Genomic DNA, 100,273 nt, shown 5'->3' with positions numbered 1-100,273 from the left:
TGACCGAGGCACGTCAACACCTAAAGACAAAGAAAACCCAAGCAAGATGATAAGTTGTTGATTTAAATAGGAAGCAAATCGACGAAAAACTGAAGTAAAACTACAAATACAAAAGGGCGCTGCCGCGCCCTTTTATTAAAATCTTTGCCATAAACCAGTGAAGCAGCTCCAATTATTCTGCTTTTGGCTTATCTCGGTTGCCGCCAGCCACCATTTTATATTCAAACAAGCGACATTCTAATGGGCCATTGAATAAAACCGTACGTTTTGAAGCCTTTAAACGCATATGTTTTGGCATGTCCAAATCTGCGGTGAGAAAATAAGTGTTCCAACCAGCAAAGCGCTGCTTTAATACAGTAGCCCATTGTGGATATAAAGTTGCCAGGTGCTCTTTTTCATCCATCCGCGCACCATATGGTGGATTGCAGACCCAGATGCCGGATTCAGCAGGCGGTTTTGCATCGAGTACATTCAATTGTTTTAACTGAATACTCTCTTGCATACCCGCTGCTTCGATATTCGCTTTAGCATGAACCAGCACCGTGCTTGATACATCACTCCCCATAATGAGATTCGGTGCAGCGCTCAACTCTTGTGCTTTTGCTTCTGCCAAAATACTTTGCCAGAACGTTTGATCGAACATGCGCATTTTTTGGAATGCAAACTGGCGATCTTTACCCGGTGCAATGCGACGCGCCATCATCGCGGCCTCAACCAAGAAGGTACCGGAACCGCACATTGGATCGTAAAACGCCTGATCCGGCGTCCAACCACTGAGCGACAAAATCCCTGCCGCCAAGTTTTCACGCAATGGCGCATCACCAGTTTCTACACGATAACCACGTTTAAACAGCGCCTCTCCCGAAGTATCCAAGTACAGCGTGACCGTTTTTTCCGACAAATAAGCATGGATTCGCATATCCGGCGCTTCAGTATCGACACTTGGGCGATTGCCGCATTTCAAGCGAAAACGGTCGCAAATACCATCCTTTACCTTTAAAGCAATGAAATTGGTACTGCGCACTGGCGAACGCACCGCTGTAACGCTCACTTTAATGGTGTTATTCACAGAGAAAATCTCCGCCCATTCAGTATCACGCGCCAAGCGAAAAATATCATCTTCGGAACGATAAGGTTTTTCAACTAACTTCCAGAGTACACGGCTGGCTACACGAGAATACAAATTAGCTTTGTACATCAAAGTCCATGGGCCAGAAAAAGCCACGCCGCCATCGGTCACGTGGATTTTCTTTGCCGCTAGGGCCTCAAGCTCTTTTTCCAGCACAGTTTCAAGGCCGCGTGGGCAAGGAGCAAAAAAATTAAAAATTTGTAGCACTGAGTTCTTCTTTTAAAAACTAAATCGTTGTTTACACTTTACTCGCATCAAACACATTTTGCTCGATACGACGGCGCGTTTGCATAATGAGCGGCGCCCAAGTTTCGCCCGGACGCTTTTTCCGCGTTGTTAAGGTCAGTTCAGCTGGTCCATACACATTGGTATTGTGAGTCAGTGGCGTGGTAATCAAATATTGTGCATTCGTCGCTTTCAGGAACGCGCCGACGCGGTCAATATTGAAAATATCCAAATGCGCGAATGGCTCGTCGATAAACACAAAGCCGGATGGATTGCTTTCGTCCATCATTAAACCAATCAACAGAATGAGCGATTTCATCACCTGCTGACCGCCTGACGCTTCGCCATCGTTCAAACCCATCATGCCTTTTTGATCGAAATTGAAACGTGCCGTCAGGCCAGCCTGCGCCAGCACCACATCGTCGTTTTCCAGATGTGGCATATCGAGTTCAACGTCAATCCCTGCCAACTCACCCAAACCTTTAACATTTCGGCCATACGCACGCACTGTTGCACGTAATTTATTAATATACGCAGCGCGTGCTTCGTCGGTCAGCTGCGCGGTGCGCTCCACCTCTTGCCGGTGACCGACCGACTCCCCCTCCAGCGCTTTGTAATCATTAAGCAACTTATCGCGGCGCTGTACGATGGTTTCGTCTTTTTCCCAATGCGCTTGGCTGAGTTGCTCGGTCTGACGCGCAATCATATGGCGCACTTCGGACACACTGTTGTAGTCTTCTTTCAACTGGCGCAATGTCGCTGGCACCAGCCAAGCAGGCAAGGCTTTTTCTTTCAAAACGCGAATCATGCCGAGTTGACGACTGATTTCATTGCGTTGGCGCTGTAATTGCGCCTGCATTTCATCAATCGCACGCTGCAATTGATCACGCTCGATTTCAATTTTTTGCGCGCCCAAACGCAAATCAGCACGACCTTCGCGTGACGATTCCAGAGCGGCTTGCGCTGCGGCCAATTCCGCGCCCAAACGCTGCACAGCGGCTTGCTCTTCTGGGTAACGCGCGGCGGCTGATGCCAATTCCGCTTGGCGGCTCGCCAATTGCACCACAGCTTGCATACCCATCAGCTGCTGAGTAATCGCCGCGATGTCGCGCATTAAGCTACTCAGGTCAGCTTCTTTATTCAGAATTTCTTCGTTTAATGCTTTCAAGCGCGAAGCGATGTCCGATAAACGCGTATGCCGTGCTGCTTCACCAAAGGCATAATCACGGGTATCAACCCCAATAAAACGTGCACCGCGGCGTTCGCGCAGATACCCCTCACGCGTAATCCAGTCACCATTAATCCGAGCCCCCGCCTCAACAGATTTTACGCGCTGAATGCCATTCAATTGCCGCGTCAGCCATGCAGGCACCGGGGCTTTAAAATCAAGAATTTCTAAAATCGAACCCAAGGTCGCACGCGGCGCAGGCTCACGCTCAGACACAATAAAGCTACGATAACGCAAGCGTTCGCCCACTTCCCAAGCGCGCTGCTTATCCGCTTCGCGCTGCAACAAGATCAAATGCTTCGATGGCGCGAGCAAGGCTTCTACCGCATCTTGCCAAGTGCTGTCTTTCACTTCGCAAATTTCAGTCAGCAATTGATGCGGAATACCGGCCGCATCGAGTGCTGAGCGCATTTGCCGCACGAATTCTGGCGACGGCGCTTTACCCGCTTGCAACGCAAATTGCGCTTCAGACAATTGTTGACGTTCTTCTTTGGCATTTTTTAGCCACAGCTTCAAATCGCCCTCTTGCTGCTTGAGCTCAGCCAAGCGGTCATTCAAGCCAACGGCATCAGCACCATGCTCGCGCTCAGCGAGTTCGCGCAAGCGCTCACCTTCTTTAATCAGTTTTTCGGTATCGCGCGCGGCATCGCGCACCGCTTGGAAAGCCTGAAACTGCAAATCATAATCGGCCTTACTTTGCGATTCGCCTTGCAAGGTTTGCTGCGCAGCAGTGCGCGCCACCGCAAGCTGCTTTTCCAGCTGCGCCAAATCACCACGGCGATGCCAGAGGCTACGGCGGTTTTGCTTAAATTGCGTCAAATAAGTCCGCAAGTTTTCCTGCGCCTCGGCCACTTGCAGCGCCGGAATCACTTCTTGCTCCAGGCGTGCGGTATCCGTGGTCAACGAACACCATTCCAGATAGCTACTGGCACGCAGACGGAAACGCTCAACGTCCAAACCAAGCTGCGACAGTTGCTGGTTCATCTTATCCAACTCACCCTCGGCCTCACGCAAACGCAGTTTGGCCTCGCTGTAATGATCGAGCACTTCTTTGTCGCCAAATACCTGAAACACTAAATCCAACAGTGTTTTAGGGGAGTATTCGCATAGCTTATCGGTATCACCTTGCTCCAAGGCCAATACCTCAGCAATAGCCGGAGTTAAACCCGCCTGCTCCAAGCGGCGGCGATAATCACCCACCCCCAGCCATTGCAGATTATTCTCGGTCGTACCATCGAGCGGAGCATCACCTTCGGCAATCGCATACTGCCGCACCCAGTCACCACCCTGCTTTTTAATTCGGCAAAACAACGTCACCGTCTCACTGGCCAGCGGGAAAAACAAATACGGAAAAAAACCACCGCCAGTGCGCTTTGGATTGCTCACCACCGCACGCAACCACGCGATATTTTCTTTGTTATTACGCACATAACGCTTGTAATCACGACGACCCGAGCATTTCAGCGCCAACATCGTTCGCAGTGCATCGAGCAGCGTGGTTTTACCCGAACCATTGGGCCCCACCACCGTCACAATCTGCGCATCGAGCGGCACTGAAATTCTTTGCCAGAAATCCCAATGCACCATTTCCAAAGTTTTAATCTGGAACATTAGTTTTCCTCCGTTTCTGCAATGATCTGCGTATCAGTCAACTGCAAAATATCCGCCAGCGCGCCATTGATAATGCGTGGCGCGAGTTTGGCGTAGTCGATCATTAGATCGAGTAGCGGACCTTCGTGAATCATCCGATTGCGGCGCACCACGAAGCCCAGTTTCGAAAGTTGCGCCAAATTGGTCGCAAAGCGCATTTTACCGCCAAGCACTTTGCCAAAATCCGCGTACAGCGCGTCTTCCGAGATGCCTTGCGCCACGCCTTCACCATGCTCAATCGGTTTTTCCGCGCCAAACATATCGCTTTGATCTTCGTTACCGACTTCAACGCGGGCGATTTGCCGTTCGCGTTTAGGCAAAATAATCAGCGCCCACACTACAACCAGCAGCGCAATCCCATCGCGCGGCAAACCCATATTGTTCGACAGCCAGTTTTCACCTTCACCAAACACCCATTCTTCCATTTGCGGCTGCAGCGCCACCGCGATGTGTTCGGCGTAAGGATTTTCCAATAATTGCAGACCGCAATCGGCCAGACGATGCTCAAGTGACTCACGAAACGCTTCGTCAATCAAAGCGCGGCGCGCGAGCGGGTCTTTGCGTAATACAAAACGCTGCGCCAGTAGGCGAGCGACTAAAATATTCAGGGCTTGATCCATTACTTATCAGCCTTATTCAAAACAGTAGACAACAGTCGCCCAGCGCTAATGCTGGCGACTTCGGGATGATCGGGCTCGTGCAATTCGCCGCTAATTTCAATGCTTAACGGTAATTTGACAATTTCGGCGACGATGCTTTTTTCTAGCGCAGCTTCAGCGTCACCGAGCAGCGACAACAGCGAAAGTCGATATGCCGTTTCTTTGTAAGTCGGGGCCAGCACGGCTGCTGGCAAATCAGCAGCTAGCCCGTTCGCGGCCATGTGCTGCAACTCTTCATACAAAGACTCGGCGAGCAATAATCGTTCGGCCTCAATCTCGCCAACCACTTGCGCCGCCGCACCCTGCGGCATTTCACTGACGACATTCACCGGGCGCTCGCGCTCCAAAATTTCAAACTCGGTAATATCCAGCAGTACGTCCGAGACGACAAACGCGGGTTCGGGATGGAATAAGACCAAATCGCGACCTAAATCAGCGAGTTTTTCCTGAGTTTGCTGGCGCAACCAATCGGCGACATTGGTCGTCGATAAGCCCGACTGCCCCAAATGCACACGCTGCGATGCCAATTCAGACAAGCGACGATGAAACACCGAGGTCAAACGCAACATTCTGGCTTGCGCCAAGGCAATCGATTGGGCGATTTGATACACGCGCGGATCGGTTTCTTCATCGGCCAACACCGTGCGAATCACATCGGTACCTTTTTCAACCCACTGCCAGACTTTTTCGAGTTTTTCTCGCGCGGCGCGAATTTGGAATTCGGATTGCGATTCAAGTGCGGTTTCAAAATCGGCGTACAACTCATTCAAACGTGCGAGCAGATTGAGCAAGACTTCATTCGACACTTGGCCGAGCGATTGCCCCGCCGCCACTTGCGATGTCAAATAGCCAAGTTCAGCATCGCCCTCGGCAAACTGTACCACCGTACCCAACGCTGCCAGCGCAACGCGGCCAGATTCGGACATCGCATAGAGTTGCTCGTCGCCATCCCAAATCAGCAGCCCGTTTTCGCGCAGGCGCTTGAGTACCGTATCGAGCTTGATCGAATTTAAATAAGAAAAATGCGTTTGCAAATCTTGCGGCGACCAGCGCGGCGCATCAGCGCGCGCGCCAATTTCACGCAAAATCAACAACCGAACCAGCACTTCATCATCGCCACCGCGAAACAGCGTAATAAACGCATCTAGATAATGCCGAGCGCGCAACAGACTCGCCATCGACGGCAAATCGTCCGGCGCAAAGCCATTGGCAAAAAATTGGGAGAGATCGTTTTCGTCTTGCATGGGAATGACAAAATTCAGGGAGGAGCAAGGCTAAAGCTAAACGGCGGGAAAAACAATCAAAAACATTGCCACCTAACTGACATTTTTCAAGCAACCTCGGGGAAATTATAAAAAACAAAGGGTATATGAACGCAGGCTTTTTCTAAAAAGCACTACAAGCATATACCCATCTATTTCAACCTGCGTTACTAAAAAACACAATACCGATCTTGGTGTCGCGTCCTCAGCAAATTACTTCACATCACGCGCTTCAAGTGCCGCAGCGCGGGCGGCGAGTAAGGCAGCTTTTTCGGCGGCCAAGCGAGCGGCTTCGGCTTCGGCCTCTTCTTTAGCGATTTTCTTCGCGGCTTCGAGGTAGTCCATAATCGCGTAGGTTAAATCGCGGCAGCCTTCACCGGTTAAACCAGCGATGACAAACAAGCGTGGTTTCAGTGGCTCGAACTCGGCGTATGGATTGTCCGTGCCGGCATCCCAGCCATAGGCCTCCAAAAAGGCTTTCACGCGTTCTTCGCGTTCGTCTTCGGGAATCATGTCGACTTTATTGAGTACCAACCAGCGTGGCTTGGTGTAGAGCTCTTCGTCGTATTTACGCAGCTCTTCAACAATCGCTTTGGCTTCGGCGACGGGATCGGTTTCCGAATCAAATGGTGCCAAATCCACCAAGTGCAGCAAAATCCCGGTGCGTTGCAAATGCTTGAGGAAACGATGACCTAAGCCTGCGCCTTCGGCGGCACCTTCGATCAAACCGGGAACGTCGGCAATCACAAAACTGCGATTCTCATCGATGCGCACCACGCCCAAATTCGGGTGCAAAGTGGTAAATGGATAATCAGCCACTTTCGGTTTGGCAGCAGAAACGGCGCGAATAAAGGTCGATTTACCCGCGTTAGGCATACCGAGCAAGCCCACGTCGGCCAGTACTTTCAATTCCAAACGCAAGTCACGGCGTTCGCCTTCAAAGCCCGGCGTGGTTTGGCGCGGCGCGCGGTTGGTCGATGATTTGAAATGCAAATTACCAAAACCGCCAGTACCGCCTTTGGCAATCGCCACACGCATGCCTTTGGTCGTTAAATCGGCAATGACTTCGCCGCTTTCAACATCGGTAATCACGGTACCAATCGGCATCCGCAATTCGATATCGTCACCGCCTTTACCGTAGCAATCAGCACCGCGGCCATTTTCGCCATCGCGTGCTTTGTATTTTTTTTGAAAACGGTAATCGACCAGCGTATTGATGTCTTCATCAGCAATCGCCCACACCGTGCCACCCTTACCGCCGTCACCGCCATCCGGGCCGCCGCGCGGAACGAATTTTTCACGACGCATACTGGCTGAACCATTGCCGCCTTTCCCGCCGATCACTTCGACGCGAGCTTCATCAATAAATTTCATACACTTCTCCTACCGATTTTATTCAAACTATTGGGTATTTCACTGCAAGCGAAGTGGCTTGCTAGATGGAGCTATATACCTACTAAATCCATCGAGCAAACCGCTTAGACTTAAACCAGCATAGTATCTTAAACAAAAAAAGCCCTATCGCATGGACAGGGCTTTCAAAACTAGCTAAGAAGCCGCAAATTAAGCAGCAGCTTCTTCTTCGCCAACGTATGGCAATACAGTTACGGTGCGGCGTTTCAAAGCGCCTTTCACTGCGTACTGTACGTAGCCATCGCATTTAGCGAACAAAGTATGATCTTTACCCATACCTACATTGTCACCAGCGTGGAATTCAGTACCACGTTGACGAACAATGATTGAACCTGCAGGGATCAACTCGCCGCCGTATACTTTGATACCGAGGCGTTTTGATTCTGAATCACGACCGTTACGTGAACTACCACCAGCTTTCTTATGTGCCATTATTTAGCTCCTTAATTAAGCGACGATAGCGTCGATACGGATTTCAGTGAAGTTTTGGCGATGACCAGCACGACGCATATAGTGTTTACGACGACGCATTTTGAAAATGCGTACTTTCTCGCCACGACCATGCGACACTACAGTAGCCTTGATGGATGCACCAGCAACCAAAGGCGCGCCGATTTGTACGGCTTCACCGTTTGCAACCATCAATACTTCTTCGAGTACGATCTGGCTGTCAACGTCTGCAGTAATCTGTTCTATGTTCAATTTTTGACCGACAACAACTTTATATTGTTTGCCACCGGTTTTTACGACTGCATACATAACAAGCTCCTAGGGAGTTTGGCCCAACACGGAGCTACGCTCGCGTGCCTTCCCAAAATTGGGAATCGGGCATTCTACTAACGATTCCTAATAGAGTCAAGCACTTAACTGAGACAATACCGTCAAGCAAGACGGCTTTTATAGTTTCCTGCTAGAATCACATGATTATATTCAATTTGGTCGCACGATTTTTAGTGCAGGCCGCCACAATCAGGGTGAACCCAGCGTGTCGATGAAGTTTGTGAAATCGGTCATAGATGCCGATATGGCCTCGGTAGATAGCGTCATTCGTGAGCGTTTATATTCAGAAGTCGTCTTGGTACGCCAAGTCGCCGAGTACATTGTGGCCTCGGGCGGCAAACGCTTGCGGCCTATGATTGTACTACTAGCTGCGCAAGCACTGGGATATCAAGGTCACAAACATCACGAACTGGCGGCGGTGATTGAATTTATCCATACCGCCACCCTACTGCACGACGATGTGGTCGATGAATCCAGCCTGCGTCGTGGCCGCGACACCGCTAATGCTCTATTTGGTAATGCCGCCTCCGTCTTGGTCGGCGATTTTCTTTACAGCCGCGCGTTTCAAATCATGGTCGGCTGCGGCTCGATGCGCGTGATGGAAGTATTATCCGACGCAACCAACATCATCGCCGAAGGCGAAGTGTTGCAATTAATGAACATTGGCAATACCGACATTGATGAAGACGGCTACCTCAAAGTCATTCGCTACAAAACGGCCAAACTCTTTGAAGCGGCAGCTCGCCTTGGTGCGATTTTAACTGATAGTGATGCAGCAACCGAAGCAGCCATCGCTCATTACGGTATGCATTTGGGCACTGCGTTCCAAATTGTTGACGACGTACTTGATTACTCTGGCAAACAAGAAGAAATCGGCAAATCTCTCGGCGATGATTTGGCCGAAGGCAAACCGACGCTACCACTGATTTATGTAATGAAACACGGCGAAGCAGCGGCTGCCGCGGTCGTTAAAGACGCACTTGAAAACGCCAAGCGCGAGAATTTCGATGCAGTACTAGCCGCCGTTCAACAATCAGGGGCGCTCGATTACGCCCGCAAAACGGCAGAAGCAGAAGCTGAGCGCGCCAAAGCCTGCCTCGCCAACTTACCCGACAATCCCTATACGCAATGTTTGCATGCCTTGGCGACCCTGGCGATTGACCGAAATAGCTAAAACCGACCGCCCAAGTGATTCACTTGGGCTTTTTTACGTCCTGCAAAACCAGCCGCCCACTTTGGGGTATCGATTTTCTAGCGTATTGCCCTTATAGTCCAAGCTCACCCTAGCGAGCTTGTCGATGAAAACGTGGCTATTGTATTTTTTCTTTTTGCTTAGCAATTTCAGTTTCGCAGGCGAGTTTCGCTTGGCCGCTGCGGCAAGTCTGCAGCCCGCCATTGCTGCGCTCAGTAAAGATTTTAACCAGCAAACGGGACACACTTTTCAAACCAGCTTTGGCGCATCAGGCAAGCTGTTCGCGCAAATTAGCAATGGCGCGCCGTTTGATGTGCTGATGTCGGCTGATTTGAAATACCCGCAAGAGCTCATCAAAGTGGGGGCAGCCTCCGGCGCGGTAGTCAATTACGCCAATGGCGTATTAGTACTGTGGACGACTCAAACCAAGATCCCAAGTGATTGGCAAGCATGGCTTAAATCGAATGCAGTGCAGAAAATCGCCATCGCCCAACCCGATAGCGCGCCGTATGGCCGCGAAGCGTTACGATTATTAACGACACAAAACCTATTGCCTGCGGCCAACAATAAACTCGTTTTTGGTGAGAGCATTGCGCAAGCCAGCCAATTTATCAGTACCGGCGCGGCGCAAGCTGGATTCGTCGCCAAATCGATCGTCGCCAATCCAGATCAACCGCAAAGCGGAGCTTGGCTAGCGATACCGCAATCCATGCATCAGCCGATTGCCCATGGAGCGGTGCTCACTGATCACGGCAAAGATAATGCCGCCGCAAAGGCATTTATGACTTATTTGCAAAGCCCTGCCGCACACGCTATTTTTCAACGTTATGGCTTTTTGGTACCCGCACGATGAATCGACTGCCTGCGACGCTGCAAGAAATTGAAATTCACGGCGGCTTTGCTTTCGTCGCCGCGCAATGCGACGGGCATCTGTTGAGCGCGATGCTGCTCGGCATCAGTGACGATGTGGTGCAATGGCAAACTGGTGAGGCGCTAGAATTTGCCTTTGCCGAAAACGAAGTCGCCATCGCCGTCAATCTGCACGGAGAAATTAGCCTCAGAAACCGCTTTCACGCGCAAATTACACAGATTGAATCCAGCCAACTACTGAGCCGAATTAGCTTTAATTTTGCAGGACACATATTGCATGCGCTGATTACCCGCGCATCGTGCGAACGAATGCAACTGGCCAGCGGTCAAGACATCGAATGGCTAGTTAAATCCAATGCGATGCAGGTGCACCGTGCTTGAGTTACAACCGCTCTTTTTGACCCTCAAGCTCGCTACACACACCACTCTGCTGTTGACTATCGTAGGTATACCGCTGGCGTACTGGTTAGCATTTGGTCACAGCCGGATACGTTATATTGCAGAAGTCATCACTAGTCTACCTTTAGTACTTCCGCCTACTGTACTTGGGTTTTACCTTTTACTGCTGTTTAGCCCCAATAGCCTTGTGGGACACTGGCTAATCGACTCATTTCAGCTTCGTTTGGTGTTTTCTTACCCCGGTCTGGTGATTGGCTCAATGGTGTTTAGCCTGCCATTTATGGTCTTGCCACTGACCAACGCTTTTCGGCAACTCCCCAGCAATCTACTCGATGCCGCCCGCACGCTGGGTAAATCCGAGGTCAATATCCTTGCCCGCGTGATTTTACCTAATTGCAAAATGGGCTTTATCGGCGCGCTGATTCTAACTTTTGCACATACAGTGGGGGAGTTTGGTGTTGCACTCATGATAGGTGGCAACATTCCCGGGCATACCCAGGTCGCTTCAATTGCGCTATATCACGAAGTTGAAACACTCAATTATTCAGCCGCGCATCTGTATGCTGCGGTGTTGGTCGGATTTTCTTTTATCGTCTTGTTGGCTTTGCGTTTACTCAGCGTACGGGTGACGCATGAATAATCTACGCCTTGATATTCAAACCACCCTGCATTCCGCGCAGGGCGCGCTGCCTTTGCAAATCAAAACCGAGTTTACCGCGGGCAGTATCACCGCCATTTCCGGTGCATCGGGCGCGGGTAAATCCACTTTATTACGCCTGATCGCCGGGCTCAAATCACCTGAACACGGTGAGATTCATTACGGAAATCAGGTCTGGTTTAAACGCCAAACCAATCTCCCTGCTCGGCAACGCCGCGTTGGCTTGGTGTTTCAAGATTACGCGTTGTTTCCGAATATGAGCGTGAGGGAGCAACTGAGCTACGCGCAGCACCAGCGTCATCCCCAAAAAGTAACAGCTTTATTGGCGCAAATGGGACTAAGCCAATTGGCCGAACGCAAACCAGCGCAGTTATCCGGTGGGCAGCAACAGCGCGTTGCGCTAGCGCGAGCGTTGGCTGCTGAGCCTGAGATTTTATTACTTGATGAAGCATTATCTGCGCTCGATCGCAGTTTGCGAGTGGAATTGCAGCAGCATTTAATCGACTGGCAGCGCGAATCCAATGCGACCGTCATCGTGGTCAGCCATGATGTTGGGGAAATTTTCCGGCTAGCAAATCGAGTCATCAAACTAGAACGTGGGCAAATTGTTGCCGATGACACGCCTGCAAAAGTGCTGCTACCCCAACGCGCTAGCGGGCGTTTGCAATTGGTCGGAACCTTATTAGCGATTGAGTCGGTGGGCGTTGCGTTCTTGATGACCATTGCCTGTGGTAATGACATCATCGCCACCTTAGTCAGCCCAGACCAAGCCAATCGCTACACCATCGGGCAAACCGTGTCGGTGAGTTTATCAGGGGCGAATGCAACAATCAGCACCTAAACTAACTCCATTTCCCTGCGGCAGAGAGTCGGTACAACAAGGTGGCTGTAGGAAGCCAGACTAAAATATCGTCAAAATCATCATCGGGCGTGTCTTGCACAAATTGTGCATCTCCATTGCGATTTTCCTGTTCATCAGCGCCAGCACCGCCACCGCTTGGACCTTCTGAAAAGATAATTGCCACCGCTGGCACTGTGGAAATTAAGTTTGTTGCCGTGACTGCTACGCCATTACGACGACTGGCTGACTTCACCGTGTTATCACCTGAAGATTGCAAACTAAAACAAGGCGCGCTATTGGGCGTTGCCAAATCTCCGCACGATGCCGTTTTTCTAGCAAAAACAGGGGTTACCCGATATTGCAGCCGCCGCCCCCACGCATCAAACTCTGGCAAACCCAAATCTAACCACGGTAGATTGCCACTCGATTGCGGACAATCGCCAGCGCCATTGCGAACTAATTCGACACCTGCATTATCTGCCGGGCAAGGTAAACGATTGTGGCTTAAGGCATAGCCAAGCAAAGCTTCATTGGCACGCTCCAACATTTGTTTGGTTTCTTTGATGCGCTGGTTGCTCATCTGGCTACTAAGCGCCCCCAAACCCGAAGCCATCAAAATACCAACAATCACCAGCACAATCGCCATTTCGGCCAGAGAAAAACCACGTTGCTCATCAATTAACATGCGCGCTTCCTTTTGCTACACACCCCTTTATTACAGGTATACATGACGTCATTACTAGAACACGATGGGGTAACGTAATTTCTATCGTTTGGATTAGTCCATTTATTTTGATTCGCGGCATCTTCAAGATACAGGCTTAAATCGGTGCTCGCATTCGCGGCGACTACGGTATTATTTGCTCTGGCGATGGGATTTGGCGTTGGCCGAATCACGGCACCAGGCAAAATAAATAGCGCATCAATCGTAACGTCCTCTGCTCCATCAATACTAAAGTTTGCCGTACACACGCTCCCCTGTTTTACCGCATACAAGATACCTCGATGCCAAATGTTCTGCTGAAACCAAACGGGCAAACCCGGCACAGGCGTTGGAAAAACACCGACACCAGTCCAACTGTCTGCAGCCCGAGGCAAAATGCCAGTGCATAAATTAGGCTTACTCGCACAACTTGAAGCTATATTGTTATCTCGGCAACTCGAATCACCCACCATATCGGCCGGATAAGGATAAGGCACTGGTGCCGCAGTTGGCGTTGGGCTCGGTGTAGGTGTCACAGTTGGAGTTGGTGTTACGATTGGCGTAACCGAGGGCGTAGGCGTAGCAGATGGTGTTGGAGTTACGGTAGGGGTCGGGGTCGGTACTGTTCCAATACAACTGCCTGCATCAGCCCAATCGCCACTTGGCGGCGCTGCTAAGCCAATTCCAATCTGCTGAATTGCTTGCCAATTTTTGCCTGAGCGGCTCACCATATCATTTTTAAAATAGGCAGTACCGCCTGAATTTCGGCCACTGCTAGTCCATGCTGGTGCACAATTTAGTGCACATCCAGTGCCGTTTCCCCATTGAGGGGGATTACCCTGAGTTGGATTCACACCTTGCGACCAAGCGAGCGCAGTGTAGTTTTTCCAATTTGAACTATTGCCAGGCGACTCCATCACCATCATACCCGTATCATAAGCAATCGATGCATTCCAACGGCGACGGCAAATCGAAACATCACCAAAATCAGTGCTTGCTGCATAAACATTCACTGAGGTCGCCCCCAGGATTTGCTGCAACAATGCCAACATATTTTGTCTAGCAAATGGTGAACGAGGGGCTAGCACTAAACTGGGGTAATTCGTAGCAAAAGCTTGGTAATAAACATTGAGTTGCTGGCCAATTACATCCCCTAATCGTCGAGCGCTTCTATCTATCAACTCTCGACCCGTAATAATCCCCAGTTGGTCGTTAAAATTTGCACTGAGTTCACCAGCAATAAAAGGGCCTCCTAATGTCGCATTATTTTTCCCATTCACCCCTTCTAAATACTGCGCTACAGCTAATGTACCAGTTCTATCTTGCCCTGTTAACGCAGGGCCAGGCGCAAAAATAACCGCGGCAGCGGTTTCACCATTTAAACTGTAATTCGTCGTCCCATCGGCAGCAAAAACCTCGAGCAGCGACAAATTATCACTATTGACCCGCCGAACCGTATTGCTTTGAAAGCGAACCGAAAATTGCACATCAAGCGAATACCAGAGCGGCTCACCGTACGAATCTGTGATTTTGGCAATCCCCAGCGTTTTCCATGGTAATAGGCCGATTAAGTTTGCTGGCGTTGTACAACTTGAACGTGAAACACCAACCAATGAGCCAATCGCATTGGGGTCAGCAGGGCACGGAAGTTCCGTTGGGGATAATCCGCGACCTGAACTTGTGCCATCCCGGCTCAACGACCATGCCAGCAACGCTTGCCTAGCCTGTTCAATCGCCGCAGCGCTTTGCTCGCGGCGGGTATCCTCTGCATTTCGACCGCGCAGGCTAGACACCAGCAAGGTGGCGAGTACGGACATCATCACCAGCATTAAAATCAGAAGCGTCGCGCCCGATTGGCGAGAAAGCGGCATATTCATTCGGTCAAGCTCAAGTGGTTTGAACTTAAACCATAGTCGACAGCGCATAAAAAAACACCCCAATAGGTATTGGGGTGTAGCTTTTGTTACGCAAAGGCTAAAGGACAATACCCCAAGCACCAGAGACTGAGTTTAATCACCATAGCCATTTGGATTCTGGCTTTGCCAACGCCAGCTGTCATTGCACATATCTTGCAAGGTTTTCTCTGCGCGCCAGCCCAGTTCAGCCAATGCTTTCGCTGGATTGGCATAACAAGCAGCAATGTCTCCAGCACGACGCGCCACGATTTGGTATGGTACCGCTTTGCCACTGGCTTGCTCAAAGGCTTTAACCATGTCGAGCACCGAATAACCGACGCCCGTTCCCAAACTCACCGTCACATTGCCCGGATTGGTAGCCAATTTTTGCAGCGCTTTGACGTGGCCAATCGCTAAATCCACTACGTGAATGTAATCACGTACGCCAGTGCCATCAGGCGTTGGATAATCGCCACCGAACACCGACAATTGCGCACGTTTACCGACGGCAGTTTGCGATACAAACGGCATTAGATTGTTCGGAATCCCTTGCGGGTCTTCACCAATCAAACCTGATTCATGCGCGCCCACCGGATTAAAGTAACGCAGCAAGGCGATATTCCAGTCCGGCTCAGCAACGCGCAGATCACGCAAAATGTCTTCAACCATCAATTTGCTTCGGCCATACGGATTGGTTGCAGAAAGTGGGAAGTCTTCCAAAATTGGTACGGTATGCGGATCACCATACACGGTCGCACTCGATGAAAACACCAGATTTTTGACGTTGGCAGCCTTCATCGCCTCGAGCAAACGCAGCGTACCGACGACGTTATTGTCGTAATACTCCAGCGGCTTGGCGACTGATTCACCGACCGCTTTCCAGCCGGCAAAGTGCACGACAGCGCTAAATTGCCATTTGGCAAACACCGCATCCAGTGCCGTGCGATCCCGCACATCAGCTTTCACCCATTCAATCTCTTGACCCGTGATGGTCTTAACACGGTTAAAAACTTCGGGTTTAGAGTTACTAAAATTATCCAAAATGACGGGCTTAAAGCCAGCCTTCACTAGTTCAATATAGGTATGTGAGCCAATATAGCCCGCACCGCCGGTTAGCAAGATATACATCACGTTTCCTATTTCAATAGATTCTTAAAAAGCCAGTATTCATTCATCAGCCACCACGCTCTTGTCGCCACAAGAAAAAGATCGCCAAACTCATCAAGACCAAACTTGGCAAACCTGCCGCAAGGATAGGCGGCAAAGCGTATAACTCGCCAACATAGGAGACTAGCTGGCTGGCAAAATTAAAAGTGACGCCGAGCAAAATCCCCAAAAAGATTTTCACGCCCACATTACCCGCCCGACGTTGCGCTAATGCGAACGGCAGTGCAATCAGCATCATTGAAATACAGGCTAGCGGATAAAATAGTTTGGCCCAGAATGCCAACTCGTAACGCAAAGTGCTTTGCTTATTCGTTTCTAAATGCCCAATATAACTACGCAAAGCATCTACAGACATTTCCTGCGGTTTAATCATCAGCACCGCCAACATGTCTGGATTGACTTCGCTTTGCCAAATATAGTTGGGCAACCGAGTGAGAATGACCTTGTCATTATGAAAATCAGTGCGCTGCACATTGCTAAGATGCCAGCGTTGATCTCGCCCATAACTGGCGCGTTGCGCATCAAAAATATGTGACAACTTAGCACCATCAGCCAAAGCATAGATTCGAACGCCCTCTAGGCTCAGATCTGGATTCATCACCGAAACATTCATGATATTAGAGCCGTCTTTCACCCAAACACCCGAGCGAAACTTGCCCAACAACACAGACTGCTTCGCTTCAACCTGATAGCGTTTTGCCGCCTCACTACCAATCGGAGCCAAAAACTCGCCAATCAAAAATGTCAGCAACGCATAAGCAATCCCGCAGACCAACATCCAGCCGCTGAGGCGCAAAATCGATACCCCGGCAGTACGCATCACGGTGATTTGCGAGGTATCAGCCATGCCCGACAACGCAAAGATACTGCCAATCAACACCGCAACTGGTAATAATTGATACAGGCGACTGGGCAAAGTTAAGGCCACATACACCAAAGCATTTTGTAGTGTGTAGCCTTCTTTACCCACGTCGCGTAGCTCGGCGATCATGTCAAAAAATAAAAACACACTGGTCAAAACCAACAAAGTAATCAGCACATAGCCAAATACCGATTTAAATACATAGCGACCTAAACGATTCATACCATTAGCCCCGCACGCGCGAACGCCACCAGAATAAACCAATGGTCAATAGCGCCACCGCGCCATGCAATGGCCACATCCCAACAGCAGCGGGTATTTTGCCCACCGCAATCCATGCTTGCATCACATTAATTCCGTTGTAATAGCCAAACGCTAACAAAGCCGCAATTACCATGTGATAGCCTTTACCACCACGCGGGTTGGTAAACGCCAAAGGAATTGCCGCGAGCATTAGCAAGAAAGCTTGAATCGGCAAAGCGATCCGCCAAGCCAGTTCGGCTTGATGCTGAGGTACATCACTCACCCACAATTCTTTACTACGCATTGACTCTGTGCCCGGATTAATCACTGTTTGTGTTGGATTTTCCACCCGAACCCGTCCCTCTTTAAACGTTAAGATATCGTACTGTGGTGAGCCAACAGGCGCCTGATACGCCGTCGCATCTTTGAGCCACATCCAACGATCCCCTGCATCATCCACAAACATGCCGCCATGCGTGGCAAGGACAGTGGAAATTTTGCCATCCTGACGAATCTGCACAAACACATTCTCGCCCTGACCGCCTTCACCAGAAAAATTTTCAATAAAATAAACCCGATCCGCGCCGCGCGATTCGCGAAAAATCCCAGGCGAAACCTGCGAAACTTCTTCATTTTTTAAACTCGCCGCACGGTATTCACGCCCCTTTAATTGCGCCCACGGCGAAACAAACAAAGACAAAGCCGCAATTAACGCCACCACAGGCAGGCCCATTTGCAATACCGGAAAAATAAAACTCCGAATTGAGCGCCCTGCGGCGAACCACACCACCATTTCGTGGTCTTTCCAGAGCCGGGTTAAGACCGACAAAATGGAAATAAACAACATCAGCGAAAAGAGAATGGGAAAATAACGCACAGCAGCAAACCCCATTACCGCCCAGACGGCAGAAGAGGCCAGCGTGCCAACAGCCGCCTCACCCAAAAGGCGAACGACCTGCGAGGTCATCACAATGACCAATAAAACGACGAATAGCCCAAAGGCCACCCAAGTCATTTCATGAATTAATGTTTTTCGAAACAGCATGGAATATTTATATCTGTCTTTTGACTTGGCCCGAGGGTCAGTGAATAATCAGCCCACCAGAGCAATTTTGCTCCAATGTTTAAAGTGTGCTTTAAAAGTAACGAACACCCATCACAACGGTGAGACCGGAACAGCAACCGCAATCTACGTTTGGTAAATGAAGATTGGAGGCTTTAGCTTCCACCGCCCGAACCGTTATCATGGGATGCGTAGCACTTTTAAAGTACGCTTTAAGCAGTGCCAGCCCCAACCAGGAGCCTTTCATGGAATTTACCATAGTTTCCCCTGCACCCGAGCATGCAGATTGTGTCGTTTTACCGGTACTTGGCGAAAAATTACCCGCCTTTGCCAAAGATTTAGATATTACATGTGGGCACTTGTTTAGTACGGCAATTAAAGACGGCGAACTTGCAGCCAAAGTCGGCAGTACGCTGACACTAGGTCTACCAGCGAGTTTAGACTTTAAGCGCGTTATTTTAGTCCAACTTGGCAAAGAGCCAAACTCCAAAGAATTACGTACCGCGGCGGCTAATATTGCCAAAGCATTGATTGCCAGCAATAACGCCTCCGCTTGTTTGGCTTTATCGCTTGCGCAATATAAAAAACAAGACAACGAAATCCTCGCTCATGAGCTCGTGCAAGCCTTGATGCTCGAATCTTATCGCTTTGAACAATTCAAATCCGAGCCAGCACCCGCGATCAAACTGGAACTCGTTAGCCTTGTTGCACCGAAAAAATCCGACATCGCCACCGTCGAAGCGGGCCTTGTGTACGGGCTTGGTGTTGGACACGGTATGAATCTGACGCGCGATTTGGGCAATTTGCCACCGAATGTATGCACGCCGAATTATTTAGCGGCCACCGCGCAACATCTGGCGCACACCTACGATTTTTCTTGCCATATTTTAGAACAAGAAGAACTCGAAGCCCTCAAAATGGGCTCGTTCTTGTCGGTTGCCAAAGGCTCGATTGTTCCGCCGAAATTCATCGTGATGGAATATCGCAACGCCGATAAAAAAACTGCGCCAACTGTGCTAGTTGGCAAAGGCATTACTTTTGACTCGGGCGGTATTTCACTCAAACCCGGCGAAGGCATGGATGAGATGAAATACGATATGTGCGGCGCAGCCACCGTATTGGGTGTCTTCCGCGCCGTAGCGGAGCTGGATCTGCAGGTCAATCTGGTTGGCGTGATTCCATCGTGCGAAAACATGCCAAACGGCAACGCGGTCAAACCGGGCGACATCGTCACCAGCATGAGCGGTAAAACGATTGAAATTCTCAATACCGATGCCGAAGGTCGCCTCATTTTATGCGATGCGCTGACCTATGTTGAGCGTTTCGAGCCTGCTGCCGTTATCGACATTGCCACATTAACTGGCGCTTGCATTATTGCCTTGGGTCACACCACCAGCGGTTTGTTTGCCAACGACGACGATTTAGCGGCAGATTTGCTCAAAGCCTCGCGCCAGACGGATGACAAAGCATGGCAAATGCCGTTGTTTGACGAATACCAAGAGCAACTCAAATCCAACTTCGCCGACATGGCCAACATCGGTGGTCGCCCAGCAGGCTCCATTACCGCAGCGGCTTTCCTATCGCGCTTCACCAAGAAATATAAATGGGCGCATTTAGATATTGCCGGAACGGCATGGAAATCGGGCGCAGCCAAAGGTGCAACGGGACGTCCGGTGCCGCTGCTCGTTGAATACCTACGGAGCATACAGTAAGGTGTAAGGCGTGAGGAGCGAGGTGTAAATCTCTCACTCCTCGCCCTTCACTCTTCACTTCTCACCCATGGAAATTTCTTTCTACTTTAATGTGAACAACCGCGAATCCGCGCTCTGCCAACTGGTTGGCAAAGCGCTGATGCAAAGTAAACGCATGGTGATCCTCACCGGCTCAGAAGCGGCGACCAAGGTACTCGATAGCCTGCTGTGGGAAATGCCGCCCGCAGGTTTTCTGCCGCATTGCCAAGCGGATGCAACGTTTGCAGCGGAAACGCCGATCATTATTGATCATCGTGTCGAAATCATCACACCACGCGATATACTCTTTAACTGGACCGACCGTATTGCGCCTCGATTTAGCGAATACAGTCGATTGATTGAAATTGTCGACACCGACGAAGAACTCAAAGCGGCAGCCCGCCAACGCTGGGCGGCCTATAAAGCACAGGGCTATACCCCAAACGCGACCGATATGCAGGAGCTGCTCAACCGTGGCCGATCAGAAACAAACCCCGAATGAAGACTCGGTAAATCCACTATTTAACAAAATGGATGCGCTGATGGCGCGCCATCGTAGCCCTGCCGGGCCACAGTTTGAAGACATTCCTGTTCTAACCGATATTGCGCCCGAAGCCTTTGATATTCCGATTTTGACTGACGTCGTCAACGAAGAATTAATCCAAAAAATTGAAGACATCGAGCGTAGCCTAGCTCAAGCGCAATCGGCCAAAGCACGGCAAAAACTCGCCGAAAAACTCGCTAGTGAAAACGAGCTAGCGATTCCAAGTTTGATGTTTGAGCCTGCTACACTCAACAAATCACAAGCCACCAGCGTAAAACCAAGTATTGCTGTAGAGCCCAAAGCTACAGAGCCCATAACAGACATACCCCGCTTCGTAGAAAAACCGCGCTCAGCCCCGGCAACGCCAGCAGCCGAAAGCCCTGTTTTTTTAGATTTACCACTGCTTGATTTAGACGTCATCAACACCCCCCCCGTCATCCCGACAGCAAAACCGGCACCTGTTCAAGCCGAGCCAACGCTGGAATTTGTCGCCGATGACTTGGTCATTGATTTTTCTAGCGCGTTTGCCAGCGACATCGAAGATTCAATCACTAGCAATGAATTAACGATTGAAGAATTTACTTCTGCAGCGAACGACATTGAGCACGAAAGTAGTGCGCGCTTTGCGGCTCCATTACCAAGCCACGCAGAGCAAGTAGTCACGCCAAGCGATTTGACCGATTTTGACTTAAACATTGATCTAGTCGAAGAGCCCGTAGCCAGCGCCGACGACGTAGCCGAACAGCTAGATATCGACACCATCGCCGAAGCCGAAGCCGAAGCCGAAGCCGAAGCCGAAGCCGAAGCCGAAGCCGGCACAGTTTTAGCGTCAGAAACTTCTGCTGCAAGCCCTATCGTTGCGACGAGCGCACCAATCAGTCTGTACTGGGAAGACGATCACAATGATGTGGCAGATCTCAGCCTCAGTAGTACCGACATTGAACCTCGCTTTGAAATCAACCTCGGCGAAGACGAGGCAGAGATCGAAGCAGAAGCAGAAGCCAGTATAGTGCCAGAGTCATTAACTAATAATGATTACAGCTCAATACCCAACAAAGAATCACCACCCCCTATCACTGAGACGACAAGCGTTAATACTGAGAACGCCGCACCGCTGCTCAATAGCGACGCCGTGGCAGAGCTCACCGCCGTCGTCGGAGCACAGCTCGCGGTAGACATTGCCAGTGAAGTAGAGCAATTGGCGCGGCAACACTTCTCCAAACTCATGGCACAATTTTACGGCGACACGCTCCGCGAACTCACAGGAGAAATCAGCCAAGAACTCGAAGGCCGCCTCGCACCTCGCATTACTGAATTGGTGAAACAGGAATTAATCAGCCAAGGGCTAATTCGGGATGAAGGCTGAGTTCGGCCAAGAGCGGTCATTTGATCATAATCTTGTTTTATATTTCACTGATTTGGTTAGGGCTCAATCATGACGACTTGGTTATTAAATCAAATTGATTCAATAAAAAAACAACTGGCAGCTCATGCTGGAAAATTTTATGGAATTACACCAAGTCCTGCGGAAGCAGTAGTTTTAGCGCACGGCAATTCCCTTTTAGCTCTTGGCTATGCAGCACTTTATTTTCCAGAAATATCAATAATTGAAGGCATACCATATGCTAAGTTTGCTACCGCAAATAAACTCGTGCCAATTGATTGCGTCCATGTTGATTTATTGCACCATAACAATGCCACAGGAAGTAGTCCTGAAATTTATTCGGCGCTAGGAAATGTGTTGTCTACGGCGTGGAATTTGATACTCAGAGACAATAGTTTAAATGGTAATTTTAAATATGACGCATCAACAGGATTTGACGTGGTTTTTAAACCCTGACCATTTCATTAACCGGCGTCTGTTCTGTATTTTTTGCAAGGACGAGTCAAGTGTCGGCATTGGGTCGAAAGCAGCTGAAAATAATTCATAAACACATCACAACTCGAAAAGGGTATCCAACCCTAGGCTTTAATATTCAAAGCCAAGAGTAAGATACCCCTTCATACCATTTACTTCAAATTACAGATTAAAACTTCCCAACTGGCAATTTTGGCAATTCTTGCTTGATGGCGAATGTTTTGCCTTTCAGCGTGATTTGCACATTGCTTGGCCCAGAAATTGGCAAACGATAAGTCAATTTAACGTCTTTCGCTGCACCAATTGCCAAGGCCGGCATATTCATTTCCACAGTGTGGAAATCGCCTTTCAAGCCGCCAATATTGTTACCGGTGTGACCCGAAGCCACCGCAGTCAAACCACTGCCTTCCATATTGTCTGGTGCTGACACTGGATATTGGAAGCGGATTTTGCCGCCCGATGGAATCGCCACGCCGGTGTTGTTCACAATATGCAGCGTTGGCGTGATTGGGAAAGCGTCGTCGCCCATTGGGAATTTAGTCAATTCCACCGTCACATCGAGCACTTCAGTTGGCACCACCGCGCTGGTTGGATTCGCCGTACTGGCCACCGTGTTGCCATATGGCGCTGCGCTACGGAATTTATCAGCCAACAAACGCGTTAAGCTTGAGCCTGGCACGTACTGACCTTTGGTACCGTTCAGATTGGCTTGATTGGCATCCCAATCATAGTCACCGGCCAATTCCCAGTTCATCGCGCCGCCAATGCCGTTTTTAATAATCCAGTCGGCCTTGGTTTGCATCGCTTCTTCATCTTCAGTCGAGATAAAGACCTTAGTAGTATCGTTCCACAACCAAGATGCAACAAGGGTCTTGTCGTAATACCGTGTGTATTTACCGACGATATTCGCTGCCGTCATATTGAACTGCGCGAGGTAATCGCCAGCGATGCCTTTTTCCAGATTTTTGGCATGCCACATTGGATTCGAGCCGTCAGCTTGTTCCTTACCGTTTTCATCGACGTCAAACCAGATGTTATCCACGCCGTAAGCGCCAACGCCACACGGCGCCACTAAACCCGGTGGGCAGGTCTGTGTCGTTGCATCACCCCACAATCCGCCAGCACCGCCTCCCTTCACATCACGCCAGCCACGGGTGTAATACGGCACGCCCATATTGATTCGGCCTGCGGGCATCATGCCGCGATAGAAATGGTAAGCCCAGTCAGTGTTCAAATAGCCGATGCCTTTGTATTGTGGATCGTTGTAGACGTTGTAAAACACCAATTCGCCGTCTTTACCATCGTCATACAAGGCGGCGTTCGGGCCAACGTATGGGCTCCAAGTACCATGCAAGTCGTAGCTCATCACGTTCAAGAAATCGAGGTATTTAGCCGCTTGGAAGTTTTCCATACCGCGCAATAAATAGCCCGAAGCCGGTACCGCAGCGGTGAGCTGGTAGTATTTCTGATCTGCGACCGATGCCGCGTTGAGTTTTTCACGCAATACACGCATCAATTCGCGATAGCTCGCTTGCAAGCCTTTCAAGCGTGGCGTTGAAGCGGTCCAATCGAGTGGATTACCCGCGTCTTTGAGTGAAGTTGGATATTCATAGTCGATATCCGCACCGTCAAATTGGTATTGGCGCAAGAACGCTACCACCGAATCGGCAAAGGTATTAATGCCTGCACTATTGATGGTGCCATCTGGATTCGTCGTCATGGAATAGAAACCACCTGACGACACGCGCTTGCCATCAGCGCCGAAGTAGCCGCCCGTTTCAGCCCAGCCACCAATCGACACCAGTACGCGCATATTTGGATATTGCTTTTTGTACTTGGCGAGTAAGTTGAAATGACCTTTGAACGACAAGCTTGGGTCCATTTCAGCACCAGCAACGCCGGGCCAAGTCATATCGGTCGATTCATTACCAGCCACTTCGGCATTGACCGAAATCTTATTGCTGCTATCGATGTGCGCAAATGCATAGTTAATGTGCGTGAGGTTAGTCCACGGAATATCGCTGGCCAAATAGCGCTGCTTGCCATCTTTGCCAGTACGCCAGTTGGTGAAATAGCCGATATTACGGCGCTGCAAACCATTGGCGAGTTTTTCACGACCCGCAGTATCGTAAACCAAGCAGTACGGCACGTCGGCCACGGCAGATACGGCCATCCCTTCTGGGCGGCAGGCATCGTTATTGCCAGGCAATGGCGTTGTTGATGGCGTAGGCGTTGGGCTGACCGTGACCACTGGCGTCGCTGTTGGTGTGACGGTTGGACTGGTCGTTGGTTTTGCTGTGGCGGTCGCCGTAGGCGTCGGACTTGCAGTAACCACCGGTGTTGACGTTGGTGTGGCCGATGTTGTTGGTTTTACAGTTGGCGTTGGCGTAACGACAACATCACCACAAGCGCCCAGATCCTTCCACGGCCCCCATTGATCCGTTGCCGATGGCACATTACCTTGCGTCCACCATTTCGCCTCATAGTTGCGGCCGTTATAGGCAATCCGCTGACCGCCGTTGTACGCAGTCGCACTATTCCATGCCGCCAAGCAGCTTGATGCGGGTGGTACTGCAGTCGGGGCAACGCTAGGTGCTGTCGTGGCGGTCGGTGCAAGTGTGACGACTGGCGTCGCGGTTGGCGCTTTAGTCGGTGCAGTGGTTGGCGTTGCAGTTGGCGCAGTGGTCGGTACTACAGTGGTCGTTGCCGTTACTTCTTTCCACAAGGTCGGCGTGGACGCGGGATTCCAGCCTGCGCCTGCGTAAGCGGTATGCGTCGATAAGGCGGTATAGGTTTTACCTGCATAAGTCACCTGTGCTCCTGCGGTATAGGTATTACCCTCAGCCCATTCCGCCGCAAATACGCTAGTGCTCAACATCAAACCTAACGTCATCACAGACAGCCGTAATCGCATGCCTTTTTGCATGTTATTCATCTCTCTCATCCTCTATTTATAAGTTTTCGCACTAGGGTATTCCCTAGTGTCGATAGGGATATTACGCTTCGAAAGAAATGAATAAAAGCAAAAATTTGCAAATTGGTATCTACATCACAATCGATTCAATACAAATTAAGCACAACTCAAAACGGATAAATAAAATCATAGCGCGGGTTTTTTTCTCACCACTCCCCATTCCTGCCGAGCAGGCTTTATAATCTGTGGTTTCGCTTTAACTGAGCACGCACTATGGAACTCGCCAAGAGCTTCGAGCCACAGAATATTGAATCGCATTGGTACCCGTTTTGGGAAAGCCAAGGCTACTTCCAACCGAGCATGAACCTTGCTCGCGAGGCATTTTGTATCCAATTACCACCGCCGAACGTCACCGGCACACTGCATATGGGCCACGCGTTTAATCAGACCATCATGGATGGCCTGACGCGTTATCACCGTATGCGCGGCGACAACACTTTATGGCTGCCAGGTACCGATCACGCCGGTATCGCGACGCAAATCGTTGTTGAACGCCAGCTCGATGCACAAGGCATTAGCCGCCACGAACTGGGCCGTGCCAAATTCCTTGAAAAAGTCTGGGAATGGAAAAAAGAATCAGGCGACACGATTACCGGTCAAATGCGTCGCATGGGTTCGTCGGTGGATTGGAGCCGTGAATACTTTACGATGGACGACAAAATGTCGACCGCCGTCGTTGAAGCCTTTGTGCGCCTGTATGAAGAAGGCTTGATTTACCGTGGCAAACGCCTATCAAACTGGGATGCCAAACTGGGCACCGCGATTTCTGATTTGGAAGTGATTTCCGAAGAAGAAAACGGCCATATGTGGCATATCAAATATCCAGTCGTTGGTTCTGACGAATTTATCACCGTCGCCACCACGCGCCCTGAAACCTTGTTGGGTGACGTGGCTGTGGCGATTGCGCCAGACGACGAGCGATTCTTGCACCTGGTTGGCAAAATGGTTGAGTTGCCGCTCACTGGCCGCCAAATCCCTGTTATTGCCGACGAATACGTTGATAAAGCTTTCGGTACTGGTTTTGTAAAAATCACGCCAGCGCATGACTTTAATGACTACCAAGTTGGTAAACGTCACAACACGCAGCTGATCAATGTAATGAGTTTGCAAGCGACCATTCTCGCTAAAGCGCAAGTATTCAGCTTTGACGGTGCAAGCCTCGGCAGCGTTGAATTGCCAGCAGCGTACGCGGGCTTGACGACATCTGAAGCGCGTAAAGCGATGCTCGCCGACCTCGAAGCGCAAGGTCTGTTACTCGACACTAAACCGCACAAACTGATGGTGCCACGTGGCGACCGTACTGGCACCGTGATCGAGCCATTGCTAACCGATCAATGGTTTATGGCAATGAGTAAGCCTGCCGCCGATGGCACCAGCATTACCGAGAAAGCACTCGAAGCCGTACACAGCGGCGAGGTGCAATTTGTACCGGGCGACTGGGTCAACACTTACAACGCATGGCTCAATAATATCCAAGACTGGTGCATTTCTCGCCAATTGTGGTGGGGTCACCAAATCCCAGCTTGGTACGATGAAGACGGCCAAGTGTATGTAGCACGCACCGAAGCTGAAGCCATCGCTAAAGCCGGCGGAAAAGCAGTAACGCGAGATAATGACGTACTCGATACGTGGTTCAGCTCGGCAATGGTGCCATTCTCAAGCCACGGCTGGCCGAATGAAACGCCGGACTTGTCAGCATTCTTGCCTTCATCCGTATTGGTCACCGGCTACGACATCATTTTCTTCTGGGTAGCCCGAATGATTATGATGACCAAGCACTTCACGGGCAAGGTACCGTTTAAGCACGTCTACATCCACGGTCTAGTGCGCGACGCCGAAGGCAATAAGATGTCCAAATCCGAAGGCAATGTACTCGATCCAGTGGATTTAATCGACGGTATTGCTCTAGAGCCCTTGCTAGAAAAGCGTACCACGGGATTACGTCGTCCAGAAAATGCGCCAAAAGTGGCGGCCAAAACCGCCAAGGAATTTCCGGAAGGGATTCCTGCGTATGGTGTAGATGCACTGCGCTTCACGTTTGCGTCATTAGCATCACTCGGTCGGTCGATCAATTTTGACCAGAAACGCTGCGATGGTTATCGCAATTTCTGCAATAAAATCTGGAACGCGACCCGCTTTGTGATGATGAATGTCGTCGACAAAGATTGCGGCCTCGAAGACGGTGCAGAACTCGAATACAGCTTTGCTGATGAGTGGATTATTTCTCGCCTGCAAGAAACTGAAACCACCATCACTACCGCGCTCGATACCTTCCGTTTCGATTTGGCGGCGCAAGCGATCTACGAATTTACGTGGAATGAATACTGCGATTGGTATATCGAGCTAGCGAAAGTACAAACTCAACATGGTACCGAGCCACAACAACGTGCCGCGCGCCGCACACTGATCCGCGTACTGGAAACGATTTTGCGCTTGATTCACCCAATCATGCCGTTTATTTCCGAAGAAATCTGGCAAACCGTGGCTCCGCTGGCTGGCAAGAAAGACACCGAGTCACTGATGATGGCGGCGTGGCCCGTTGCCGATACGAGCAAAATCAAACCCGAAGCAATTGCTGCGATTAATGAGCTCAAAGCGATTGCCTTTGCCGCGCGTAATTTGCGCGGCGAAATGGGCTTGAGCCCTGCGGTGAAAGTACCGATGTTTGTTGAAGGCGGTCCAGAGCTACAAAAATACGCCAAGTATTTAATGCCACTGGCGAAATTGTCGGAAGTGAATATCGTTGCAGCACTGCCAGAAGGCGATGCTCCGGTAGCCGTAGCAGGCACGACGCGCCTGATGCTCAAAGTCGAAATCGATAAAGCCGCTGAAACGGCCCGTTTGAACAAGGAAATCGGCAAAACGGCTGAAGCCTTAGAAAAACTGGTCGCCAAGCTAGAAAAACCAGGCTACACCGAAAAAGCGCCAGCGCATTTGGTCGAGAAAGACAAAGCACAAGTGATTGAGCTACACGACAAATTGCACAGCTTGAATGTGCAGCTTGATAAGCTCAAATAAGCGCCCTCTCGGTAAACAAAAGGCTACTCAATCGAGTGGCCTTTTTACTGTATATCCTCAAAAGCATTACCGATAAATGCTTTGCAACACATACTTAGTTGCAACGCAAATACTCACCACGACCTTCGGGAACCACAACGCGTTTGGTACGGCCATATTGGCTGCAGCGATATTCGATGCGAGCTTCTTTAGCCACGTGGTTGGATGGATCGCCACACCAGCTATTACTCGGTTTAAAGAAATAAGAAGACTTGCCTTCCACGCTGCGCGCTAAGCGCTCAGTAAAATCACAAGTGCCCGCATGCGAGCCATACATTGCGGTCAAAATACGGATCGTATTGCCGCCGTAATCACCGCCACCGTTATTCCAATTATTGTTACTGCTATTCATCATCCGCACGGCTTCGCGAAATCCATCACGAAAACCGTCTTGATACTGCGAACTACGGCCGCGCATCATTTGCTCTGGCACCGCTGGATCGTTCGCGAAAACGCTTGTTGAAAGCAGCGCAATCGCGCACAGAATTTTAATTTTCATCTTGATTCACCTGTCATTGATCTTCAAATCATCTAATTTGGGCATAAACAATTCAAGCGACATAATTACAATGCTGTAATATTGCCTCTGCGTTCCACCAACTTACCGATTGCAGATTATGTTTCTTAGCCACATCAGTCAAACCAGCCTTCCTTTACCCGCTGCGCTCAATGCCGCACTCGCTTATTTACGCCACACCGATTTCAGCCAGATGGCACCGGGACGTTATCCGATTGATGGCGACAAGATGATTGCCATCGTGCAAACGCCGCTGACGCAGCCATGGGAAACGGGGATGCCCGAGTTTCATCAGCGCTATATTGATATTCAATATTTGCTGGAAGGCGAAGAAGTCATTGGCTTTTTGCCTGCCAATCCTACGCTAGAGAATGCGAAAGATCAGCTCGATGAGCGAGATATCGCCTTTGTACATCCGCAAGCGAATGAAAGCCGTTTGGTACTCACGCCGGGCATGTTCGCGATTTTTTTCCCTGGCGAATTACACAAACCGTGCCGCGCGCTAAATGAACCAATGCCGATTAAAAAAGTCGTCATCAAAATCGCAGTAGACTTAATCACTTAAATTCACGCGAGAATACCACTATGAAACGCCTCATCATCATCGCTCTACTTGCTTCGACCTTAACTGGCTGCGGCTACAATGCATTGCAAGCGCAAGACGAAGCGGTGGCTGCCGCATGGTCAGAAGTGCTCAATCAATATCAGCGCCGCGCGGATTTAGTGCCCAACTTGGTCAATGTGGTTAAAGGCTACGCGGCGCATGAGAAAGAAGTGCTGCTCGGAGTCACCGAAGCGCGTGCCAAAGTCGGCAGTATGCAAATCACGCCCGAATTGGCCAATGATCCGGTCGCGCTGAAAAACTTCCAAGAAGCCCAAGCGGGGATGTCATCAGCGCTGTCGCGCTTGATGGTGGTGGCGGAGAAATATCCCGACTTGAAGGCGAACGAAAACTTCCGCGATTTATCAGCGCAGCTCGAAGGCACCGAGAACCGCATTGCCGTCGCTCGCAATCGTTATATTCAAGACGTACGCACCTTCAATACGACGGCGCGCTCTTTCCCGAATAATCTCACTGCCAAAATGTTTGGCCTTGAATTAAAACCCAATTTTAGCGTTGAAAATGAAAAGGCCATTTCAGTCGCGCCAACGGTGGATTTTAATAGCGAGAAAAAATAATGCAGCGCCTTTGCGCTACACTGTTAATCCTAATGGGTATATTTATCAGCAGCATGTTACCTGCTGCTCAGATAGCAATACCCAGACTGGATGCTCGAGTGACTGACTTAACGCAAACGCTCAGCCCTGAGCAGATTGCCACGCTCACTCAACAGCTATCGAGCTTAGAGCAAGCCAAAGGCAGTCAACTCGCCATTTTAATGCTACCAACAACGGGCGAAGAGACTATTGAGCAATACAGTATTCGGGTTACGGATGAGTGGCAATTGGGCCGCAAAGGCATCGATGACGGCGTGTTACTGCTGATCGCCAAAGACGATAAAAAGGTTCGGATTGAGGTTGGCCGCGGCTTGGAAGGCGCTCTACCTGATGTGACCAGCAGCCGAATCATTCGTGAATACATCACGCCAGAATTCAGAAAAAATGACTACGCCGCAGGAATTCAAGCTGGTGTTGATCGAATTAGTCAAGTCATTCAAGGCGAGCCACTACCCGCGCCTATCGCCAAGCAAGGCCAGCAATCGACTACTATTTTAGGCTTGCCGCTGATGATGCTGGCGGGAATGCTGTTCGCAGGGTTTATTCTCAGTCAAATCGCTGGGCGCTGGATCGGAGGCGGCGGCATCGCCGTGGTCAGTGGTTATGCCGCCACCACCGCCGGAACGCCACTGATCATGGCATTGCTGCTTGGCATGGGAATGGCGGTGCTACTCAGCATGATTACTAGCCGAATATTTATCGAATTAATGAGTCTGCTCTTAACTCACTCTGGCTCAGGGGGAAGAAGCAATGGCGGCTTTCATGGCGGAGGCTTCGGCGGCGGATTTAGCGGTAGAGGTGGCGGTGGATTTAGCGGCGGCGGTGGTGGTTTTGGCGGCGGTGGCGCATCGGGGGGATGGTAATCATGCAAAAAATGAAACGCTTGTGGCAGCATCTAAAGCCCAACCCTGATCGCGCCCAATTTAATCCTGCCCTCGTCGAGGCGCTGACAAATACAATCGCCAGCGCCGAACAAGGCCATCGTGGCGAAATTCGCTTGGTCGTTGAATCTAGCCTACCTAGCACGCTCATCTGGCAAAACACCACGCCCCGCGCCCGCGCTCTTGATTGGTTTAGTCAACTGCGCGTCTGGGATACCGAGGGCAATACCGGTATTTTGCTCTATCTCTTGCTGGCAGAACACAAGCTCGAACTCGTTGCCGATCGCGGAATCGCTAACAAAGTGCCACAAGCGCAGTGGGATGATATTTGCCGACAACTGCAAACGCACTTGGCCAAACACGAAGTTGAAATCGGCCTCAGCAATACGATTACCCAGTTAGGGCAATTACTTCAACAACATTTCCCACTTAAAAACGCGCAAGCCAATCCGAATGAACTGTGTAATCAACCGGTGATTGTCTTATAAAAAATACCCCACATAAGGTGGGGTATCTTATTAGAAACATTGATCAAGTTAACTCTGAAACACATACATCCAACATCATAAACTACGAGCCTTTTGCCACAGCTCAGTACCACCAATGCCAAATCCTTGCGCGCCATCGACGCGCAGTGAACCCAGCATCGCTTGCTCTGCACTGGTCTCTACGGATTTTGCATACACTTGCAAATCCAGCCCGTGCGCGATTTTAACAATCGCATCCAGGAAAAATTGATTTTCACGGTTTTGATCAATGTCCTTGCTAAATGAGCCATCGACTTTTAAATAATTCACCTTCAGCGTGCTCAAATAAGTAAATGAGCCAAAGCCACGCCCAAAATTATCCAAGCCCACTTGCACGCCGAACGCGCCGACTTGAGCAATAAATGAGCGCAGATCATCGAGCTGCGTCAGCGCTTCTTGCTCGGGCAGTTCAAAACTCATTTGCTGCGCCACTGTGGGATAAGCTGTTAATTGCTCAATCAACCAAGTAACAAATTTAGGCTGTGAAATCGACGCAGGGAATAAATTTATCGCCAAACGCAAACTGGCATCTTTTTGCAACTCCTGCAGGCACAGTTGAATCACAATCCGATCAAACTCTTGAATGAGACCGTGTCGTTTTGCCATTGGTACAAACAGCCCAGCAGGAATTTGCTCACCGAGTTCATCACGTAAACGTAAGAACACCTCCCGATGTATCAGCTGATTATTCGCCGCATTAACCACCTGAGTATATAATTCAACCCTTTGTGAATTGAGTGCTTCTAGCAAGATACCCTTCCAATCTGAAGCACTCATTGCGCCAAAACCACTGGCCTCTTGCGGCGTAAAGAAATGCATCACATTCGGGCCTTCACTTTGCGCGGTTCGCAGCGCCAAATCGACTTCTGATAACCAATTATTCAGCCGCTGACCGTGATACATCGCGCCCCCAATATGCCCCACATCAGCAAATGGCGTCATACCACGTTCATATAAACTCGCCATGTTATGCGATAGATTGGCTGCTAATTGGCGTGCCTTTTCCTGCTCAATCCCGGCAAAAAACACAGCAAAGGTATTGCCACTAATCCGGGCTGCAAACGCATCGGCGCAAGCGCTATCGGCGACCATTTTCTTGAGTAAGGCCGCGCTTTCAATCAATAGGTTGTCAACTACGCGGAAACCTTTTTGATCGTTAATTTCTTTCAAATGGCTAATTTCAAAAAACAATAAAGCGCCATGCGTTAAGGGCTCATCGGCTTCAATCGCTTGTTTAACGTGCATATCAAAATAACGCCGATTGGCCAAACCAGTCAGCGTATCGATGTACGCTTCAGCGCGCATCCGCTCGATGCTGGCCGCTTGCTCGGCAAACATCTCTTTCACTTTTTGCGTCATTCGATTCATCGCTTGCACCACGCTACGCAAATCAAGCGTCCACGGAATTTCGCTTTGCTCTGGATATTCACGATTGCAAATCGCCATCGCTTGTTGCTCAACCGCTTTGAGTGGTCGCAACACAAAATGCAATATCACCACGCCCATCGCGAAGGTAAACAGCGAGGCGCCCAAAAACCAATACAAGGCAGTCATACTGCTCGTCCAGAGCGACGCGTACGCAATCCCCGGATTAGCGGCGATAGTAATGGTGCCGGCTTGTTGCCAACCGCTGGTCATTAATGCCTCTCCGACCGGAGTTTCAATATGGAACAAGCGGATAAACCAATCGGGCACTTGATTCACATGCGGCGGCGCGGTGCGCTCAATGACGAGTTTTCCCTCGACATCCACAATCCGAATTTGACGGTAGTAGCCACTATCAAACACCGCGTCGAGCATACTTTGTACAATCACCTGATTATTTTTATCCATAATCAAGGGCGACAATTGCATGCCGAGCGACGTCGCGGTGTCTTGCGAAATGGTGGTCAATTGCTCAGTTAAAAAGGCGCGCGAGTTTTGCACACTGAGATAAACCGTGCCGCAAAACAGCAAGGTAAACAGCAAGATAATCATCAGAATCAACTGTTTGAGCAGTGTCATCATCGTCTCCTAGATGGGAGCGGTACATTAATCAAGCTCGCGCCCACGGCGCGACATCAGTTTATCCCAGTAGCCAATATTATTTTTTCGCGGTGCGGCATTGCCGCTGGTACGATCTTTGGCCAGCCACAAGCCTTGCCCATTAAAACCATACACCGGCGTTAAATCGGGGCGCTGTGATGCCGGGCGAATCTCTGGGATTAAATTATCTAACACCACCGGCACGGCAGCGGGCGTTGGGTAATAGGTCAGAACCATATGCGCTAAATTGGTCGGACCATGCCCAGAAGCTTGGACATAAGTAATCCGCATTTTGCTCTCGGGTACGCCCAAGGCTTGCAAAGAAAAATACTTGGCAATCGCAAAGTCTTCGCAATCGCCGCGCCCTTTCACCAACATCTCGACCGGCGTTGCCCAATAGTCTTCAACCCCCCAATTTTGCGCATCCGAAACAAACATAATCCGCTCATTAAAATAGTCGTTCACCAACTTAAGCTTGCTCATGTCATCGGTTTTTTTATCGCTCGCCAACAAAGTTTGCCAACTCTCTAGGCGTTTTCGCGTGTCGGCACCGTATTTAGTTTCGGCTTTGTCCAGTGTGGCGGCGCTAAATTTAAACGGGTCGTCACCTAGGCCTTCAGGCAAAAATAAAATGGCAGGCAGCAGCGCAACAAGGCTAAACCGAATTGCTTTAGCGCTAATTTTTACTGCAAATTTGGCCGCTCTTACCACGACAAATCCTTGATCGATTCGTGTCTATCTTGGTATGAATGCCCTGCGACAAAAGCACAAGTAATAATGGTGGTTTTCTCCCCATCAGCGGCAATCCGATCACCACTCAACAAAAAACCAGGGTATTAACTTCTAGATCATTAAAAACAAAGGCTATCATCGTATACATCAAGATCAAGGCAATTGGTTAAGCAATAACGCGAGATGCACACGATCGGGGACTTGCAGTTTTGAATAAATCGCCCCCAAATGCGTTTTGACGGTGCGATCCGAGATATTCAATTCTCGTGCGATCAGCTTATTTGAATTGCCACAGGCCACCAGCTCAGCAATTTTTCGCTCTTGCGGCGTCAATATCGCCAAATTCAAGCTTGGCACTTTGACCATTTGCGCGGCGGTGTATTGCTGTAAACCTTTTAATAAAAAAGGTAAGGCGGCATTCGAGACCCAAATCCCCCCCCGATATGTCACATCAATAATCACGGCCAAGCGCTCCAGCGACAAATCCGGCGTACAGCAAGCCCGCACGCCCGCTGCCAACCAAGACAATTCATCCTCAACAGTCAATTGCGAAAAAGCCAATAATAGCGGTGTTGCCCTTGCCAAATCGACCACATCAATGGGCGTCAGCGGCTGGCTTAACGATTGCATATCTAGTACGCACGACAGTGGCGGCTGCTTAAATAATGCTGGGATATGGAGAATCGCGTCATAACACACCACCGCAGCAGCCCCGCCTAGCAGGGCACGCCATTTGAGCTGAAACTCACGAGCATTTGAAATCACGCAGTGTTGTGCAGCCATGCCCAATTCACCAACTTTACTTGAGTGTACGGGTTATACCTTAGTACCTGGGTAGGATTTATTTCTCACGACATCGGCATAAACTGATCAGTGAAGCTATGGGTCGCAGTTTGATCGCTTTAGCTAACTTAATCAGTTTAGGTCTATCTCTTGCAGAAAGCCAACAGACAGCAAGTTAGGCCACCACTTTAAAGTGAGAATGATCATGGCCAAGCAAATCAATACTCCAGCGACCACCGCCAGCAGCAAAGGTACCGTGACCCAAGTGATTGGCGAAGTAAAAGTCATCAGTGCCAGTGGTGAAACACGCGTACTGCAAGTCGGTGACAAAATTAATATCGGCGACACGATTCAGACGGGTGCCAACGGCGCAGTGGCAATTGCCTTTGAAGGCGCTGGGCAAATGAGCTTGGGGCGCTCTGACTCGCTGAGCGTCACCGCCGAACTGCTGGCGAATATTCTAAAACCCGCCGCCAGCGCAGCAGATGACGCCGCAAAAATCCAAGAACTGATCGCCCAAGGCGCTGACCCAACCCAAGTCGCTGCAGCCTCAGCGGCGGGCGCTGGTGAAGGCGAAAATGGTGGTCACTCTGCAGTCGTACTCGACACGCCCAATTCACGCGTTGGTATTGAAACTGGATTCCCTACAGAAGGGATCTCTGTTTCAGGATTTAATGTTCTCGTAGACCCTCCTTCTAGCGACCCAGCGCTTGAAGTTCTGAATACCCCACCCGTTGCGACTAACGACAACAGCACAGGGGCTGACGACGATGCCTTAACAACTCGCGAAGACAACGCGCTCATCATCACTCCTGCAACTCTGCTCGCAAATGATGTGGATGCCGATGGCGACACCTTAACCATCATCAGCGTACAAGCCGCCGTCAATGGCACCGTGGCATTAGTCAACGGCAATGTTGTGTTTACTCCAAACCCCAATTACAACGGCCCCGCCAGCTTTACCTATACCGTCAGCGATGGCAAGGGTGGCGTGGCAACAGCCACGGTGAATATCAATGTCACCCCAGTCGGCGAGCCCGATGTCACTGTGACCGATGAGAATGGCTTAGCCTTGGGCGACAACAGCATTGTTGAAAACAGTGAGCAAGCAGTCTCCGGTACATTTAGTTTGAGCGCCGACGAAGGAATCAGCCAAATCAATATCGCTGGTGTAGTGATTACGCTCGCGCAACTGAACGCATTGGGTACTACCCCGCTCACCATCACGACCGATCTAGGTAGCCTAACTTTAACCGGCTTTAACGCCACGACGGGTGTGGTGAGCTACAGCTATTCAGTCGAAAGCGGCGCGCAAAACCACAGCGCAGGTGACAATAGCATCGTCGATAGTTTCACGATTGTGCTGACTGACAGCATCGGTCAAACCAGCAGCGACACGCTGGATATCCTGATTACCGATACCGCTCCCGTCGCTCGTAATGATCAACGAGAAATGAGCGAAGACGCATTTAATGCTTCAGACAACCCGCAGCCGACTTTCTTTATTGGAGAAGGCGATAATTACAATGAGTCTAAACCTAATCTGGTACAAATCACTGGCAATGTGATCGAAAATGGCGCGTCTGGTGATGTAGCCGACAGCAAAGGTGCTGACGCAGTCGGTGTCAGCCAAGTTCAAAATGCCAACGGTCAGAGCGACAATACCAGCGACGGCAGTGGCAATTTTGTAATTGATGGTAAGTATGGCCACCTAATCCTTAATCAAGATGGCTCATACACCTATACCCTATTTACCAAAGCAGAAGCAGATGCAGCCCGAAATAATAACGAAGGCGAAGGCGGCAATACCGCAGATGATTATATTTTCCAAGGCTACGATGCGATTCAAAGCCTGGCAGCAAGCAAAACTACGTTTGGTGAAGACGAAAGCCGCCAAACAACTCCCGCCGACACCGTCAGTGAAGTCTTCACTTACACTCTCAGCGATAACGATGGCGATAACAGCAACGCCACACTCAGCATCACCATTAGCGGCAGTAACGACACGCCCGTGATCACGACTCAAAAGGGACAAGATCAAGGAGAAGTCACCGAAGCAGGACATCTCGATGATGGTACGATCGTAACAGGCTCTCCTAGCGCCACCGGCACCCTCAGCGCCAGCGATGTCGATCATGGTGCCAGTCTGAACTGGAGCGGTAATACCACCGGTAGCTATGGCAGCTTTGCGATTACCAATGCAGGCGTCTGGACGTATACCCTCGACAATGGATTAGCGAATTCACTCGCCGAAGGCGTCAGCACCAGCGAAAGCTTCACTGCAACCGTGACCGATGAACATGGAGCCAGCAGCACACAACTGGTAACCATCACCATCATAGGTACCAATGATCGCCCAGTAATTAGCTATACCCAGGGTAATGATGCCGGTAAGGTGGTAGAGGATGACTACCCACTCAGCAATGAAGAAGATTTGCCTGAAAACCCCGCCATCACCGTCAGCGGCCAACTCACCAGCGATGATCCAGATAACGGAGCCATCGCAAATTGGAGTATCTTGGGCGCAGACAGTGGCACTTACGGTAGTATCGTCGTCGATACCGCTGGGAAATGGACTTACACACTCGACAACACTGCCGCACAAAGCTTGGCTGATGGTGAAAGCAAAACCGAAACCTACACCGTGCGAGTCACCGACGATAAAGGCGCATGGGACGATCAACTGGTCACCATCACCATCGTTGGTACCAATGATGATCCAGTCATCAACAGTAAAGCACAAAATGCATCAATCACCGAGGTTGTCGATCTAGGCTCTGGCGAAAATACACTGCTGCATTCGGCCAACGGCGCGGTCACCTTTACCGATGTCGATACGCTGGATACGCATACCGCCACCGTTGCGCCACAAGCTGGCAACTATCTAGGCACGTTGACACTGGATCCAAGCGACTCACCGAATGTCACTGACAAATCAGTCGGCTGGACCTTTACAGTCAACGACGCGCTGCTTGATTCGCTACAAGCAGGCCAAACGCTGACACAAAAATACGATGTCACTGTGAATGACGGTCACGGCGGCACCGCCACACAAACCATTACCATCACCCTCGTTGGTACCAACGATGCGCCTGTCATTAGCAGCGCCGTACAAGGTGCCACGATTACTGAAGTTGCCGATCTAGCCGACGACGAAAATACACTGCTGCATTCGACCAACGGCGCGGTCACCTTTACCGATGTCGATACACTGGATACGCATACCGCCACCGTTGCGCCACAAGCTGGCAACTATCTAGGTACGTTGACACTGGATCCAAACGACTCGCCAAATGTCACTGACAAATCAGTCGGCTGGACCTTCACAGTCAACGACGTGCTGCTTGATTCGCTACAAGCAGGCCAAACGCTGACACAAAAATACGATGTCACTGTGAATGACGGTCACGGCGGCACCGCCACACAAACCATTACCATCACCCTCGTTGGTACCAACGATGCGCCTGTCATTAGCAGCGCCGTGCAAGGTGCCACGATTACTGAAGTCGCCGATCTAGCCGACAACGAAAATACATTGCTGCATTCGGCCAACGGCGCGGTCACCTTTACCGATGTCGATACGCTGGATACGCATACCGCCACCGTTGCGCCACAAGCTGGCAACTATCTAGGTACGTTGACACTGGATCCGAACGACTCGCCGAATGTCACTGACAAATCAGTCGGCTGGACCTTCACAGTCAACGACGCACTGCTTGATTCGCTACAAGCAGGCCAAACGCTGACACAAAAATACGATGTCACTGTGGATGACGGCCACGGCGGTACCACCACACAAACCATTACCATCACCCTCGTTGGTACCAACGATAAACCCATCATCAGCAATGATCCGGGCAATGCACAAGGTGGCAATGATGTGGTGTATGAGGCCGGCTTAAGCGCTGGCTCGCAAGCGGGTGTAGCTGCCATCACAGCCACCGGTACCTTCACCGTCGGTGATCCAGATGGCTTGGGCGATATCAAATCGCTAACCGTAGGCGGCATTACCTTCCATATTGCCAGCGGCACCGATACGTCCACCGATAAATATGTCACTAGCCTATCCGATTTAAATGGCAAAACCGTCAGCACTGCCCACGGCGCACTGCATATTGATAGCTATAATGCTGGCGTCTTTGCCTATACGTATACGCTGACTAGCACCGTACAAAATGCCACAGCAGCCGATACCCAGTTTAGTGAGGTCATTCCACTGTCTGTAACCGACGGAATAAACTCGGCCAGCACCGACATCACTGTCAATATCATTGACGATGTGCCTCATGCCCAGAATGACGGGGTTGCCACCGTCACCGAAGATGCAACCGGCCTTGCTAACAGCGCGCTGACCAGTACCGTTTCAGGCGATGTGCTTAGCAACGACAGCGCTGGAGCAGATCAATCCAAAGCATTCGGCGCATGGAGCAGCACAGATACCGCGGTGGTTGCTGCGCTGAATCAATATGGTTTACTCACCCAAGGCAGTAATGGCACATGGAGTTATGTCCTCAATAATGCGCTGACTGCAACGCAAGCACTAAGCGGCACATTTAGCCAAGATTATGTGCTGCATTACACGATGAAAGATGCCGATGGCGACAGCAGCCCAGCCACCTTAACCATCCATATCAACGGCACAAATGATGGGCCTCATATCAGCCTCAACCAAAGTGCTGTGCTCGTGTCTGAAGAGGGTTTAAGTAATGCCAATCTCGATACGGTCTTGCTCAATGATCCAGCTTCAAGCAGCTCGGATCCAACTGACGCCGCTGACAACCCCAAAACGGCCCATGGCACCTTTAGCGTCAGTGATGCTGATGTAGGTGATACCCTTACAGTTACGCTACTCACTGGGCCAACTGGCTTAACATCAGGCTCCCCAGCCCAAGCCGTACAATGGGCGCTCAGTCCGGATGGGCATACGCTGACTGGATATGTTGGTAGCAATACCACCGCAAATGCCGTGTTAACCATTACGCTGACCCAAGGCACTGCAGGTAATTGGTCGTATGATGTAGAGCTATTAAAACCCATCAATCATGCCAACAACAGCTATGAAGACGTACGTAGCGTTAGCTTTGACATCCAAGTATCAGACCCAAGCCAAGCTAGCAGCACCGCCACGTTGACCGTCAATATCGAAGATGACATGCCTGTTGCCAACACACAAACGGTCGCCGCCACTATACCAACCGTCAATACCAATCTGATATTGACCATCGATGTATCTGGCAGCATGGGCAGTGGCGTGGGTAGCAAAATGGAATTGGCAAAAACGGCATTAATGCAATTGATTGACCGATATGACAACCTCGGGGATGTCAAAGTAATGCTAGTTACCTTCAGTGGCGGTTCCAGCTTGCAAGGTAGCACCACTTGGTTAGACGTCACTACCGCCAAATCAATCCTTGCCAGCCTCACGGCTAATGGCAGCACTAATTATGATTCACCATTACAGCAAGTGATTGATCACTTTGGTGATGCCGGTAAATTTACTGGTAGCGGCACGCAAAACATAGCCTACTTCCTCTCTGATGGAGAACCGAATGTCAGCGGTTATCTCACTTATCCAAGCAACGAAACCGGCAATAGTTCCACCGTAGGGATTGCAGGAGATGACATCACCGATTGGCAAAACTTCGTCAGCGACAATCAAATCAATTCGCTTTCCTTTAGCGTCGGTAGCAATGTTGCCCCTGCGACATTAGACCCCATCGCTTACAATGGCATACTCGGTAGCAATACCAATGCCATCGCAGTGCCAACCATCAATGACTTACCCGCCGCATTGCTCAACTCAGTTCAATTTACGCAGCATACGCTCAATCTATTCGGGCTTAATGGTGGATTTGGTGCTGATGGCGGCCATGTGGCCAGCCTCACCGTTGATGGAGTTACGTATTTCTTTAATGGTAGCGTGACCGGTGGCACCAGCAACGGCACGTTCAATAATGGCACATGGGTGATCAATACCAATGGCACTAACAATAGCGGCGGCACCATCAGCATTGATATGAACACTGGCGTGGCTCATTACAATGTGTCACCGAGCAGCTCGCTCAACGAAATCATTGCCTTTACGCTGATCGATAACGATGGCGACAAAGCCGACGGCTCAGTGACTTTTAATCTGAATGCACCACCGCAAATCGTGGTCAATACTGGCAACACCAATAATGCCAACGATGTGGTCAATGAATCAGCACTGGCCAGCGGAACCAATCCAAGCAGTAATAGCGAATTTGCAGTCGGTACGCTAACATTGTCCGATCCAAACGGTGCACTCAACACTACACTGGCCAGTATCACCGTCGGCACAACCACCGTGACGCTCAACCAAATTATGAGCAGCACCGGCTACACCTTTAGTGGCACAAATGGTGATCTCACCATCAGCAATTACAACAGCGTGACGGGTCTTGCAGACTATAAGTTTGTGCTCAAATCTGCGACGACCGATGTAAGCAATAGCATCGAAAGTAATCGTTTCGATATCAAAATCTCCGACGGCAGTCTCGAGTCGCCAGTGCAAACCATCACCATCCAGATTGTCGATGATGCACCTATTCTGGCAGTAACAAACGGCTATATCGCCGATAAAACAGGCGGTGTTCTTCTTGGTAACTTGGTTGAAATGGGGGCTGATGGCGGTGCGGCCAGTGGCGCAATCATTTGGAATTCCGTCACCAGCAAAATCAACGGCTCAAGTGCCAGCCTCACTTCGCTAGGAGAAGAAGTTACGATCAGCATATCTGGGAATACGGTTACCGGTAAAACTGCTTCGAACGCGACCGTTTTCTTGATCGTTGGCAATACCGATGGCAGCTATTCAATGACGCTGAATCGACCCATTGATAGCAGCAAACTCTTCAGTACTGATGGTCAACTATTGAGTTACGGCGATAGCCCGAGGGATGGCTATTACCTTTACCAAGGGACAGGCGATCAATTTTTTGGATTTAATAGTGGTGCCTTGCCCGATGCAAATAAAACATTACTTGCCACATTTACTGGGACGGGAGGATCTGGCGGCAATCTTAATAAGATCAATACCAGCACGTCAGGCATCGGCGTTGGTGGCAACACCATGGATTCTGGCGACACATTGCAGATTGATCTAAATAATAACGCCAAGTTTAGTGCAGTAAAAATTAGCGTCGACAATTACATCGGCGGCGAAGGCGAATACTTTGTACGTTATACCGATGGCACAACATCCAATGCTTGGATTCCCTTAGTCGTGAGTGGGAGTAACCAAGATGCATTCATCCAAGCCCCCAGTGGCAAATTTATTGACTCAATTGACATCGCTCATACTGGCCATGGCAACCAATTCAAAATCGATGGCATGAATTTCTTCCAACTAGATACAGGACGCATTCCAACACTAGATCTAGGATTTACTGCCAAAGATGGGGATGGAGATACTGTGAGCGGAACAGTGAAGATCACTCTCGATCTGAGTGGTTCTGTGAGCAGCGGTAATAATAACCCAAGTGCATTAGGTGGTTCGGACGACGTGGACACTCTCGCTGGGGGAAACGGCAACGACATCCTGAGTGGTGGAAAAGGTAATGACATTCTGAATGGCGGGGATGGCTCTGATCTATTTGTGTTTTCCACTGTTAGCAATAATGGCAAAGATACGATACAAGACTTCACCGTCGCAGCCAAAGCAAGTGGTGGGGATGTGCTCGACATTACCGATTTGCTTAGCGGCGCGGGTGTCAGCACCGCCAGTTTTGACGCCAATGAGGGGGCATTCTTGCAATTCACTGCAGGCGCGAATAGTGGAGAAATCAAAGTCATGTTTGATGCCGATGGTGCTGGAGCAGGCTCTGCGGTTCAAGTGGCCACACTAACCGGAATGGGAGCAACCGATCCAACGACCCTATTAAATACCCTACTCAATAACGGAGAGATTCAGACCAATCACTAAAGACAGCACCCTAAAAATACCCAGCCAATAGGCTGGGTATTTTAATGTATCCTTTGTCAAAAATTACTCTAATGAAGATACCCCTAAGAAACTTATTATCTGTAATCAAATTTACCGCTCACGCATTGCTTCATCCCTTGCCTTCACAATCGGCTTCATCAAATATTGCATCACGGTTTTTTTACCAGTGCGAATATGCACCGTCGCCAACATCCCCGGAATAATGGCGAGTGGGCGTTTATCGTCGCCCAAATGATTGCTTCGAGTCCGCACTCGAACCAAATAAAAGCTTTCCTTTTTCGCCTCATCAGTCACCGAATCCGCCGTAATCGTTTCCACATCGGCGACTAAGCCACCATAAATTGAAAAATCATAAGCCGAAAACTTCACCATCGCTTCTTGCCCTGGTCTTAAAAATCCGATGTCCGACGGGCGCACTTTCGCCTCAATCAGCAGGTTATCTTCTAAGGGCACAATCTCCATCACATCCATACCGGGCTGCAATACGCCACCCACAGTATTTACTTTAATCAACTTCACCACGCCATCGAGTGGTGCACGTATCGTCGTTCGTTCAAAACGGTCGCTCAGCGCCACGGTAGTGGCCTCAGTCGAATCAAGCTCAGCTTTTACCAGCGATAATTCATTGCCAGCATCGGCCCGCGCTTTAGCGTAAACACCAGCAACCTTCCCATTGGTTTCGGCAAGGCTGCTTTGCAGGCGAGGAATCGACAGGCGTGCCTCATTGATTTCACCCTTCAAATCACTAATTTGACGTTGTAAATGCATAAAATCGATTTGCGAAATCACGTTTTTCTCAGCCAATGGTTTACTCATCGCATATTCATCATTGGCTAATTTTAAACCCGACTCTAATTTCGCAATTTTTGCGCGCATTCCTTCAATTTCATGACTACGCTGAGCCGCCTCGCTTTGCAAAATCGCTATATTCGACTCCAGCTCGCGTTTACGCGAGACAAAAAGTTGCCGCTCGGCTTCGACCACTTGTGGATTCGATTTGAGTAAATCAACAGGAGGTTCAAAATTGCTGCCGTTGCTTTCAGCAGTCAATCGGGCTAATTTAGCAGTCAATGCATCCCGCTTAACAGTGCTTTCACCTAAAGAAGACGAAAATCGTTTTTCGTCCAACTTCATTAAAACCTGCCCTTTTTTAACAATGTCCCCCACTTTCACTGGCGTTTGGGCAACGATACCTCCTTCAAGATTTTGTATCACTTGTACTTGACTCGACGGAATCACTTTTCCTTCAGCCAAAGTGACCTGATCAATCTCAGCAAAGAACGCCCACACAATAAAAATCAAAATTAAAGCCACACTAGCGTACAAGATTGCGTTCGAGAGCAGCGTCGACTCGCCATATATTGCGGCAGCACCATCACCAAGAAAATGCAGATCTTCTCGTTTGATTTTTTTATTGGCTCGCATGCAGCTTTCCTCCGGCGAGCATCGTTAACACATCTGCCTTGGGGCCGTCCGCAATCAACCGCCCGCCATCCAAAACCAGTAAACGGTCAACCAAGGTCAACATGGACATGCGATGTGTAATCAATAATAGTGTGTGCTTCTGATTGAGCCGACTGGCAAATCGCTGCTTAAATTGCTCTTCGCTTCGATTATCCAAAGCGCTCGAAACTTCATCGAATAGATAAATTGGTGGATTCAGGAGTAAGGCACGCGCAATTGCAATGGTTTGCTTTTGTCCTCCCGATAGTCCAGCCCCCCGCTCACCGACCGGCATGTCATAACCTTTGGGGTGACGATTGACAAATTCACTCACCCCTGAGATTTCGGCAGCCTCGAGCATGACTGCATCGTCGACGTAAGGTGCTGACAGCACAATATTGTCTTTTACTGAGCCATAAAATAAAAACACATCCTCAGGCACATAACCAATGTTGTGCCGAACTTGTGCAGGATCGATTTGCCGTAAATCAACGCCATCAATCCACACAGCCCCCGAACTAGGCACTTGGAAGCCCAAGATCAATTTTTCTAAAGTACTTTTACCCGATCCAATCCGACCAATAATCCCAACCCGCTCCCCCGGCCGAATATGAAATGAGACATTATCCAGCGCTAACACATCTGAATCGGGATACGAGAAACTGACGTTTCTAAACTCAACCTCTCCACGGAAATCGCTGCGATGTACAAAATCTTGTCCTGAGGGGCGCTCAATGGGTAAGGCCATCAGCTGCTCCATCCCTTTCAGGCCAGCCCTCGCTTGGTGATAGCGACTGATTAAACTCGCCACTTGTGAAAACGGCGTGAGGGTTCGGCCCAACAAGAGATTACAGGCGATCAAACCACCGACAGACAACTCATGCAAACCAATTAAATAAACGCCTGCGACCACCATCGCAACCGTAGCAAACTGCTGCACAAAACCGGCTTGAATCACAATCATCGACGACAAACTACGCGAGCGAACGGCCAAAGCACCAAATTCACCAATGACTTTTTCCCAGCGCCGCTGAGCGCTACTCTCTGCAGTACTCGCTTTTAAAGTATCGATACCACCTAATGTTTCAATCAAACCAGCTTGCTTTTGTGCTGAAACGCGAAAACTCTGTTGAATAATTTCACCCAAAGGGCGCTGCAAAACAAGGCTAATCAAAACAATCAAAGGAATACAAATGATAGGGATTAAAACTAGCCATCCTCCGATCCAAAAAATCACCAGCAAAAATAAAATTACAAATGGAATATCCACAATCACCGTAATAGTGGCGGAAGTAATAAATTCACGAAATCCTTCAAATTCCTGAAAATGACTCACCATTGCCCCAACAGATGCAGGGCGCGAAGCCACTTTAAGGCCAAGTACATGCTCAAAAATTTGGGCAGATAACATCACGTCGATGCGCTTCCCAGCCAAATCGATGTAATAAGCGCGTAATGCTTTAATCAACAAATCAAAAATAAGTAATACCGTCACACCAATCGCCAGCACCCACAGCGTGTCATAAATCTGATTGGGAACCACACGGTCGTACACATTCATCGTGAACAGTGGCAAAGCCAAAGCAAACACATTAATCAAACACGCTGCCAATAAAACATGACCATACATTGGGTAACACAGCTGCAAACTACTCCAAAACCAATGCTGCGCTTTGGGGATGTGCGCTTTGTGAGTACGGGCATCAAATTGAAAACTGGGTTTAACAAAAATAACAAAACCGCAATAAAGCGACTCTAGGCGCTCAAGCTCGATCTCTTGCTCCCCACCTAATGACTCAGCCTCTAAAATTTTCCAACGAGAGCCATTGCGCTCTACCGCAACGCAAGCGCCGCCATCTTTTAATAAAATCACCACCGGCAAGGCCAGCTCAGGAATGTCATGCAATTGCCGCCGCTGCAACCTAGCATTGAGTCCTGCCCGAGCCGCAGCACGAGAAAATAACACCGCACTAAGACGATTACCGGTCAAAGGCAAGCCATTGGTTAAGGTTTGCGCCGAAAATGGTCGATGGTAGTACCGCGTGAGTTGAATAAGACAAGTCGTCAACGGATCATGCGGCACAAAAGCCTCGTGCGGCATCGCCGATTCATGGTTTGACGTTTCTGAAGAAGCGATATTCACAGCATGATTCCCATGCAATAGAGGACTCAAAAAAGGAAGGGGCGAACGCCCCTTCGATTACTACTGCAGTTACTCCGGCAAATTGCTGCCAGCAAGTGGTTCAACTGAAAGTGTTTTGAGCAATAAATTAGCGTCGGCCATCAATCTAAACCGCGCGCGTAACTCATCCATTTTGCCAGAAGCTAAATCTCGACTCGCCGTAAAATACTCATTTTCTCCATCGAGTAAATCAAGCAAGGAGCGCTGTCCTAAAGAAAACTGCTTACTATATTCATCACGCGCCAATTTGCTGGACTCTGCATATTTAACCAACTCAGGTACACGCTCACTGGCAATCGTCATTGCGTTCCAAGATAAACTCGCATTTTGCCGGACTTGCCGCTCGACTCTGCGCGCCAACTCTTGCGCGGCATAAGACAGCTCGGTGGTTTCTGCTACGCGCTGCTTATCTGCGCCACTTTTAAATGAGTAGTGCACACGCAGCATCCCATACGCTCGAGTGGTTTCTTCGACACTGATCCCATCTAAGGCATTTGAATAAGATGCACCCGCCTCTAAATTGATTCGGGGGTACATTTGAGATTGAGCAACCCCCAATTGCGCTTGCGCGCCTAACACATCTGCCTTAGCTGCTTGTAGAGCGCGATTATTGGCCACAGCCCAATCACCTACTTCGGCTGCCGTTTGCGGAATGGCAGTAGGTTGCTCTGGTAAAGTTAGATTTTGTGGCTCCGTGCCAACAAAACGAATATAAGCAATTTTCGCTTCATTAAACGCTGACTGTGCGGCACCTAAATTTGCTTTTGCCAACGCAACGCGCGCATTAATTTGTTCATCATCCGACTTTCGTCCAAACCCACCCGCGGTACGTAATTTAACTTGCTCTGCGGTACTTTCATGCGCAGCTAAATTCGCCTTCGTGAGCTTTAGCATTTCTTCCGCTAACAAAACATCCAAATAAGCTTCCGTTGTTTTTAAGGCAATATCTTCCGATGTGCTCGCTAAACGATGCGCGGCCCCCAATTGTCGCGCACGTTGTCTCGCCACTTCGCTACTCACGCCATTGCCATCAAACAACATCTGCACCAATTGAACTTCGGCATCTTGGCGATTGTAACTTTTGCCAGAACCGTTAAATGCATCACGTGTTGCAAGATCTTTCAGATACTCCCGCCCAGCACCGGCAGACACATTAATCTGAGGAAAATAACCAGCCTTTGCTTGCTCAACCCCGAAATTACTAGCTTTTCGATTGGCCGACTCAATCAGAATATCTGGACTAGACTGCAGCAATCCTTCAATAACCTGAGGCAACGGCTCGGCATGTAGAGTCGAAGAAAAAGCAGTCATCATGAAAACAAACATCAGTGATCGATTCATTTTATAACTCCTATGTCATTCAATTCCCTGCATAGCCTTTATTTACAGCACTCTGGCTATCTTATTACGGTAATAAAGACCATCGGCATACAAAGAACAAGCTAAACAGTGACAGTCGGGCGTTGCATCAAAGTGAAGCACGAAAAAAAAAGCCACTTGTACTCCAAGTGGCTTTTTCTGATTTTATATCCGACTGAACTCAGTTTCACCGCTCAGTCAGTCACCGACTCACTATTTGAGCCATAAAGTCATTACTAATCCCGCTAACAAACACGCAATCACGGCCAATAATAGGTTTCGTTTTTTCTGCTCCCACATCAGGCCTTTATAACCAGCGAGCAATAGCTCAGTATGATTTTGATTGAGAACTTCATTGAGTTTGCGTGGCAAAGTCGGCAACAGCGTCGCCCACTGGGGCGCTTCATGTTTCAAGGTGCTGAGTAAGCCACGCCAACCGATTTGCTCATTCATCCAGCGCTGCAAAAATGGCATCGCGGTTTGCCAAAGATCGAGATCAGGATCGAGTTGCCGACCTAGACCTTCGATATTCAACAATGTTTTTTGCAATAAAACCAATTGCGGTTGAATTTCAACATTAAAGCGGCGTGAGGTTTCAAATAAACGCAGCAGCACAAAACCAAAGGAAATCTGGCTCAAAGGCTTATTAAAGAACGGCTCACAGACGGTGCGCACCGCCGCTTCCAACTCTTCCACTCGCGTTTCTTTGGGCACCCAGCCGCTTTCAATGTGTGCGGTGGCGACGCGATGATAATCGCGGTTGAAAAATGCCAAGAAATTAATCGCTAGATACTGCTTATCCGTATCGCTCAGCGAGCCAACAATACCAAAGTCTAGCGCGACATACCTATTATCAGCAGCGACCAAGATATTGCCCGGATGCATATCGGCGTGGAAAAATCCATGGCGAAATACTTGAGTAAAGAAAATCTCAACGCCAAATTTCGACAGCTTTTTCAAATCCATTCCGGCGGCTTTGAGCTCATCAATCCGACCAATTGGAATGCCGTCCATCCACTGCATCACCATCACTTCGCGCGCGCAAAAGTCGTAATACACTTCGGGAATCAGTAACTGATCCGAATGCAAAAAATTACGATGTAATTGGCTGGCATTGGCCGCTTCGTGCATTAAATCGAGTTCATCGTGTAGATAGCGGTCAAACTCAGCCACCACTTCGCGCGGCTTGAGGCGCTTGCCATCAGAAAATAACTTCTCTACACAAACCGCCAAGGTTTTCAGCAAAGCTAAGTCACTTTCAATAATCGGCAAAATGCCGGGGCGCAGTACTTTAACGGCTACCGCCTGCCCAACCTTACCATCCACTGGATGCAAACGCGCTCGATGCACTTGCGCGACCGAGGCCGATGCAATGGGCTGTGGATCAAATTCACAGAATAATTCAGCAGTTGACTTGCCTAAGCTGCGCTCAATCTGCGCAATTGCCACCTCAGAAGGGAACGGCGGAACATTGTCTTGCAGTTGCGCCAGTTCATCGGCGATATCCGGTGGCATCAAATCGCGACGCGTGGAAAGCACTTGACCGAACTTAACGAAAATCGGCCCTAAAGACTCCAGTGCTAAACGCAAACGCACGGCGCGCGGCTGCTCCAGTTTGCGCCAAAACAGCAGCACTTTGAGCAGTCCACGCAAACCCCGAACGCGCTCATGGCCGAGCAAGAACTCGTCCAAGCCATAGTGCACTACAACATGAGCAATTTTGATAAAGCGAAACACAGACATCCAGATTTTCCGAAAAAGGCCGCAACGCGCCAGCGTCAAAGGTAAAAACTAAACGACCTGCTCCAAGCGTTGCAAGCGTTTTTCTAGCCGCGCGATATCGTCGCGCAGCGTGTCGACTTGATCGCAAAACTCGGTGACGTGATGTTTTTGTGGCAAGATTTTTCGCTCATCGCGCACATATTCCACCACCGAAACCGCCATCCGCTGCCCCATTTCTTTGGGAGCTTCGAGCAAACTGGCCGCGACACGGCTGACACGATGCGCCAGAATATCGCCGATCAACAGCGATAAATCCTCGGCCGCATCCCATTGCAAGCCCGCCAATACATTGCCGACCTTGCCAGCTAACTCGGCATCGCCACTAATTCTGACTTGGCGCGAAGCCGCTTGCCGATCGGTAAAACGTGTAACAAAAAACCGCGCCGGCATGCTGAGTGTGGCTTCCGCTGGCGCATGCGACTCAGCCAGCAAACCATCCTCAGTCACGACCACGACCGCAGCAGCAATCGGCAACTCCAAACGCACGGTACGGCCACGCAAGTCAGCCAACTCAGCCTGCAAAGCAGGCGCTTGCGCCAATAAGTGATTCAAAATGCCAGCTAGCAGCATGCAGCACCTCGTTGAGCCATCAGACGATCCATGGGTATACACAGACAGTCATTGATTATGAAAGACTACAAACCAATACCCAAGATTAAAACTTCGTACCTTTATGCAAAGCCACCACACCACCGGTCAAATTATGAAAGTCAGCGCGGCCAAAGCCGGCGTCGAGCATCATTTGTTTCAGCGTTTCTTGGTCTGGATGCATACGAATCGATTCGGCCAAATATTGATATGAATCGGCGTCATTGGCGACCAATTTGCCCATGAGCGGCAGCAGTTTGAACGAGTACAAATCATACGCGGGCTTGAGTGGTGCCCATACTTTCGAAAACTCCAACACCAGCAAGCGACCTCCCGGTTTCAACACCCGATGCATTTCTTTCAGTGCCGCGTCTTTGTGCGTCATATTGCGTAGGCCAAACGCCACCGAAACGATATTAAAGTAATTGTCGGGAAACGGTAGTTTTTCAGCATCGCACTGCGCCACTGGCAAAGCAAAGCCTTGATCCATTAAACGATCACGACCCACCCCAAGCATCGAGCTATTAATATCAGTCAGCCAAACTTGACCTGTTTTCCCAACTTTTTTCGCAAACGCTTTCGATAAATCGCCAGTACCACCAGCGATATCCAGAATTTTATCGCCAGCTTTCGCGCCGCTGGTTTCAATGGTGAAGAATTTCCAAGCGCGGTGCAGACCGCCTGACATCAGGTCATTCATGACGTCGTATTTTTGCGCCACGGAATGAAACACTTCGGCGACTTTTTGCGCTTTTTCGGATTCATTGACCGTTTTAAAGCCGAAATGCGTGGATTGATCTTGCTCGCTCATCATGACATCCTTTTATCTAGGGTCTTCGTTCAATCATGCTACATATCAACTGAACGGGTATCTCTTTGCAACATTTATTTTTCAATATCTAGCAGCACATACTTGCAAATAATTACTTCGCTTCGCGCGAAGCGCCAGCGGCGGCAAGTTGTGCTAAATAGTTAGCCCAAAGCACATCATAGTCACGCCCCAATTCATAGAGGTATTCCCATGAAAACAAGCCAGAATCATGCCCATCATCAAATACTAGCTTGACTGCGTAGTTGCCCACTGGCTCAACTGCAATAATATTGACGTTAGCTTTACCCACTTGTAGCACTTCATTGCCAACGCCGTGACCACGGACTTCGGCAGATGGGCTAGAGACGCGCAAAAATTCACAAGGCAATTGAAATTGCGCGCCATCGGCGTAGGCGACTTCTAAAATTTTCGATTTTTGATGCAGCTTGATTTCTGTCGGCTGCGGGGTGGTGGGTAATAAACCGGCCATGGCGCACTCTGGCAATCATCAAAGATCACATAATACCCTGCTTTGCAGTGGCTTCGTAGCTTCTGCGCTAAGCAGATCATAGAAGTCGGCGGCTCACGGCTTCGTGACGGAGCCATCAAAGGCCGCTGCCTCACCGATTTGAACCATACCCTAGCCTATTCACACGGCATTTATTTACAGTAATTGAAAATAAATATCGGAACGCTGTAGACTTGTAATACAACGTTCACAATAAAGCCTTATTCTCGCAACAAAATAATTGAACTTTTTCCGCGAGGAACACTCCATGGCAGCCACCATTTTATTGGTTGAAGACGAACCTGCAATTCAAGAGCTGATCGCTTTTAATCTGTCTCAAGCAGGTCATCATATCATTCGTGCCGATTCTGCCGAGACGGCAAGCAACGTCGTGCGCAACGCCTTGCCTGATTTGATTTTGCTTGACTGGATGCTGCCTGGCATGACTGGCATTGATTTTGCCAAAAAGCTGCGTGCCGATGAACGCACCCGGTCGATTCCATTGATTATGCTCACGGCGCGTTCAGACGAACAAGATAAAATTGTCGGCTTAGAAACAGGCGCCGATGATTACATCACCAAGCCCTTTAGCCCGCGTGAACTGCAAGCACGGATTAAAGCCGTGCTGCGTCGCCGCGCACCACAGGTGACTGATGATCCAGTGGAAATCAAAGGTCTGCGTCTTGACCCAGTTACCCACCGGGTATTTGGTAATTCCGCGCCACTTGATTTAGGGCCGACAGAATTTCGCCTACTGCATTTTTTTATGACGCATCCAGAACGCGTGCATTCACGCGCCCATTTGCTCGATCAAGTGTGGGGCGACCATGTTTTTGTTGAAGAGCGCACTGTTGACGTTCATATTCGCCGTTTGCGTTCATCATTAGAAAGCACAGGGCATGATAATTTAATCCAAACCATTCGCGGCTCTGGTTATCGTTTGTCGGTCAATTAATTTGCAGTATCGCAATACCTCCCTGCTCTCTGCCGAAGGAAACTTCGGCTGATCAGTCACTGACCAACAGTTTTCGCGCAAGGTGGTGAAGCCGACGAGAGTACAATTTGTACCGCACGGCGAACCAACGCAGTGCGGGAACTTTTGTCTGATTACAGAGCAGGGTTTATTTTTCGTTTCACCAAAGGCCGTCCATGTTTTGGCTACGCTCGATTCTTTTTTATTCCTTGCTGGCATTGATCGCACTATTTATTAGCGCGATTGGTAGTGCGAATGATGGATTAATCTTTGCCGTCTCGCTGCTTGGCGTCGCCACGGTCTATCACTTAATTAATTTGAATCGCCTAAATACTTGGCTCAAAAAGCCAGATATCAACACGGTACCCAGTAGCTTTATGCTCTGGCAAGATGTTTTCGATCAATTGTATGAACAAATTCGTACTCAACAAAAATCCAAAGATCGTCTCGCGAATACGCTGGATCGCTTTCTGTCTGCCGCAGAAGCACTCCCAGACGGCGTGGTCATTTTGGATGAATACGATCGGATTGAATGGTGTAATCCCGCCAGCCAAATTCATTTGGGCTTAAACCGAAAAACCGATTCCGGTCAGCAAATTACCAATCTATTGCGCCACCCTGCATTACGCGAATATTTGAAAGAGCAAGATTTTAGCCATCCGGTCACGCTACGCACCATGCGCCCGCAAGAACAAGTGCTGTCGGTGCAAATGGTGCCATTTGATTCAACCCGCAAATTATTACTCAGCCGCGACATTACCCAGCTCGACCGAGTACAAACGGTACATCGCGATTTTGTCGCCAATGTATCGCATGAGTTGCGCACGCCACTGACCGTAGTCGGCGGTTTTATCGAAACGATGATCGATCTTCCAGACATCGACCAAAAAACCCGCGATCAACACATGCAGTTAATGTACGAACAAACGCAGCGTATGCAGCGTTTGGTCGACGATTTGCTCACGCTGTCGCGACTGGAAAATGGTCAGCAATTGAAAGAAGAAGAAGTCGATATTCCACAAATGATGCAACTGCTACGCATCGAAGCTGAAGGCCTTTCACAAGGACGGCACAGCATTAGCATTGCCGCGATTGATCGCCAGCGTTTAATCGGCAACCACGATGAGCTGCATTCTGCGCTCGGTAATTTAGTTTCTAATGCAGTTCGCTACACGCCTGCTGGCGGCAGTATTAGCTTGGCGTGGCAAAAACGCGGTGATGAAGTGTGCTTTATCGTCAAAGACACCGGCATCGGAATTGCACCAGAGCATGTGCCACGGCTGACCGAGCGCTTCTACCGCGTCGATCGCGGTCGCTCACGCAGCACTGGCGGCACTGGTCTAGGCTTGGCGATTGTGAAGCACATTCTAAATCGCCACCAAGCCACGATGGCGGTGGAATCGCGGCTTGGTGAAGGCACTGAATTTGCCGTCAAATTCCCCGCACCACGGATTTTGGAATAAATGCCAATCTTCAATCCTCACAAAAACACGAATCGCAAACGCCTTCGTGTTTTTTTATGCCATCATACTGGGCATAGACGTGGGGCAGAAATCACGACAGTTTGTGCAAACACAAACCTGCACCCTTGATGTTGATACATAATGCCCCAAGATCATTTATTACCCACTCACACAGGCGTATGAAACTATGAGCAAAATTGCGGCAATTAAACCTTTCGGTCAAAGCATCTGGTTGGACAATCTTTCGCGCGGCCTCATCGCTTCGGGTGAGCTGGCAAAAATTCTGAAAGAAGACGCCATTGCTGGCGTGACTTCAAATCCAGCGATTTTCTACAAATCAATCTCTTCTGACCCGCTTTACACTGGCGACTTGGCAGAACTGAAAAAACAAGACTTGACTGCAGAACAACGCTACGAAGCTTTGGTGGTGCCGGACATTCAAGCCACTTGCGACCTCACTCGCTCCATCTACGACGAAACCAACGGTGTTGACGGCTACGTGAGCTTGGAAGTATCGCCAACGCTAGCGAACGACGCGAAAGGCACGATTGATAATGCCAAACGTCTGTGGGCAGAAATTAATCGTCCAAACTTGATGATTAAAGTCCCAGCAACGCCAGCTGGCGTGATTGCCTTCGAAGAATTGATCACTTCAGGCATCAACGTGAACGTGACTTTGATGTTCAACTTGACTCACGTCGACAACATCTTGACCGCTTACATCCGCGGTCTGGAAGCACGCGCAGCTGCGGGCTTGCCAGTGGATCGCGTACACGCAGTGGCATCGGTCTTCTTGTCACGTGTGGATAGCTTGATCGATCCACAATTGGAAGCGATTGGCACACCAGAAGCATTGGCATTGCGCGGCAAAGTGGCGCTGTCATTTGTCAAAGTAGCGTACCAACAACATTACAAAACCTTGTTCCACGGTAGCCGTTTCGCTGCATTGAAAGCATTGGGCGCACATCCACAACGCCTATTGTGGGCCTCTACTGGCACGAAAAACAAAGCCTACAACGACGTGATGTACGTTGAAGAATTGATCGGACCAGAAACCGTAAATACCGTTCCTGATGCAACGCTGGCGCTATTCCGTGACCACGGTAAAGCCGCTGCGACATTAGAAACTGGCGCGGCAGAAGCGGTTGCGACCTTGGTAGCAGTACGCAACTTGGGCATCAACTACAATTTGGCTGGCGAACAATTGCAGCAAGAAGGCTTAAAACAATTTGACGAAGCATTCGACAAATTGCTTGAATTGACTAAATAAAACGTATTCTGCATCAACTCAGCCCCGCTTTATAGCGGGGTTTTTTATTGGTATATCCATATAAAACTTACCCAGCAAAGCTTAGAAGGATATACATCACACCATAACTTCCGATTGGCGTTACCTAATCGGAAGCTACGCAGCGTCGCACAAATATGTAATTTCAACGGCGGCATACGTACGAATACGCTGCGCTATTCGTAGCTACGCCGCAAAAATATAAAAAGCCTTGCTTCAGGTATCACCCCCTAAGCAAGGCTTTGTTTATCTTAGTAAGCAATACCTATTAGCTAAGCTGTTTTTTCTTCCCCAGTTTCATCACCCACTGCACCAAGTCATCAACAAAAGTAAACACCACCGGAATCACCAGCAAGCTCAAGAACGTTGACGTAATCAAACCGCCGATGACCGCAATCGCCATTGGTGCACGGAAGCTAGAATCAACACCCCAACCAGCTGCAATCGGCAACATGCCCGCGCCCATCGCAATGGTTGTCATCACAATCGGACGAGCCCGTTTGCGCCCCGCATCCATCAGTGCATCAAAACGACTCATGCCGTCACGGCGCGCAACAATTGCATACTCGACCAGCAAGATTGAGTTTTTCGCGGCAATCCCCATCAGCATCACCAAGCCAATCAGTGACGGCATCGAGAATGAACTCTGCGCGATAAACAAGGCCAAAAATGCGCCCGGGAATGACAACAACAGCGCAAACAAAATCGTCACCGGCTGCATAAATTGGCGGAATAGCAGCACCAGCACCATATAAATACACAACACACCGGTCAGCATCGCCAAGCCAAAACTCGCAAAGAGTTTCACCATTTCTTCCGCATCACCAAACTCAGCACGTGTCACACCAGACGGTAGATTTTTTAGCGAAGGCAATTGATCCGCTTCAGCACTGACTTCTCCTAATGGACGACCATTCAGTTCGACATCGAAAATCACATTCCGTGCTCTATCGTAACGGCTAATCAGGCTAGGCCCGCTGGCAATTTCAATATCTGCAACTTGTCCCAACATCACCTCGCCATAGCTCGATGGCACACGCAAACGCTTGATCTGTTCTAAGTCGGTACGAAATGAATCCGGCAAACGCACCACAATCGGCACTTGGCGTTCGGGTAGGTTGAGTTTGGCCAAGGCCGTATCAAAATCGCCGACCGTCGCAATCCGGATGGTGTCGGCAATCGCCACCGCCGTTACCCCCATATCGGCTGCTCGGCTCATATCTGGGCGAATAATCAATTCAGGTCGCACCAAACTCGCACTGGAAGTAATTGCTCCCACGCCCTGCAGCGTACGCAAATCTTGCTCAATCGCTTTTGCGGCAAACATCAACGCATCAGGGTCATCCGACTTCACAATCATTTGCAGCTTTTCACCACTTTGCCCCAATCCCACCGTCACCCGAGCACCTGGAATGGCTTGCAAAGCAATACGCAAGTCTCTTTCAATTTCGGTTTTTTTCTGGCTACGCTCTTCGCGCGGCGCCAGCGTCAACGTGAGATTCGCTTTATTCACGCCACTACTACCGCCCGCAAAAGGATCAGACCCCGCCTTGCCATCGCCAACCGCAGTATAAATCCGCGTAATGTAGGGATTTTTAGCCAAAATGAGTCGCGCTTGATCGGCCGCAGCAAAGGTTTCTTGCAAGGTTGCGCCCGGCGGTAATTCGATTTTTACCAAGGTTTGCGATCGATCATCCGGTGGCACAAAGCCTTTAGGTAACAAAGGCACCAGTGCTAAGGCGCCGACAAAAAACACCAAAGACAAAAACGCCGTGGTTTTGCGGTGATTCAAGCACCATGCCGCGCACGCTAAGTATTTCTCTTTAAGCTTGCCTTCTTTTTCGGTACCAACAATCGGTTTGAGCAAATACGCCGCCATCATCGGCGTCAGCAAGCGTGCCACCAATAAAGACGCTAACACCGCCATCGCCGCAGTCCAGCCAAACGGATGAAAGAACTTACCCGGAATGCCGCTCATAAATGCCGTTGGTAAAAACACCGCCACCAAGGCCAAAGTGGTCGCAATCACCGCCATGCCGATTTCATCGGCGGCTTCCATTGCCGCTTGATACGGCGTTTTGCCCATTCGTAAATGGCGAACGATGTTTTCAATTTCAACAATCGCATCGTCGACCAAAATCCCGACTACCAGCGCCAGCGACAATAAAGTCACCGTATTGAGCGTAAAGCCAAATAAATACATACCAATAAAGGTTGGCAAAATCGATAGTGGTAAGGCTGCGGCTGATACCAAGGTGGCACGCCAATCTCGCAAGAAAAACCAAACCACAATCACCGCAAGTAATGCGCCTTCGTACAGCAGTCCCATCGAGCCATCAAACTCTTCCTGCACTGGCGCAGCCATATCGTAGGCATTGGTTAAAACCAGACCAGGATTCTCTTGTTTCAACTTAGCCAAGGCATCACGAACTGCTGCTGCCACTTCGGTTTCGCCTGCGCCGCGTGAACGGGTAATTTCAAACCCGACAACAGGCTTGCCATCTAGCTGAGCAATCGAGCGACGCTCAGCAATGGTGTCTTCAATAGTGGCAATTTGATCTAAACGAATACGGCGACCATCAGATAAAGCCAATTCGGTTTTAGCAAGTTCGGCGGTGGATTGCACCGTGGCAATCGTGCGTAGCGCCTGCTCCGCGCCGCCCAAATCAGCACGGCCGCCAGATGCGTCGCGTTGCGTACGTGCTAATTGGCGAGAAATATCACTACTACTCACGCCCAAGGCTGCCATGCGTTCAGGATCAAGCTCAATCCGCACTTGCCGCGTCACCCCGCCCACACGCGCCACTTGCCCCACGCCAGGAATCGCCCGAATTACCCGGGTAATTTTATTGTCGACCAACCAAGACAATTGCTCTTCATCAAGCTGCGGATCGGCGACCGTGTACACCAGAAACGGCACGCCAGAAAACTCCACCTTACCAATAACCGGGTCTTTTAAATCAGCAGGCAGCTCACTACGCACGTTGGAGACCGCATTGCGTACATCGTCCACCGCGTCATTAATTGATTTTTCCAGTACAAACTCAACGGTCATGCTGACCACGCCATCGCTGATATTGCTATAAACGTGCTTCACGCCTTGCAAGGCGGATACCGAGTTTTCTAGTTTTCGAGCGACTTCGGTTTCCAGCTGTGCCGGCGCGGCACCATCGAGCACCGCGGTGACCGTCACCATAGGTAATTCAATATCAGGAAAGTCCTGCACTTTCATCTTATGGAACGACATCACACCGCCCAAAGACAACAGCACAAACAACATAATGGCCGGAATCGGATTCTTAATCGACCAAGCAGAGAAATTCATTTTTAGTCCTTGATAATTGTGAGGAGTAAAGCATGCGGCGGGAGGGGGAACACCTTACCCCTCACGGCTAACACCTCACTTTTTATCCACAACGCGAACCACGTCACCGTCGGCAAGGAAGCCTGCACCGCTGGCCACGATTTGCTGCTCAGCGGTGATGCCTTCCACTTCCATCATGCCATCAGCTTGACGACCCAATTTAACGCGCACTTGCTTCACTTTATTACCCGGCTGCAACACAAACACATTGGCAAATCCATCCCGCAGCAGCACCGCGCTACCAGGCACTGCCAGCGCTTTGCCCTTACCGACAGCAATACTGCCTTTAGCAAACATGCCAGGTTTGGCCTCGCTCAGCCCCGTATCGCTATTTTTTAAATCGACGTACACCAAGACATTGCGCGTTTTCATATCCGCTGTTGGCGCTATTTTGCGCACCGTGCCTTGCAGCACTTTGCCCGTCGGCAATGTCAGTGTTACCGCTTGACCTGCTTTTATACGAGCACTTTCTGCAGCGGTAACTTCGGCCTGCCATTCCAAGCGGCCTTGTCGCACCAAGCGAAACAACTCTTGCCCCGGCTGGCTAACAGCCCCCAGCGACGCACTACGCGCCGAAATAATGCCGTCATCGGGCGCGACAATTCGCGTCTGCCCTAGCCGAACCTGCGCGCTACTCAATTGCGCTTTTGCCGATTGCACGCGCGCTTTGGCGGTGAGTTCTTTGGTATAGGCTTCGGTCATTTGTTGCTCAGACATCGCGCCGGTATTACCTAATTGGCGTACGCGATCAGCATTTTGCTTGGCTTCAGCCAAGGCGGCTTCTGTCTCAGCCAACGTCGCTTTGGCTTGCGCCACTTCAGCTTGTACCGTTTCATCGTTAAAGCGCGCCAATAGTTGGCCTTTTTTCACCGCATCGCCGACTTGTGCATTGAGCTCGACCAAACGCACGCCCCCCAATTCGATACCAATCAGCGACTCTTGCCACGCCACGACATTGCCGTTGGCCGCAACGGTTTGCGCCCATTCAATCGTTTTGGGCTTGACCAAGCTCACCGACAGTACAGGCTTGGCGGCTTCCGTTTTTTTCTCTTTGCTATCAGCCTGCACGACCATCGTCGACACAGCAATGCTGGCGACAAAAGCCACCAGCAGTGCTTTGAAAATCGTATTGCGATGAAATGGCAGCTTATCCAGAAATTGATTCATTACACTACTCCAGTATGTTCTTGTAGCCATTATTTAATAATGGCTATAGCTATATACATCACATAAAACATTATTGATTCACGGGATGTTGCGGCCATTCGCCACCCACCGCCTTGTACAATGCAATCCATAGCGCTAATTGCTCGCGCTGCAACGAAATTTGCTTGGTTTGCGCCGTCAATAAAAAGCGGCGCGAAATTTCCAAATCAAACAAGCTAGCGCTACCGGCTTTCCACATCGCATTGGTGGCATCTTGCTGCTTTTGATAGCCCGCCACTGAGCGCAAGGTTGCTGCCACCCGCTGATTGCTACTATTGAGCTTCACCATCGTTTGCTCGACTTCACGCACTGCAAAGCGTACTTGCTGTTGATACATCGCAACAGCTTGCTCAAAGCGGGCTTGCGCGGCTTCTTCTTCCGACTTTAAACGCCCTGCATTAAAAATCGGCAGCTTCACGGTTGGACCAAACGACCAGGTATTACCATTGAGCTCTAAGCTACTGGTCTCTTGGCGACCGACACTAATCGCACCGAATAAGCTCAGCGAGGGCAATCGCGCCACTTTAGCAATCCCGACATCAGCCGCTGCGGCTTTGACTTTTTCTGCCTCGACGCGAATATCATGCCGCTGTGTAATCACTTCAGCTGGCAGTGAAGTCACCGTAAAACCCAGTGGTTGCGGCAATTGCCGTGCTCCTTGGCTAATTTGTGCACGCACTTCTCGCTCACTCAAGCCCGTCACCGCGACCAGCGCTTTAATCGAGCTATCGATACCTTCTTGCATCTCTGCCAACTGCGCGACGGAGTCGGCACTACTCGCGTCCGCCAAAGCCACATCAACCGGACTGGCTAAGCCAACGCTGGCTTTATCCTGCGTGAGTTGCAAGCTACGATTTCGCGATTCCAAATCCGCAGCGACAATATCTGCCATCGCTTGATAGGCGCGCAGCGCGACATAGGCGTTGGCAACTTCGGCAGCAACACTCACTTGCGCATCGTGCCACTCGACTTCACGCGCCTGCATATTGGCCAGCAAGCCTTGCTCAGCAGCGCGAATACCGCCCCACAGATCGATCTCCCAGCTGGCATCCAAGCCGACCGACCCGTTGTTGGTGATGTAACTCGGTGACGACACCAGCTCGTTTTGACTGCGAGTACCTGTGGCGGTCGCCCCAATCGTCGGCCACAAATAGGACTTGGCCGAATACGCTTTGGCGCGGGCTTCACGGATTCGCGCCTGAGCAAATTCAAGCGTTGGATTGGCTTGTTGCGCTGCATTGAGTAAGGTGTCCAGAACTGGATCTTGCCAAGCGCCCCACCACGCTTTTTGTTCCGCCAGACGCACCGCGCTTGGCGTAGCAGCCTGCCAACTTGGTTCTTGTGGCACAAGTTGAGCGGCATCTGGTTGCGGTAAATTGACCGCGCAGGCACTTAATGCAGTCGAGACTGCAATCAGCAATAGTTTTAAACGGTAGCGCATAAGCGATGCGTTCCCCTCGGTGCGTTACAAAAAGAAGCCATTGGCACGATCCACAATTTTTCATCGTGAGACGATAGCTCCATCAACATGAAACCAACGACTTATCACCACGAATGATCATTGAAACTAGAAAATCAGTGATTGGGATGCTAAACTGACCGAACGGTTCGGTCAATATGTATTACGCATTAAATTTGGAAAGCTTATGAACGCAGCAAGTAGCAAACTCACAGATACCAAGCGCGCGCAGATTCTTAGCGGCGCACGAGCTATGTTTATGGAGCACGGGTTTGCCAGCACCAGCGTCGAGAAAATCGCCAAAGCGGCTGGCGTATCTAAAGGCACCATTTACAATTACTTTCCTAGCAAAGAGATTTTATTTGTCGCGCTAGTAACGGGTGAATGTGACTGCGAGGCACAACTACCGAATGCGGCTGATCTGATGGCGGCGCCGATTGAAAATGTATTGACCCAATTTGGCAGTCAATGCTTGGAAGGGTTGCTGCATGAAGATCAGCAGCGATTATTTCGAATCGTGCTGGCTGAAGTCATGCAATTTCCACAACTGGGGCAGTTAATTGAATCAACTGGCCCAGCCTTGTCGATGAGTGTATTGGCTGAGTATTTAACGAAATTAGATCAAGCAGGCCAATTAAACATCCCACATCCCAAACTGGCCGCTGAGCAGTTTATGGCTCTCTGCGATGCGGGGATTATCCGCCGCATGCAGCTGTCTGTCGGTAATCCAACTCAGGATGAAATTGATCTGCAAGTAGCCAGTGCGGTGAAATTATTCATCAATGGTTACGCGCCATCGGCTTGATTCACTGACTTAGCGCTTGCTCAATAACTCGATCAGCGCCGTTGGATCTTCATTGTTGGCCAGTACCGCCCGTATTTTATTAAACGCCGTTGCGGCCTCTTCGGGGTACTTGCCATAAGACACGACACTGGCGTGCCGCCACCCAGCTGCGGCCAGTACCTGTTTAGCGTATTTGCTACCATCAACGCCGCCGCCGCCGAGCTGCAACAAGGCTTGTTCAAGTAAAACATGCGGAAATGGGGTGCGAGAAAGTGTATTGAAGTGCACTGCTTGGATTTCGTCGAATTGCATCTTGGCGCTCACTTAAATCAAGTAAGAATGCACCGCTCCATACCGAATCGTATTGGCTAGTCACACTCTCTTCTGTCATTTTTCTAGTGTGCGTAAGCCAAAATTTCAAGCTCGCTGCAAATCTATGCCTGCCAAGAGTAAAACCATCCACACTCCCCGAACAAAAAAACTCATGCAAAGTGCTCAACCGAAAGTAATCGCAGTAACATCGCAAAGCACGATAATCCAGCTTGGCCGCTTTTACTTCTTTAACCACCACCTCGCCGTGGCTGCTCAGGAGTCGGAGTTGGGCACGTGGTTTTACCATGAATGCAATCGACCAAACCAGTCACCGCAGAATCGATAGCCTTGCCAAAGTGTTGCAAGCCGGAATTCAAACCAGTCTCACTCCGTTTTGGCTTCGACTGCGTTTCACTGTGCGCCGGCGGTTGTGGCTGATGCTCAACATCACTTTCCTGCGTCGGCGCAGGCTCAGTCTCCACAACTGGTGTGGCCATCGGTTGGGCACTCTGCGGCACGACCCGCTCGGATTGATGAGGATCACTCCATGTAATCGTTGCCGCAGCGATTTCACTTTCTGGATTAGGCCACATCAAGTACAACAAACCCGCTGCACCCAAGCCAACAATTGATACCTGTACTTTTCTTGGTTGTGCTAAAAACCAACGTTTTGCCTGCAGCAGCCAGGCGACCAAAATCGGCCTAAGCTTTTGCCACCCGAGTAATAGCTGCGCCATAACAATCGGCGCCCACTGTTGAATCAGCGCGGCAATACGACGTAGCCACGGCCAAAGCCGACGGGCAATTTTTTGTAAAATCAAACCACTTTCTTGCAGCAGCCAAAGCAGCGTCACCCCGGTTTGCTGCAGCCAACTGTAAATCGGTGTGTCTTTCGGCTGGACTTCATCCGCAACTGGCGAAGGCTCGACGGCGGGATCCGCCATAGTGGCATGGCTCGCTTTCTGCTGCGGTAGTGGCTCAGCACCAGCGGACTGAATCGTCTGCAGCACCTCATCAGCCGAAGCAAATCGATCTTCTCTTTTTTTCGCCAGACAGCGCAAAATCACCTCGGCCAACCAAGACGGCACCGCGGAATCCAGCTCACGTGGATCGACCGGCTGAGAATGCAAGATGTGAAAGACAATATTCATCGTGGTTTCGCCATCAAACGGCAGCCTGCCAGTCAGAGCTTGATACAACACCACACCCGCCGAATAAATATCCGCGCGACCATCGAGCTTGCTTCCGGCGAGTTGCTCGGGCGACATATAACGCGGGGAACCGAGTATCGTTCCAGTTCGGGTTAAATCACTCGCAGGTAGCTGGGCAATCCCAAAGTCGGTAATTTTTACACGCCCATCTTTGGTCAGCATCAAATTGGCAGGCTTTATATCACGATGCACCACATCATGCTGATGCGCGTGTGCTAAAGCGGAAAACATCTGCTTGGCGATGCGAATCAGGTCTCGAATCGACAAAGTACCGTGCTTGTCCAGCACCTGTTTTAAGCTAATCCCTTGCACCAACTCCATCGCGAGATAAGGCTTGCCGCGCCATTCTCCGCAATCAAACACGGTGATAATGCCAGGATGATTCAAGCGTGCAGCCGAGCGCGCCTCTTGCAGCAAGCGTGCGGCGTAATCGGTGGCCTCAGCACTATCCAACGACACTTGCAATAACTTCAGTGCGACTTCTCGCTCAAGCCGCTCATCTCGCGCCCGAAACACCACGCCCATCGCGCCCTGACCAAGGCGAGATTGCAGCTGATAATGCGCGATTTTAGCTTGATTCATAGCAAAGCAAGGCTTGAACACGGAGTGAAATAAACGCTTATTGTAGCCTGCGCTCATCCACACCATTCGTAACAAATCGCACAGGCGTGATTTTGCGCACACAGCGCAGCGCATAACGTTAAAATATCGCTTTTCCTTCGCTGATTAGTTGCCGCCCATGAAAATCGCCCTTGCACAGATCAACCCTATTGTTGGTGACCTCGACGGCAACACCGAGCTTATTTTAGCGGCAGCGCGTGAAGCCGCCGCCAACGGTGCCGAAATTCTGCTCACTCCAGAACTAGCGCTCACTGGTTATCCACCGGAAGATTTACTCTTGCGCCCTGCTTTTTTGCAGCAATGCCGCGAGAAAATCGCCCGATTTATCGACGAATTGGATGGCATCACCTTGGTACTGGGCTATCCATCAGTGAGTGGCGATGAGATCTTCAATTCAGCCTGCGTGATTCGTGACGGCCATTTTCTAGGCCGTTACGACAAATTATTATTGCCAAACAATGCTGTTTTCGACGAAGTCCGCTACTTTACGCCCGGCGCCGTACCGCTGGTATTCGAGCAAAACGGTGTCAATATCGGCATCGCGATTTGTGAAGATTTATGGGATACCGAACCCGCTGCAGCCGCGCGTGACGAAGGTGCGGATCTATTATTAGCGCTCAATGCCTCACCGTATCACCAAGCTAAACAAAGCAAGCGCCGCGATGTAGCCCGCCAACGCGTCGATGAAAACGACATGCCAGTGGTGTATTGCAATTTGGTCGGTGGGCAGGATGAATTGGTTTTTGATGGTCATTCATTTGCCATCAATAAAGCTGGCGCTTTAGCGCTGCAACTCCCTGCGTACCAAAGCGTCATCGGTTATGTTGACTATCAAAATGGCGATTTGCAAATCGGTGATATCACGCCAGACGAATCGCTTGAAGCCAGCATCTACGGCGCTTTGGTGCAAGGCGTGAAAGACTATATTGGCAAAAACCGTTTCCCCGGCGTCTTGCTTGGCCTCTCTGGCGGCATTGATTCGGCGCTCACTTTGGCGATTGCGGTTGACGCACTTGGTGCCGATAAAGTCCATGCGGTGATGATGCCTTCGCGTTATACCGCCGATATTTCGGTGAATGACTCGCGGGAAATGATTGAAATCTTGGGCTGCCAATATTCAGAAATTGAAATTTGGCCCATCTACGAAGCGATGATGGCAGGCCTTGCACCAGAATTTGCTGGCACCGAGATGGATACTACCGAAGAGAATCTGCAAAGCCGTATCCGGGGTATGCTTCTGATGGCTTTATCTAATAAGGGCGGCAAGCTGGTACTCACCACGGGTAACAAATCAGAAATGACCACCGGCTACGCAACACTGTATGGCGATATGGCTGGCGGCTTTGCGGTACTCAAAGATATTGCCAAAACGCTGGTGTATCGCCTCAGCAATTGGCGTAATGAACAAGGCGTGGTGATTCCAGAGCGCATCATCACCCGCCCACCGTCAGCCGAATTGCGTCCCGACCAAAAAGACCAAGACAGTCTGCCAGAATACGAGGTGCTCGATGCGATTTTAGCTGCCTACGTTGAGGATAACTTAAGCATCGCCGACATTATCCAACTTGGCTACGCCGAAGCGGATGTCCATAAGGTCGTGCGCTTACTGAAAATCAACGAATACAAACGCCGCCAAGCACCGGTTGGCCCACGAATTACCCAACGCTCGTTTGGTAAAGATTGGCGTATGCCTATCACCCAACGCTTTACGCGCTAAGGACGCTGCCGCTGAAAGTGGCACTACTAATTTCAGCGGCAGTCTAAATCTAGGCGGCATCACTCTCGCACTGCAACAAATTTTAACAATTCGGTCACAGCTTAACTCGATTGTAACAAATAATTCATCTTACACTGTTACCTTACGAAGCTATCTAAGCCTTTCCGAGTTTGTATGTCTTCTGTTTGCACTTCCGACCCTTACTGCGCCGAGCTCGGGCAAATCATTCAGCAACAGCAACTGACAGCGCTTTTTCAACCCATTGCAGCGCTCAATCATGAGCAAGCGTATGGCTTTGAAGGGCTGATTCGAGGGCCTTCCGCCCATTTTTTACATTCGCCCATCAATTTATTCCAGACGGCAGAGCGTTGTAATCAACTAGTCGAGCTAGACATTGCCTGCCGTAAAGTGATTATTAAAACTTTTGTTGAGCGAAATTTACCGGGTAAATTATTTCTCAATATTTGCCCAACCAGCTTAATGCAACCGTCATTTCGACCCGGTGCCACCTTGGCCTACCTTAAGGAAGTCGGCTTAGATCCCCACCGAGTCGTCATTGAGCTCACCGAAACTCAAGCGACCACGGATTACAATCTGCTAGCTGATGCACTCAAACACTACCGTGAGATGGGATTTAAAATTGCATTAGATGATTTAGGAGAAGGTTTTTCAAGCCTAAGACTTTGGTCTGAACTCAAACCCGACTTTGTCAAAATCGACAAATACTTTATCCAAGGAATTGGCTCTGACCCACAAAAACGCCAATTTGTTCGCTCCATCCAACACATTGCCCTGCACACTGGTACCTGCGTAATTGCTGAAGGGATTGAATCGGTCGCAGAGCTCGAAGTCATTCAACGAATTGGCATCAACTTGGCACAAGGCTATTTGATTGGCTACCCGAACACTCAGCCGCTAGCAAAAATCAAACTACCGACGCTACAAACCCAAACGCCACTCACGATTGATCAGCACAGCAATCATGCTGGCGCCTTATTGAAGCACATCCCGAGCGCCAGCCCGACCGATAGTAATGAAGCCATCTGGCGACGCCTTTCCGCACAAACCGACCTAGCCGCGATTCCGGTTGTTGAAAACAATAAGCCCATAGGGCTGATCAAACGAAGTGATTTATTAGAGTTATTTTCGCGGCCATTTAGCCGAGAATTATTTGGCTCACGCAGTTGTGCCACCCAAATGGATCGCAATCCACTGATTGTGGAACAAGCCACTAGCCTGACTGAATTAGCGCGTTTAATCACCTCGTGTGAGCGCGGCGATCTGAATGACGGCTTTATTTTGACCGAGCAAGGCCACTATCTAGGCATGGGCACTGGCCGTGATCTGATCCGAGCGATGACGGCTTTACAAATTAGCGCGGCACGCCACGCTAACCCACTCACCGGACTACCTGGCAATGCACCGATTCAAGATGCCATTACCCAGCTGCTGGTTGAACAGCTCAATTTCACGGTCGTCTACGTCGATTTAGATCATTTCAAACCTTACAACGATGTCTATGGTTACGCCCGTGGCGATGAGTTGCTACAATTTTGTGGCAACCTGTTGCAGCGTAATACTGAGCCACAATTAGATTTTGTCGGCCATGTTGGCGGAGACGACTTTATCTTATTACTCCGTTCCCCAGATTGGCAGAGCCGTTGTGAGGCAATCTTAAGTGAGTTTGAGCAGCACTTATGCGATTTTTTCAGCCCCAACCATTTGGCGGAACAAGGCTATGCCGCGCACAATCGCCAAGGCGAAATGGCGCAGCATCCTTTAGTCTCAATTTCAATGGGGGCGGCGCAAATTATTGCCAGTGATTACAATACACATCATGAAGTCGCCAACACGGCCTGCGCCGCGAAACACATGGCCAAGCGTCAAGCAGGGAATGCCTTGTTTATCGAACAACGCTTTTACAACCGCAACGAACAAAACATGATGTATCTACATCAAAGCAATGCTTAATAAAGGCCAGCAAGGCATACCCAATAAAAAAGCACAGCAATTTTGATGCTGTGCTTTTTAACAATTGCAACTCAAATCAGTGATGATCGAGCCGCGATAAATCCCAATCCAAATTTAATTCTTGATTGGCCATCGCCAATAAAGGCTGCAAATTTCGCATTAAAGCCAATAAATGCGGCTGCAACTCTTGCCCCATGCCTTTATGCAACATCACTAACGCTTCGGCAATTAATGGTGTTGGCGCAAGCGCGGTATTCATTTCCGGCATAAAGACCTGATTATCCATCGGCGTCGCATACAGCCGATCTTGTGCAATCATCATCATACGCTCTGACGATTGCGCGTCATCGTGCCATGAATTGGCCACTGCAATACTCGCACTCACCCGCAGTTGGGTGCCGCGGAAGTTAATCCGCGCATTCGCGATACTATTTCGCAAGCGCTCAGCAACAATCCGCGCCTCAGTCAGTGGCGTTGCCGGAGATACAATCGCAAACATCGGCCCGGCCAAATGCGCCAAGGTATCTTCTTTACGCAATTTGCCCTCAAGCAATTTCGCAAGCAAGCCCAGCATTTGGCCGTACAATTTTTCGCCCAATTTATCATTGAGTGCTTGATGATGATTGACTTCCAGCAACAGCAAAGTCACTTCACTATTGTGGCGCAACGCAAAAGCCAGCGCTTGATTGAGCTGCAAATCCAATAAATGCGGACTAGCGACCCCGGTCAGCTCATCGGTCGTGGATTGCACTTGCACTGCACGCGATTCAGCCAATTCACGCCGAGTCGCCGCTAACTCCAGATTAGCTTTGACCCGCGCCAGCATCTCGGTTCGATCGGTCGATTTAGTAATGAAATCATTCGCGCCACATTCAACGCAGCGTAATTTGGTCGACTCGTCTTCTTCACCCGAAATAATAATAATCGGCAAATAATGCAAACGCTCATCGCCCGAGCTACGTACACGCGCCAACAAGCCCAGACCATCCAGCTCGGGCATGGTCAAGTCAGAAACCATTAAGTTGATGGTCGTATCGGCCAGCAAACGCTTCCAGCCCGCTTCGCCATCAGCCTCTTCTACAATATCAAAATGCTCAGATAAATGTTTTTTGACCGTTGCGCGGACAATCCGCGAATCATCCACAATTAACACTTTAGGACGGGTGCTTAATTCGCTACTCTCGTTCATAATGAATTCCATTACATTCGGTCAAACGCTAAAGGTCTGTTGGTGAGCCGTTTTCAGTCGCCAACCTTGCATCAACAGACTTTAAGCCTAGCATACGAATCTGGGTGACGGGGAGTAGAAATACCCTTGGCCGTCCATTGATTGAAGTCTAATTCAGTATTTTATACCTGACTTCTGCGACTTTGGGATGACAATATGTCGACGACTTATCGTTTACAACTGAGCATAGCGCCCATTTCGCCCGCCGAGGCCGAGCGTAGCCTACTGGCGATCAAACGCGCGTGGTGCATGCCCTCTTGGGTGCGTCGCCAAGCGCTCGCGGAACAAGTGATTTTATTAGAAGTGCGCCATGAAGCCGAACTCAAGCCCAATGAAAGCCCGGACTGGTTTGTCGAGCGAATTGGTGCCGCAATTTGGCAAGAAACGGGGCGTTACGTACGCATCTCAGTCGATATTGCGCCGCACGAAGCGCCTGATGGCCGGATTTACGTCCTCGATGAGCCTGCGTATTGGCGGATTATGCAAAGCTTTCGGCTTTCCTCGGCACGATTTAGCTAAGGTCTTCTCGCATCGTTATTTCGCTTTACCAGATAACTTTTGTACGAACACTTCATTTCCCAAAGTAACAGATACAAAAAAACCCGCTTGAGGCGGGTTATTTTGCTTTAGAACCTGTTACTACAAAGCTTAGGCAGCAGCCATTGCTTTGATCGCAGCAGACAAACGGCTCTTATGACGAGCTGCTTTGTTCTTGTGGTAGATCTTTTTGTCAGCCAAGCTGTCGATCGTGCTAACAGATTCTTGGTAAACAGCTGCAGCAGCCGCTTTATCGCCAGCCGCGATCGCTTTCAGTACTTTTTTAACTGCAGTACGGAATTCTGAACGTTGTGCGCCATTGTGTAGGCGAGCAGCGTCAGCTTGACGAGCGCGTTTGCGTGCTTGTGCGGTATTTGCCATGGTAATTCTCCTGAAGGGGTAAACGGGTCTACTGCTTCGCCGGAGACACGGACTTTCGGCAGCACACACACCCTAGAAAGTCGGCAATTTTATGCCTTCTTCACGCCGAGTGCAAGTAGGCGTTATCATGAGCGCCATCTGGGATGGATAAAAACAATGAATTTACTACGATCACTAGCTGCAGTCAGCTCAATGACCCTGGTTTCACGCGTGCTGGGCTTTGCACGGGATGCAATTATGGCGACCATTTTTGGCGCAGGCGCTGCGATGGATGCTTGGGTCACCGCCTTTCGGCTGCCTAATTTACTAAGACGTATCTTTGCAGAGGGCGCGTTTTCTCAGGCGTTTGTCCCAATACTGGCAGATAAAAAAACCATCGAAGGGCAAGAAGCCGCCAAAGCATTCACGGCCCACGTTGCAGGCCTGCTCACACTGATTTTGGCAATTGTAACGTTAGTCGGAATTTTGACAGCGCCGTGGATTATCTGGAGCACCGCGCATGGTTTTACCAAAAACCAGAGCCAGTTTGAACTCACCACAGGTCTGCTTCGCATCACCTTTCCCTACATTTTATTAATTTCCTTATCATCGTTGGCTGGCGCAGTCCTCAATACGTGGAATAAATTTTCAGTGCCAGCGTTTACGCCAACGCTGCTAAATATCTCATTTATCATTTTTGCGCTGTTTTTTGCCCCTTATTTTGACCCTCCCATCATGGCAATGGCGTGGGCCTTGCTCGTAGGTGGTTTGGCTCAATTAGCTTATCAATTACCGCACTTGAAAAAAATCGGCATGTTGGTTCGCCCGAAACTCAACTTGAACGACCCCGCAGTCTGGCGAGTATTAAAACAAATGGGACCGGCTATTTTAGGGGTGTCAGTCAGCCAGATTTCGCAAATCATCAACCAAAGCTTGGCTTCGCTATTAGTAGTTGGCTCAATGTCATGGATTTACTACGCCGATCGTTTGATGGAGTTGCCGACTGGCTTACTGGGGGTGGCTTTAGGAACAATCTTGCTGCCTTCGCTCTCTAAATCATTAGCGAAAAACGACAACGATGAGTATTCAAAATTACTCGATTGGGGTCTACGCTTAGCGCTGTTACTGGCATTACCCTCGGCGGTGGCACTCGCAGTAATTGCTGAACCGCTAACAATTTCGCTATTTCAATACGGAAAGTTTACTGCACATGATGCCCAGATGACACAAATGGCGCTCATGGCCTACGCGGTCGGTATTCCCGGTCTCATTTTGATAAAACCACTGGCGCCAGCATTTTATGCCCGGAAAAATATAAAAACGCCGGTGAAAATCGCGGTGTTTTCGCTACTAGTAACGCAAGGTCTGAATTTAATCTTGGTTCCTTTTTTGCATCACACAGGCCTCGCCTTGTCGATTAGTTTAGCGGCGATTGCGAATGCCGGCTTGTTGTATTACCAGCTAAGAAAACAAAATTTATTTATCCCGCAACCGGGTTGGACCCGTTTTATATTGAAATTACTGCTGGCAGTAGTGCTAATGGCACTTTCTTTATATGGTGTCATGCAATTAATGCCGAGCTGGGGTCATGGCACAATGCCAATCCGACTTCTGCGCTTATCAGCACTCGTCACGGTGGGCCTCTTGGTTTATTTTGCCATTTTGGGTCTTTTTGGATTTAGACCCCACCAGTTTTCACGCCGTAGTGTGTAATTGAATCAGTAGCGTAATCTAGGCTCCCATTTCATCTAGCGATTCATGTTCTTCGCCTATACTTGCCCAATCAAAGCAAGTTAAGCGAAGAACATGCCTCACAATAGCCAAAATAAAGTTCCGTTTTATATCCATATCGCATATTTATTTATTGCGCTATTGCTAGGATTTGCTTTGCTCAGTGGCTGGAATCAATACCAAGCCACGAGTGTCATTCTGAAACAGTCGGCTGATCGCCAATTTCGCCTCACGGCCCAAGCAGCGCTTGAAGAGGTTGAGGGCATCTATAAAAGCGGCGCGCTCACCACCCAACTACTGGCGCAACAGCGCTTGATGTATGCCAAAACCTTAGCCGAACGGCTAGATAGTCTTGGATTTATCAGCACTTCTTTAAGCAACAATCCCGCAGTCGGAGCTCAATTTATTGGCTATGATACGGGCGATTTTTTTATGGTAAGCATGTATCGAGGGCATGCTGCGATACAAAAACGCTTTAATCCGCCCAATGGTACTCGCTGGATCGTGCAAAGCATCACCCATCCCGCGGGCCAAATCCGGGGAGAGTATTTGTTTTATGACGATCAGCTCAAACTCATTGAACAACGGATTGATCCCAATTATCAATATGATCCACGCGTCCGCGATTGGTATAAAGCCAAAGCCACACCAGGCCAATTAATCGTTGGTCAGCCTTATTACTTTGCGAGCAGCGGCTTGGTGGGGATTACCTTTTCACAGCAAACCAGCAATCAATTGGCGGTCGCGGGAAGTGATTTACAACTCGCACGCATCAATGAATTTCTCTTACAACACCAAGTAACCCCTGACACTCGATTGGCCTTACTCGACCACAATGAGCGTGTGATTGCTAGCCATAGTGGCACGCCTAAACTCATCACCGAAGCCGATGGCCAATCACGTTTGCCGAAATTATTTTCTTACGATGCTCCCGTATTAAAAGCATTTTTAAACATGCCGCAAGGCAAAGCGGACAATGCCAGTACATTTGCCTCTGAACATGGCGAAGCTTGGGAAGGACTCGCACGGACAATTCAGCTGCCGAATATGAGCCAGATGCAGCTAGTGATGGCGGTGCCACATCGAGAACTACTGGCAGCCGCGATCGAAGAACGTAATCGCAGTCTGCTGATGTCACTCTTGCTGATTGTGCTCGGCGTTCTGGTCGCGATTTGGCTAGCACGAAAGGCATCCAATCCCATCAATGCATTAACCGAAGAAATCCAAAAAATCGAGCAATTTCAATTTGATGATCCAGTCCAAGTTGAAACGAATATCTCCGAAATCGCACGTTTGGCCAGTAGTTTGGGAGACATGAAAACGACGATCCATCGCTTTATGGAGCTTTCGCAAGCGCTCGCAGCCGAATCAAACTTCGGGCGTTTACTCGCTCGTATTTTGGATGAATTAGGGGCAGTGAGCCTAGCTGAGGGCGGCGTTATTTATATTCACCATGATGATGGTCATTACCTAGAAGCTGCACAATATTTTTGGCAAAGCAAGGCGCAAACTAGCCCTGAACACGTGGCCACCATTGATTTAAACGGTGAGCACATCGTAGCCCAAGCTTTGCGCAATGATGAAGTGCTCCGCTCGGTGTCCCCCGATACCTTCCACCACGCATTTCCACTACTCCCCGCAACAGAGAAAAATTTTACCCAACTCACTCTGCCTTTACGTAATCGCGACGGCACCTTGGTTGGTGCCTTAGCGCTGCTGATTGATGAATCACGCAAACCCAGTGCCGATTTACTCGCTTTCGTACAAACCATTGCCGCCACCGCTGCAGTGGCTGTGGATACACAAAGGCTGGTGAATGAACAAAAAATCTTGCTCGAAGCATTTATCCAGCTGATTGCCGGCGCCATTGACGCCAAAAGCCCGTATACCGGCGGCCATTGCCAACGAGTGCCAGAGCTCACCAAGATGTTGGCGCGCGCAGCGCAAACGCAAACCACAGGGCCATTTGCCGATTTTGTACTCAGTGAAGAACAGTGGGAAGAATTACACATCGCCGCATGGCTGCACGATTGCGGCAAAGTGACGACGCCAGAATATGTCGTCGACAAAGCCACCAAACTCGAAACACTCTACGACCGGATTCATGAAATCCGCATGCGCTTTGAAGTACTCAAACGCGATGCCGAAATTCGCTGCTGGCAAGGCATTGCAGAAGGCGGCGATGCGAATGCACTCAAAACGCAATTGGCGCAAGAATTGGCCACGCTCGATGATGAATTTAGCTTTATTGCGACGTGCAATGAAGGCGGTGAATTGATGGCGCCAGAGAAATTAGAGAAACTCAAACAAATTGCCAGCCGCACGTGGCTGCGCACCCTCCCCGACCGAATCGGCATTGCGCATGAAGAAAAAGAGCGCAAAGCACGCGAAGCTGAAGCGCCGCTGCCCGTTATTGAAGCACTACTTGCCGACAAACCAGAGCATATTTTGATTCGCAGCGAACGCGATAAACTCGCCGAAGATAATCCTTGGGGCTTTAAGGTTAAAACTCCTGAACACATGTATAACCGTGGAGAACTTTATAACCTTAGCGTAGCGCGAGGTACCCTATCAGAAGAAGAAAGATACAAGATTAATGAGCACATTATCCAAACCATTATCATGCTGGAAAAACTACCGTTCCCCCGCCATTTACGCCGCGTGCCAGAAATCGCCGGAGGCCATCATGAAAAAATGGATGGCACGGGTTATCCAAAACGTCTGAAACGCGACGAAATGAGTTACCCAGCACGGATGATGGCAATTGCCGATATTTTTGAAGCATTAACCGCCATAGATCGGCCGTACAAAAAAGGCAAAACGCTGTCTGAAGCGATCAAAATTATGGGCTTTATGATCAAAGATCAGCATATCGATCCTGAGATATTCTCACTATTTCTCAGTGAAGGCTTGCATCTTGAATATGCACAACGATTTATGCAGCCAGAACAGATCGACGAAGTCGATATCACGCCTTACCTCGTTTAGAGCGAAAACCCAAAGCCAGCGCTGCTGGCTTTTTTTGAGCCTTATTTAATGAAATCGACGTTAAATGCCACTAAAAACCGCAAAAGAATCGACTTAGCGGCAGCGATGCCTAGCGCCTCGCAGGATTGAATCGTGCTAAAATCGTGCGAACCTTGATAGCAATAGAAGGCAAAACCGCCTTTTTTCTTTATCTCAATGGAGCTTTGCATGTCGTCCTCGATTTTTTCCGCCGTAGAAATGGCCCCCCGCGACCCCATCTTGGGTCTGAACGAATCTTTCAACGCCGATACCCGTGACTTTAAAGTCAACCTAGGGGTCGGCGTTTACTTTAATGACGAAGGCAAAATTCCTCTATTGGCAGCAGTAAAATCGGCGGAACAAGCACGCTTGGCAGCACAACCGCCACGCGGCTACCAAGCCATCGAAGGCAACCCAGCGTACAACGCAGGCGTGCAAAACTTGTTATTCGGTGCAGAAAGCGAATTGATCGCCGCTGGCCGCGTTGTAACAGCGCAAGCCTTGGGCGGCACTGGCGCACTGAAAATCGGTGGCGACTTCTTGCAACGCCTGAACCCAAATGCAACCGTTTACATCAGCAACCCAAGCTGGGAAAACCACCGCGCAATTTTTGAAGCAGCAGGCTTCAAAGTAGGCGATTATCCATACTACGACGCAGCGACACGCGGCGTTGATTTTGCGGCGATGAAAGCGTTCTTGTTGGGTCTGGAAGCTGGCTCGATCATCATCTTGCACGCTTGCTGCCACAACCCAACTGGCGCTGATATGACTGACGCACAATGGGGCGAAGTCGTTGAAGTATGCCGCGAACGCGGTTTGGTACCATTCCTTGATATGGCCTACCAAGGTTTTGCTGAAGGCATCGATGCAGATTCAGTCGCAGTGAAAGCCTTTGCAGCATCTGGCTTGCAATTCTTTATCTCTAGCTCATTCTCAAAAAGTTTCTCTTTATACGGCGAGCGCGTTGGCGCATTGTCGATCATCACAGCAAGCAAAGAAGAATCTGGCCGCGTATTGAGCCAATTAAAACGCGTGATCCGTACCAACTACTCTAACCCACCAATCCACGGTGGCGCAGTGGTTGCTGCAGTTTTGGCCAGCCCAGAATTGCGCGCGATGTGGGAAGCCGAACTCGGTGAAATGCGCGTACGTATCCGCAGCATGCGCTCTGGCTTGGTTGAAAAGCTCGCAGCTCGCGGCGTGGCGCAAGACTTCAGCTTCGTAACGCAACAACGCGGTATGTTCTCGTACACCGGTTTGACTGCAGCGCAAGTTGAAAAACTACAAACTGAATACGGCATCTACGCCGTATCAACAGGCCGTATCTGCTTGGCTGCGCTGAACAACAAAAACATCGACTACGTCGCCGATGCGATTGCAAAAGTGCTCTAAACCAATTGGCAGTAATCTGAACTAAAAAATGGCCAGTGAAATCACTGGCCATTTCTTTAAGCGGATAAAATGCTCGTATCTTCAATTCACCACACCTAATTCAGTGCGATCCAAAAACGATCAAGTTAGGGCCACTCTAGGCCAGAACCGGAAATTGAATTGTTCCAGTTGGTATTTGAACTTGCACAAACCTAAATTCAATGCGGCATTTAATTGAGCCCAATCTGCGCACTCCTTAGTATTCGTGTGTGTTTATTAACAAACAAAGTATTAATTAATTTAGGATAAAAATGCATTCGATACCTGATATTGCTTTATGGAAATGTGCCAATGACTATCAAGAGGTGGCAGAACTCTGTGTTTCACATGGTTTAATCAGGGCATCTGCTGTAAATGCATCATTGGCGATTGAAATTTATCTTAAATGCTTCACTTCTGAGGAGGTTCTTAAGGATGTTTATAATGGCATGGCAAAAGTTAAGTATTCCAAATCGATTAGGGAGCATAATCTTCTTAAACTATTTAGGAAAATAAAACCAGAATTGCGAGAAATGATTCTTTTTGAATCGAAACAGCTAGATTCAAATGTTGATTTATTAGTTCTACTGAAAAAGTATAAGGATTTCTTTCTCTGTGGCCGTTATGCTTACGAGGAAAATTCAATTCCAATCGCACGTTCAGAAGTTGCTGATTTAGCAAAGCATCTAAGAGCCGTTGTTGAGAAAATCGGCCTTAAGCTAGAAGTGTAGAGTCATAGGTTGGGATAAATCGAATACTACCCTAGAACACTACCCTATGTTTATCGCAATTGTGGTGCTTTACAAACTGATCATCGACCTACAAAACCTTCCGCTTTGAGTCGATTTGAGCCACTGCAAAACTCCCGAACAAAAATGGCCATGTTCAGACTTTGTGTTGATATTATTTCGCGTTCACCGAGCAGGGGATTTTAAAACCCCTCATATCAAGCCGACGAAATCGGTGCAGATATATGGGTCGCCTTCTTTTGCTTACTTTTCTTGGCGAAGCAAGAAACAGTAAGTCCCCGTCGCGGATTGCGACTGTAAAACACCGTGCACCCTGAGGGTGTGGGCTTTGCTAAGCCGCCAGCGGCTAAGCGACACCACACCGCAGGCACTTAAAACCATCAACACCAAATCTGAACATCGCCAAAAAAATTGATGTATTGCCATGCAAGCATTGATAAGCAATGCCTATAAGCCAATACACCATCACACCACCTAACAACCAATAATAAAAAAGACACGAGTTCATTCTCGTGGCTTTAATTATTGAATCCAGCTCCGTAGCTCCGATTAGCGTAGCGTAATCGGAGGAATAACTTGCGTACGATTACGCTACGCTAATCGTACCTACCTGCTGATGCTTGCGCTTCGGGTCGACTTCAGCCACTGCGAAGCATTAACCATAAAAATCGATGTATTACCCTAAATGTATTGATAAATAATACATACAAGCAAATACCTACTATATTTTCAAACTAGCACAGCAATCAATAAAAAAGCCACGAGTTGAGTCTCGTGGCTTTGCTTATGGTATTGCTGGCCAATTAGCTTGCGAAGAAGTCCTTCACTTTATCCATAAACGATTTGGCACGTGGATTGTGTTTGTCCGAATCGCCTTGGCTAATATCTTCAAACTCTTTGAGCAACTCTTTTTGGCGGGACGTCAGTTTGACTGGCGTTTCTACGACCACATGGCACATCAAGTCGCCAGTAATCGCGCTACGAACGCCTTTAATCCCTTTGCCACGCAAGCGGAATACTTGGCCGGTTTGCGTTTCTGGTGGAATCGTAATCCGCGCTTTGCCCGACAGCGTTGGGATTTCGATTTCGCCGCCCAATGCTGCGCAACTAAAGCTGATCGGCATTTCGCAGTGCAAATCATTGCCTTCGCGATTGAACACCGCGTGTTCTTTCACGTGAATCACGACGTACAAATCGCCCGGAGGCCCACCATTGACACCCGCTTCACCTTCACCGCTTAAGCGGATACGGTCGCCTTCATCAACGCCAACCGGAATCTTAACCGCCAGTGTTTTATGCGTTGCAACGCGTCCAGTGCCTTTACAATTGCGACATGGATCAGGAATATACTTACCCGAGCCATGACACGTCGGGCAGGTTTGCTGCACGCTGAAAAAGCCTTGCGATACACGAACTTGGCCGTGGCCGCCGCAGGTGTGGCAGGTTTTTGCCTCGGTACCCGGTTTCGCTCCTGTACCATGACAAACATCGCATTCATCATGCGATGGAATCTTGATTTGCTTTTCAACACCGCGCGCCGCTTCTTCTAGCGTGATTTCCATGTTGTAACGCAAATCGGCACCGCGGTAGACATTGCTGCGACCACCGCCACGCCCTGCACCGCCACCAAAAATATCGCCAAAGATATCGGCGAAATCACCAAAGCCACCGCCAAAGCCGCCACCGCCCATACCGGCTTGCTGGTCAACACCCGCATGACCGTATTGGTCGTAGGCGGCACGCTTTTGGTCATCAGACAAAATTTCGTAAGCTTCTTTTGCTTCTTTAAATTTGTCTTCCGCTTCTTTGCTATCCGGATTGCGATCCGGATGGTATTTCATCGCCAGTTTGCGATACGCTTTTTTAATTTCGTCGTCTGAGGCGTCGCGATTAACGCCCAGCACGTCGTAAAAATCTTTCTTTGCCATATTGTGTGAGGTGTGAGGTGTAAGGTGTGAGGAGTGCCTTATTCATCCCGCTTCAGCGAGCGAATTAAGCCTCCGAGCAAACCAAACACGTCATTCAAACCTTCCTCCATTTGATTTGAGGGTTCAGCCAGTTGCAGACGGCAAACAAGCAGATACTGGGTTTCCAGTTCGCTGAGCGAGCCGCGAGCAATCCCAAGAAAATGCCCGAATTCCTTTGCAGTCATCCGGGCAGCACCTTCAGCAATATTGCTCGGCACAGACACAGCAGCACGCCGCATCTGGCTGGTCAGGTTGAAAGCTTCATCGCGTGAGAGAGTAGAGGTAAACGCATATACCACCTCAACTAGCCGCATGGCAGCCTGCCATGCCAGCAAATCGTGGTGCTTACGCTTCACCCCTCACTCCTCACGCCTCACTCCTTACTTGCCGTCTTTTACTTCAGTAAATTCAGCATCAACCACGTTGCCGTCGTCTTTTGCTTGCTCGCCTGCTGCTTGTGCACCTGCTTCTGGGGCAGCTTGCTCAGCGTACATTTTTTCAGCAACTTTGTGGCTTGCTTGCATCAGCGCTTCAGTTTTAGCTTCGATAGCGGCTTTGTCGTCGCCTTTCACGACTTCTTCCAGCTCTTTTACCGCAGCTTCGATCGCTACTTTTTCATCCGCAGTCACTTTGTCGCCTGCATCGGCCAACATTTTAGTCACTTGATGAATCATGCCTTCGCCTGCATTGCGCGCTTGCACCAATTCCATCAATTTTTTGTCTTCTTCAGCATTCAGCTCAGCATCTTTTACCATTGCTTCGATTTCTGCTTCAGACAAACCTGATGATGCTTGAATCGTGATTTTGGCTTCTTTACCTGATGCTTTGTCTTTCGCACCCACGTGCAAGATACCGTTGGCATCGATATCAAAAGTCACTTCAATTTGTGGCACACCACGTGCTGCTGGTGGAATGTCGCCCAAGTTAAATTGACCCAATGATTTATTCGCCGATGCTTTTTCACGCTCACCTTGCAAGACGTGAATCGTTACTGCGCTTTGGTTGTCTTCTGCGGTCGAGAACGTTTGCGATGCCTTAGTTGGAATCGTGGTGTTCTTTTTGATCAGCTTAGTCAAGACGCCGCCCAAGGTTTCGATACCCAATGACAATGGGGTCACGTCTAAAAGCAAGATGTCCTTGCGGTCTCCCCCGAGTACCGCGCCTTGCAATGCTGCACCTACCGCAACCGCTTCGTCAGGGTTCACGTCACGGCGTGGCTCTTTACCGAAGAACTCTTTTACCGCTTCCATCACTTTTGGCATACGCGTTTGACCGCCAACCAAAATCACGTCATCGATATCCGATGCTTTCAAACCTGCATCTTTCAATGCAATCTTGCATGGCTCGATTGAACGAGCGATCAAATCATCTACCAGCGATTCAAATTTCGCACGGGTGATTTTCAATACCAAGTGTTTTGGACCTGTTGCGTCCATTGTCACGTATGGCAAGTTGATTTCAGTTTGCGCGCCGCTTGATAATTCGATCTTGGCTTTTTCTGCTGCTTCTTTCAAACGTTGCAATGCCATTACGTCGTTTTTCAGATCAATGCCTTGCTCTTTCTTAAATTCAGCAATGATGTAATCCATCAAACGTTGGTCGAAATCTTCACCGCCCAAGAATGTATCGCCATTCGTTGCCAATACTTCAAATGCAGTTGAGCCATCCACGTCAGCGATGTCGATAATCGAAATATCAAACGTACCACCACCCAAGTCATACACAGCCACTTTACGGTCGCCGCTGCCTACTTTGTCCATACCAAACGCCATTGCCGCAGCAGTTGGCTCATTGATAATGCGTTTTACATCCAAGCCTGCGATGCGGCCTGCGTCTTTAGTGGCTTGACGTTGGCTATCGTTGAAGTAGGCAGGAACCGTAATCACGGCTTCAGTCACTTCTTCACCGAGGTAGTCTTCGGCAGTTTTTTTCATTTTGCGCAAGATTTCAGCAGAAATTTGCGGTGGAGCCATTTTTTTGTCGCGCACAGAAACCCAAGCGTCGCCATTGTCAGCTGCTACGATTGAGAAAGGCATCGAATCGATGTCTTTTTTCACTTCTTTGTCGACGAATTTACGGCCGATCAAACGCTTTACTGCGTACAAAGTGTTTTTTGGGTTGGTTACCGCTTGACGCTTAGCTGGTGCACCCACCAAGATTTCGCCGTCTTCTAGGTAAGCGATAATTGATGGTGTGGTACGCGCGCCTTCGGCGTTTTCAATCACTTTTGGTTGACCGTTTTCGATCACAGAAACACATGAGTTCGTTGTACCTAAGTCGATACCAATAATTTTTGCCATTTTTGTCTTTTCCTTTCATTTAACGTTGCGGCTCGTACCGACTCACGCTCACAAACTTATGTCCTAAATCGACAGCAGGCTGTGCAAATAAAAACACAGACACTGATCGATGGATGGTTTGCAATCGGATTTGGGCAGAGCTGGTTGTTTAATTAACCTTAATAATCAAGTGGGGATTGCCATTAGCATTTCAAGCCCACCCGATTACTAATGTTGCATATTTATTTTCCCGCCGACACAATCACCATGGCCGGACGAATCACGCGACCCGATAATTCATAACCTTTTTGCATCACCTGAATCACCGTATTGGCTTCTTCGTCAGACGGCGCCATAGAGATGGCTTGGTGTTTGTTTGGGTCTAATTTTTCACCAATTGGATTAATTTCCAATAGATCAAATTTCTCAAACACCGTCGTCAAGCTTTTCGCGGTCAGATCAACCCCCGTTTTTAAACCTTCAAAATTGCCCGATTGATCCAGCAAAGCCATATCGATGGCGTCTTTCACTGCAATCACTTCACGAGCAAATTTTTCAACGGCAAATTTGCGGGTTCTTTCGTTTTCTTCAAGAGCACGGCGGCGTGCATTTTCCGCTTCAGCGCGAACATACAAAATATCCTGACGTGCTTTTTCTAAATCGGCCAATGCTGTAGCCAATTGTGTATCAAGCTGGTTGTCACCCTCTGCGACAGTTTCCGCAGCAACAGTTTCAACTGTCTCTAAGGTCTCTGCTACGACTTCGTTATTTTGATTTGGCTGATGGTCTTGGCTCATTCTTTTAACTCCATTATTACGTTCCAGTACCAAATGGGGATAACCCCATTCTTTTCAAGGGGAATAGACCTAGACAGCCACGGCAAATAATTCATGGCGCGCTCTCTCTGTTACTGCGATCACCGCAGGATGTCGCAATTGGCGCTGCACCGAAATCGCATAGAACTGTTCCTTAAGCTCGCTAATTTTACCGTGTATGCCTACTTGATATTCTTGGCTAATGCTTTGGGCCAGTACGGTTGGCACGACAAAGAACCCCGCACCTGCCTTGCCGAATGCTTTGAGCAAGGCGCCATCGTCAAACTCGGCAACAATTCGGGGTCGGATACGAGCACGCTCCAACCAAGCTTCGAGTCGTGGCCGTATAACAGCATCTGCACCGGGAAGTAAAAATGGCGCACCATGTAGCGATTGAGGAAAATCGCCAGCCCATTGAGCACAAAGGGAAGCCGTGCCAAGTACACTCAATGTACTTTCACCTAATAAATGGTTAAAGCCCCGGATATTGGCCTCTGGTGGCAAAGGGCGGTCTGCTAGAACCAAGTCCAACTTATGCGTTGCCAAATCAGCGAGCAGATTAAGCAAGCGACCTTCGCGACAAATCAGTCGCAAGGGATAATCCATTTGTAAAGCGGGTTGCAGCAACTCAAACGCCACGGTCTTGGGCACCATATCACCAATACCTACCCTGAATTCTTGCCTCAGACCTTGCGGACCAAGCGCAATTGCCTCCTGCAGCTCCTCGCCAAGACTAAACATCTCGTCCGCATAACTTTGCACCAAGCGCCCCATTTCAGTCAGAACGAGCTGACGACCATCTCTACGAAAAAGTGGACTTCCTACTTGCTCTTCCAGCGCCTTGAGTTGCCCACTAACCGCCTGAGGCGTCAAAAAAAGGCGCTCGCTAGCGCGAATCACGCCACCTGATTTGCAAATAACCCAAAAGTAATACAAGTGCTTGTAGTTAATTGAATGCACAGCGCAAATATTCCAAAAAAATGAATACAAAACCAAGAATATACGATTTTTATTCATTTTTATTGAGGATTATATTGGCCATATCACATAAACCCTTGGAGCAGGAAAATGAAAATTGAAATCATCAGTAAAAATCCTGAGCTGACCCACAATCTACAGACCCATATTGCGCGGCAAGTCGAATTTGGCTTAAGTCGCCTAAGCAGCCATATCCGCAAAGTATCCGTTCGCCTAAGCAACATAGATGGACCGCATGGAGGCGTGGTCCAACGTTGCCAACTTGTCATCAGTCTGAATCAATTACCTGATGTCATGGTTGAAGATGTAGCCAGTGACTTAATTTTTGCAATTAATCGCACAGCGGATCGTGCTAACAGAACCGTAAGCCGAAAAATTAACCAGATTCATCGTGTGCACTCGACGATGCAAACCAGCTACTGAGTTTCCACTTCATTGAACTAGCACTTTTTTACCGCAGGAGAACCATAATGCGCCGCTATGCCTTAAATAGTCATGAAGCTGTATGTCGTTTACTTGCCCTATCGCTCGTTTCTGATGGCGGTCTAGATCAATCTGAGTTTCAAGCCTTGCATGACAGCAAAGTGCTGACCCAACTGGGAATTAGTGAGAAAACGCTTCATCAGGTGATGCAAGGACTATGCGATGACCTGCTGCTGTACGGTAATGGCTTGGGGCAACTTGAGCTTGATGAGATTTTGATAGATCAATTGCTAGCTGAAATTGACGAGCCTCGACTACAAGTGAGTGTTCTGCGCGCAATGCTAAGCGTGGTCGATGCGGATGGTTGGCTAGCCGATGGCGAAGCCGTGTTGATTGCGAGAGCCATGGCATGTTGGCAATACGATTGGTACGCAGTTCAGCCCGTAGTGAGCAAACCGCGGGCACAACGCAGCGCAACCCGAAGTGGATGAAATAATCACTAATCCTAGTCAATTAAGAAGGGGTAAAGAAAATGGAATTACTAACGCAGATCTGGCTTGGTCAGCCCATCTGGTTGTGGCTATCTTTCTTAAGCATTGTGCTAGCACTGTTAGCGTTCGACTTGGGCGTCTTACACAAAGAAGATCACGAAATTGGCGTCGCTGAGAGCTTAAAACTATCGGCATTTTATATCACTGCCGGCTTGCTTTTTGGTGCTTGGGTTTGGTGGTATTTGGGCTCAGTCTCTGGGATGGAATACTTTACAGGTTTCCTGATCGAAAAAAGCCTGTCGCTAGACAATGTGTTTGTGATCTCCCTGATTTTCACCTACTTTGCAATACCGCGCATTTATCAACACCGGGTGCTCTTTTGGGGAATTCTCGGGGTGATTGTGCTGCGGGCAATCATGATCGGTCTAGGAGCAACACTGGTCGCCCAATACTACTGGACACTATATATATTTGCCGTGTTCTTGATTTTTACTGGGCTAAAAATGCTATTTTCCAGCGATAAAGTGACAGACATGAGCAAAAACCCGCTGCTCAACTTCTTAAGACGGCATCTACGCGTGACGGATCGCTTGCACGAACAGAAGTTTTTCATTCGAGCGCCAGAGAAGGAAGGGAGTGAAAAAACAGCATTATGGGCCACGCCGCTATTTTTAGCGTTGATTATGATCGAAATCGTAGATCTGATCTTTGCGGTAGATAGCGTACCGGCGATTTTTGCGATTACCACAGACCCGTTTATTGTTTACACCTCCAACATTTTCGCTATTTTAGGTTTACGCGCATTGTATTTCGCGCTGGCGGCAGTTATTCACCGCTTTCATTACCTCAAATACGCATTGGCGCTGGTACTGGTGTTTATTGGCTCGAAGATCTTCTTGGGCGATTTCGTCTTCGACGGCAAAGTGCCTCCCGCACTTTCTTTGGCGGTAACTTTTGGTCTACTTGTCGCCGGCGTCTTATTCTCGCTCTGGAAAACACGACAAACGCTAACTTTAAAGTCCGACTCAATTTAAGACGAGCAGCGATAAAGCCCGCTCCATAGCCGCCGCGACAGACCAACCGGAGTTGCCGTCATTCGGCACCTCCGGTTTTTATTATTTCGCGACACGATATTTCTTTCTGTTTGGTCATACAAACAACACACAGTAGTTTGACCCAATCATAAACAAATCAATAACCCCCTCACCAGCAGAGCCAATCCAAGATTAGCAAGCCAGCACTACGGACAAGCCCCAATATGTAGTCAAAAATTTTCGACTACACTATGGTGCATCGCAATAATTTATTGCGGTGCAAAAAAAACCTGCTTCAATTAAAAGCGATAAGTATTGGTGCAAAAGTTTTATCGCAAGGTGTCGACGCCGCAGACAGTACATCCTAGTACGACAAGGCAAGACAACGAATATTAAGAAAACTTTGCCTACCTGCTTAAGCCCTTACAACACGGAGATCAGTATGAGCACGCAAGCACAACGCATCGCAGCAATCGAAAACGACTGGCAGACTAACCCGCGTTGGCAAGGCATTAGTCGCCCTTATACCGCCGCAGATGTCGAACGACTGCGCGGCACTTTGCAGCAGGAATACACGCTCGCCACGCATGGCGCGAATAAACTTTGGCGTCTGATGCATGACACACCATACGTGCATGCCTTGGGTGCGCTAACCGGCAATCAAGCGATGCAACAAATCAAAGCCGGACTCAAAGCCATCTACTTATCCGGTTGGCAAGTCGCTGCCGATGCCAACTTGGCCGGTGAAATGTATCCCGATCAATCGCTGTATCCAGCCAATTCAGTACCGCAAGTGGTGCGCCGCATCAATAACACGCTGGCGCGCGCCGATCAGATCAATCATTCGGAAGGCGACGACAGCATTGATTTCTATGCGCCGATTGTGGCCGATGCCGAAGCTGGTTTTGGCGGCGTGCTCAATGCATTTGAGCTGATGAAAGCGATGATTGAAGCCGGCGCAGCAGGTGTTCACTTTGAAGACCAACTCGCTTCAGTAAAAAAATGCGGCCACATGGGCGGTAAAGTGTTGGTACCTACTCGCGAAGCCATTGAAAAACTCGTTGCGGCGCGGCTTGCCGCCGATGTGATGGGCGTGCCGACGATTATCGTGGCGCGAACTGACGCCGAAGCCGCTGATTTGCTGACCAGCGATGTCGATGACAACGACAAGCCATTCTGCACCGGTGAGCGCACGATGGAAGGCTTTTATAAGACGTATCCAGGCCTAGAGCAAGCAATCTCTCGCGGTCTGGCCTATGCCCCTTATGCTGATCTAGTTTGGTGCGAAACTGGCAAGCCAGACTTGGAATACGCCCGCAAATTTGCCGCAGCGATTCACGCCAAATTCCCGGGCAAATTATTGGCCTACAACTGCTCGCCGTCATTTAACTGGAAGAAAAATTTGGATGATGCAACGATTGCCAAGTTCCAAAAAGAACTCGGCGCACTGGGTTACAAATTCCAGTTCATTACCTTGGCTGGTTTCCATGCGCTCAATTATGGCATGTTCAATCTTGCGCACGGCTATGCCCGCAATGGCATGTCGGCGTTTGTTGAACTACAAGAGGCCGAATTTGCCGCCGCCAATCGTGGCTTTACCGCAGTGAAACATCAACGGGAAGTCGGCACTGGCTATTTTGACCAAGTCACCCAAGTGATTCAGCAAGGTAAATCATCGACCACGGCGCTGACAGGGTCAACCGAGGCCGAGCAATTTCATTGATGTATTTAATGCTAGAAAATATTAAATAAAGGCCAGCAAGCAATACCCACATGGCAGATCCACGGATCTGCCATCTCTGCCTTCTGCTTGGGAGTATCACGATGAATATGCGAATTAAAGGCCAAACCAGCCTTGAGGTGAGCAGCGTACTCACCCCCGCCGCACTCGATTTTTTAGTCAAACTGCATCGCCAATTTGAGCCCCGCCGCCGTGAGCTGATGGCGGCACGCAGCGCGCGCCAAGCGCAGCTCGATGCGGGCATCAAACCAGATTTTCTGCCAGAAACGGCACATATCCGTGCTGGCGACTGGCAAATTAGCCCGCTACCTGCCGATTTACTCGATCGTCGCGTTGAAATCACCGGCCCCGTTGAGCGCAAAATGATGATTAATGCGCTCAATTCGGGTGCGAAATCCTTTATGGCCGATTTTGAAGATTCCAACACGCCGACTTGGGACAATCAAATCCTTGGCCAGATCAATGTGCGCGATGCCTACCGCCGCGAAATCAGCTACACCAGCCCGGATGGCAAGCAATACACGCTCAACGATGAGATCGCGACCTTGATTATTCGCCCACGCGGCTGGCATTTGCTGGAAAAACACCTCGAGGTCGACGGTGAAATCATGTCGGGCTCGCTATTCGATTTTGGCTTGGTGGTGTTTCACAATCTGCAATATCGTCTGAGCCAAGGCACGTCGTGTTATTTTTATCTGCCTAAAATGGAATCGCATTTAGAAGCACGGCTATGGAACGATGTCTTTACTTGGGCCGAGGCCGAGCTAGGCGCGCCGCATGGCTGCATTAAAGGCACGGTACTGATTGAAACCATACTCGCCGCGTTTGAAATGGACGAAATTCTGTACGAACTGCGCGAACATTCATCAGGGCTGAACGCCGGTCGCTGGGATTATATTTTTAGCTGCATCAAAAAATTCCGGATGGACAGCAACTTCTGCCTTGCCGACCGCAGCCAAATCACGATGACCGTGCCGTTTATGCGCGCGTATTCATTGCTGCTACTGAAAACTTGCCATCACCGCGGCGCACCTGCAATCGGTGGTATGTCAGCGTATATTCCAGTCAAAACAGATCTCGCTGCCAACGAGCGCGCAATGAATCAAGTTCGCACCGACAAAGAACGCGATGCGGGTGATGGTTATGATGGCGGTTGGGTCGCGCATCCGGGTCTGGTGCCTGTCGCAATGGCAGCATGGGATGCGGTCTTGGGGGGCAAGCCGAACCAAATTGACAAACAACGGCCTGATGTTGTCAGTGCGGCAGCTGATTTACTCAATTTCCAACCCGAGCAGCCAATTACCGAAGCCGGTTTACGTGGCAATATTTCCGTCGGCGTGCAGTATTTAGCATCTTGGCTGGCCGGAATGGGCTGCGTACCGATTCATAATCTGATGGAGGACGCTGCCACCGCCGAAATTAGCCGCTCGCAAATTTGGCAATGGCTGCGTTCCGACAAAGGCGTTTTGGTCGATGGACGCAAGGTCACCGTTGAGTTGTTTAAGCAATGGTTGCCAGAGGAAGTCGCCAAAATTGAAGCACAAGGGCGATTTAGTGCCACGCTCACCGAGGCCGCAAAATTATTCGATCAGATCACCACCGCTGATGAATTTATCGAATTTTTAACGCTACCCGGCTACGCACGTATTGCTTAGGGTCTGTTGACGTTTGGTTTCTCGCCGCGCTGGCAAACCAAACGTCAACAGACCCTAGTCACTATCCTGAAATAAGCAGCCAGCAAAATGCCTCGGAAAACGAGGCATTTTTGTTGTATTCACTGAGATTCACTAGCCTAACTTACCTACGCCCCATAGAATCTTACTTCGGTCTCAAGAGAACTTAATCCAAATGAAGCTCATTACCGCCCTGCTCAGCCCTTTCGGTCGTAAAGTTCGCGTTGTTTTAGCGGAAAAGAAAATCGATTTTGAATTGATCGAAGCCAAGCCGGGCGAGAACGACGAACTCATTCAAACCTATAACCCACTCGGCAAAGTGCCGGTACTGGTGCTCGATGATGGCCGTGTCATTTATGATTCTAGTGTCATTGCCGAACACCTTGATTACCTCTCCCCTGTTTGCAAGCTATTCCCTGCTGATCAACGCCCAATGATCAGCGCCAAACGCACCGAAGCGCTCGCCGATGGTATTTGCGATGCCGCCGTCGCTATCGTGATGGAAACCCGCCGTCCTGCGGCCTTGCAAAGCACTGATTTTATGCAACGCCAGCGCGGCAAGATTACGCGTGGCTTGGCTGCATTAGAAGGCCAGCTCGAAGAAAAACGCTGGTTTGTTGGCGACGCCTACAGCATTGCCGATGTGAGCGTAATTTGCATGCTCGACTACCTCGACCTACGCCTACCCGACATTGCCTGGGCGCAGCACTACCCTGTGTTGCAGCAATACCACCAGCGCGTTTCAGAGCGCCCCGCGCTGATCGAAACCAAGCCTGCCTAAGAAAAAAGCCCCAAAATTCAAATTTGGGGCTTTTTCATTTCCACTCAGACTAAATCCGCATTTCCGTCACCGGATCAAACAGCACCACTTTTTTGGTGTCCAGCACCAGCTTGATGCTGTGCCCTGTTGGCGGAACAACGCGGGGGTGGACGCGGGCGATAACTTCTACCCCGTTGATTTCGGTGTAGACCATCGTATCTGGCCCCGTTGGCTCGGTGATTTTCACTTTGCATTCCAGCGCCGTTGATGCCGCTTCGGCCACATCGAGCTGTTCTGGCCGAATCCCTAATGTGACCTTATCGCCCAAGCGTTGCCGTAATTCAGGGCGCGGCGCGAGTGCCACAAAGTAAGGATTGCCCATACCTTGCAAAGACACGCCAATCTCGCCGTCGTGTTCAACCAAATGGCAGGGGATAAAATTCATTGATGGCGAGCCAATAAAGCTCGCGACAAATAAATTGGCGGGGTTTTCATAAATATCTTGCGGGCGACCAAATTGCTGAATGATGCCGTCTTTCATCACTGCAATTTTGTCACCGAGCGTCATCGCTTCGATTTGATCGTGCGTCACGTACACAATGGTGGTTTTCAGCCGTTGGTGCAATTGCTTGATTTCAACACGCATTTCGACGCGCAATTTGGCATCTAGATTAGACAGTGGCTCGTCGAACAAAAACAGCTTCGGATTGCGCGCCAATGCGCGCCCCATCGCGACGCGTTGGCGCTGGCCACCAGAAAGCGCAGCAGGTTTACGATCTAATAAATGATCCATTTGCAGCATTTTGGCGACGCGGGCGATGATTTCATTTTGCTCTGCCTTCGGTACGCCACGCGTCTCCAAACCAAAAGCAATGTTTTGCCGCACCGACATCGTGGGGTACAGCGCATAACTTTGGAACACCATCGCGATATCACGATCTTTTGGTGCCACATTCGTCACTGCGCGATCTGCGATGCACACATCACCCGTCGTTGGGCTTTCTAAGCCAGCAATGATATTCATCAACGTCGATTTACCGCAGCCCGAAGGCCCCACCAAAATCAGAAATTCACCGGACTCAATCTCGATATTAATGCCTTTCAAAATCTGCGTATCGCCGAAAGTCTTCGTGATATTTTTAATGGCCAGAGCGCCCATTTTGTTCTCCTATTGTGTGAGGTGCGAGGAGTAAGGTGTAAGGGCTTTAAGCCCCTGACTCCTTTCCTCTCACTCCCAATTAACCTTTGACGGCTCCTGCCGATAAACCACGTACAAAATACTTCCCGCAGAACACATACACTGCGATGGTCGGTAGTGCAGCGATCAAGGCGGCAGCCATGTCGACGTTGTATTCCTTTACCGTCGTTGAGGTATTGGCCATATTGTTCAGCCCCACCGTAATCGGCTGACTATCGCCCGCAGAAAACACCACGCCAAATAGAAAATCATTCCAGATTTGGGTAAATTGCCAGATCAGCGTCACCATGATGATGGGCGTGCTCATCGGCAAAATGATGCGCCAGAAAATCCGCCAAAATCCTGCACCATCCAAACGTGCCGCTTTAATCAACTCATCAGGAATACCGACGTAGTAATTGCGAAAAAACAGTGTTGTCGAGGCCAAACCGCACACTACATGCACAAACACCAAGCCGGTGGTCGTGCTGGCAATCCCTAGCCAGCCCAAGGTTTGCGCCATCGGTAGCAACAACACTTGGAATGGCATAAACACGCCAAACAAAATCATCGCAAACACCACATTCGAGCCGGGAAAGCGCCATTTGGATAAAACATAACCATTGATGGCACCCAGCACCGTAGAAATCAGCACCGCAGGAATCACCATCTTGACTGAGTTCAGAAAGTAGCCCGACAAGCCTTCGCACGACACGCCGGTACACGCGGTGCTCCAAGCCTTCTCCCACGCGGCAAAACTAATACTTTGCGGGAAAGCCAATAAATTACCGGCACGAATTTCTTCCATACTTTTAACGGATGTCGTGAGCATCACGTACAGCGGAATCAAGTAATACAGCGCCGCAAACACCAGCGCGCTATAAATGATTGCGCGCCAAAAACGATCTTGGGTCATACCAATCTCCCCGATACTTTGAAAACTCGCCTTAAAAGCTGCGAGCGCCCGTCAGAACGGGATGGCCGGAGCGCAGAAACCGGAATGTACGTTTTGTACATGAGGATTTCGAGTACCGCCCAAACCGTTATCACGGGATGCGTAGCGCTTTTAAAATTATGCATTGCCGTCTTTCCTCAATTCTGAATACAGATACGGCACGACGATTGAGGCAACAGCCATCAACATCATCATCGCGCTGGCTGCACCAACCCCCATTTGCCCGCGAGTAAACGCCATTGAATACATAAATGTTGCTGGCACATCCGATGAGTAGCCGGGGCCGCCGCCCGTCAAGGCCATAATCAAATCGAAACTCTTAATCGCGATGTGTGACAGCACCATCAAGGTCGAAAACACCACAGGTCGCAAGGCGGGTAAAATAATTTTCCAGTAGATTCGTGGCAGCGTTGCACCATCGATTTGCGCCGCTTTGATAATCGAATCATCGACGCCGCGCAGCCCAGCTAAAAACAGCGCCATCACAAAACCCGATGATTGCCACAATCCCGCCAACACGACGGTGTAAATCGACATATCAGAGTTAACCAACCAATCAAAAGTGAAGTTGGTAAATCCCCAATCGTGCATCAGCTTTTCGATACCCAAGCCCGGATTCAAAATCCATTTCCACGCCGTACCCGTAACGATGAAAGACAACGCCATCGGGTACAGATAAATCGTGCGAATTGCACCTTCAAGGCGAATTTTTTGATCGAGCAAAACGGCCAACACCACGCCAATGCCCATTGCGCCACCAATAAATAGCGCCGCAAATACCACCAAATTACGAACTGCCACCCACCAGCGCTCATTTTCAAACAACGCGGCGTACTGGGCTAAGCCCGCCCATTCATAATTGGGCAGCATGCGCGATTCGGTGAACGATAAATAACCATTCCACGCGATAAATCCATATAAAAAAACCAAGGTCAGCAAAAACGATGGGGCTAAAACGAGGCGCGGCAGCCAGCGCTCCGCAAACCCATATTGGGCGGTACGGACAGGCGTTGTCATCTTGGTTCTCCGCTTGGAAGCAAAAATAAGATATGGGTATATTGCTAAATAAAATATTTAACAATACCTATAGCAATATACCCACCGTTGAATTACATCAAATTACATCGTTTTCGCTGCTTTAGCCAATTTATCCGCCGCTTCTTTGGCGCTCATTTTGTCGTTGTTCCAGAACTGCGTGACCACATCGAAAAATGCACCTTGCGTTGCGGATTTCATCGCCATGCCATGCGCCCACGATGGCACCAATGTGCCTTTGGCCGAGGTGGCTTTAAAATCTGCGGCCGATTTTTTCGCACACTCGTCAAACTTGCTCATATCAACGCCCATGCGGGCAGGGATAGAGCCTTTATTCAAGTTAAACAACTCTTGGAACTGTGGGCTCATCAAGGTCGTTGCCAAAGCTTGCTGGCCTTTCACGACGTCTGGATTTTTCAGTTTAAACATCGCAAAACTGTCGATATTGAAGGTATAAGCGTTTTCCGTTCCTGGTGCAGCAACACAGATAAAATCTTTACCTGGTGCTTTACCGGCCGCCATAAATTCACCTTTGGCCCAGTCACCCATAAATTGCATACCCGCCTTACCATTAATCACCATGCTAGTGGCCAAATTCCATTCGCGGCCGGCGCTGTTTTTATCGGTAAACGGTTTGATTTTTTTGTAAGTTTCCAGCACTTTGACCATTGTTGGGCCACTCAAAGTACCCGGATCAAGCTGGATAAAGGCTTTTTTATAGAAATCAACGCCACCAACACCCAAAGCAACCGATTCAAACACGGTGCTGTCTTGCCAAGGCTGACCACCATAAGCGACTGGCTGGATGCCCGCTTTTTGTAGTGCAGCAGCGGTGACAAAAAACTCATCCCATGTCGTTGGGACTTTGGCATTCGCTTTTTTAAGTAGCTCAGGATTGACCCACATCCAATTCACTCGGTGTACGTTCACTGGCGCAGCCACGTACTGGCCTTTGAATTTCATCACGTTAGAAACCACAGGTGGCAGCAATTTATCCCAGCCACCTTTTTTGGCGACATCATCAATTGAAGCCAATACGCCTTCACTACCCCACTCTTGAATCGATGGGCCTTTAATTTGAGCTGCGGCAGGCGGGTTGCCGGATACGACGCGTGTTTTCAGTGCCGTCATCGCGTTTTCACCACCACCACCGGCGACGGCAAAGTCTTTCCATGTGAAGCCTTGCGCCTCCATCATGCGTTTTAACTCAGCGACCGATTTAGCTTCGCCGCCCGATGTCCAAAAATGTAGCACTTCCACTTCGGCTGCATGGGCTGCCAACGTCAAACCCATACCTGCCACCAACAGACCCAATTTAGTAAGGCGCATTATCGTGTTCTCCAGATTTTTGTTTTACCGAGAGCAGCCTTGCCTTCGGTTGTAGTCAGAATACGCAGACTACACCATGATGCAAATCAGGTAATCACCGGACAGGTATTCAACCTAGGGTGAATGCCTTATCAGGAGTGAGGTGTGAGGTGTGAGGTGTGAGGTGTGAGGTGTTTTTAGTTTGGAACTCAAATGTATGCTCGCATAAGCATTCATTATCAATGCATAAAAATAAATACTTCGTAGTTATTTAATAAATTGGGGAAGGGGCCAACTCCTCGCCCCTTCACTTCTCACTTCAAACAAACCATTCGCTGGCCGGAATTTCTTTAAGCATGGCGGCTAATTCCATCGCCGAATGCACACGCATTTTGGTGAAAATTCGGGCGCGGTGCACTTCAACGGTTTTGGTGCTGATATCAAGTCGATCCGCAATTTGCTTATTCAATTTACCGAGCAATATTTCTTGCAATACTTCGCGCTCACGCGGCGTGAGATCCGCCAATAATTCGACGACTTTTTGCTGATGTTTGGCACTGCCACGGCGTTGCAAATCCTCGCTTAAACAAGCTTGGACACGAGCCAGCAATTGTTCTTGGTCGCACGGTTTTTCCATAAAATCGCTCGCACCATCTTTCAATGCATTGACCGCCATCGGTACGTCACCATGCCCAGTCAAGAAGATCACCGGCGGCAAATAACTACCTTCGCGTAATTCGGCAAATAGCTCCAAGCCGCTCATGCCCTCCATACGCACATCAACGATTAAACAGGCAAAACGACTGACATCGCCTTCGTCCAAAAACGCTTCTGCAGATGAATAAGTCAACACAGGGCAATCGTGGGTTTCTAGCAATAAGCCAAGCGAATCGCGCACGGCCTCATCATCATCAATCACCGCGACAGTTCGTATCGGTGTAGCGGCAGGCGTAACGGCTTTCATGGTGTATCCTCATTGATATTGTCAGTATGAAGTGGCAAGCGAAAACGCATTTGCGTTCCGCCGTCCGGATTCGGTTCGGCCCATAAATGGCCTCGATGCTGCTCGATCACTGAGCGGCAGATATTTAACCCCATGCCCATGCCTTCGGACTTGGTCGTATAAAACGGCTGGAATAGTTGCGCAGGGTCAGCCAAACCACTGCCGTGATCGAGCACCGTGACTTGCAACATCTCATCGTGTACCACAGCGCGCACGATAATTTTTCGGCGAGCGACCGGTGTTTCGCTCATGGCTTCCAAGCCATTTTTAATTAAATTAAGCAACACTTGCTCCAACATCACCGCGTCACCATCAAAGCTCGGTAAGTCCGCGGGAATATCCAGCACAATATTCGCTTTCAGTTTATGTGCAGTTGGCCCTAACAGCTGTAGTGGCACACTAATTAACTCATTGAATTCACACACTTCGCGTGTTGGGGCGCGTTTTACAACGAACTGCCGAATCCCCCGAATAATCTGCCCAGCACGGCGGGCTTGCGCGGTCATCTTCACCAAGGTTTCTTGCACCTTGCCAATCGGTGGATTGGGTTTGTAGAGCATGGTTTCGCATGCGGCGCTATAGCTGGCAATCGCCGCCAAGGGTTGATTGAGCTCATGCGCCAAACTCGAAGCCAGCTCGCCCATATTCACCAGCCGCGCCGTGTGTTGCACCATATCGTTGCGCGTGCGCTCCAACTCTTGCGCTTGCTGCCTAGCGGTAATATCAGTGCAAATTTCCAAAATCGCGCTGCGATTGCCGACCCAATCAACAATCCTTTGCTCAATTTGGTAAAGCCGCCCTGTCACCGCATCCACAGTTTCAAATACACCATCTTCAAACGACATCGGTGATCGCCACTGCAACAGACAATACGCTTCGGCATTTTGCGGGATAGGGAAAGTTTTACTGTGATGCCGATTGCGATACAGCATCACCCCCGTTTCCAGATCGCTCACCGACACCGCGACCTCCAAGCCTGCCAGCACCGTTCGCAATTGCTGGCGTGAGCTCGCCAACGCTTCGCGCTCTTGTTTGAGTTCGGTAATGTCATACATCGACGCCATCCAGCCGCGATGCTGACCATGACTATCAATCAATTTAGACGAATACAGCCGCACATCAAAGCGTTCGCCATCATTACGCATAAAGCGCAGCTCGAAGCCATTGGCTGGGCAATCGCCGAGCAAAATCGATTGATACGCACGCGCGCACTCATCGATACATTCCGGCGGCCAAAATGGCATCGGCGGCTTGGCTCCGACCAATTCTTCTTCTGACCAGCCGACCATATCGGCAAACGCACGATTCACGTAGCTGAGCTTGCCATCGGTATCCATTGCGCGCAGGCCAGTCACCAATGAGTTTTCCATTGCCGAGCGAAACAAAATTTCATCGCGTAAAGCGGATTCCGCTAATTGCCGCTCACGCATTCGCTGCCGCAATAACTTTAAAGCCCACAGCAACAGCAACAACAACGCCGAAATCAAGCCAACCAACCAGAAATTAGCTGGCTTGCTGACCGGATCAACCGCTTTAGCGAGCAAGCGTAAATTCTGCTGAGACACGCCACCAAATGGCACTTCACGGACATCGTCGCCGGTCAGTTGGGCGTGATAGCGATTGGGTGCAATCACTTGATTATTGCTATCGACCAATTGCAATTGATAGCGCTGTACCATCCACCACGGCACACGCTGCAACAGCAACACCGACAAGTCATACACAGCCAGCACTGCACCTTGATATTCAGTTTGATGAAAAAACGGCACCACATGCACAATCTGCGGCGAACTACGCCAAATCACATTAGTCACCATCGGGTAACCCAGCGTCGCCGCGCCATCGATAACTTCAGTCAGTAGCGAATCATCCAGCGCCACCAAGCTTTCAGGGCGACGGGCAAAATTGGGAAAACCATCACCGCGCTCACCCTTGGCATTCACCCATTCAATCGAGATAATTTCGGGATTGGACTTCATCAAACTTTCAGCGCGCGCCCGAAAATCGGCTTGGCCAAAGCTATCAGAAGCCAGGCCATAGGCGAGGTTTTCGAGCACATTTTGATTACTTTGCAGGCGGCCGCGGATCTCTTGCTCTTGCCAGAGCAAGTCTTGCGCCATCGTCGCTTCGCGCTGAAACACATCGCGCCGATAGTCTTGCCATGCGTACAGCACCGTCGCGCTGAGTAAGGACGCAATCGCCAAATACGCCAAAGCCCACGGCCAATTGCGCTGGATTTTTCTCTGCAGACTTTGCGGCCAATTCGACCAAAAACGCCAATTTTTCATAGGGAGAGGATACGATAAAGTCGCTTTAATACCCCATACAGTAATACCCAGACAGCAGAAAAACAAAAACCCCGCTTCAATCAGCAGGGTTTTTGGATGATGTGTGCGAAATTGCGCTTAATTTCGCGGTGGAACCGCCGCCAAGCTGGCTTTTAGCAATTCCCAAAATTGCGCCACCGACGCAATCTCAACGCGCTCATCCGGCGAATGCGCACCACGAATCGTCGGGCCGAACGACACCATCTCGATCTGCGGATACGCCTTGCCAATCAAGCCACACTCTAAACCAGCGTGTATCACTTTGACTAATGGCGCAGCACCATGCAAAGCCTGGTAAGCCTGTTGCAGCACCAGCAAAGCACGCGACTGCAAATTAGGCGCCCAGCCCGGATACGCACCACCACTTTCCACCGAGAACCCCGCCAGACGCGACACTGCACGAATCGTTTGCGTCAATTCCGCTACGCCAAAATCAGTCAGTGAGCGCACCATCAAGACCGATTCAAAGCGTCGCCCATCAAATTGCACCACGCCCAAATTATTCGAGCTTTCCACCACGCCAGCGACTTCATTGCTCCAGCGGCGAATTCCATGCGGCAAAGCCAGCAACAAGTTCACCACTTTGGCGCTCTCATTGGCGGTGAGTACTTGCTCTGCCTGCTGCTCGGTAATTTGCAGCTTAATTTGTGGCTCAACAGCGCTCAGCGCTGACTGCCACTCAGCCAAACATTGCTCGGCCACCATGCTAAATTTCGCGGCATCGCAAGCAGGAATCGCCACACGAGCAAAAGCTTCCCGTGGCAAAGCATTGCGTAATGAGCCGCCACGCAAACTCACTAAACGTAAATCAAACTGGGGTATAGCCCTAAACAAGAAACCAGCCAAAAGCTTGATGGCATTACCCCGCTCAAGATGGATATCCACCCCCGAATGGCCGCCCTTCAAGCCGGTAATCGCAATCTCGCGCACTACCCAGCCCGCTGGCATGTTTTCTGGGTTTAGCGTTTGGCTGACGGTCACATCGACGCCACCAGCACAGCCCACGTACAGCTCACCCCAATCTTCGGTATCTAAATTAAACAACAGCTCGCTTTGCAACCAATCGGGCTGCAAACCTTTGGCGCCCGTCATGCCGGACTCTTCATCGATGGTTAGCAAGACCTCAAGCGAGCCATGCGCCACATCGGTACTTTCCAAAATCGCCAAGGCCGAGGCAACGCCAATCCCATTATCCGCACCCAAAGTCGTGCCATCCGCATGCAGCCAGCCATCGGCGATATAAGTTTTAATTGGATCAACGAGGAAATCGTGCACCGTCGCTTCATTTTTCAAAGCCACCATATCCAAATGGCCTTGCAACACGACGCCGATGCGATTTTCCATTCCCTTGGTCGCCGGCTTGCGAATCAATAGATTTCCGACTGCATCCAGCTCATTGGCCAAACCCAAACCATCGGCCCATGCCTGAATATGCGCGCGCAGCGCCGCCTCATGATGCGAAGGACGTGGATAGCCACACAGCACCGCAAAATGCTGCCACAACAAGCTAGGCGCAATATGTCGACAATTCATAAAACCTCTCAACTCCATTCTTTCAAACCCAATCTACGGGAATTTGCCCATTTTAGCTGCGGCATTTTAAGCATTTGGTGTTTTTACACAGTGGGTGTATTCCCGAATATCAGCCGAATGTTGCATTGCAGCATAACACCCAACAAGGTATAGACGCATAACGATTCAACCACAAGTGATAAGTCGCCATACCCATGCAAATCGAGCCAATTTCCCGTACATCGGCTCATCGCGCCATTCACCAAAACACAACACTTCACTGAGTTGGGCATGGATTTAATTAATCTGAATTTGGTTTAACGCAAACTCAGGCTACCTCTTTTGACTTAGTCTTAAGCTCACCGTATAAGGAAATGCCGCCATGACGCAAAATCATCCCAAACTGATTACTGACCCCTACTATGACGGCGTTCCCGAATACATGACCGAAGTCTATGACTGGGCTTATGTCGACCCGAAATGGGTCAAAGCGCTCGATCGCAACATCGTTGTCCGCGTGCTGTTATTTTTGAACGATCAACGTTTGATGCGCATGTACCTCGATGAAATCCAACCCGGCATGCGCGTATGGCAATTGGCGCACGTGTATGGCGACTTAGTCGCCCGCGCCGCACAACGCGTCGGCCCCGCTGGCGTGTTTCACCTGACCGACATCACGCCGATCCAAATCGAACACGGCAGCAGAAAGCTCGCCGGAATGGATTGGGCTAAAGTAATTCGCAGCGACGCTGCAACCTTTGAAGGCGTTGGCGACAACTACAACCTGATTTGCAGTTTCTTCTTGCTACATGAAGTGCCCGACGACAAAAAACGCGAAATCGTCGATCACATGCTGGCGAAATTACCCAAGGGCGGCAAAGCGATTTTTGTCGATTACCACAATCCCAAGAAATGGCAGCCGATTCGTTACATCCTCAAGCTGGTTAACCATTGCCTAGAACCATTTGCCAATGCGCTCTGGGAAAACGAAATCCAGCATTACGCCAGTGATACAGCCAAGTTTACTTGGAAGAAAAAAACGATTTTTGGCGGGGTGTATCAATGCGTCATCGTGGAGCACGCGAAGTAAATCGGGTATAGCTGTACTGTTGGCGGCACGCATCCTAGATGGCAATTGTCTGGCGATGCTCAGATTGCGCGTTGATGATTTTAAGTGCCTGCGGCACAGTGTTTTACAGTCGCAATCCGCGACGGGGACTTACTTCTCTTGCTTCGCCAAGAGAAGTAAGCAAGAGAAGGCGACCCTAGTATCTGCGCGGGCTACGCCCGTTCCCTCGCTGCGGACAATCGAGTCGGCGGCTGCGGAACTCGGCCTTCGGCCTCAAACAGTCCTCGCCGAAACCCCGCCCCGCTTTTCCTCGCTCGGCTTGACACAAGGGATCTTGTGCAGCTCAATGTTTTTTGGAATTAAACAGATGTATTGCCTTCTAGGCATTGAAATTCAATCTCTACAATTAAATACACCTAAAATATTTTAGACTCGTCAGTCCGACGAAGGCCGGAATCCAGCTGCAAATGCAGCCGAAACGCCGCTCTGGATACCAACCTTGCCTATAGGTACGCAGAGCGTCGCCGGTGTGGCGATCACAAGTAAAAAAATCAGCAACGCTTACCTAGCGCCAGCCCGACACCAAGCACGGCAATCGTGGATTCATGGTTTTTC

General features: G+C 49.7%; 77 protein-coding genes. 33 read left to right on the top strand and 44 right to left on the bottom strand.

From position 1 onward, the window contains the following. Positions 1-172: 172 nt before the first annotated feature. From GM173_RS14500 to rplU, 7 genes are all read right to left on the bottom strand, one after another. Positions 173-1,336, bottom strand: a complete 1,164-nt coding sequence (locus GM173_RS14500; RefSeq protein WP_308439610.1) for a THUMP domain-containing class I SAM-dependent RNA methyltransferase — start codon at positions 1,334-1,336, stop codon at positions 173-175. Between the two features lie 31 nt (positions 1,337-1,367). Further along, complete coding sequence (locus GM173_RS14495) at positions 1,368-4,193, bottom strand: ATP-binding protein (protein ID WP_203572105.1); 2,826 nt, start codon at positions 4,191-4,193, stop codon at positions 1,368-1,370. Further along, on the bottom strand, positions 4,193-4,852 hold the full coding sequence (locus GM173_RS14490) for a hypothetical protein (protein ID WP_203572104.1): 660 nt from the start codon (positions 4,850-4,852) through the stop codon (positions 4,193-4,195). The genes GM173_RS14495 and GM173_RS14490 overlap by 1 nt, the downstream gene beginning before the upstream one ends. After that, positions 4,852-6,135: a hypothetical protein gene (locus GM173_RS14485; RefSeq protein WP_203572103.1), complete on the bottom strand. Its 1,284-nt coding sequence runs from the start codon at positions 6,133-6,135 to the stop codon at positions 4,852-4,854. Before GM173_RS14485 ends, GM173_RS14490 begins: the two co-directional genes overlap by 1 nt. Positions 6,136-6,366: 231 nt before the next feature. Next, positions 6,367-7,527, bottom strand: a complete 1,161-nt coding sequence (gene obgE / locus GM173_RS14480) for a GTPase ObgE (RefSeq protein ID WP_203572102.1) — start codon at positions 7,525-7,527, stop codon at positions 6,367-6,369. A 189-nt stretch (positions 7,528-7,716) separates the two neighbouring features. Beyond that, positions 7,717-7,998 (bottom strand): 50S ribosomal protein L27, encoded by a 282-nt coding sequence (rpmA, locus tag GM173_RS14475; RefSeq protein WP_173533190.1) that lies wholly within the window; start codon positions 7,996-7,998, stop codon positions 7,717-7,719. A gap of 15 nt (positions 7,999-8,013) precedes the next feature. Next, positions 8,014-8,325, bottom strand: a complete 312-nt coding sequence (gene rplU / locus GM173_RS14470; protein WP_203572101.1) for a 50S ribosomal protein L21 — start codon at positions 8,323-8,325, stop codon at positions 8,014-8,016. A gap of 232 nt (positions 8,326-8,557) precedes the next feature. On the opposite strand from rplU, the gene ispB reads away from it, so the two are divergent. The 5 genes from ispB to GM173_RS14445 all read left to right on the top strand — a co-directional run bounded on the left by ispB (position 8,558) and on the right by GM173_RS14445 (position 12,306). Further along, a complete protein-coding gene (ispB, locus tag GM173_RS14465; RefSeq protein ID WP_203572108.1) occupies positions 8,558-9,520 on the top strand; it encodes an octaprenyl diphosphate synthase in 963 nt (320 codons plus the stop codon). Positions 9,521-9,644: 124 nt separating this feature from the next. Then, positions 9,645-10,391 (top strand): molybdate ABC transporter substrate-binding protein, encoded by a 747-nt coding sequence (gene modA, locus GM173_RS14460; RefSeq protein ID WP_203572100.1) that lies wholly within the window; start codon positions 9,645-9,647, stop codon positions 10,389-10,391. Further along, entirely contained in the window at positions 10,388-10,789 is a 402-nt protein-coding gene (locus GM173_RS14455; RefSeq protein WP_203572099.1) for a TOBE domain-containing protein, read from the top strand. Before modA ends, GM173_RS14455 begins: the two co-directional genes overlap by 4 nt. Beyond that, positions 10,782-11,447 carry a molybdate ABC transporter permease subunit gene (gene modB, locus GM173_RS14450; RefSeq protein ID WP_308439609.1) on the top strand — a complete coding sequence of 222 codons (666 nt, stop codon included), beginning with the start codon at positions 10,782-10,784 and terminating at the stop codon, positions 11,445-11,447. The genes GM173_RS14455 and modB overlap by 8 nt, the downstream gene beginning before the upstream one ends. Continuing rightward, positions 11,440-12,306: a sulfate/molybdate ABC transporter ATP-binding protein gene (locus GM173_RS14445; RefSeq protein WP_203572097.1), complete on the top strand. Its 867-nt coding sequence runs from the start codon at positions 11,440-11,442 to the stop codon at positions 12,304-12,306. Before modB ends, GM173_RS14445 begins: the two co-directional genes overlap by 8 nt. Before the next feature lies 1 nt (position 12,307). Here GM173_RS14445 and GM173_RS14440 read toward each other — a convergent pair whose 3' ends face one another. From GM173_RS14440 to lptF, 5 genes are all read right to left on the bottom strand, one after another. Beyond that, positions 12,308-12,991 (bottom strand): prepilin-type N-terminal cleavage/methylation domain-containing protein, encoded by a 684-nt coding sequence (locus GM173_RS14440; RefSeq protein ID WP_203572096.1) that lies wholly within the window; start codon positions 12,989-12,991, stop codon positions 12,308-12,310. Then, on the bottom strand, positions 12,985-14,934 hold the full coding sequence (locus tag GM173_RS14435) for a type II secretion system protein (RefSeq protein ID WP_203572095.1): 1,950 nt from the start codon (positions 14,932-14,934) through the stop codon (positions 12,985-12,987). The genes GM173_RS14440 and GM173_RS14435 overlap by 7 nt, the downstream gene beginning before the upstream one ends. Positions 14,935-15,018: 84 nt before the next feature. Continuing rightward, entirely contained in the window at positions 15,019-16,032 is a 1,014-nt protein-coding gene (galE, locus tag GM173_RS14430; RefSeq protein ID WP_203572094.1) for a UDP-glucose 4-epimerase GalE, read from the bottom strand. 46 nt (positions 16,033-16,078) lie between these two features. Continuing rightward, on the bottom strand, positions 16,079-17,155 hold the full coding sequence (lptG, locus tag GM173_RS14425) for an LPS export ABC transporter permease LptG (RefSeq protein ID WP_203572093.1): 1,077 nt from the start codon (positions 17,153-17,155) through the stop codon (positions 16,079-16,081). Between the two features lie 4 nt (positions 17,156-17,159). After that, positions 17,160-18,221, bottom strand: a complete 1,062-nt coding sequence (lptF, locus tag GM173_RS14420) for an LPS export ABC transporter permease LptF (RefSeq protein ID WP_203572092.1) — start codon at positions 18,219-18,221, stop codon at positions 17,160-17,162. Between the two features lie 263 nt (positions 18,222-18,484). On the opposite strand from lptF, the gene GM173_RS14415 reads away from it, so the two are divergent. The 4 genes from GM173_RS14415 (at position 18,485) to GM173_RS14400 (ending at position 22,353) form a co-directional block, all read left to right on the top strand. Beyond that, a complete protein-coding gene (locus tag GM173_RS14415; RefSeq protein WP_203572091.1) occupies positions 18,485-19,951 on the top strand; it encodes a leucyl aminopeptidase in 1,467 nt (488 codons plus the stop codon). Between the two features lie 67 nt (positions 19,952-20,018). Further along, the gene (locus GM173_RS14410) at positions 20,019-20,471 is read left to right on the top strand and encodes a DNA polymerase III subunit chi (RefSeq protein ID WP_203572090.1); all 453 of its coding nucleotides are present in this window, start codon (positions 20,019-20,021) and stop codon (positions 20,469-20,471) included. Continuing rightward, positions 20,443-21,879, top strand: a complete 1,437-nt coding sequence (locus tag GM173_RS14405; protein WP_203572089.1) for a hypothetical protein — start codon at positions 20,443-20,445, stop codon at positions 21,877-21,879. The genes GM173_RS14410 and GM173_RS14405 overlap by 29 nt, the downstream gene beginning before the upstream one ends. Before the next feature lie 69 nt (positions 21,880-21,948). After that, entirely contained in the window at positions 21,949-22,353 is a 405-nt protein-coding gene (locus GM173_RS14400) for a hypothetical protein (RefSeq protein ID WP_203572088.1), read from the top strand. A 187-nt stretch (positions 22,354-22,540) separates the two neighbouring features. On the opposite strand, the gene GM173_RS14395 is transcribed toward GM173_RS14400, so the two are convergent. Beyond that, entirely contained in the window at positions 22,541-25,306 is a 2,766-nt protein-coding gene (locus GM173_RS14395; protein ID WP_275412358.1) for a glycosyl hydrolase family 18 protein, read from the bottom strand. Positions 25,307-25,558: 252 nt separating this feature from the next. Here GM173_RS14395 and GM173_RS14390 point away from each other — a divergent pair, with 252 nt between their 5' ends. Then, positions 25,559-28,363: a valine--tRNA ligase gene (locus GM173_RS14390; RefSeq protein WP_203572087.1), complete on the top strand. Its 2,805-nt coding sequence runs from the start codon at positions 25,559-25,561 to the stop codon at positions 28,361-28,363. 94 nt (positions 28,364-28,457) lie between these two features. On the opposite strand, the gene GM173_RS14385 is transcribed toward GM173_RS14390, so the two are convergent. Beyond that, positions 28,458-28,901, bottom strand: coding sequence for a hypothetical protein (locus GM173_RS14385; RefSeq protein ID WP_203572086.1), 444 nt, complete (start codon positions 28,899-28,901; stop codon positions 28,458-28,460). 118 nt (positions 28,902-29,019) lie between these two features. On the opposite strand from GM173_RS14385, the gene GM173_RS14380 reads away from it, so the two are divergent. The 4 genes from GM173_RS14380 (at position 29,020) to GM173_RS14365 (ending at position 31,506) form a co-directional block, all read left to right on the top strand. Continuing rightward, on the top strand, positions 29,020-29,484 hold the full coding sequence (locus GM173_RS14380) for a NanQ anomerase/TabA/YiaL family protein (protein ID WP_203572085.1): 465 nt from the start codon (positions 29,020-29,022) through the stop codon (positions 29,482-29,484). 20 nt (positions 29,485-29,504) lie between these two features. Then, complete coding sequence (locus tag GM173_RS14375; RefSeq protein ID WP_203572084.1) at positions 29,505-30,098, top strand: LemA family protein; 594 nt, start codon at positions 29,505-29,507, stop codon at positions 30,096-30,098. Positions 30,099-30,196: 98 nt separating this feature from the next. Continuing rightward, complete coding sequence (locus GM173_RS14370) at positions 30,197-31,000, top strand: TPM domain-containing protein (RefSeq protein ID WP_203572083.1); 804 nt, start codon at positions 30,197-30,199, stop codon at positions 30,998-31,000. Positions 31,001-31,002: 2 nt separating this feature from the next. After that, the gene (locus tag GM173_RS14365) at positions 31,003-31,506 is read left to right on the top strand and encodes a TPM domain-containing protein (protein ID WP_203572082.1); all 504 of its coding nucleotides are present in this window, start codon (positions 31,003-31,005) and stop codon (positions 31,504-31,506) included. A gap of 75 nt (positions 31,507-31,581) precedes the next feature. On the opposite strand, the gene GM173_RS14360 is transcribed toward GM173_RS14365, so the two are convergent. From GM173_RS14360 to GM173_RS14350, 3 genes are all read right to left on the bottom strand, one after another. After that, entirely contained in the window at positions 31,582-33,549 is a 1,968-nt protein-coding gene (locus GM173_RS14360; RefSeq protein ID WP_203572081.1) for a bifunctional diguanylate cyclase/phosphodiesterase, read from the bottom strand. 27 nt (positions 33,550-33,576) lie between these two features. Next, the gene (locus GM173_RS16095) at positions 33,577-34,281 is read right to left on the bottom strand and encodes a transglutaminase-like cysteine peptidase (protein ID WP_203572080.1); all 705 of its coding nucleotides are present in this window, start codon (positions 34,279-34,281) and stop codon (positions 33,577-33,579) included. A gap of 174 nt (positions 34,282-34,455) precedes the next feature. Next, complete coding sequence (locus GM173_RS14350; RefSeq protein WP_203572079.1) at positions 34,456-35,085, bottom strand: response regulator transcription factor; 630 nt, start codon at positions 35,083-35,085, stop codon at positions 34,456-34,458. A 205-nt stretch (positions 35,086-35,290) separates the two neighbouring features. Between GM173_RS14350 and GM173_RS14345 the strand changes: the two genes are divergently transcribed. Continuing rightward, complete coding sequence (locus tag GM173_RS14345; protein WP_203572078.1) at positions 35,291-43,027, top strand: retention module-containing protein; 7,737 nt, start codon at positions 35,291-35,293, stop codon at positions 43,025-43,027. A gap of 111 nt (positions 43,028-43,138) precedes the next feature. Here GM173_RS14345 and GM173_RS14340 read toward each other — a convergent pair whose 3' ends face one another. From GM173_RS14340 to GM173_RS14310, 7 genes are all read right to left on the bottom strand, one after another. After that, entirely contained in the window at positions 43,139-44,473 is a 1,335-nt protein-coding gene (locus tag GM173_RS14340) for an HlyD family type I secretion periplasmic adaptor subunit (protein ID WP_203572077.1), read from the bottom strand. Beyond that, the gene (locus tag GM173_RS14335; protein ID WP_203572076.1) at positions 44,460-46,634 is read right to left on the bottom strand and encodes a type I secretion system permease/ATPase; all 2,175 of its coding nucleotides are present in this window, start codon (positions 46,632-46,634) and stop codon (positions 44,460-44,462) included. Before GM173_RS14335 ends, GM173_RS14340 begins: the two co-directional genes overlap by 14 nt. A gap of 69 nt (positions 46,635-46,703) precedes the next feature. After that, positions 46,704-48,014: a TolC family outer membrane protein gene (locus tag GM173_RS14330; RefSeq protein ID WP_203572075.1), complete on the bottom strand. Its 1,311-nt coding sequence runs from the start codon at positions 48,012-48,014 to the stop codon at positions 46,704-46,706. Between the two features lie 231 nt (positions 48,015-48,245). Further along, entirely contained in the window at positions 48,246-49,775 is a 1,530-nt protein-coding gene (ubiB, locus tag GM173_RS14325) for a ubiquinone biosynthesis regulatory protein kinase UbiB (protein WP_203572074.1), read from the bottom strand. Positions 49,776-49,823: 48 nt separating this feature from the next. Then, positions 49,824-50,384, bottom strand: a complete 561-nt coding sequence (locus GM173_RS14320) for a ubiquinone biosynthesis accessory factor UbiJ (RefSeq protein ID WP_203572073.1) — start codon at positions 50,382-50,384, stop codon at positions 49,824-49,826. Between the two features lie 85 nt (positions 50,385-50,469). After that, complete coding sequence (ubiE, locus tag GM173_RS14315) at positions 50,470-51,213, bottom strand: bifunctional demethylmenaquinone methyltransferase/2-methoxy-6-polyprenyl-1,4-benzoquinol methylase UbiE (RefSeq protein WP_203572072.1); 744 nt, start codon at positions 51,211-51,213, stop codon at positions 50,470-50,472. A gap of 112 nt (positions 51,214-51,325) precedes the next feature. Then, a complete protein-coding gene (locus tag GM173_RS14310; protein WP_203572071.1) occupies positions 51,326-51,703 on the bottom strand; it encodes a gamma-butyrobetaine hydroxylase family protein in 378 nt (125 codons plus the stop codon). A gap of 286 nt (positions 51,704-51,989) precedes the next feature. Here GM173_RS14310 and phoB point away from each other — a divergent pair, with 286 nt between their 5' ends. From phoB to tal, 3 genes are all read left to right on the top strand, one after another. Next, positions 51,990-52,676 carry a phosphate regulon transcriptional regulator PhoB gene (gene phoB, locus GM173_RS14305; RefSeq protein WP_203572070.1) on the top strand — a complete coding sequence of 229 codons (687 nt, stop codon included), beginning with the start codon at positions 51,990-51,992 and terminating at the stop codon, positions 52,674-52,676. 194 nt (positions 52,677-52,870) lie between these two features. After that, the gene (phoR, locus tag GM173_RS14300) at positions 52,871-54,157 is read left to right on the top strand and encodes a phosphate regulon sensor histidine kinase PhoR (RefSeq protein ID WP_203572069.1); all 1,287 of its coding nucleotides are present in this window, start codon (positions 52,871-52,873) and stop codon (positions 54,155-54,157) included. Between the two features lie 187 nt (positions 54,158-54,344). Beyond that, a complete protein-coding gene (gene tal / locus GM173_RS14295; RefSeq protein ID WP_203572068.1) occupies positions 54,345-55,427 on the top strand; it encodes a transaldolase in 1,083 nt (360 codons plus the stop codon). Positions 55,428-55,713: 286 nt separating this feature from the next. On the opposite strand, the gene GM173_RS14290 is transcribed toward tal, so the two are convergent. The 3 genes from GM173_RS14290 to GM173_RS14280 form a co-directional block, all read right to left on the bottom strand. Next, positions 55,714-58,770: an efflux RND transporter permease subunit gene (locus GM173_RS14290; RefSeq protein ID WP_203572067.1), complete on the bottom strand. Its 3,057-nt coding sequence runs from the start codon at positions 58,768-58,770 to the stop codon at positions 55,714-55,716. Between the two features lie 75 nt (positions 58,771-58,845). Beyond that, positions 58,846-59,976: an efflux RND transporter periplasmic adaptor subunit gene (locus tag GM173_RS14285; RefSeq protein WP_203572066.1), complete on the bottom strand. Its 1,131-nt coding sequence runs from the start codon at positions 59,974-59,976 to the stop codon at positions 58,846-58,848. A 70-nt stretch (positions 59,977-60,046) separates the two neighbouring features. Next, positions 60,047-61,456, bottom strand: coding sequence for an efflux transporter outer membrane subunit (locus GM173_RS14280; RefSeq protein WP_203572065.1), 1,410 nt, complete (start codon positions 61,454-61,456; stop codon positions 60,047-60,049). Between the two features lie 205 nt (positions 61,457-61,661). On the opposite strand from GM173_RS14280, the gene GM173_RS14275 reads away from it, so the two are divergent. After that, positions 61,662-62,279 (top strand): TetR/AcrR family transcriptional regulator, encoded by a 618-nt coding sequence (locus GM173_RS14275; RefSeq protein WP_203572064.1) that lies wholly within the window; start codon positions 61,662-61,664, stop codon positions 62,277-62,279. A 9-nt stretch (positions 62,280-62,288) separates the two neighbouring features. On the opposite strand, the gene GM173_RS14270 is transcribed toward GM173_RS14275, so the two are convergent. Together GM173_RS14270 and GM173_RS14265 are read right to left on the bottom strand one after the other, a co-directional pair. Continuing rightward, positions 62,289-62,570 carry a hypothetical protein gene (locus GM173_RS14270; protein WP_203572063.1) on the bottom strand — a complete coding sequence of 94 codons (282 nt, stop codon included), beginning with the start codon at positions 62,568-62,570 and terminating at the stop codon, positions 62,289-62,291. A gap of 248 nt (positions 62,571-62,818) precedes the next feature. Further along, on the bottom strand, positions 62,819-64,363 hold the full coding sequence (locus GM173_RS14265; protein ID WP_203572062.1) for a serine/threonine-protein kinase: 1,545 nt from the start codon (positions 64,361-64,363) through the stop codon (positions 62,819-62,821). Between the two features lie 157 nt (positions 64,364-64,520). Between GM173_RS14265 and GM173_RS14260 the strand changes: the two genes are divergently transcribed. Together GM173_RS14260 and GM173_RS14255 are read left to right on the top strand one after the other, a co-directional pair. Beyond that, entirely contained in the window at positions 64,521-66,119 is a 1,599-nt protein-coding gene (locus tag GM173_RS14260) for an NAD+ synthase (protein WP_203572061.1), read from the top strand. A gap of 174 nt (positions 66,120-66,293) precedes the next feature. Next, positions 66,294-68,090, top strand: coding sequence for a GGDEF domain-containing protein (locus tag GM173_RS14255; protein WP_203572060.1), 1,797 nt, complete (start codon positions 66,294-66,296; stop codon positions 68,088-68,090). Between the two features lie 76 nt (positions 68,091-68,166). Here the strand turns inward: GM173_RS14255 and GM173_RS14250 are convergent, their stop codons facing one another. After that, positions 68,167-69,279, bottom strand: a complete 1,113-nt coding sequence (locus GM173_RS14250) for a diguanylate cyclase (protein ID WP_203572059.1) — start codon at positions 69,277-69,279, stop codon at positions 68,167-68,169. 195 nt (positions 69,280-69,474) lie between these two features. On the opposite strand from GM173_RS14250, the gene GM173_RS14245 reads away from it, so the two are divergent. Further along, positions 69,475-69,837, top strand: a complete 363-nt coding sequence (locus tag GM173_RS14245) for a hypothetical protein (RefSeq protein ID WP_203572058.1) — start codon at positions 69,475-69,477, stop codon at positions 69,835-69,837. A 129-nt stretch (positions 69,838-69,966) separates the two neighbouring features. On the opposite strand, the gene rpsT is transcribed toward GM173_RS14245, so the two are convergent. After that, entirely contained in the window at positions 69,967-70,236 is a 270-nt protein-coding gene (gene rpsT / locus GM173_RS14240; protein ID WP_203572057.1) for a 30S ribosomal protein S20, read from the bottom strand. Positions 70,237-70,392: 156 nt separating this feature from the next. On the opposite strand from rpsT, the gene murJ reads away from it, so the two are divergent. Both murJ and GM173_RS14230 read left to right on the top strand, forming a co-directional pair. Further along, positions 70,393-71,928: a murein biosynthesis integral membrane protein MurJ gene (gene murJ, locus GM173_RS14235; protein WP_203572056.1), complete on the top strand. Its 1,536-nt coding sequence runs from the start codon at positions 70,393-70,395 to the stop codon at positions 71,926-71,928. A gap of 93 nt (positions 71,929-72,021) precedes the next feature. After that, positions 72,022-74,934, top strand: a complete 2,913-nt coding sequence (locus GM173_RS14230) for an HD domain-containing phosphohydrolase (RefSeq protein WP_203572055.1) — start codon at positions 72,022-72,024, stop codon at positions 74,932-74,934. 41 nt (positions 74,935-74,975) lie between these two features. Here the strand turns inward: GM173_RS14230 and GM173_RS14225 are convergent, their stop codons facing one another. Continuing rightward, positions 74,976-75,143, bottom strand: a complete 168-nt coding sequence (locus GM173_RS14225) for a hypothetical protein (protein ID WP_203572054.1) — start codon at positions 75,141-75,143, stop codon at positions 74,976-74,978. Here GM173_RS14225 and GM173_RS14220 point away from each other — a divergent pair. Both GM173_RS14220 and GM173_RS14215 read left to right on the top strand, forming a co-directional pair. Further along, positions 75,142-76,344, top strand: a complete 1,203-nt coding sequence (locus GM173_RS14220) for an amino acid aminotransferase (protein WP_203572053.1) — start codon at positions 75,142-75,144, stop codon at positions 76,342-76,344. The two genes, GM173_RS14225 and GM173_RS14220, sit on opposite strands and share 2 nt — an antisense overlap. A 290-nt stretch (positions 76,345-76,634) precedes the next feature. Continuing rightward, positions 76,635-77,093 carry a hypothetical protein gene (locus GM173_RS14215; protein WP_203572052.1) on the top strand — a complete coding sequence of 153 codons (459 nt, stop codon included), beginning with the start codon at positions 76,635-76,637 and terminating at the stop codon, positions 77,091-77,093. Positions 77,094-77,914: 821 nt separating this feature from the next. Here the strand turns inward: GM173_RS14215 and dnaJ are convergent. The 5 genes from dnaJ to nhaR form a co-directional block, all read right to left on the bottom strand. Then, entirely contained in the window at positions 77,915-79,039 is a 1,125-nt protein-coding gene (gene dnaJ / locus GM173_RS14210; protein ID WP_203572051.1) for a molecular chaperone DnaJ, read from the bottom strand. A gap of 38 nt (positions 79,040-79,077) precedes the next feature. Next, positions 79,078-79,434, bottom strand: a complete 357-nt coding sequence (locus GM173_RS14205) for a four helix bundle protein (protein WP_308439606.1) — start codon at positions 79,432-79,434, stop codon at positions 79,078-79,080. Between the two features lie 24 nt (positions 79,435-79,458). Then, positions 79,459-81,378 (bottom strand): molecular chaperone DnaK, encoded by a 1,920-nt coding sequence (dnaK, locus tag GM173_RS14200; RefSeq protein ID WP_203572050.1) that lies wholly within the window; start codon positions 81,376-81,378, stop codon positions 79,459-79,461. 221 nt (positions 81,379-81,599) lie between these two features. Beyond that, positions 81,600-82,154, bottom strand: coding sequence for a nucleotide exchange factor GrpE (grpE, locus tag GM173_RS14195; RefSeq protein WP_203572049.1), 555 nt, complete (start codon positions 82,152-82,154; stop codon positions 81,600-81,602). A gap of 69 nt (positions 82,155-82,223) precedes the next feature. Then, a complete protein-coding gene (gene nhaR / locus GM173_RS14190; protein ID WP_203572048.1) occupies positions 82,224-83,132 on the bottom strand; it encodes a transcriptional activator NhaR in 909 nt (302 codons plus the stop codon). A gap of 108 nt (positions 83,133-83,240) precedes the next feature. Here nhaR and GM173_RS14185 point away from each other — a divergent pair, with 108 nt between their 5' ends. The 6 genes from GM173_RS14185 to GM173_RS14160 all read left to right on the top strand — a co-directional run bounded on the left by GM173_RS14185 (position 83,241) and on the right by GM173_RS14160 (position 89,293). After that, positions 83,241-83,573, top strand: a complete 333-nt coding sequence (locus GM173_RS14185; RefSeq protein WP_203572047.1) for an HPF/RaiA family ribosome-associated protein — start codon at positions 83,241-83,243, stop codon at positions 83,571-83,573. Positions 83,574-83,620: 47 nt separating this feature from the next. Further along, positions 83,621-84,064: a TerB family tellurite resistance protein gene (locus tag GM173_RS14180; RefSeq protein ID WP_203572046.1), complete on the top strand. Its 444-nt coding sequence runs from the start codon at positions 83,621-83,623 to the stop codon at positions 84,062-84,064. 41 nt (positions 84,065-84,105) lie between these two features. Continuing rightward, complete coding sequence (locus GM173_RS14175; RefSeq protein WP_203572045.1) at positions 84,106-85,098, top strand: TerC family protein; 993 nt, start codon at positions 84,106-84,108, stop codon at positions 85,096-85,098. 442 nt (positions 85,099-85,540) lie between these two features. Beyond that, a complete protein-coding gene (aceA, locus tag GM173_RS14170; protein WP_203572044.1) occupies positions 85,541-86,821 on the top strand; it encodes an isocitrate lyase in 1,281 nt (426 codons plus the stop codon). 101 nt (positions 86,822-86,922) lie between these two features. After that, complete coding sequence (aceB, locus tag GM173_RS14165) at positions 86,923-88,494, top strand: malate synthase A (RefSeq protein ID WP_203572043.1); 1,572 nt, start codon at positions 86,923-86,925, stop codon at positions 88,492-88,494. A gap of 193 nt (positions 88,495-88,687) precedes the next feature. Beyond that, positions 88,688-89,293, top strand: coding sequence for a glutathione S-transferase N-terminal domain-containing protein (locus GM173_RS14160; protein WP_203572042.1), 606 nt, complete (start codon positions 88,688-88,690; stop codon positions 89,291-89,293). Positions 89,294-89,342: 49 nt separating this feature from the next. Here the strand turns inward: GM173_RS14160 and GM173_RS14155 are convergent, their stop codons facing one another. The 7 genes from GM173_RS14155 to GM173_RS14125 all read right to left on the bottom strand — a co-directional run bounded on the left by GM173_RS14155 (position 89,343) and on the right by GM173_RS14125 (position 98,610). Beyond that, positions 89,343-90,431 carry an ABC transporter ATP-binding protein gene (locus GM173_RS14155; RefSeq protein ID WP_203572041.1) on the bottom strand — a complete coding sequence of 363 codons (1,089 nt, stop codon included), beginning with the start codon at positions 90,429-90,431 and terminating at the stop codon, positions 89,343-89,345. Between the two features lie 79 nt (positions 90,432-90,510). Then, positions 90,511-91,365, bottom strand: coding sequence for a carbohydrate ABC transporter permease (locus tag GM173_RS14150; protein WP_203572040.1), 855 nt, complete (start codon positions 91,363-91,365; stop codon positions 90,511-90,513). Between the two features lie 156 nt (positions 91,366-91,521). Beyond that, complete coding sequence (locus GM173_RS14145) at positions 91,522-92,421, bottom strand: carbohydrate ABC transporter permease (RefSeq protein WP_203572039.1); 900 nt, start codon at positions 92,419-92,421, stop codon at positions 91,522-91,524. A 102-nt stretch (positions 92,422-92,523) separates the two neighbouring features. Then, positions 92,524-93,768 carry an ABC transporter substrate-binding protein gene (locus GM173_RS14140; protein WP_203572038.1) on the bottom strand — a complete coding sequence of 415 codons (1,245 nt, stop codon included), beginning with the start codon at positions 93,766-93,768 and terminating at the stop codon, positions 92,524-92,526. Positions 93,769-94,066: 298 nt separating this feature from the next. Then, positions 94,067-94,711, bottom strand: coding sequence for a response regulator transcription factor (locus GM173_RS14135; protein ID WP_203572037.1), 645 nt, complete (start codon positions 94,709-94,711; stop codon positions 94,067-94,069). Then, positions 94,708-97,038 carry a PAS domain-containing sensor histidine kinase gene (locus GM173_RS14130; RefSeq protein WP_203572036.1) on the bottom strand — a complete coding sequence of 777 codons (2,331 nt, stop codon included), beginning with the start codon at positions 97,036-97,038 and terminating at the stop codon, positions 94,708-94,710. Before GM173_RS14130 ends, GM173_RS14135 begins: the two co-directional genes overlap by 4 nt. Positions 97,039-97,155: 117 nt before the next feature. Beyond that, positions 97,156-98,610 carry an aminoacyl-histidine dipeptidase gene (locus tag GM173_RS14125; protein ID WP_203572035.1) on the bottom strand — a complete coding sequence of 485 codons (1,455 nt, stop codon included), beginning with the start codon at positions 98,608-98,610 and terminating at the stop codon, positions 97,156-97,158. A 361-nt stretch (positions 98,611-98,971) separates the two neighbouring features. On the opposite strand from GM173_RS14125, the gene rquA reads away from it, so the two are divergent. Continuing rightward, positions 98,972-99,679, top strand: coding sequence for a rhodoquinone biosynthesis methyltransferase RquA (gene rquA / locus GM173_RS14120; protein WP_203572034.1), 708 nt, complete (start codon positions 98,972-98,974; stop codon positions 99,677-99,679). Positions 99,680-100,273: the final 594 nt, after the last annotated feature.

This window comes from Deefgea chitinilytica (genome assembly GCF_016881405.1).
In the GTDB taxonomy this organism is placed as follows: Bacteria; Pseudomonadota; Gammaproteobacteria; order Burkholderiales; family Chitinibacteraceae; genus Deefgea; species Deefgea chitinilytica.
This window is presented reverse-complemented; position numbering and strand designations above follow the sequence as displayed.

What these genes read in the sequence shown, in the direction of transcription:
- GM173_RS14140 (WP_203572038.1), bottom strand. Translation starts at nt 93,768, where the DNA reads ATGCGCCTTACTAAATTGGGTCTGTTGGTGGCAGGTATGGGTTTGACG.
- GM173_RS14180 (WP_203572046.1), top strand. Translation starts at nt 83,621, where the DNA reads ATGCGCCGCTATGCCTTAAATAGTCATGAAGCTGTATGTCGTTTACTT.
- rplU (WP_203572101.1), bottom strand. Translation starts at nt 8,325, where the DNA reads ATGTATGCAGTCGTAAAAACCGGTGGCAAACAATATAAAGTTGTTGTC.
- GM173_RS14245 (WP_203572058.1), top strand. Translation starts at nt 69,475, where the DNA reads ATGTCGACGACTTATCGTTTACAACTGAGCATAGCGCCCATTTCGCCC.
- GM173_RS14400 (WP_203572088.1), top strand. Translation starts at nt 21,949, where the DNA reads ATGACGACTTGGTTATTAAATCAAATTGATTCAATAAAAAAACAACTG.
- modA (WP_203572100.1), top strand. Translation starts at nt 9,645, where the DNA reads ATGAAAACGTGGCTATTGTATTTTTTCTTTTTGCTTAGCAATTTCAGT.
- murJ (WP_203572056.1), top strand. Translation starts at nt 70,393, where the DNA reads ATGAATTTACTACGATCACTAGCTGCAGTCAGCTCAATGACCCTGGTT.
- GM173_RS14220 (WP_203572053.1), top strand. Translation starts at nt 75,142, where the DNA reads ATGTCGTCCTCGATTTTTTCCGCCGTAGAAATGGCCCCCCGCGACCCC.
- GM173_RS14145 (WP_203572039.1), bottom strand. Translation starts at nt 92,421, where the DNA reads ATGACAACGCCTGTCCGTACCGCCCAATATGGGTTTGCGGAGCGCTGG.
- GM173_RS14270 (WP_203572063.1), bottom strand. Translation starts at nt 62,570, where the DNA reads ATGCAATTCGACGAAATCCAAGCAGTGCACTTCAATACACTTTCTCGC.
- GM173_RS14250 (WP_203572059.1), bottom strand. Translation starts at nt 69,279, where the DNA reads ATGAACGAGAGTAGCGAATTAAGCACCCGTCCTAAAGTGTTAATTGTG.
- ubiE (WP_203572072.1), bottom strand. Translation starts at nt 51,213, where the DNA reads ATGAGCGAGCAAGATCAATCCACGCATTTCGGCTTTAAAACGGTCAAT.
- GM173_RS14255 (WP_203572060.1), top strand. Translation starts at nt 66,294, where the DNA reads ATGTCTTCTGTTTGCACTTCCGACCCTTACTGCGCCGAGCTCGGGCAA.
- phoB (WP_203572070.1), top strand. Translation starts at nt 51,990, where the DNA reads ATGGCAGCCACCATTTTATTGGTTGAAGACGAACCTGCAATTCAAGAG.
- ubiB (WP_203572074.1), bottom strand. Translation starts at nt 49,775, where the DNA reads ATGTCTGTGTTTCGCTTTATCAAAATTGCTCATGTTGTAGTGCACTAT.
- GM173_RS14155 (WP_203572041.1), bottom strand. Translation starts at nt 90,431, where the DNA reads ATGGGCGCTCTGGCCATTAAAAATATCACGAAGACTTTCGGCGATACG.
- GM173_RS14345 (WP_203572078.1), top strand. Translation starts at nt 35,291, where the DNA reads ATGGCCAAGCAAATCAATACTCCAGCGACCACCGCCAGCAGCAAAGGT.
- GM173_RS14320 (WP_203572073.1), bottom strand. Translation starts at nt 50,384, where the DNA reads ATGCTGCTAGCTGGCATTTTGAATCACTTATTGGCGCAAGCGCCTGCT.
- GM173_RS14135 (WP_203572037.1), bottom strand. Translation starts at nt 94,711, where the DNA reads ATGAAAGCCGTTACGCCTGCCGCTACACCGATACGAACTGTCGCGGTG.
- GM173_RS14365 (WP_203572082.1), top strand. Translation starts at nt 31,003, where the DNA reads ATGCAAAAAATGAAACGCTTGTGGCAGCATCTAAAGCCCAACCCTGAT.
- GM173_RS14435 (WP_203572095.1), bottom strand. Translation starts at nt 14,934, where the DNA reads ATGCGCTGTCGACTATGGTTTAAGTTCAAACCACTTGAGCTTGACCGA.
- lptF (WP_203572092.1), bottom strand. Translation starts at nt 18,221, where the DNA reads ATGCTGTTTCGAAAAACATTAATTCATGAAATGACTTGGGTGGCCTTT.
- rpmA (WP_173533190.1), bottom strand. Translation starts at nt 7,998, where the DNA reads ATGGCACATAAGAAAGCTGGTGGTAGTTCACGTAACGGTCGTGATTCA.
- GM173_RS14375 (WP_203572084.1), top strand. Translation starts at nt 29,505, where the DNA reads ATGAAACGCCTCATCATCATCGCTCTACTTGCTTCGACCTTAACTGGC.
- GM173_RS14350 (WP_203572079.1), bottom strand. Translation starts at nt 35,085, where the DNA reads ATGGCTGCACAACACTGCGTGATTTCAAATGCTCGTGAGTTTCAGCTC.
- GM173_RS14360 (WP_203572081.1), bottom strand. Translation starts at nt 33,549, where the DNA reads ATGACACTGCTCAAACAGTTGATTCTGATGATTATCTTGCTGTTTACC.
- GM173_RS14340 (WP_203572077.1), bottom strand. Translation starts at nt 44,473, where the DNA reads ATGCGAGCCAATAAAAAAATCAAACGAGAAGATCTGCATTTTCTTGGT.
- GM173_RS14175 (WP_203572045.1), top strand. Translation starts at nt 84,106, where the DNA reads ATGGAATTACTAACGCAGATCTGGCTTGGTCAGCCCATCTGGTTGTGG.
- GM173_RS14390 (WP_203572087.1), top strand. Translation starts at nt 25,559, where the DNA reads ATGGAACTCGCCAAGAGCTTCGAGCCACAGAATATTGAATCGCATTGG.
- GM173_RS14330 (WP_203572075.1), bottom strand. Translation starts at nt 48,014, where the DNA reads ATGAATCGATCACTGATGTTTGTTTTCATGATGACTGCTTTTTCTTCG.
- GM173_RS14415 (WP_203572091.1), top strand. Translation starts at nt 18,485, where the DNA reads ATGGAATTTACCATAGTTTCCCCTGCACCCGAGCATGCAGATTGTGTC.
- phoR (WP_203572069.1), top strand. Translation starts at nt 52,871, where the DNA reads ATGTTTTGGCTACGCTCGATTCTTTTTTATTCCTTGCTGGCATTGATC.
- GM173_RS14485 (WP_203572103.1), bottom strand. Translation starts at nt 6,135, where the DNA reads ATGCAAGACGAAAACGATCTCTCCCAATTTTTTGCCAATGGCTTTGCG.
- lptG (WP_203572093.1), bottom strand. Translation starts at nt 17,155, where the DNA reads ATGAATCGTTTAGGTCGCTATGTATTTAAATCGGTATTTGGCTATGTG.
- dnaK (WP_203572050.1), bottom strand. Translation starts at nt 81,378, where the DNA reads ATGGCAAAAATTATTGGTATCGACTTAGGTACAACGAACTCATGTGTT.
- rquA (WP_203572034.1), top strand. Translation starts at nt 98,972, where the DNA reads ATGACGCAAAATCATCCCAAACTGATTACTGACCCCTACTATGACGGC.
- dnaJ (WP_203572051.1), bottom strand. Translation starts at nt 79,039, where the DNA reads ATGGCAAAGAAAGATTTTTACGACGTGCTGGGCGTTAATCGCGACGCC.
- GM173_RS14125 (WP_203572035.1), bottom strand. Translation starts at nt 98,610, where the DNA reads ATGAATTGTCGACATATTGCGCCTAGCTTGTTGTGGCAGCATTTTGCG.
- tal (WP_203572068.1), top strand. Translation starts at nt 54,345, where the DNA reads ATGAGCAAAATTGCGGCAATTAAACCTTTCGGTCAAAGCATCTGGTTG.
- GM173_RS14495 (WP_203572105.1), bottom strand. Translation starts at nt 4,193, where the DNA reads ATGTTCCAGATTAAAACTTTGGAAATGGTGCATTGGGATTTCTGGCAA.
- GM173_RS14440 (WP_203572096.1), bottom strand. Translation starts at nt 12,991, where the DNA reads ATGTTAATTGATGAGCAACGTGGTTTTTCTCTGGCCGAAATGGCGATT.
- ispB (WP_203572108.1), top strand. Translation starts at nt 8,558, where the DNA reads ATGAAGTTTGTGAAATCGGTCATAGATGCCGATATGGCCTCGGTAGAT.
- rpsT (WP_203572057.1), bottom strand. Translation starts at nt 70,236, where the DNA reads ATGGCAAATACCGCACAAGCACGCAAACGCGCTCGTCAAGCTGACGCT.
- GM173_RS14490 (WP_203572104.1), bottom strand. Translation starts at nt 4,852, where the DNA reads ATGGATCAAGCCCTGAATATTTTAGTCGCTCGCCTACTGGCGCAGCGT.
- GM173_RS14445 (WP_203572097.1), top strand. Translation starts at nt 11,440, where the DNA reads ATGAATAATCTACGCCTTGATATTCAAACCACCCTGCATTCCGCGCAG.
- galE (WP_203572094.1), bottom strand. Translation starts at nt 16,032, where the DNA reads ATGTATATCTTGCTAACCGGCGGTGCGGGCTATATTGGCTCACATACC.
- GM173_RS14160 (WP_203572042.1), top strand. Translation starts at nt 88,688, where the DNA reads ATGAAGCTCATTACCGCCCTGCTCAGCCCTTTCGGTCGTAAAGTTCGC.
- grpE (WP_203572049.1), bottom strand. Translation starts at nt 82,154, where the DNA reads ATGAGCCAAGACCATCAGCCAAATCAAAATAACGAAGTCGTAGCAGAG.
- GM173_RS14285 (WP_203572066.1), bottom strand. Translation starts at nt 59,976, where the DNA reads ATGAATCAATTTCTGGATAAGCTGCCATTTCATCGCAATACGATTTTC.
- GM173_RS14215 (WP_203572052.1), top strand. Translation starts at nt 76,635, where the DNA reads ATGCATTCGATACCTGATATTGCTTTATGGAAATGTGCCAATGACTAT.
- GM173_RS14310 (WP_203572071.1), bottom strand. Translation starts at nt 51,703, where the DNA reads ATGGCCGGTTTATTACCCACCACCCCGCAGCCGACAGAAATCAAGCTG.
- GM173_RS14275 (WP_203572064.1), top strand. Translation starts at nt 61,662, where the DNA reads ATGAACGCAGCAAGTAGCAAACTCACAGATACCAAGCGCGCGCAGATT.
- GM173_RS14185 (WP_203572047.1), top strand. Translation starts at nt 83,241, where the DNA reads ATGAAAATTGAAATCATCAGTAAAAATCCTGAGCTGACCCACAATCTA.
- aceB (WP_203572043.1), top strand. Translation starts at nt 86,923, where the DNA reads ATGAATATGCGAATTAAAGGCCAAACCAGCCTTGAGGTGAGCAGCGTA.
- GM173_RS14280 (WP_203572065.1), bottom strand. Translation starts at nt 61,456, where the DNA reads ATGCGCTACCGTTTAAAACTATTGCTGATTGCAGTCTCGACTGCATTA.
- GM173_RS14395 (WP_275412358.1), bottom strand. Translation starts at nt 25,306, where the DNA reads ATGAATAACATGCAAAAAGGCATGCGATTACGGCTGTCTGTGATGACG.
- GM173_RS14385 (WP_203572086.1), bottom strand. Translation starts at nt 28,901, where the DNA reads ATGAAAATTAAAATTCTGTGCGCGATTGCGCTGCTTTCAACAAGCGTT.
- GM173_RS14380 (WP_203572085.1), top strand. Translation starts at nt 29,020, where the DNA reads ATGTTTCTTAGCCACATCAGTCAAACCAGCCTTCCTTTACCCGCTGCG.
- GM173_RS14455 (WP_203572099.1), top strand. Translation starts at nt 10,388, where the DNA reads ATGAATCGACTGCCTGCGACGCTGCAAGAAATTGAAATTCACGGCGGC.
- obgE (WP_203572102.1), bottom strand. Translation starts at nt 7,527, where the DNA reads ATGAAATTTATTGATGAAGCTCGCGTCGAAGTGATCGGCGGGAAAGGC.
- aceA (WP_203572044.1), top strand. Translation starts at nt 85,541, where the DNA reads ATGAGCACGCAAGCACAACGCATCGCAGCAATCGAAAACGACTGGCAG.
- GM173_RS14130 (WP_203572036.1), bottom strand. Translation starts at nt 97,038, where the DNA reads ATGAAAAATTGGCGTTTTTGGTCGAATTGGCCGCAAAGTCTGCAGAGA.
- GM173_RS14410 (WP_203572090.1), top strand. Translation starts at nt 20,019, where the DNA reads ATGGAAATTTCTTTCTACTTTAATGTGAACAACCGCGAATCCGCGCTC.
- GM173_RS14260 (WP_203572061.1), top strand. Translation starts at nt 64,521, where the DNA reads ATGAAAATCGCCCTTGCACAGATCAACCCTATTGTTGGTGACCTCGAC.
- GM173_RS14265 (WP_203572062.1), bottom strand. Translation starts at nt 64,363, where the DNA reads ATGAATCAAGCTAAAATCGCGCATTATCAGCTGCAATCTCGCCTTGGT.
- GM173_RS14290 (WP_203572067.1), bottom strand. Translation starts at nt 58,770, where the DNA reads ATGAATTTCTCTGCTTGGTCGATTAAGAATCCGATTCCGGCCATTATG.
- GM173_RS14225 (WP_203572054.1), bottom strand. Translation starts at nt 75,143, where the DNA reads ATGCAAAGCTCCATTGAGATAAAGAAAAAAGGCGGTTTTGCCTTCTAT.
- GM173_RS14230 (WP_203572055.1), top strand. Translation starts at nt 72,022, where the DNA reads ATGCCTCACAATAGCCAAAATAAAGTTCCGTTTTATATCCATATCGCA.
- GM173_RS14150 (WP_203572040.1), bottom strand. Translation starts at nt 91,365, where the DNA reads ATGACCCAAGATCGTTTTTGGCGCGCAATCATTTATAGCGCGCTGGTG.